Source organism: Vibrio sp. Y42_MX_L11 (genome assembly GCF_024181785.1).
GTDB classification, from domain to species: Bacteria; Pseudomonadota; Gammaproteobacteria; order Enterobacterales; family Vibrionaceae; genus Vibrio; species Vibrio diabolicus.
On sequence record NZ_JAMZAP010000008.1, the window covers coordinates 57,672 to 173,014 of the forward strand.

The following is a 115,343-nucleotide window of genomic DNA, read 5'->3' on the forward strand; positions in this document are numbered from 1 at the left end:
AGCTTCGCTTTAACACTGTAATCCGCGGATAACGCGCCATTTGCTTCGTATTCTACATGGCGCTTTTTCTGTGCTGTTTGATGATTTGGTGTGCGTCGTAAAAAGGCTATTAAGGTCGCTGCGTAGATGCAGCGGCTTTTGTCTATCTGCACCTTTTTATTAGGTTGATTGGGGATGAGGGTTAAACAAAGTGAAGAAAGAAGGGCGAGTATAATTACTCACCCTGAGGTAAGTGCTTTTCAATTTCATCGTTTTCAACTTGTAAAGCAGCTAACCAATAAGAAACAAGTGCGGTTAAGTTGGTGTCGTCAATGGCTCTAAGCAGGGCTTTTAAATCATCTAACAGTAATTTATTCATAAAATGCATTTCTTTGTAATTACCTAGCTCGGCAACGCCGTATTCGGTGGCATTTTCTGCAATGAATTGTTCACCATCTTGGTCGAAAAACAGCTTCGCCATCTTTTTGATCATCACTTTTTCTATTTTCACGAATCGATATGCCGCTCTTGCGAGTGTCATATGTGATTGCGGGTTAACGAGAGGCAAACACGTTTGGCGATGGTGTGTCATTTTTACGAGTAGCTCCCTTACTCGATTGTTATCCAATGTCATAGTGACCTCTTTATTTATGACTATTGTCGTGGGACATTTCTCGTGATGGTTATGTTAATGCGCCTGTGGGCTTGTCAGAAATGGCCAAAGCAAGTTGGCCATTTCTTTGATCAATACCGAGCTTTATTGCAAAGGCGACCACCAAGTTTTAGCTAATAAGGCTGATGCTGCTGAGTTTTTCTTTGCAGCTTTTTATATCGCTACGAACTTTCAGCAGAACCGAGTTATCCGCCTGCTCTGGGTGGGAAGTAATCAAATTCTCAATCTCTTTGAGTACCTTGCTTTCGACACCTTCAAGCTGTTCTAAATACATAGACTCTTTGTCAGAGGACACTTCCTTCATCACGTCGCTGTAGACCTCACGCGCCTTGATGGTGTAGGAAACCGGAGTGTCGTCGGCAGATTCTTCATTGTTACTTGCTAGAGAGTAGGGAGTGAGCTCAATGACTGCACGCTCACGTACTCTGAGCAGTTCTACCAACACATTATTCAAAGAAGTGTTGTCGATGTTCTCGATGGCCTTGTTGTAAATTTCATTTCCGCTTTCGATAAGCTCAATGATTGAGGCGATGTTTTCATTTTTCATATGCCACTCCTTATTTACTGGTGATAGGGGTGTTTGAGCGTATGGAATACAAACACGATGTTCATCTTCAATTGCAGGTTGTATGCCAATGAGTTTTAAGTCTTATTAATCAGTGACTTAATGTCTTGTTTTGCAATAAATTGCTAACAGTCGGTAAGGCGCTAAGAAAAAATTACAAGAATGGCGGGGAAAGCCTGGAAAGAATTACACGTACAGATACGGCTTTTTATCGAAATAAAAATAAAATCAATAAAAAACAACAACTTAAAATTCTGGCATGGATATGGCTTTGTAGGGAGTAAGTGAGGTCAAACATTGTTTCACTTGATTCACTATTCAACTCATTAATGGAGGCTAGTTATGGCTACTACAAAAGAAAGCACAGTAAAACCTCAAGAGCAGTTAGAAGAAGCATATCACTTAGCGGAACAAGCCACGACGGAAGCCGTTGGCGCGATGAAAGATCAAGCCAAAGAGAAGCTGGATGTCGGTGCACAGCAAGTTCAGCAGGCGACTAAGTCGGCAGAAAATGTAATCAAGGAGCGCCCATTGCTGAGCATAGGCTGTGCCTTCCTTGCTGGTTGGGCGGTTTCGAAGCTGATCAAATAATAGTGGTCACCAAGGATTAAGCCACACAACAGAAAGGCGAGGCTTCACATGAATAACTCAGGGCAAGTTACCAATCAGCAATCAGGCTCGGCGGCTTCAGACAGCGGCCGAGCCCCTGATGGGGCAGAAGAACAGGATATCCAACAAACCATTAATGGTTTGAGCAGCATTCTTGCGCAATTGGACCAACTGACGAAATCGCTAAAAGTATGGTCAGGTTCAACGTTGGATTTGTTCCTCTTGGAGATGAAAGTTAACGTGTCCGCAGTGCGTCAGATTTTGCTGTGTACCGTTGTTTTTACTCTATTGTCGGTATTGTTCGTATTCAGTTTGTGCCTTGCCTCTGGGGTGGTGGCTTATCAGTTAACTGCCAACGTGTATGTTGCCGTGGGTGTATTTATCACATCATTAGGCTTGGCATTATTTGCTTTAGCCTGGTGGCAGAAGCGTTTAGTTGGATTTCTTGGATTCAAAAATACGACAGAACAATTACAGGAGGGGTGGGATGCGCTCGCTACAAAAGCTCAATCGAGCCATGCGGATCAAGCGGATGGAAGGTAAAGCGTCTCTAGAGCAATGCTGTTTGTCGATGGAAATGTTCACGTTTACCACCAAGAAGTTTGTGAGAGAAAACCCTTGGACGACATTAGGCATTAGTGCTGTCGTTGCCGTTACCGCAGCAAAAGCAGGTCGATTGTCTCGACTGACTTCTTCTATTTCGTCAATGGGGCTATTGGTTAGCAGCGTGTCTGATATTACCGATTCGCTCACAAAGCCGGTCGCGGCAGCTTCTCTGGATGAGTCAGATGCGGAGCAAAATGGAGGAAATGCAGCAACACAAGTAAGCAACGCTGCGACGACAGAGGGCGAACCACTCTAATAGCGGATTTCACCGCAAAATTTTCTTACCGATTCTGAGCTTATTATGACAGCGAAATTGAACATTCCTGCCAACACTGCGATTGGTGCAACGCTTCTCGTCCTGTTACTCGTCCCAGGGCTGTATTTTGCCAAGCCAATATTGTTACCTATTGTGCTTAGCACCTTTATTTCTCTGCTGTGCTTAGCACCTTTATTTCTCTGCTGTGCAGCCCTTTCATTAATTATCTTGAAGACAAAGGTTTACCACGTGCTATTACCGTCGTGTTGACGCTGTCATTCCTCGTTGGCGCCTCAATTATTGGTCTTGCCGCCATGTCGGAGCCCGCCAAGCAATGGTGGTCTGAGCTGCCCAGTATCGTGAAAAATGTGTCGCAAGAAGTAAGCGAAGTTACTAAAGCTTCGGCTGATCACCTTAATACTCCATTGAATATCGCCAATGATATGAGTATGGATGAGGTCGGGAACAACACCGTCTTTTCTTTGGTAAAAACGCTCGCGACCACTACGCCGACGATTTTGACACAAGCGATGATCGTGCTGTTTATGGTTTACTTTATGCTCAATCATGGACGAAGCTTATTTCGAAAGTCAGTGTCTTACTTACATGGGTTCGCCAAACAGCGCCAAGCGATTGAGTTGGTCAAAGCGCTACAGAAAGACCTATCTCGATACATTGGCACCATCACTTTAGTGAATGCTGGGCTGGGGTTGAGTGTCGGGGCCGTGTTTTTTGTTCTAGGCCTTGAAGATCCATTTCTATGGGGCGCATTTGCAGGCGTGATGAATTTTGCGCCGTACCTCGGCCCTGTCATATCCATGGTGAGCTTTGGCTTTGTTGCTTATCTTCAGTTGGAGTCGGTCAGTTTTATGCTGACGGTGGTGTCTATCTATTTACTGCTCAATTTGATTGAAAGTCAGTTTGTTACACCAACACTATTGGGGAAAAGGTTTAACTTAAACCCGTTAGTGATTTTTGTTTGGCTTGTTTTTTGGGGCTGGCTTTGGGGCGGAATGGGACTATTGATCGGTGTGCCGTTGCTGGTTTGTATCAATATTTTGGTTGATCGTCTAGAGCTATGCCAATCAACCCAAAATCAAGCAAAGCAAATCACCTCCGCGGACGTGGCACCGCGAGAGTGACTTGAGGGTCAAGCTGGTTCAACGAAACAGTTTTCCAGCGCTCACTGGCTGACTAAATAAATATCCCTGACCATAAATACAGCCTTTTTCGAATAAGTAATCGGCTTGTTCCCGAGTTTCTATCCCTTCCGCGACGACTTTCAACGACAGCGTTTTTCCCATGGCAATAATGGCATTCACAATCGCGTTGCTGTCGCTATTACTTGGGACATCACTGACAAATGAGCGGTCAATTTTCAGTTTGTTGATTGGCAAACCTTTCAAGTAAGACAAAGACGAATAGCCAGTTCCAAAGTCATCCAGAGAAATCTCAATACCCAGTTCTCGTAATTGATTTAACGATGCAATGGCTTGTTGAGGGTCGATCAGTAAAAAGCTCTCTGTGATCTCCAAATCTAACCGTTGGGCAGGGTATCCGGTGTTATCGAGGATAGTACTTAATCGCTGAATGAAATTTGACTGCTGAAGCTGCAACGCAGAAACATTTACGGCGATTTTGCCAAACTCGATGCCTTGGTCCAGCCAAGCATTACCTTGCAAACAAGCTTGTTGTAACACCCACTCACCAATGCTTTGAATCAGCCCTGTTTTTTCTGCAATTGGAATAAAGTCTGCTGGTGGTACAAGGCCAAACTCTGGATGCTGCCAGCGTAATAAAGCTTCCACGCCGACAATCGAATTTTGTTCCAAGTTGTATTGCGGTTGGAATTCTAACCGGAGTTGTTGTTTTTCTATTGCTTGATGCAAAGCGGATTGAATGCGTACATGGGATACGGATTTATCGGTCAAATCCGGTGAGTAAAACGCGTAGCCGTTGCGTCCATTTTTCTTCGCTAAGTACATCGCGGTGTCTGCGTTTTTCAGTAAGGTTTCACTGTCTTGACCGTCTCTTGGGTACAAGGCAATACCAATACTGGTCGAGACACGAAGTGAGTCGTGGTTTGCCAAGTCGAATGGTTGCTGGAATACGCCTAGAATATCGCCGACGGTTTCCAATAAGGCAACATCACTATGGATGTCTGGCAAAATAATCACAAATTCATCGCCGCCAATGCGAGCCACATGCGCATTGAGGTGAAGAACATCTTGCAGACGAATCGCTAACTTAGACAGCAATTGGTCACCACAGAAGTGGCCCATGCTATCGTTGATGTGTTTGAAATGGTCGATATCTAAGAATAGGGTGGCAAACGTCTGCTGGTTTTTGTGTCCGGTTTCGATGTGTTGTTCGAGTAAGCTGAGTAAATGGGTGCGATTAGGTAGATTGGTTAATGGATCGTAAAAAGCCATGCGCTGCAGCTTTTCTTCGTGTGCCTTACGCACAGAGATATCTTCAAACACACAAATGTAGTTAATAAGGTGGTTTTTATCGTCCATTACGGCGCTAATGGTCGCTAGTTGCGGATAAATGCTGCCATCTTTCTTTCTGTTGATGAATTCGCCTTTCCATTGGCCTTTGTTTTCGAGTTGATGCCACAACTGTTGATAGAAACCTTGATCATGATGGCCTGAGCGCAGAATTCGTGGGTTTTTTCCTATCACCTCTTCAGAGCGGTAACCTGTAATTTGGGTAAAAGCCGTGTTTACATCAATGATGTTGGCATTGCGGTCTGTAATGACCATGCCTTCTTGCGAATTGTTGAAAATTTGGGACGCTAAGGAGAGCTGCGTTTCTACCATTTTTCGGCGGGTGATGTTACGTGTCATCCCCAGAATGCCGATTAAGTTTCCCGCATGATCACGGACAGGAGACTTAATGGTTTCTAGCCAAGTGGGGTTATTGTTTTCATCAATTTGACGGCATTCTTCAACAATATTTTGCGTGCCCGTGGCTACCACCAATTTATCGGCATCAATGAATTTTTCCGCACGTTCATGGCTAAACAGAGCAAAATCGTCTTTGCCAATGATTTCACTGTTGGTTTTTTGCCACGCATTTTCTACGCTTCGATTGGTCATCGAATAAAGACCATCCATGCCTTTTATCCATACGTGGTCTTCAAGGCAGTCGATAAACTCTTGTAGTGTTGGTGTTGGCTTTATTTCCGCGCTTTGATGTCGCGTTTGTTCTTGCTGCCAGTGCAAGTTGATATCAAAGCTGATCCGCCCCGCCATTGCGCTTAGCCATGCCGAAACAACCGTTGATTGATCATTAGGGTGAGTCAGTGTCAGTACGGCAAGCAATTCGCCATTAGGTAGCCAAATCGGTCCAATGCTCAAGGTTTGCTCTTCAAAGGGGGTATGGCTAACTGTAAAATCTGTCGGCGTAAAGTGATCGACAACTTGCGTTATCACATCGATGATAGCACGATGATTTTGGGTTGAGGTGGACACCTCAGTCGATAGCCACTGCTGAGTATCGCTCAGAGTATAAAGCTGTCCCTGAGCTTGAGTTACATCACAGCATTGTCGCAGAACGTGTTGCCAGTCTGCCATCAAAGGCGAAGGAATAGCGAAGCGAAACATAATTAATAACGAGTCCTAAATCGCCCAAAGGTAATTATATTAGAATCTAGCGTAAGCTATTGGGCTTTGTGAGTATCGTATCCAACGCGTAGCTAAATCCTAGCAGCGTAAAGTGCTTTCTATCATTAAAATGTTATCTATATCTCTTTTTTATCCAACTTATTGCATCGTTTTTTAGGGCTTTTGATAGGTGATTAAGAAGCGTTTACCGCTTTGGTTTTCTTGCCCCATGAGACTTGCTGAATGACTAAGCCACTGATGATCAATACCAGGCCAATCAAGGTTGAAGGGTGAATTTCTTCGCCGATGATGGTAGCTAACAACATGAGTGAGATAAATGGAGAAGCAAAGATCAGATTACTGATACGCGCGGTGTTTTGCGTTGATTTGAGTGCGCTCAGCCACAAAACGAAAGTGATCCCCATTTCAAACAGTCCGACATACGTCACCGCTGCCCAGCCTTTAGCTGAGATTGCCTGCCAGTCAGCACCTTCATAAAGACTTAAACCAATGGCGAATGGAATAGCGACCAAAAAGCCGAGCAGAACGCCAACCACAGGGTCGGCCTTATTTTTGGTATTTAAAATCCAGTAACCGGCCCACAGCAGCGTTGATAGCAGCGCAAGACCAACACCCAACGGGCTCTCAAATTCCATGCCTAAAAGATTGCCTTGTGTGGCAATCACTATCACGCCGACATAACTAAAACCGCAAGCCAGCCAGTCCTTACCACGGATCTTTTGTCCTAAGAAAACAGCGGCCATTAGCGTTAAGGTGATGGCCCAGCTGTAGTTGATCGCTTGAGCCTGAGATGCGGGCAGCAAGTCATATGCTTTGAACAGAATAACGTAATACGCCAAAGGGTTAATCAACCCAAGCAGTAGGTAATACCAAGGGTTTGAGAAAAATGTAGCACTTAACTGGCCCAATTTACCTTGCACACCACAGATTACTGTTAGCGCAATCGCAGAGACGATGCTGGCAATGCATAGCATTTGAATAGGCGTAAATTCTGCCAACGTGAGTTTAAATGCGGTTGCAACGGTAGACCAAAGTAATACTGCTGAGAGCCCAAATCCTAGGGCGCGACGCTCGTTCATGATGCCTCTGCGTGATGATGTGCCGCTCGGTTTGGATAATTTGAGCGGAAGAAAGAATATTATAGGAAGGCCTAGTGTATGCGAGGATTTTTCATCCAACAAACTGGACATTTATCCAGTGTCTAAATACCATTGTTATAGATACAAAACACAGGCTAACTCGCTATTATGCAATGGATTCTTGAGTACCAATCTCTCATTCTCTCTTCTCTTTGTGCTGCCACGCTTAGTGGTGTCGCTGCCGGTTGGTGGGTGAAACAGCGTTTTATCACCCAAACTCAGCTTCTCGAGCAACAACTTGTTTCAGAAAAACAGCTTCATCAACAGCAACTTGAACAGGTCAAGCAAAGCCTTGCCGATGCTCAGCAAGAGTTGGATGAATTAGATGATGAGCGCGATAAAGCCGCGTTTGAAGTACGCCAAACACATGGAAAGCTGATGGCAGCAATGGAAAAACTGCGTTACTTCGAGGCTGTAAAGCAAGAGCGCCAGCAATACTTTGATGAGCTTGGCCAAATGCGTGAACACAAATCACGTCTAGAAACGCAGCTGCGTGAACAGCAAGCTCGCCATGAGCAAATTAACCAAGCTAATGCCGAAAAACTGCAAATTTTAGAACAAGCAGAAGCACGCTTGAAACAACAATTTGAGCACTTGGCCAATCAACTGTTTGAAGAAAAAACCGCGAAGGTCGATTTGCAAAACCGTCAGAGTTTAGAAGGCTTGTTGTCACCGCTTAGAGAACAGTTAGAAGGGTTCAAAAAGCACGTTAATGACAGCTTTAGTCAAGAAGCTAAAGAGCGCCATACCTTAGTGCATGAGCTGAAAAACCTGCAACGTTTGAACGAGCAAATGACGCGCGAAGCGGTTAATTTGACCCAAGCGTTGAAAGGGGACAACAAACAGCAAGGTAACTGGGGCGAAGTGGTGCTCGCTAGGGTACTTGCCGAATCTGGCTTGCGTGAAGGGCACGAATATCAGACTCAGGTGAACTTACAAAATGAGGCAGGCAAGCGTTACCAACCTGATGTCATTGTTCATCTCCCACAGAACAAACAAGTGGTTGTAGATTCCAAAATGGCGTTGGTTGCCTATGAGCGCTACTTCAACGCCGAAACTGATGCTGAGCGCGATCAGGCTTTGAATGCGCACTTAGCTGCTCTACGTGCACATATCAAAGGGTTAAGCATGAAGGACTACCACAAACTCAAAGGTATTCAGAGTTTGGACTATGTACTTATGTTTATTCCGGTTGAGCCGGCGTTCCAAGTCGCGATTCAAGCCGATCCGAGCTTGATTAAAGACGCGATGGAGCAAAACATCATTTTGGTGAGCCCAACAACGTTGCTGGTGGCACTGCGCACCATTGATAATCTATGGCGCAATGAACGCCAAAATGAAAACGCTAAAATGATTGCGCAGCGTGCGACAAAACTCTACGACAAATTACGATTGTTTGTAGACGACATGGAGGGGCTCGGCGGTGCGCTGGATAAGGCGAATCAAAGCTATCAAGGTGCGATGAACAAGCTTGCCACAGGGCGCGGAAATGTGATTCGCCAAGCCGAAAGCTTTAAACACTTGGGAGTTGAAATTAAACGACCGATTTCTTCCGACCTCGCGCAGTTAGCGCAGAGTGATGCATTTTCAGAAAATGACCCGTTAGTAGAAAGACATCCGGCTGAGGATAAAGTAAACTAATCGCCCGCAGTGCAGTGGGCGATTTTATTTGTCAACAAACGCCCCGTAGAGGAAAGCGCTGCCTAAGAGGAATTAGAATGACGGACACAAGTTTGCAATCCAATACAGCGTTAGAGAATGAAACCACTCACTTTGGTTTCTCTACAGTGGCAAAAGACGAAAAAGTGACTAAGGTTGCCGAAGTATTCCACTCCGTGGCAACAAAATACGACATCATGAATGACCTGATGTCAGGTGGTATTCACCGCCTTTGGAAGCGCTTCACTATCGATTGTAGTGGCGCTCGCCCTGGCCAGCGTATTCTTGACCTAGGTGGTGGTACGGGGGATTTGACGGCGAAATTCTCGCGCATTGTTGGCGATGAAGGCCATGTCATCCTTGCCGATATCAATAACTCAATGCTTAACGTTGGTCGCGATAAACTGCGTGATAACGGTATTGTGGGTAACGTGCATTACGTTCAAGCCAACGCAGAAGAACTGCCGTTCCCAGATGATTATTTTGATGTCATCACCATCAGTTTTTGTTTGCGTAATGTGACTGACAAAGACAAAGCGCTTCGTTCAATGTTCCGCGTACTGAAGCCAGGCGGCCGCCTATTGGTGTTGGAATTTTCAAAACCAGTGCTAGAGCCGTTATCTAAAGTATACGATGCATATTCATTCCACTTGTTGCCGAGAATCGGTGAGCTAGTTGCGAATGACTCAGAGAGTTACCGCTACCTAGCGGAGTCAATCCGTATGCATCCAGACCAAGAAACGCTGGAAGGCATGATGCAAGACGCAGGTTTTGAAAACACCAAATACTACAACTTAACTGGTGGTATTGTGGCTTTGCATCGCGGTTATAAATTCTAAGGGTTAACGGCATGCCATTTGAACCACTTATCACCGCTGTGATTGAAACGTCACTGAATACACTGATCAAAGACGACCCTGCATTGGGCCGTCGTTTAGCGCGTCTAAAAGGTCAAGTTATTCAAGTTCACCTGAAAGAGATCAATAAAACACTGACATTCGTTTTTAGTCAGCAAATTGATGTGCTCGGTCATTACGAAGGGCAGCCTAACTGCTATCTATCGCTCAACTTGAGTGTGTTACCAGAGCTGCGCGATCAGGCCAACATCACTCGTCTTATTAAGCAAGATAAACTTGAACTCGAAGGCGATATTCAATTGGCGCAGAAATTCTCTCAGTTGATGGTGGATTGCAAACCAGATGTTGAAGAGTGGTTGTCTCGCGTGACTGGCGATGTCGCCGCACATACCTTTGTGCAAGGTTCAAAAAACATCGGCAACTTTCTTGCGTCTCAAGCAGAAAAACACCAGCGTCATCTTGCGCAAGTAGTGACTGAAGAATGGAAACTGGCTCCCGCTCCGTTAGAAGTGGCCTATTTCTGCGACCAAGTTGATGAGGTTCGCAGCCAGGCTTCTCGCATTGAAGCTCGTTTAACGGCTTTGCTGAATAAGCTGGATGCAGATAAGCCTGCATTGGAGAAACCATGACGCCAGCAGAACTAAAGCGCTTATACCACATCGCCAAAGTACAACTGGAATACGGCTTAGATGAGCTGCTTCCCGATCATCAACTGACCAAAGCTCCGCTTTTACTGCGCAAAAGCTTGTTTTGGATTAAGAACAAGCACCCAGAAAAACCACTCGGTGAACGTCTGCGTTTAGCACTGCAAGAGCTGGGGCCGGTTTGGATTAAGTTCGGTCAGATGATGTCGACGCGCCGTGACTTATTTCCTCCGCATATCGCTGATCCCCTAGCTTTACTTCAAGACCAAGTCGCGCCATTTGATGGTGAGCTAGCAAAAAAGCAGATGGAGCAAGCATTAGGTGGTCCGTTAGAAAAATGGTTTACCGAGTTTGATATCAAACCACTGGCGTCTGCGTCGATTGCTCAAGTACATACTGCGCGCATAAAAGACACTAACCAAGAAGTGGTATTAAAGGTTATCCGCCCAGATATTCGCCCAGTCATTGATTCAGATCTAAAACTGATGCACCGAATGGCGCGTATAGTCGCCGGAGCGATGCCTGAAGCACGTCGTTTAAAACCAGTTGAAGTCGTGCGTGAGTACGAGAAAACCCTGCTTGATGAACTCGACTTGCGACGTGAGGCGGCGAATGCCATTCAGTTGCGCCGCAACTTTGAGGGCAGCGAAGAATTGTATGTTCCTGAAGTTTTTCCCGACTTCAGTAATGAAACTGTCATGGTTTCTGAGCGAATATATGGCATTCAAGTCTCTGATATTGAAGGCTTGAAAGCAAATGGCACCAATATGAAATTGCTCGCGGAACGCGGTGTGAGTGTGTTCTTCACTCAGGTGTTCCGAGACAGCTTTTTCCATGCCGATATGCATCCGGGTAATGTGTTCGTCAAACCCGAACATCCAGAGAACCCAATGTGGATAGGGCTAGATTGCGGAATCGTTGGTACACTTAATAGCGAAGACAAGCGTTATCTGGCGGAAAACTTCCTGGCGTTTTTCAATCGTGACTACCGCCGAGTGGCGGAGTTACATGTGGATTCAGGGTGGGTGCCTGCGGATACCAATGTCGATGAGTTTGAGTTCGCGATTCGCATTGTGTGTGAGCCTATTTTTGCTAAGCCATTGTGCGAAATCTCCTTTGGTCATGTGTTGTTGAATTTGTTCAACACGGCACGTCGATTCAATATGGAGGTTCAGCCACAGCTTGTACTGTTGCAAAAAACGCTGTTGTACGTGGAAGGGCTTGGTAGGCAGCTATATCCTCAACTTGATTTGTGGGAGACCGCAAAACCATTCCTGGAGGAATGGATGATGAATCAAGTTGGGCCGCAAGCTCTAGTGAATGCGATTAAAGACCGCGCACCATTTTGGGCAGAGAAATTACCTGAACTGCCAGAGCTACTTTACGATAGCCTGAAACAAGGTAAAGCGATGAATCAACGTATGGATCAGCTTTATCAAGGGTATCGCCAGAGCAAGCGCCAGCAGGCGACAGGAAAGTTTTTGTTTGGCGTTGGCGCGACTTTAGTCGTATGCTCGGCAATATTGGTGAACGATGCTTTTGAGCAGCTTTCGTTGGCCTGCGGTATCGCAGGTGTCACATTTTGGCTGCTTAGTTGGCGAGCTTATCGTCAATAGACGTTAAACTCTTGAAATATTTTTGTTTGTTTAAAGACCCGAGGTAAAGAGAATGGGTGGTATCAGTGTTTGGCAACTTCTAATCATTGCTGTAATTGTTGTATTGCTATTCGGAACAAAGAAACTACGCGGTATCGGTGGCGATCTGGGTGGTGCCGTTAAGGGCTTCAAAAAAGCGATGAGCGAAGATGAACCTGCGAAAAATGACAAAGACGCAGACTTCGAACCAAAAAGTCTAGAAGAGCAGCAGAAAAAAGAAGCTGCTCCTGAAACGAAAAAAGACAAAGAGCAGGCGTAAAACGTGTTTGATATCGGTTTTTGGGAACTGGTATTAATATCTGTTGTTGGTCTGGTCGTTCTTGGGCCGGAGCGTTTGCCTCATGCTATTCGCAGCGTGTCTCGCTTTATCGGTGCCGCTAAGAGTATGGCAAATAGCGTCAAAGACGAATTGTCACACGAGCTGAAAGTCCAAGAGCTGCAAGAAAACTTGCGCAAAGCAGAACAAATGGGGATGGATGATTTGTCCCCTGAGTTGAAATCTTCAGTTGAAGAGTTGAAGAAGGCAGCGCAATCTGTAAATCGTCCTTACGCAAAGAACACCGATTCAGAGGCTGAGCCTGTAAAAACAGAGCCAGCAGCAGAAAAGGTAGAGAAAGCGCAAGAGAGCAAGGTTACAGCGGCAGATAAGAAAGCCGAATAGTCTCATTAGGAGGAGCTACTAGTGATTGGTAGCTCCTTTTTGATCTGGTTTTTAATAAGAGGTTTGCCATGTCTACCGTCGAGCAGACACAACCTTTAATTAGTCATTTGTTGGAGCTTCGCAACCGACTACTGCGCTCAATCCTCGCAGTGTTGGTCGTGTTTGTCGGACTAATTTATTTCTCTAACCACATTTACGAGTTTGTTTCCGCACCTTTAGTAGAACGTCTACCTGAAGGCGCGACCATGATTGCTACGGATGTAGCATCACCTTTTTTTACGCCACTTAAGCTGACGTTAATTGCTTCGGTATTTATTGCGGTGCCGTTTATCTTGTATCAAGTGTGGGCATTTGTAGCGCCAGGTTTGTACAAGCATGAACGTCGATTGATCATGCCACTGCTGTTCTCTAGTTCGCTATTGTTCTACTGTGGAGTGGCATTTGCCTACTTCGTGGTATTTCCATTGGTGTTTGGCTTCTTTACCGCCATCTCTCTTGGTGGAGTAGAGTTTGCAACTGATATCTCGAGTTATCTCGACTTTGTGCTGGCGCTATTTATGGCGTTTGGTATCGCATTTGAGGTGCCTGTTGCGATTATTTTGTTGTGTTGGACTGGGGCCACTACACCAGAAGATTTAAGACAGAAACGTCCTTATATTATAGTGACTGCGTTTGTCGTAGGTATGGTGTTAACGCCACCAGACATGATCTCGCAAACCTTACTCGCTATTCCGATGTGTTTACTGTTTGAAGTCGGTTTGTTCTTCGCGCGTTTTTATACTCGTCGAAGCGAAGAAGTAGAAGCGGAAACCGAAGAATAAGGCTAATCTAGATGTGAAAAGCGGCTCAATTGAGCCGCTTTTTTTGCGGTTGGTTTTTTCTTGGGCTAATTACTTAACTTTCATGACGTAACCACATTTTGTGCATACGTATACTTCCTTGATGCCCAGCAGCTTTTGAAAAAAACTGCGCGGTACGCGTTGTAAGTAAGCACCATGTGTACACACTTCAACTTCCATATTCATGCTGTCTTACATTTGTGCTAATTAATGGGCGTAAATCAGTATAGAAAAATAATGTGTCGAGTTGTCGACAGTTTTGCAAAGCGGACGAAGTAAAGTGACGATATGAGAAGTAAGTAGAGTTGCTAGTTAATTATTATGTTTATCAATAATTTTGTATGGATTGTTCTACTATTTCAACGGGTTGAATCGTTCATTCAATAGTTTAGGTGATAAAAAAGCGACGTTGATTTCGTCGCTTTTTCAATTCTCGTGAATTAAATATTAAACAGCTTTTTGGCATTCTCAGTCGTTATGGCATCGATGGTTGCGATGTCGACATCACGCAAGTCGGCAACACGTTGTGCAACGAGAGAAGTGTAGGCTGGTTCATTACGTTTACCACGGTGTGGCACCGGCGCTAAATATGGACAGTCGGTTTCTAAAATGACCCACTGCATATCCAAATGTGGAATGACTTTATCCATCCCGCCATTCTTAAAGGTTGATACGCCACCCAAGCCTAAGTGGAAGCCTAGCTCATTGATTGCTTGTGCTTCTTCTAAGCTGCCTCCAAAACAGTGGAATACACCACGCAGACGACCATCTTGCTCTTGTCGTAGCAAAGTGAGTGTTTCTTCAATCGAATCACGAGTGTGGATAACGACCGGTAAATCCATCTCTTTTGCCCAGTTAAGTTGAGCTACGAACGCCATTTCTTGCTCAGCACGATAGGTTTTGTCCCAATACAGGTCGATACCGATTTCGCCCACCGCAATAAACTGGTGTTTCTCAAACCAGCCGCGGATGATCTCCAACGTTTGCTCAACGTTGTTATCCACATAGCAAGGGTGCAGCCCCATCATTGAGTGGCATACGTCAGGATATGCCGCTTCGGTTTTTAGCATGGGCTCAATTGAGTCCAGATCGATGTTTGGCAACAGGATTTTATTAATGCCTTGCGTTAAGGCGCGTTGTACTACTTCATCGCGGTCGTTATCAAATTCGCTAGCATAGATGTGCGCGTGGGTATCGATCATCGTTACTCTCTGTGCTTCATGGTTGGTTTCGTATTCGAAGTATACTTGAGTGTGAGTGCTGGGTCATTTTCAGTTTTTTTCATTACCTTTTTCCAGATTGTCACTCGCAACATGCATCAAGAGTGATATGATTTTGTTCACCAGATGATTTGATCATCATAACCGTCCAGACAAGGAGAAAATGGTGTCTGTATCAATTCAAGGTCCATTCCCTGCACGCCGTATGCGTCGTTTACGTAAGCACGATTTTAGTCGTCGTTTGATGGCTGAGAACCAACTTTCTGTTAATGATCTGATTTACCCAATGTTCATTCTTATGGGTAAAGATCGTCGTGAGAGCGTGGAGTCCATGCCGGGTGTAGAGCGTTTGTCGATTGATTTAATGCTAGAAGAAGCACAATACCTTGCAAATCTAGGCGTTCCAGCAATCGCGCTTTTCCCTGTCGTAAACCAAGACGCTAAAAGCTTATGTGCTACTGAAGCCTACAACCCAGAAGGTTTGGTTCAGCGAGCAGTACGAGCACTTAAAGAACACATTCCTCAAATTGGTGTAATCACAGACGTGGCACTCGACCCATTCACGACACATGGCCAAGACGGCATCATCGATGAAGATGGCTACGTAATGAATGATGAAACCACAGAAGTATTGGTTAAGCAGGCTTTGTCTCATGCAGAAGCGGGTGCTGACGTAGTCGCGCCTTCAGACATGATGGATGGCCGAATTGGTAAGATCCGCGAAGCATTAGAAAACGCGGGCTACATTCATACTCAAATCATGGCTTACTCGGCTAAGTACGCATCGAACTACTACGGACCATTCCGTGATGCGGTTGGCTCTTCTTCAAATCTAAAAGGCGGCAACAAGAAAAACTACCAAATGGACCCAGCAAACATTGATGAAGCGATTCACGAAGTGGCGCTAGACATCAATGAAGGTGCGGACATGGTGATGGTTAAACCTGGTATGCCATACTTAGATGTAGTTCGCCGAGTAAAAACTGAACTTCAAGTACCGACATTTGCTTATCAAGTCTCTGGCGAGTACGCGATGCATAAAGCGGCGATCATGAATGGCTGGCTCAAAGAGCGTGAAATTGTGATGGAATCACTATTGTGCTTCAAACGTGCAGGTGCAGATGGCATCTTAACGTACTTTGCGAAAGACGTTGCTGAGTGGTTGGCAGAAGAGAATGCACAAACTGCTCAACACCTAAATCGTACTCCGGAAGCGACAGAAGAGTAATTATCGCTCAGTGAGAAATACCAGACCAACAAGAGTTGTTCGTCTGTATATACCCAAGTAACCTCAGGCGGATTACAACAGTAACAATCCAAGGTGCTTGGGTATTTTTATTTTGGAGAAGAGAATAATGACAATGCTGATTCGTGAAGGCACATTGGAAGAAGCACTTCAAGTTGTGGCGCGTGTTACCGAGTTTTCGAAAGGAGAAACGGTAGACTCCATGACTCAACGTTTAGAAGAGAAAAACAGTTTAATCCTCGTTGCAGAAAAAAATGGCACGATTGTCGGCTTCAAAATAGGTTACGAATTAGAGGATGGTGTTTTCTATAGCTGGTTAGGTGGTGTTGTCCCTGAAGCTCGAAATGAAGGCGTGGCACAACTGCTTTTGGAAGCTCAAGAGGATTGGGTGGCAGAACAAGGCTACAACACATTAAAAGTGAAATCTCGAAACCAGTTTCCGGCTATGCTTCGCTTGTTGTTGAGAAATGGCTATATAATTGAAAAGTTTGAAGAAAAAGTAAATCTTCGAGAATCTCGAGTGCATTTCATTAAAGCAATGTGAAAATAAATGAGATTTTTTCTCATTTAACTGTTGACTACGAAATGAGAATCATTATTATTAAACCTGTCTTAGGGAATGAGGAAAGTTCACAAGGACGTTGAGTGACTTATTAACAGAAGTTAATTAACTGAAAGTTGAGAAGTGATGAAACATTTTTCCGAGAACTTGCACGAATTCTTTTTGACACGACATTGCTCACATTGCTTCCAGTGTAATTTATAGCTTCTTGGTTAAGCTGCTCTATTTACAGAATTTGCTTTACCACTTCTGCTAGGCGACCCCATTCGGGTCGCTTTTTTCTTTTCTACGATTTCTATTTGACGTCACTATTAATATCTTTTCCACATGCGATGATCATTTTAGGATCGTTGATCTTCTCGCCGTTATGCGAATTTGTTGTTATTAATCAATGGTTTGGGTTGGTGCTTTCTTGTGTTTTTTGTTATTGGATAACCAGTGGATAATTTCTATAAACAGAGTTATCCACAGGAGGTGGTGTTTTCGTGAATAAAGTCGGAAAAATTTACGCGACCTAGATCGAGCGAACAAGATAGATTCAGATCAGCAGTCATGGCATCCTAGGCAGATCTCTCAAGTACTGAATTGGATACAGACAATTATGGCAAGTATTCCTGAAAATCCGTTGATCCTTATCGACGGCTCTTCTTACCTATATCGCGCTTTTCACGCCTACCCGGGCACCATGAGCAATGGTGAAATTCCAACTAATGCCGTTTACGGCGTCGTGAACATGTTACGCAGCATGATGCGTCAGTTTGCGTCTGAGCGCATCGCGGTGGTTTTCGATGCAAAGGGAAAAACCTTTCGTGATGATATGTATGCAGAATACAAAGCGAATCGTCCGCCAATGCCGGATGACCTGCGTTGTCAAATTGAACCATTACACAATGTTATTCGTGCAATGGGTTTGCCGCTGATCTGTGTTCCTGGCGTCGAGGCGGATGACGTCATCGGTACGTTAGCATACCAAGCATCACAAAAGGGCATGCCTGTATTGATCAGTACTGGTGATAAAGACATGGCGCAGCTAGTGGATGATAACATTACCTTGATCAACACCATGACGAACGTCGTAATGGATCGTGAAGGTGTGGTTGAAAAGTTTGGCATTCCACCTGAATTGATCATCGACTACTTAGCACTGATGGGCGATAAAGTAGATAACATTCCTGGTGTACCGGGTGTCGGTGATAAAACAGCGACCGCACTACTGCAAGGTATTGGTGGCCTGACGAAGTTGTATGAAAACCTCGATGATATTGCAGGGCTTGGTTTCCGTGGTTCTAAAACCATGGCGAAAAAGCTCATCGACAACAAAGAAAATGCCATGCTTTCGTATGAGCTCGCGACCATCAAATTGGATGTTGAGCTTGAGGAAACGCCAGAATCATTGCTGAAAGCGGAACCAAATAAAGACGAATTAGTGAAGCTGTATGGCCAACTGACGTTTAAATCTTGGTTGAATGAACTACTTGAAGGCGGTTCTGGATCTGTGGAGGCCGTAGAGCTTGCAGGATCTTCACAAGCTTCTTCTTCTCAAGCCGAGATGGAAACTTCTGCGGTAACAATCGATCGCAGCCAATATGAAACAATTCTGGATAAAGAAACCTTCAATGCTTGGCTAGATAAACTTCAAACGGCTGAGCTGTTTGCATTTGATACGGAGACCGATAACCTAGATTACATGCTAGCGAATCTAGTTGGTTTGTCATTCGCTGTCGATGAAGGTATTGCGGCTTATGTGCCAGTTGCACATGACTATTTAGATGCGCCTGAACAGCTTGATCGTGATTGGGTACTAGAACAGCTGAAGCCAATTCTTGAAGATGCAGCGAAAGCAAAAGTCGGTCAAAACTTAAAGTATGATGCGTCTGTACTCGCTCGTTACGACATTGAGCTAAAAGGTATCAAGCACGACACGATGTTGGAATCGTATATCTACAACAGTGTCGGCGGTAAACACGATATGGACAGCTTGGCGCTTCGCTTCCTACAGCACAGCTGCATTTCTTTTGAGCAAATTGCAGGTAAAGGCAAAAATCAGCTTACGTTTAACCAAATCGAACTGGAACAAGCATCGCCATACGCGGCAGAAGATGCGGATGTGACCCTTCGTCTGCACAATCGCTTGTTTGCTAATATCGAGCAGGATGAAAGCCTGAAGACAGTTTACGAAGAGATTGAAATGCCGTTGGTGCCAGTTCTTTCGCGCATTGAACGCACTGGGGTCTTTATTGATGAAATGAAGCTGAGTGCGCAGTCGGTCGAGATTACCGCTCGCCTTGATGAGCTTGAAAAGAAAGCGTACGAAATTGCTGAGCAAGAGTTTAATATGAACTCGCCAAAGCAATTACAAGCCATCCTATTTGAAAAAATGGGTTTACCGGTTGTGAAGAAAACGCCATCAGGCACACCATCGACGAATGAAGAAGTTCTGCAAGAACTCGCGCTAGACTACCCGCTACCAAAACTGATTTTGGAATACCGTGGTTTGGCGAAGCTAAAATCAACTTACACCGACAAACTGCCGAAGATGATCAACCCATCGACGGGACGTGTGCATACTTCTTACCACCAAGCAGTGACTGCAACGGGTCGTCTATCTTCTACTGATCCGAACTTACAGAACATTCCAATTCGTAACGAAGCTGGCCGTCGTATTCGTCAAGCGTTTGTCGCGCCATCAGGGCATAAAATCTTAGCGGTCGACTACTCGCAAATCGAACTACGCATCATGGCGCACCTTTCTGGCGACCAAGCGTTGTTGGATGCATTCCGTGATGGCAAAGATATCCACGCGGCAACCGCAGCAGAAATCATGGGTGTTTCTATTGAAGACGTTTCAAGTGAGCAACGTCGTCGTGCGAAAGCGGTTAATTTCGGTCTTATTTACGGCATGAGTGCGTTTGGTTTGGCGAAGCAATTAGGCATTCCTCGTGGTGAGGCTCAAGCGTACATGGATACATACTTTGAACGTTACCCAGGCGTGATGCAGTACATGGAAGACACACGCAGCACGGCAGCAGATAAAGGGTATGTTGAAACGATTTTTGGTCGACGTTTGCATTTACCAGAAATCAAATCGCGCAACGGGATGCGTCGTAAAGCTGCTGAACGTGCGGCAATCAACGCACCAATGCAAGGTACGGCTGCGGACATCATTAAGAAAGCGATGCTGTTGGTTGATCAGTGGATTCAGGAAGAAGGCAATGGTCGTGTGAAGTTATTAATGCAAGTACACGATGAATTGGTCTTTGAAGTTGAAGAGTCATCATTGTCCGAAATTGAAAGTAAAGTACAGAAATTGATGGAATCTGCAGCAGAGCTAAAAGTACCGTTGGTTGCAGAAGCAGGTCATGGTGATAACTGGGATCAAGCTCATTAGTCATTTTTAGACCAAAATAACCAATTAATTATGAGCCAGCGCACAAACGCTGGCTTTTTTTTGAGATTAAAAAAGCTAGCGCAAAGTTAACTTTGATGTTGCTTAATAAAAGTTTCATGAAAAAAAACTACAAAAATTCTTTGCAATTCTGACCAATTGTTGTACATTAATACTCGTAGGGTACAGAGGTAAGATGTTCTATCTTTCAGACCTTTTGTTTCACGTTATTGGATTAGGCTGATTCAGCCGCCCCAGTCAGTTTTTGACTGGGGCGTTTTTTATTGGGCGAAAGAAAATTATTCTTTTGTATCAGTAGCTTAAAGTAAGCCTTCAAAAACCTTCTTTTTTGACCTTTCTAAGTCACTGCAAAATCTCGATTTTTCCTTCAAATTTATTGCGTTATTCATCCTGTAAATTTACGCCAGTCACACTATTATTTTTTCTTGAAAGAAACTAAGTTACATCTTTTTGAAGATTTGCTTGGCTTAACTGTCTGAATTGTAACGCTATTGGGTGTTTTTGGAGTGAATGTTTGGTGATACACAGGAAACAAGAGCGCTTTTTAACCTATTGAAATCGAATCTCAGTTCAGCAATGCTTCGTCACATAACAATAATTACCAATTTTTCTCTCCCGTTATCCCTGCCAGGAAGGCGGGGATTTTTATTGCCTGTTATTTAGTTCAGATAAACAAAAGCCCCACCAAATGGCAGGGCCGTGTCGAAGAAATTTAACAAATATTGTTAATTATTCTTCATCGCTCGCTGGTATCTCTTGTTCGTCTTCTTCTATCAGGTGTGCTAGTGCTGGTGCAAACCAGGTATCCAGTTTTGCACGTAGCTGATCGACACCTAATCCTTTCAGTGAAGAGAACACATCAACAGAAACGTCACCACCGAAAGTTTCTACTTGCTTACGAACTTTCAGTAGAGTTTGTTTGCGTGCACCACTTTTTAGTTTATCTGCTTTGGTTAGCAAAACTTGCACAGGAATGTGGCTATCGATGGCCCAGAAAATCATTTGTTGGTCGAGATCTTTCATTGGATGACGAATGTCCATTAGAACCACTAAGCCTTTTAGGCACTCGCGTTTCTGTAGGTATTCACCCAAAGATTTCTGCCATTTGTTTTTCATCTCTACCGGTACTTGAGCAAAACCGTATCCAGGTAGATCGACAATGTGACAACCTTCTTCTACTTTGAAAAGGTTGATTAATTGCGTACGACCAGGTGTCTTTGATGTCTTGGCTAAGCTTTTTTGATTAGTTAGACGGTTAAGTGCACTCGATTTACCAGCGTTTGAGCGTCCTGCAAACGCAATTTCGACACCTTCGTCTTCCGGCAGGTGACGAATATCGGGTGCGCTGGTGATGAAATGCGTATTTTGGTAATGAATTTTTACGCTCACTGTTAACTCCATCTCGACTTTGTGTAGTCGATTGATTACTTTTTTGTGAAAATGTGTAAAATAACCGTGCTCGGCATAAGGTCGCCTATTGTACCATGAGTGTACGCGGTATGTTCACATTCCGTGGTACTGGAAGCTTGATAATTATAATGGAATGTCATGAAGAAATTAGCGCTAATTTTGAGTCTTTTAGCCAGTTGCTCAGTATGGGCCCAAGGTAATATTGAGGCTGGTAAAGCAAAATCACAAACCTGTGTCGCCTGTCACGGAGCAGATGGCAACAGTGCAATAACAACGTACCCGAAACTCGCAGGCCAACACGCTAAGTATCTTGAGAAGCAGTTAAAAGAACTTAAGCTAGGCATGACAAGTGGTGGTAAACAAGGTCGTTACGATCCTGTAATGAGTGGTATGGCAATGCCACTGAGCGATGAAGATATCGCAGACCTATCTGCTTACTACGCTTCGCTACCAGTTTCAGAAAACTCAACACCTGAAGATGTAGTAGCAAAAGGCAAAACGCTTTATACCGCTGGTGATGCCGAGCGTGGCCTAACCGCATGTATTGCATGTCATGGTCCTCGTGGCAATGGTACTGAGCTTTCAGGTTTCCCGAAAATTTCTGGTCAGCATGCTGACTACATCAAAGCTCAGCTAGAAAAATTCCGTGATGGCGACCGTGGTAATGATATGAATGCCATGATGCGCGACATCGCGAAGAAAATGACAGACGAAGATATCGAAGTGCTGTCTAAATACGTTGGCGGTCTGCACTAATATACCTAAATCGCTCAAGATCCTGCATCTTGAGCTGGTTGGGTAGATGTCCCTACATCGTTCGAGCAACTTGTACAAAAATGCCCTAGTGAATCCACTAGGGCATTTTTGTTCGTGACAGATATCACAGTCGAGTTTGGATGCGAAAGCGATAGTTGGCTCGGCAGTTTGTGAGACATTTGCCATACTTGATGTTGGCTTTTTCTTGTTAGTGTTTTTAAGTTTTTGATTAAATGATAATTTTGATTTTTTAGAAAAATAGGCGGATTTTTTTTCAACCCATTACTTGTGAGCATAACGGGATGGCGTAAAGTAGAAGTCGTTCACAGGGGGTGAATGTAAGGATTTAAGACTACGGTTTAGGTCTCCAAGGATGTAGCTCGGATGCTTGGTGATTTAGAAAGGGATTTAGATAGGTAGGGAGCCTATCAGATAAGGATGGTCATCTCGTCTGACGGTTAAGACAGTGAAACGGATCAGGCACAGGAAGTTGCTCAGTAGACAGGAAGTAAACGGATAGCCAAAACTCATCAGGAAGATGAAAAACAACTCTTTTTGGCAGGGAAAGCTCTAAAAACAAAGGGATCATTGGTGCACCAAATGTGTGCAACACAGTTTCGCCAATTGATGGCACTTAGAAAGCGACAGTCTGACTGTCGCTTTTTTTATATCCGTTGACTTGCTCAGCCGTAACTTGAATTGAGATTACTGCACTTATTTAGCTTTATAGGTTGTAAACAAAGTTTTTTAACAAAAATTGCTGAAAAAATACTCAACAACACTCCAATCCGAGTTCACTTTCTGGTATGTTTCGCATCCCTGTTTGAGGAAGTCAGCATGCATACCTGTCCTTTATGCCAAAATCAGCGCACTCACCATTATTTTGAAGATAAGCGTCGTGAATATCTTCAATGTGAGCAGTGCAGCTTGGTATTCGTAAATCCAGACCAACGTTTGGATGCGGAAAGCGAAAAAGCTCACTATGATTTGCATGAGAACAACCCCGATGATTTGGGTTACCGACGCTTTTTGTCGCGTATTGCTGACCCGATCACAGAGCGAATTTCTCCACAATCAAATGGTATCGACTTTGGTTGTGGTCCTGGCCCAACGCTCTCCTTGATGCTGGAAGAGGCGGGGCACAACATGGCGTTGTACGATCTCTACTACCACCCTGATACGTCGGTTTTAGAAAAAACGTACGACTTCATGACAGCAACAGAGGTGATAGAGCACCTCTACCACCCAGATTTGGTGTGGAAGCAATGGTTGAATTTAGTTAAGCCAGGGGGCTGGATAGGCCTGATGACGAAAATGGTCATCGACGTGGAGGCTTTCAAATCATGGCATTATAAGAACGATCTCACTCACGTAGTGTTCTTTAGTCGTGACACGTTCCAGTTCCTAGCAGAGCGGGATAAGCTCGAACTCGAATTTATTGGTAATGATGTAATTTTACTGAGGAAACCCCAGTAATGAGCCGTAGTAAAAAATCTAGAAAACCGGGTGCCGCTGGTGCACCTGAGTTTGTTGTAACTCGTAACCGTACAGAATCTGATGTGGAAGGCCGCTTACGCAAGCGTGCTAAAAAGCGTAAAGGTCTGAAAACGGGTAACCGTAACTCAGAAGTTAACGAGCAGAAAAAGCAAGCTGCTGCACAAAATCGCGACCCGCGCTTAGGCAGCAAAAAGAAAATACCTCTGATTGTTGAACCTGCGAAGAAAATGACGAAGCAAGAGCGTCGTTTGTCGGCAGAGCAAGAACTAGAGATGCTAGAAAATGACGCGCAATTGAACGTGTTGCTAGACCGTATTGAAGCGGGTGAAAACCTGGGCACAGGTCTACAGAAATTCGTCGATGAGAAACTCGATCGCATTGAGAAGCTAATGGACCAACTAGGTTTGTTGGAACCTGAAGAAGAGGAAGACTTCACTGCACCTGCTGAGAAAAGCACGCGCAACGATGATGACTTGCTGGCAGATTTCGACGACATTAATTTCGACGACTATAAAGGATAATTAAGCTATGAATGTAACCTTATTAGCTATTGCTGGTGTTGTGATTATCATCGCACTCGCTTCTTATGCAGGTTACCTTCTGCTTCAATTGAAAAAGCAAAAGGAATTGCAGCTGAAGCATCAAAAATTGGCGATAGACAAACGTAACGCCAACATTTTTGAGAATGTGCATACCTTGTGTCAGGCGGGCATTCAAGGGCAGTGCGATTTATCTGAAATCAGTATCCGTGTGTATAACATCATGGATTATGTACAAGGTGAAGACCGCGTTGATTTCGATAAAACGTACCCTGCGATTTCTGAGCTTTACCACATAGTGAAAGATATGGCGCGTGGCGAAGAACGCCAACAACTTGCCAAGAAAGAGCGTATGCAACAGAACTTGACGCGTCATAAAGCGGAAAGCCGCCTCACTGATGCGATTATTGAGGAGCTCAAAGTGTTGCAGAAAAACGTCCAGCCACTGAATAATCAAATCAATATTCAGATGATTTAAGCGCGACCCCCAATAGTCTCCTTATGGCTAATGGGGGTATCGTGATCACGCTAGCACTTCTTTAGTTTTATACTTAAAAAGCCAGTCGGCGTTGCCACGCTTGTCATCGTCGTATGGCAAAATAGCGGCTCTGAATATCGGGTGACGGCTTTCGTTGCCCTAGCATTTAACGGAAAGTACCACCATGTCGAATCAACACACTGAATCGAAACAGCAAATAGTCTGGGATCAAGCGGTATTGGATAAGTACAACTATTCCGGGCCTCGTTATACGTCGTACCCAACGGCGCTGGAGTTTCATGAAGCGTTCACCATTTCTGATTATGATATGGCATGCACTCAATACCCAGAACGCCCATTATCGCTGTACGTACACATTCCGTTCTGTCACAAGCTTTGTTACTACTGTGGATGTAATAAAGTCATTACGCGCCACTCGCACAAAGCGGATGAATACCTCGACGTGCTTGAACACGAAATTCGTCAACGTGCTGCATTACTTGTTGGTCGCACCGTGACGCAATTGCATTTTGGTGGTGGTACACCGACGTTTCTCTCTGAAAAGCAAATCACGCGTGTAATGAGCCTGCTACGCCAAGAGTTTACTTTTAGTAGCGATGCTGAAATCAGTATCGAGGTTGACCCGCGTGAAATCGAGCTGATCATGCTGGATCATCTGCGTAGTGAAGGCTTCAATCGCTTGAGCATCGGTGTTCAGGACTTCAACAAAGAAGTGCAAAAACTGGTGAATCGTGAGCAAGATGAAGAGTTCATCGTTGCGATGGTTGCGCGCGCAAAAGAGTTAGGCTTTCGTTCGACGAACCTAGATTTGATTTACGGTTTACCGAAGCAGACCAAAGAATCTTTTGCCAAGACTCTAGAACAAGTGCTAGAGATGCAGCCGGGCCGTCTATCCGTGTTTAACTACGCGCACATGCCACAGCTATTTGCAGCGCAGCGTAAGATTAAAGACGAAGACCTGCCAAAGGCAGAAGAGAAGATGGCGATTCTGCAAGACACCATCGCGACACTGACCGGTGCTGGCTACCAATTTATCGGTATGGACCACTTTGCTTTGCCGGACGATGAACTTGCTGTTGCCCAGCGCGAAGGTATTTTGCATCGCAATTTCCAAGGCTACACCACACAAGGTGAATGTGACTTGGTTGGCTTTGGTGTTTCTGCAATCTCGATGATCGGCGATGCGTACGCGCAAAACCAGAAAGAGCTGAAGAAATACTACGCTCAAGTCAACGAACTTCGTCACGCTCTATGGAAAGGGGTCTCTCTGGACTCCGATGATTTGCTCCGTCGCGAAGTGATTAAGCAGCTGATTTGTAACTTCAAGTTAGACAAGAAAGCCATTGAGTCTGAGTTTAAAGTGAGGTTTGAACAGTACTTTAAAGAAGATTTGCAGCTACTTCAGACCTTTATTAACGATGAGCTGGTGGAAGTGGATGATAATGAAATTCGTGTGACGCTGCGAGGTCGTTTGTTGATCCGTAATATTTGTATGAGCTTCGATAAATACCTACGAGCAAAGGCACGTCAGCAACAGTTCTCTCGTGTTATTTAATCAGAGATACAGATTCAAGATATAAAAAATGCCAGCAGATGCTGGCATTTTTTTATGTTTTCGCTGGATTTAAGCGCGATCTTTTACTTTTTCTCTCAGTTCCGATTTTTCTGCTTCTGAAAGGAACGCAATCTCAAGGCCATTGATTTGCGCTTGGCGAATCTGGTCTTGGCTCAGGCCAGCGGCTGGTGCCGCTACTTCGTATTCGTATGGCAGTTCGATGCCTTCAACCGCTGGATCGTCAGTGTTCAAACACGCAAGAACGCCATGCTCTAGGAACTGCTTGAGAGGGTGGTTTTCTAGCGTTTCTACCGTACTTGTTTGGTAGTTTGACGTCAGGCAAGATTCAATACCAATGCGGTTTTCTGTTAGGTAATCCATCAGTTTTGGATCGTGAATCGCTTTTACGCCGTGACCGATACGAGTTGCGCCCAGCTCATTGATTGCTTGCCACATGCTCTCTGCACCTGCTGCTTCACCAGCATGGACCGTTACCCCAAGGCCAGCATCGCGTACTTGCTTGAAGTGAGACACAAAGCGATCACCCGGTTGGCCTAGCTCGTCACCCGCAAGGTCAACGGCAACGATGTGATCTTTCTGGCTCAGAATGCCGTCCAGTTCTTGTTGACATGCGTCAGTACCAAATGTACGACTCATGATACCGATCAGGTTGGCTTTCACGCCAAAATCGCGCATACCCGCTTGCACACCGTCCACGACGGCTTCAACAACCCCCGCTACTGGCAGTTTGTGTTTCATCGCCATGTAGTAAGGAGAGAAACGCAGCTCAGCGTAATCGATTTGTGCATTTAGCGCGTCTTCTACGTTTTCGTACGCGACACGACGACACGCATCTAGGTCGCCCAGTACCGCAACACCCCAGTCGAGCTTAGAAAGGAAAGCAACAAGAGAGGGTTCCGCTTCGACAATTTGAACGTGAGGAGTGAGAGACTCAATATCGTACGCTGGTAGGGCAATGCCAAACTTTTGGCCTAGCTCAAGAATCGTTTTAGTACGAATGTTACCGTCGAGGTGACGGTGCAAATCAGTAAGAGGAAGGTTCTTCGTTATCATTTTGTCGATCCGGATAGTTATGAACTGGAACAGGGCCCAAACATCATCTGTGACAATACATGGGTAAGATTTGCAGTTAAGTATAAATAACAGTTGGGTAGATTGTCAGTAGAGGATGACTAGGAAATCAACGATTCTCGCTCTTTTCTACTTCATGTTCACCAAATGTGTTGGCCATTCTTCTAGTGGCATAGGGCGGCTGTAGTAGAAGCCTTGCACCTGATTACAGCCTAAAGAGCGCAGTAATTGTGCTTGATTGCTATCCTCGACACCTTCCGCGACGACATTAGTTTTGAGACCTGCTGTGATATTGATGACGGCAGCGACGACTGAACTGTTTAAGTTTTCTTGTGTGAGTTGATTAATGAAGGTGCGATCAATCTTCAAGCAGGTAAACGGCAGAGAGTGGAGGTAACCCAGTGATGAGTAGCCGGTGCCAAAGTCATCTATCGCGATACCAATACCCATTTCACGCAGTTTAGTCATATTTTCTAGTGTGGTCGGTGCGCTATCAATGATACGTGATTCTGTGATCTCTAGTGTGAGGTTACTTGCTGGTAATTTCGTGATATCCAATACGCTTGTCACCGTATCAACAAAACTTGGGCAAGATAGTTGATTAACGGAGATATTCACATGCAGTTGGAAGTCCGACGGCCACTGTTTGCTTTCGATCGCTTGGTAAGTGTCGCGACAAGCTTGTAACAGAATCTGTTGGCCGATGGCTTTGATCATGCCGCTTTCTTCCGCGATTGGGATAAAATCTAATGGTGACACCATACCTGAGTCGCTATGCCAACGCGCAAGTGCTTCGGCGCCACACACTGTGCCACTGTCGAGATCCACAATCGGTTGGTAATGAGGAATAAACTCTCGGTTTTCAATGCCAGTTTGGATCTTGGTCAGCATTTGTGTACGAAACTTTGAAGCGCTCGCTAGTTCTGGGCTGTAGTGACAAACACCAGTCAGTGAGTCTTGTTTGGCGTAACTTAATGCGATGCTGGCGTTGCGTAACCATAAAGGCATGGTTTCGTTTGGCTGGGTTTGTACAATACCAAGTGAAATCTTCATCACTACATTCTCGCCTTCCACCATAAATGGGGTGGAAAAGAGTTGCTGTAATCGACGCTCGGTTTGTTTAATTTTGGTTTCCGTGTCGACATTTGAGAGAAACACCGCGAATTCGTCACCACCAATCCGAGCCAATAATGCGTTGTCACGAAACTGCTGTTTTAACCTTTTAGCGATGCTGACCAACAACTGGTCGCCGTTGTGATGACCCACACTGTCGTTGATATCTCTAAATTTGTTGATGCCAAGTAAAAATAAACTGCCGTGACAAAGATGAGACTGATTTTCACAGATTTCGACCAAACCCTGACGACTATATAAGCGTGTCAGAGAGTCATAAACCAACTGTTCACGCAATGCTTTGAATGACGCTCTTAGATTGTTCGCCATTTCATTAAAAGCATGGACCAGTACGGTTGTCTCATACACATAACCAGGCTTTGGCATGCCGCTATCCCAATCCCCATTTGCCAGGTGCTGAGCGGCGGCGGCCGTCGCGTTAATTGGTCTGGTAACTCGGTTGAAAATGATCCAACTGATGGCGATACCAAATAGGCTTACAATAATGCCAACGAGCCAGCTCTCTTGCTGGCTTTTTGGTAACAGGCCGAGAAGCTCAGACTCCGAAATGGAGGTGCCGATAAACCATGTTAAGCCGTCTTGGTCTCGATACGGGGTTAGCCGACTGAAAATACGTTGGCCATCATGTTCAAATGAAAAAGTATAAGGTTGCTTGGTGTTGTTGAGATCGAAAGACCGGACTCGGCTCGCACTGATTTTGATGATCGGGTCTGCGTTTTCAGCGGCAAGCAAACGCTGCCCTTTATCCGAAAATTTTGTGCCCCATGAGATGACGCTTCCCGGGCCTGAGTGAGCGATTAAACGATGATCTGGGTCCATGATGTAGACCGACGCTTTAGTGTTGTATTTTAACTCGCGCAGGAATTCGTTGAATGTATTGATACGAATGTCTGTCACCAAAACACCAGCAAATTGGTCGTGTTTGTACACCGGCGTCATGGCTGATAGCGTAATATCCTGGCGTTCATCAGCGTTGGTATAAATTTCAGACCAAGTGGCGTTTTGGCTCTCTGCAACGGGCTTATACCATGGGCGAGTGCGAGGATCGTATTGGGAGATAACCGTTCGAATGTTGTTACTCACATGGTTGGTTCCATAAATAACCAGATCACCATCGGTGTGGCGATCTTGCACCATTAAGGTGTAATCGTCGGAAAGTTCGCGGCGAAAGCCTGCAAAGTCGCCGTTTTCTGAACCAAATGCGATTACATCCAACTGCGGTATCGATTGGTAAAGATTTTTGAATGCACTTAGCAGGTAGTTTTGAATGTCTGAGGTATCGTGAGGGCGATAAAGGTTGTGATAGCTGACGTTGTGCGCGAGAGCCATAACCGCAGTAAAAGGCTTACGTAGATAGCTATTGAGGTGGTCGTGGACACTTTCGGTTAACACGGAAAGTTGCTTGTCACTGATATCCGTGACCACTTCTTCGTAACTTTGTTTTTGGACGTAGACAATGACACCGATCGCCAGTAAGAAGATCATGACAAATGGAATCAGAACAGCAGTACGCAGTGTAATTTGAGTCGTAGCAGTAGACATCGCCTAATCACATAGATGGTGGTGCGCCACAATTGTACTGATGTTTTTATTAATATCGAGTGACAAACGACGCTCGTTGTTAACACACCACGTAAGTGATTGTCAGTACAATTCTTTTAATTTTCTGGTGAGTGTATTTCGCCCCCAGCCTAATACTTTAGCGGCATCTTGCTTATGACCTTTAGTGTGCTCTAAGGCTGCTTCTAATAAAATGCGTTCAAATTCTGGTAAAGCGTAAGAAAGTAGTTCTTTATCTCCTGCTGCGAGTGAATGCCGTGCCCAATCCGCCAATTGTTCTTGCCAACTACCATGTGCAGAGTCTGAAATGGATTTTTTCTCTTCGAGTAGTTCGCTTGGCAAGTCATTTGGTAACACTTCGCTACCACTGGCCATAACGGTTAACCAACGGCAAATATTCTCTAATTGACGAACGTTGCCAGGCCAATCAAGGCGGTTAAGAATCTCCACGGTCGATGGGTGGAGAGTTTTTGTTTCCACACCAAGCTCATCAGCCGCACGGATAAGAAAATGCTGTGTAAGCTTTTCAATGTCTTGCTTACGCTCACGCAGTGCCGGGATCTGCACGCGAATCACGTTTAAGCGATGAAAGAGGTCCTCACGGAAGTCACCTTCTTGCACCAGCTTTTCTAAGTTCTGGTGTGTTGCCGCGACAATTCGTACATCGACACTGATCGGAGAGTGACCGCCCACTCGATAAAACTGCCCGTCAGCTAGAACGCGTAGCAAACGAGTTTGAATGTCCAATGGCATGTCGCCGATTTCGTCTAAAAATAGAGTGCCGCCATTGGCTTGTTCGAATCGTCCTTGACGAACATTGTTTGCCCCCGTAAACGCGCCTTTTTCGTGGCCAAACAGTTCTGATTCAATCAAGTCTTTGGGAATTGCCGCCATATTGAGCGCAATGAAAGGTTTGTTAGCACGTGGACTGTGACGGTGCAGTGCATGAGCAACGAGTTCTTTACCCGTGCCCGATTCACCGTTAATCAAGACTGAAATAGAGGAGCGAGAAAGACGACCAATGGCGCGAAACACCTCTTGCATCGCTGGTGCTTCACCGATAATTTCAGGCGTTTCTGCTGGAATGTCTTCTGGAGAGAGCTGCTCGCGTTTGTTTTCGTGGCTGTGTGCAATGGCTCGTTCAACCAGAGTTAAAGTTTCATCAATATCAAAAGGTTTTGGTAAATATTCAAAAGCACCTTTTTGGTACGCATTCACTGCCGCATCTAAATCTGAATGCGCGGTCATGATAATCACGGGAAGGTCTGGGTAATCGCGCTGTACTTGCTTTAGTAGCTCCAACCCATCAATACCTGGCATGCGAATGTCTGATACTAGAACATCCGGCACTTCGCGTTCGAGCGCCATTAACACGCTTTCTCCATCGGCATAGGTTTCACATTTGATGTTGGCAGAGGAGAGTGTTTTCTCCATTACCCAGCGAATTGAACTGTCGTCATCAACGACCCAAACATATCCTTTACTCATGTAGTAATCCTTGCAGCAAACCGAAAAACTGACGCGACTTGAAGTCCATTAGCGCACTCAGATCGGCAGATAAATAGTAAATGTTGTGTGACCAGGCCAGCTTTCTACGTCTATTTTTCCATTGTGCTGGTCGATCAAATTTTGCGAAATAGATAGCCCTAATCCAGTTCCTCCCTCGCGGCCACTGACCATGGGATAGAACAGCGTGTCTTGTAGTTCCGGTGGAATACCTGGGCCGTTGTCTGTGATTTCGACACGAGCAGCGAGTTTACAGCGTTTGCCGTGAATATTGGCTTGATGCACCGTTCTGGTGCGAATGGTTATTTTCCCGTGCTCTTGATGGCTAAGAATTTGTGCGGCGTTGCTGACGATATTAAGCATTGCCTGCTCGATTTGGTCTGTATCCATCAAAATCTCTGGCAAGCTTGGGTCATAATCTCGTTCAATGATGATTGAGCGTTGTGACTCTAATTCAACCAGTTGGCGAACCTTTTCAAGAATTTGGTGCAGATTCTCTTGTGTCTTCTTACCTGGCTTTTGCGGTCCTAGTAATCGATCCACGAGCGCCCTTAAACGGTCTGCTTGCTCAATGATGATGTGTGTATATTCGGTGAGAGAGGGCTCTGGCAGCATTTTTTCTAGCAATTGCGCCGCACCGCGTAAGCCGCCAAGCGGATTTTTAATCTCATGTGCAAGCCCTCGGACTAACAGCTTCGCTGCTTGTTGTTGGGCGTGTTGGTTCAGTTCTTGAGAGAGTCGGCGCTGCTGATCAATTTTGCGCATCTCGACCAGAAGCATCAACTGCTTTTGCCAAGTGATAGGGCTAACCGTCACCTCTAGCATTAAAGGGCGGCCATCAACAACGAAAGTGACGTCACTGTCGGTGATGCTTTGGCCACTTTGCAACGGTTGAGTGAGCAGCGCGAGATCCAGCGACGCATGCTGAATCAATTGAGAAAGTGATTGTTCAATAATTCGTTTGGCGCTTTGAGAAAACAGCAATTCGGCAGCCGGATTGGCATAACGGATGGCCAATCCATCATCAAGAATCAGCGTTGCTGTCACCATATTGTTGAGAATGGCACTAGGAAGACTGGTATCCACATTACGTCCTTGTTTTGCTTTAAGATTGTGCGATGCACAATAATGGTGCAATTGAACGTTAAGTATGGCGAATAAATCTTAGAAGAAAAAGTGAAAAGCATCGCTGTGATGTGATTTTTTTCACCAGATATTCTATTTTGCCCCTTTTACGGTCGGCTTAACACTTGCTCTATGTAAATGCACCGTTATAGGGCTAGTAGATGCAATAAGCTTGCCGCTTCTTTTCGCGTGCACAGCAAGTGTGTGAGTGCCTCGGTCAATATTGTTTAACTGCCACACTATATGGTTTTGTGGTGCACCATAAGGTTTTCCATCGAGTAACAATTGCAATTGCTCACCGATACCAAGCTTGCGATTGGTTTCTAATTGAATATTGATGATGCCTCGATTGCTGCGGATGGTCTCGTTGTGCTTGGGAGTCAGCATCGAGAGTTGTAATGGGAGAGGCTGATCGGTTGTTTTCTCTGGCTTGTTTTGTGATGCAGTAGATGGCGTAGTCTGAGGTGCGAGCGATTCAGTACTTTCTACCTCAGGAGCTGGTGCGCTGGCTTCAAGGTTTGGCAGTGCGATCGCTTTTGCTCCTTTGTTTGGCGTATCACTAAAGTGAACCACGCCATTTTCATCTACCCACGTATACGCGACCTGCGCGAAGGCGATAGAGGCGATTAACAATCCGCTGAGTGCACACAGTGATGGAATAAGCTGAACTTTCATTGCTCACCTTCTCTTGTTCGATGATTTCACGTTTCAATGGCTTAGCTCTTTGACCTGTAAGGAAAAATTCTAAGCGTATTTTTATTATCCCCTCATGTTAAACGTCGAAGCTTGAGTGGCGAATACAAAAAAGGCCCGCCTGCGAGGCGAGCCTAATATTTTATTGCTGTGTTTACATTTTACACAGTGTCGACCTTACACAGAGTAGTAAAGTTCGAACTCAACAGGGTGAGTTGTCATGTTCACACGCTCTACGTCCTGAGACTTAAGGTCGATGTATGAATCGATGAAGTCGTCAGAGAATACGCCGCCCGCTGTTAAGAACTCACGATCAGCATCTAGCTCTGCTAGCGCGTCTTTTAGTGAGTATGCAACAGTTGGGATTTCTGCTGCTTCTTCAGCTGGAAGATCGTAAAGGTCTTTATCCATCGCTTCGCCTGGGTGGATCTTATTCTTGATACCGTCAAGACCAGCCATAAGCATTGCTGCGAAACATAGGTATGGGTTCGCCGCTGGGTCACCGAAACGAACTTCGATACGACGTGCTTTCGGGCTTGGTACCACTGGGATACGGATTGAAGCAGAGCGGTTACGCGCTGAGTAAGCTAGCATTACTGGTGCTTCGAAGCCTGGTACAAGGCGTTTGTACGAGTTTGTTGATGGGTTAGCGAATGCGTTGATTGCACGAGCGTGTTTGATGATACCACCGATGTAGTAAAGCGCCATTTCAGATAGACCGCCGTACTTGTCACCAGCAAATAGGTTTACGCCATCTTTTGCTAGAGACTGGTGAACGTGCATACCGCTGCCGTTGTCGCCAACAAGTGGTTTAGGCATAAACGTCGCTGTTTTACCAAACGCGTGAGCAACGTTGTGTACAACGTACTTGTAGATTTGGATTTCGTCAGCTTTGGTTGTTAGCGTGTTGAAACGAGTTGCGATTTCGTTTTGACCCGCCGTTGCCACTTCGTGGTGGTGCGCTTCAACAACAAGACCCATTTCTTCCATTACTAGACACATAGCAGAACGGATGTCTTGAGATGAATCTACTGGAGCTACTGGGAAGTAACCACCTTTAACGCCTGGACGGTGACCTTTGTTACCTTCTTCGTAGTCAGAACCTGTGTTCCATGCCGCTTCTACGTCGTCGATTTTGAAGAAAGAGCCTGACATGTCTGTCGAGAACTTCACGTCATCAAATAGGAAGAATTCTGGCTCAGGACCGATAAGTACAGTATCTGCAACACCTGTAGAACGCATGAAGTCTTCAGCGCGTTTTGCGATAGAGCGTGGGTCACGGTCGTAGCCTTGCATTGTTGCAGGCTCTAAGATGTCACAACGGATATTTAGTGTTGCGTCTTCCGTGAATGGGTCAAGCACAGCAGAAGATGCGTCAGGCATCATTACCATGTCTGATTCGTTGATACCTTTCCAGCCAGCAACTGATGAACCATCGAACATTTTACCTTCTTCGAAGAAGTCTGCGTCGATTTGGTGAGCAGGGATCGAAATGTGCTGCTCTTTACCTTTTGTATCAGTGAAGCGTAGGTCAACAAACTTAACTTCGTTTTCTTGGATCAGCGATAGAACGTTTTCTACTGACATCTTGGATAACCTCCAGTGTTAATAAGCGGTAAAAGCTCGATTTATGAATTATTCATGAAACCTGGCATTGATTAATCAATTTGACTTTTCATTAATCGATGCTGTTTTAACTAAAGCCAAAACCGTGCCAAAAAAAATATTCCATTAATTTCAAGCAATTGTGTTTTTGAATGCTAGTTTGGTGCACTTGCTTGCACCAAAATGATCTTTGCTTGCACTATTATGGTGCCAAAAATCATTATTGCACCATAATGTGACAGGTACATTGCGTATTCAGCCCAGTTTTTGAGCAAGAGTCAATTTGAATTATGCATCGATTAGAATAAAGTTGCGTTTAATCAATTCGTTCTGAGGAAGAAAATGGGCATTAAGCGTAAAAATCGCAGAAATGCTCGGGAGTAGATCACATATTTCTAGGCTTTTTGCTAAAATCTGGTACATTATGGCCGTTTTTTTAATCAGCAAATGTCGCCAGAGAGCACCCGTTCTCAGCGTGGGGGCATTTCATCTATCTAAGTGAATCAATATCCATGGCTACTCCACAGATTGATAAATTAAGAAATATCGCGATCATCGCGCACGTTGACCACGGTAAAACCACGTTGGTTGACAAGCTGCTACAACAATCAGGCACGCTTGAGTCTCGCGGTGAAGCTGAAGAGCGAGTCATGGACTCGAACGACATCGAGAAAGAGCGCGGTATTACCATTCTTGCTAAAAACACAGCAATCGACTGGAACGATTACCGTATCAACATCGTAGATACTCCGGGACACGCGGACTTCGGTGGTGAAGTTGAGCGTATCATGTCGATGGTAGACTCTGTACTACTTATCGTTGACGCTGTTGATGGTCCAATGCCTCAAACGCGTTTCGTAACACAAAAAGCGTTTGCTCACGGTCTAAAACCAATCGTTGTAATCAACAAGATTGACCGCCCTGGTGCACGTCCTGATTGGGTTATGGACCAAGTGTTCGATCTATTCGACAACCTAGGTGCAACTGATGACCAGCTAGACTTTAAAGTAGTTTACGCATCAGCACTTAACGGTTGGGCTTCTCTAGAAGAAGGCGAAACTGGCGAGAACATGGAACCATTATTCCAAACTATCGTTGATGTTGTTGACGCGCCAAATGTTGACCTTGATGGTCCACTACAGATGCAAGTTTCTCAGCTAGACTACAGCTCTTACGTTGGTGTTATCGGCGTGGCTCGCGTAACTCGTGGTAGCGTTAAACCAAACCAGCAGGTAACCATTATTGGTGCTGACGGTAAAACTCGCAACGGTAAAGTGGGTACAGTAATGGGCTACCTTGGCCTAGAGCGTCACGAAGTGGAACAAGCTAACGCGGGTGATATCATCGCAATCACTGGTCTTGGCGAGCTGAAAATTTCTGACACTATCTGTGCACAAAACGCAGTAGAAGCATTACCACCATTGTCTGTTGATGAACCAACAGTAACGATGACGTTCCAAGTAAACACGTCTCCATTCGCGGGTAAAGAAGGTAAGTTCGTAACGTCACGTAACATCCTTGAGCGTCTTGAGAAGGAACTGGTACACAACGTTGCACTACGCGTTGAGCAAACAGACGATCCAGATAAATTCCGCGTGTCAGGTCGTGGTGAACTTCACCTTTCTATCCTGATCGAAAACATGCGTCGTGAAGGCTTCGAGCTAGCAGTATCTCGTCCAGAAGTAATCATCAAAGAAGAAGATGGTCAGTTGATGGAACCGTTCGAAACGGTAACTATCGACGTAATGGAAGAGCACCAAGGCGGCATCATGGAGAACATCGGCCTACGTAAAGGTGAGCTGAAAGACATGTCTCCAGACGGTAAAGGTCGTGTGCGTATGGACTTCGTTATGCCATCACGTGGTCTGATCGGTTTCCAAACGGAATTCATGACACTGACTTCAGGTTCAGGTCTTCTTTACCATACGTTTGATCACTACGGCCCTCACAAAGGCGGTAACATCGGTCAACGTGTAAACGGTGTACTAATCGCGAACGCGATGGGTAAAGCGCTAACTAACGCACTGTTCAACCTTCAAGAGCGTGGTCGTCTATTTATCGGTCACGGTGTTGAAGTTTACGAAGGTATGGTTATCGGTATTCACAGCCGTGACAACGACCTAACGGTAAACGCACTGAAAGGTAAGCAGCTAACCAACGTTCGTGCATCTGGTACAGATGACGCACAGGTTCTTACTCCGCCTATCAAGATGACTCTTGAGCAAGCACTAGAATTCATCGATGACGACGAGCTAGTAGAAGTAACGCCTGAAAGCATCCGTATCCGTAAGAAGTTCCTAACGGAAAGCGACCGTAAGCGTGCTTCTCGTGGCGCGAAATAATTTTCGTTAAGCGATTCAATTAAGAAGAAGCCTCGAGTTATGCTCGGGGCTTTTTGTTTTCTGGAGTTGAATATGAACCCGATTATTATCACCGGTGGGCCTGGTGCGGGAAAAACAACACTGCTGAATGCGCTAGACGCGTGTGGTTATGCCACGTTTCCTGAAGGGTCTCGCGACTTGATTGAGCAGCAAAGCCAGTTAGAAAATGGTATTTTGCCGTGGACGAATTTACCTGAATTTGCCAAGTTATGCCTTGGGTTGATGGACAAACAAAAGAGTGATGCGCGTTGTCATGATGTTGCGTTTGTTGATCGCGCCATCCCCGACATCATTGCATACCTACAAGTGGGCGGCTGTAAGGTTGACCAAGCTTTCTTAACCGAAAGCGCTGGGTACCATAGTCAGGTGTTTACTTGTCGACCTGAAGCATCCATTTACGTACAAGATGAAGTGCGTCCGCACAGCTTTGAAGAAGCATTGGAGATTCATCAGTCGTTAGTGAGTGTCTATACTGAGTTGGGTTATGAAGTGGTAGAAGTGCCATGGGGAACTGTACCAGAGAGGGTAGGCTTTGTTCGAAGAGTCATCGGTTTACTCGGTGAGGTCGCCGACTAAAACCTCCTCACTAGGAGGAGGTCTAAATCATTTACTTTTGATTGAGCTTTTGTAGGAATTTATCGGACTCTGCAATCGCTTCGTTCATTTGTTTGATCGCAAACTGAATGTCTTTCTCTAAGCTAGAGAACTCACCTTGCAAAGAACCAATCGCACTGGCGTTAAGGTTGTGTTTTAAGTACAACGTGTTGTCACGTAGCGTATCCAGTACCGGTGTCATCTTTTTCTCTGCACGCTTCATAGCGCTAAGCATGGTTTTGTACGAGGCTTTGGTTTCACGTAGTTTTTGCTCGCTTGAACGACGCAGTTTCGCACTCGAGTACAGCTCTAGCTCATCTTGCCACTCATCAAACAGTGCGCCGGATACGTCTTCAATCGCAGCAATACGGTCACGTACGTCTTGAGCCGCTTTTTCGCTATCTTCGTATTTGTCATTGATGTTGTTGTAGACATTTTCTAGCTCACCACCATCAAAGTTGGTGATCGCAGACAAGGCTTCAAGTGCACTGGTGAATTCTTCTTGTGCATCTTGTTGAGATTCTTTGGCATCTTCGACGCGGTCGACCATAATATCTCGTTTATGATACCCAACCTGCTCCATTGCTGAGTAATAAGCAGATTGACACCCTGTTAAAGTGAAAATTGATAGTACAATTGCTAATAAATAAGGCATTCTTATGTCCTCGGCGCTAATTATGGGATGAACTATGAACCAGTTATCAGAGAGTTACAAGGCGAGATTAATCAATCTACTGCCAAGTTGCGTCGCGTTTTTTAAGTATCTTCTTAAGCGATTAACGCATGACCGTGTGAATGTGAACGCGGGCTATCTTGCCTACATTACCTTGTTATCCATCGTGCCAATGCTGACGGTATTGTTATCAATATTGTCGAAATTTCCCGTTTTTGCGAACGTTGGTGAGGTGCTGCAAGGCTACATTATTGAGAATTTTGTGCCAGCTTCTGGAGAAGCTGTACATACGGCATTACAGGAATTTGTGGCGAATACGGGCAAAATGAGCGCGGTTGGCGGTGGGTTTTTATTCATCGCAGCGGTCATGCTGATTTCCAACATTGATAAGAACTTAAACTACATTTGGCGAGTTAAAGACAAGCGCCGTTTAGTCTTTTCATTCTCTATGTATTGGATGGTACTCACGTTAGGGCCGATCATGGTCGGTGCGAGTATTGCGGCGACGTCGTACGTGACTTCGCTGCAAATTTTAGAGAACGAGACATTATCTGGTGCGTTTAATTTATTTCTGCGTTGGCTACCGTTGTTGCTGTCCTTTTTTGCTTTTCTTGGCTTGTATATTCTAGTGCCGAATAAAAAAGTACACCTCGCTCATGGTGCCATGGGGGCAGCAGTCGCCGCGATACTGTTCGAGTTGAGTAAAAAAGGCTTTGCGCTTTACATCACTCAGTTTCCGTCTTATCAGCTCATCTACGGCGCGTTAGCGGCGATTCCTATCTTATTTGTTTGGGTGTATTTATGCTGGATGATCGTGTTATTGGGGGCGGAAGTTACGGCTGCGCTTGGTGAGCGAGAGCACTGGAGTGAAGATTTAGACATGATACACTCGACCGCTGAATCTCAGTTAACAGATGAAGGAAGCGAGAGTAGTGATAGCGCTAATTCAACGAGTCAGTGAAGCAGCCGTCCGCGTGGATGGTGAAGTCGTAGGAGAAATTGATCGTGGTCTGCTGGTCTTATTGGGCGTAGAGAAGGACGACGATGAAGCTAAAGCAAAGCGTTTAATGGAGCGTGTTACAACCTACCGTGTGTTCGAAGATGACGAAGGCAAGATGAACCTGAACGTTAAACAGGTGGAAGGTAAAGTGCTGGTGGTTTCTCAATTTACGCTGCCTGCGGATACAAAAAAAGGCACGCGAGCTGGCTTTTCTCGTGGTGCGCATCCTGTGGATGCAGAGCGCTTGTATGATTACTTTTCTGACTTGTGTGAAGAAGTTTTACCCACACAGCGTGGCCGCTTCGCTGCCGATATGAAAGTGTCCTTGGTGAATGACGGTCCAGTAACGTTTTGGTTGCAGGTCTAATCTGGTAACACAGGTGCCATAGTCTAAGCTTTAACTCCAAGCTCATGGAATTGGCTTGGAGTAATTTTTCCGACACTGATTAGTGTTGTGCTTTCAAAGGATTGATATGTTCAAACTCATTACTCCCAAAACCGATAATCAGATAAACAAGTATTATCAGTTTCGCTGGCAACTGCTTCGTGAGCCATGGCGTATGCCGATCGGCTCAGAGCGCGATGAATACGACGAAATGAGCCATCACCGCATGATTGTTGATGGACGAGGTCGTCCTATGGCGATTGGCCGTTTATACATTACGCCGGACAATGATGGCCAGATCCGCTATATGGCGGTTAAAAATAATCGCCGTAGCAAAGGGATGGGTTCGCTGGTTTTGGTTGCACTAGAGTCGTTAGCACGCCAGGAAGGAGCGAAACGCTTGGTGTGTAATGCCCGTGAAGATGCCATCGCCTTTTATGAAAAAAATGGCTTTGAGCGTCGAGGTGAGCTGACCGATGAGCGTGGCCCTGTGCGCCATCAGCAAATGGTGAAGCAACTGGATCCGATGGCCAATGTGTTACGTCGCCCTGAATGGTGTACTGAGCTTCAACAGCGCTGGGAGCAACAAATCCCAATTAGCGACAAAATGGGGATCAAGATTAACCAGTACACGGGTTACCAGTTTGAATGCTGTGCGCAGCTTAATCCTAACCTTAATCCGCATAACACCATGTTCGCTGGATCAGCTTTTACCTTAGCAACCCTGACAGGGTGGGGGATGACGTGGCTGCTGCTTAAAGAGCGTGGGCTGCACGGTGATATTGTGTTGGCCGACAGCTCGATTCGCTATCGTCAACCAGTCGAACAAAACCCCGTGGCGAGTACTTCGTTGGATGGGATCAGTGGTGACCTAGACCGATTGGAGTCGGGACGCAAAGCACGCATCGTTATTCACGTAGTGATTTATAGTGGTGACACGCCAGCTGTTGATTTTGTCGGTACCTATATGCTGATACCGAACTACTCGCAGTTACTCAGTTGCTGATGGGGTAAGCGCCGACTGATCTGCTGGGCGCTTATCTGTTTCACCTTCTTGCTCTGTCGGTGAGAGGGTTTGTTCTGCTGCGGAATTCGTGTCGGGTACTTCATCTTCTTCGATAACTTCTTCGTAAAGCTCTTCCTCTTGAGTCTCCAAATTGATGTTATCAATTACGATTGGCTGCTCGATGGAAGGTTCATTTTTCTGTGGAGTCTCAATATCAGTAGGCTCGGCCAGTTTTGATGCGTTCACGCACTCATTACGGTGGGTTTCGCCACTTAGTAGATCGCCTTCAATGTTTCCGCACGACTCTTCCAATTGATAAGTAATGCCACTTAGCGGGTTGTTGGCCATATCAAATGTTCCCCAAACCTTACCACTTATGGCTTTTCCTGAGATGGTGACCGGCGTTATGGCAACTTCCCCTCGTTGCGCGCTTAAACGCAGTGGACTTAAGGTAATGGCTTTGAGCGAATGATCCGCTTGGGACTTCAAGCGGGTATCTCGGAGATTGGCTTCCACTTCACCCGATAAGCTGTAGGCCAGCATGTTGCGATCACCTGATAACCCTTGTAGATCGAGGCTGAGATCGGAAAAACCATCAATAGCCAGTGTGTCGGGTAAAAAATAATCGTGGAAGAGCGATAAGGGAATACCATCAGCATTGACGTTGAGCGCCCAAGGTTGGCTCGGGGTACTCAAATCTATTTGTCCGATGCCTTCTACGTAGCCTTGCTCGAGTGGCGCAAAAAGGCGAGTCAATTGCCAAAAGCCATCTTTGCTTTGCATGGCAAGTGCTGCGTGAGACGTGAGTATTTGGTCATAGCTGGCGTTGACAACGCTGACTTCCAATTCGCCTTGCCAAAGGCCCCAACGTTGAGCAGACTGTTTAATATCAAGCTGTTGCCCTTCGATATTTAAACCGGAAAGTTGCCAATAAGGTTCGTGAGATAGCTGGATAATTTGGCTGCGCTCAATGTCGAGTCGTTCGATTGCAACATGCTCTAACTCGCTGGTGGCGGCGTGCCACCAATTTAGGTTGTCTTCTGGCTGTGTTGCCCACTTGAGGCCTTGAATAGAGGCTTCTTTGAGCTTCCATTGTGTTGGCGTGAACAATCCAGAAACTTGCACTCGACCTTGCTGCCAATCTAAGCTGAGCTCGTTGAGCTGGATTACTCCTGGCTCGATAGCGGCACTCAAACGTGGCTCTATTGCGGTTTGCTGCAGGAATCGAACGCTATCCGCCTGCAATGACACTTGAGCTTTTGTCTTCCAGAGAGACAGTGGCAGTGTGGCGTTTTCCACAGAAAGATCCAAGTTCTGCCAGTGCCAGTCGCCCCATTCAATATCGGCGTTAAGCAAATCTAAGCTATTAATATGATTAATGTTAAATGGTAGATCGTGCCAAGGTTTTGCAAGCAGTGATTGGCGCTGCGTATTACTCAGTTTCAGCTTGTTGATGGTCACATTTACTAAAGACCAACCTTGAGGATACTGCTCCCCTTGCCCAGATATTTGACTGTTACGCCAGTTAAAAGAGGTGCCATAAAGCGTACTGTCTTGCGGTTTGTAGTCTATATCGACTAAAACTTGATTAAAGGCTTCGCCATTCCAATAGAGTTGGTCGGCCGCAAGTTGAACTTCGCCATATGGTATTAATTGATCACTCCATTGTGGTGATTGAATTTGAAGATCAATGCCATTGGCAGAGAAATGCTCGTCGGCGTAATCAATATTTTTGAGCGCGATTTGATGGAATAATACGTTCTCTAAAGCTGGGAGCTTTGGTGCGCCATACTGCAAGCTCATACCATCAATCAATAAACTATCAACGATCCATTTACCATCGCGATAAACATCGGGATTCATCCATAAATCGACTTGCTCGATGTAAGACGCATCGTCTCCGCTGGTGTTCACGCGTTGTAAAGTTAGGTGATAGGGAAAGTCATAACGCACGCTTCCGGCCCGGAAGGGAAGAGAAAAGGTGTTTGACAGCAAGCGCCAGGTTGCGTCCGCGTAAGATGTTGTTAGCAGCGCAATCGTAGCGGCTGGAATGGCAACTAAGATAACCAGTAACAGAAGTAGAACTCGACGCGCTGTTTTCATCTTTGCTAGAACCTACGTGTGTTATTAAATAAAACTAGATAGGCTTTAGCTTGTATCAATATTCTGTGGTATTCAATAAAAAGCCCCTCAAAAGAGGGGCTTGAAGCAATTTTTGTAACTTGGCCTACGTAAAGGTGATAAGTTAATGCCAACTTTTCACTGAGTTTACGCGACGTCGCTGTTACTCGATTTAATCAATCTGAGGACCAGCCGCAACCAGAGATTTACCTTCAGCGTTGTCTGTGTACTTATCAAAGTTATTGATAAAGCGCGCTGCTAAATCTTTCGCTTTGCTTTCCCACTGAAGTGGGTCAACGTACGTGTCGCGAGGGTCTAGAATGCTTGGATCCACACCTGGTAGTGACGTTGGTACTTCAAGATTGAAGATAGGAATGTGCTTAGTTGGTGCATCTTCAATCGAACCATCAAGAATGGCATCAATAATTCCGCGTGTATCTTGAATAGAGATACGTTTGCCAGTGCCGTTCCAACCAGTATTCACTAGGTAAGCCTCAGCGCCCGCTGCTTCCATGCGTTTAACCAGTACTTCTGCGTATTTAGTTGGGTGAAGCGTTAGGAACGCCGCGCCGAAACAAGCAGAGAAAGTTGGTGTTGGCTCAGTAATACCGCGCTCTGTTCCCGCTAGTTTGGCGGTAAAGCCAGACAGGAAGTGGTACTTAGTTTGCTCAGGTGTCAATTTAGATACTGGAGGCAGTACGCCAAATGCATCGGCTGATAGGAAGATCACTTTATTTGCGTGACCGCCTTTTGATACTGGCTTAACGATATTATCGATATGGTAGATAGGGTAAGAAACACGTGTGTTTTCTGTTTTCGAACCATCATCAAAGTCGATAGAGCCATCGCCACGTACTGTTACGTTTTCTAGCAGTGCATCACGACGAATTGCGTTGTAGATGTCCGGCTCCGCTTCTTTCGAAAGTTTGATGGTTTTTGCGTAACAACCACCTTCGAAGTTGAAGACACCGTCATCATCCCAGCCGTGCTCATCATCACCAATTAGCGCACGTTTAGGATCAGTCGACAGGGTCGTTTTACCCGTACCAGATAGACCGAAGAATACCGCTACATCGCCATCTTTGCCCATGTTAGCGCTACAGTGCATTGATGCGATGTCTTTTAGTGGAAGGAAGTAGTTCATCATGGCGAACATACCTTTCTTCATTTCACCGCCGTACCAAGTACCACCGATAAGTTGCATGCGCTCAGTTAGGTTAAATACGGTGAAGTTTTCTGAGTTCAGGCCTTGCTCTTCCCATTTTGGATTAGTGCATTTTGCGCCATTCATTACTACGAAGTCTGGTTCAAATGTCGCTAACTCTTCTTCTGTCGGGCGAATAAACATGTTTTTAACGAAGTGCGCTTGCCATGCGACTTCTGTGATAACACGAATGCTCAAACGTGTATCTGGGTTTGCACCACAGTAACCGTCAACAACAAACAAGCGTTTATTAGAAAGCTGGTTTGTGACCAGTTCTTTTAGCTCGTCCCACACTTCAGGAGTGATTGGCTTGTTATCATTTTTCACTTGATCAGACGTCCACCACATATGTTCTTCTGTCGTAGCGTCTTTGACGATGTATTTATCTTTTGGTGAGCGACCAGTAAAGATGCCAGTGTCAACGGCAACCGCACCTAGTTCAGTAACCACGCCGCGCTCATAACCGGTTAGGTCTTCACGCGTTTCTTCCTCAAACAACATTTCGTAGCTTGGGTTGCGAATAACCTCTTTTACGTTATGCAGTCCGTGCTTGGTTAGATCAAGTGTTGCAGCCTTAGTATGTTCCATAACGGTCATAGGTGCTCCTTATAAGGATTTTGTAGGGATTTTGTAAGAATGTTTTAATTTTAATCTGCTCACCATGCTAGCAACGGGGCGGGGAGAAAACAGGGAGATAGCTCAAAATTTGCCCATGATTTCAATAAGGTTTTAGGTAACCCGTCACATATTGGTGGGAATAGTCTATCGTGCACGCAATCCTTTGCGCTAGGGCAAAATCATTATTAATTGTTTAAAATTAAGCAGTTGTTTTATTACGCTTGAGGCTAGTTATTACGAGGGGTTGATCACAAAAAGGCCAGCATTAAGCTGGCCTTTTGTAGGGTAAATTACGTGCTTGATAAGCTATGTAAATTAATGCAGGGTTTTCTTGTCCGTAGAAGCTTGTGCATACAGTTCAGTGACTTCAGATTCGTCGAACGTATAAGTTGTGCCACAGTAATCACAATGTAAAGAAACTGATCCAACTTCTGCCAAAATGTCATAAATTTCAGCTTTCTCAACGGTGATGATTGCTGCACCGCTACGCTCACGAGAACAGCCACAATGGAACTCGACAGGTTGCGGCTCGTACAGACGTACTTTGTCTTGGTTATATAGTCGATACAATAACTCGTTCGCTTCTAAACCAAACAATTCTTCATCTTTTACTGTATCAGTGAGCTGCTCTAGATGTTCGAAATCATCTGGAGAGCCAGTGCCGTCAGGGATCACTTGAATCAACATACCTGCTGCGTGTGCTTTGCCCTCATGCTCACCAGTGCGGATCCATAGGCGCGTTTTTAACTGCTCTGAGTTTGCAAAGTAGCCTTCTAGCACTTCTGCTAAAGTGTCACCTTCTAGTCCAACGACGCCTTGGTAACGCTCGCCGTTTTTCGGTTCGATGGTGATCACAAGGTAGCCCTTACCCATTAGATCGTGAATATTTGCGTCATCGGCAACATCGCCTTCCCAGCGAGCTACGCCACGAACACGTTGGTTATGGTCACCGTTGATAACGGCAAGAGACACAGGACCGTCGCCTTGTAGCTGGATGGTGATCGAACCTTCGAACTTAAGAGTGGCAGTTAAAAGAGTAGTTGAAACGAGTAGCTCACCCAGCAGTTTCTCTATTGCTGCCGGATATTCCTTGCTGGAGATAACACGTTGGTACGCTTCATCCAATTGTACCAACTCGCCACGTACTGAAAGATCTTCGAATAGGTAGCGGTTTAAAACATTATTTGCCATGGAGTGCTTTCCTCGTTGGTAATTCCGGCTTTTATTGGTGTTTGAACTTAATGATGTCTCGGCGCTGCTTTTTATCTGGGCGGCGTTCCGGACTTGGGTTGTGGGCATTAAGCTTACGTTGAGTCGCGTGTTCCTCACGTTTCGCGATACTCTCATTGGTTTCGCGATATAAGGTTTGTGCGATGGGAGCGCCTCGGCGTTGATCTGAGATTTGTTCGATTATCACGATTTTTTCTTCGTTGCCTTGACGAAGTCTGACTTCAGCGCCCACTTCAACGATTTTACTCGGCTTGCTTCGTTGGCCATTATAGTGGACTTTACCGCCATCGACCATGTTACGCGCGATGGAGCGGGTTTTGTAAAATCTTGCGGCCCATAGCCATTTATCTAGCCTAACGGCTTCATTTAGGGAACTCATAGAACACTACGCTATCTAATCACTGCCCGAATACAGCAATGAGTGATGGATTATTCACCTACAGATGGAGTCAAGGCGTATTTTTTTCAAGGGAGTTGGCAAAAACTGCATAAGAAAAAGGTATGAAAGACAACTTGTGATATAGTTCACTGCTCTTTGTTGAGTAATAATTTTATTGCAAATTTAGCAATTTAAAGTCGATAGCTATCGTTATAGCTTAAATGACGGACGTTAGAATAAAGGAATCCATTCAGTGAAACGTTTAGAGCTAAGTGCAGGATTATCAAGCAGACCGCTACTGGCTCAGATCAAGTCCAATCATTATACCATTCAAGCCAAACTTAGCTTGTTGCTTACCTGTCTGTTTATTGCGATAACCGGATGGATACTTGGCAAAATTGTGTGGTTAGCCATACCTCAATCGTCGGAAGTGCCGCAATGGCGTCCATCGGCGAGTAGCGTTGCTGCGAGCAATAAAGGCGACGCGATAGATTTTAATGCCCTTCAGAATGCCAACCTATTCGGTAAATACACTGAGCAAAAAGCGGCGGTTGTAGAACAGCCTATTGTTAAAGACGCCCCTAAGACGCGCCTTAACCTTACGCTGGTCGGTGCGGTTGCAAGTAGTGATGCCAACACCAGCCTTGCTGTTATTGCTAACCGAGGTAAGCAAGCTACGTACGGTTTGGGTGAAGAAATCGAAGGGACACGTGCGACACTAAAAGCGGTATTGGTGGATCGCGTCATCATTGATAACCAAGGTCGAGACGAGACCTTAATGATGGAAGGTATAGAATATAAGAAGCTATCTGAATCGCCGCAGGTAGCTAGGGCGCAAGCTCAGCGAGCAGAAGCAGCGACGTCTGACGTTGGAGAGAAATTAGAGCAAATCCGCGAGGAAATTGCGAAAGATCCACAAAGCGTTTTTAAATACATCACCATTTCACCCGTCAAAAAAGACGGAGACATTGTTGGTTATCGAGTATCACCTGGTCGTGATGCCGCATTATTTAATGATGTAGGACTACAACCTGGCGATATTGCGGTTCAACTGAACGGGATCGATTTAAGTGACCCGTCTTCTTCAGTACAACTGATGCAAGTGATGAGCGATCCGCAAGAATTAAATTTAACTGTTGAGCGAGACGGCCAACAGTACGATATCTATATCCAATTGTAAGACTTAGGCAACCGGCGTAAGTTCAGGGAGACATACGTGAAACATTGGTTCAGCAAAAGTGCTTGGCTACTAGCAGGAAGTTTACTCTGCGTACCAGGTGCAATGGCAAACGAATTTAGTGCGAGCTTTAAAGGCACTGATATTCAAGAATTCATCAACATAGTGGGTCGTAACCTCGAAAAGACCATCATTGTTGATCCTTCAGTACGCGGTAAAATCGATGTCCGCAGCTATGACGTTCTTAACGAAGAGCAATACTACAGCTTTTTCCTTAATGTCCTTGAAGTATACGGTTACGCAGTCGTAGAGATGGACAATGGGGTACTTAAGGTTATCAAAGCAAAAGACTCAAAAACCTCAGCAATCCCTGTGTTAGGTGATGGCAGCGCGCAAGGAGATAGTGTTATAACTCGAGTTGTCGCGGTGCGTAATGTGTCGGTTCGAGAGTTGTCTCCTCTACTTCGTCAGCTGATTGATAACGCCGGTGCCGGTAACGTGGTTCATTATGATCCAGCGAATATTATCTTGATCACAGGTCGTGCGGCAGTAGTGAATCGCTTAGCAGAGATCATCAAGCGTGTTGACCAAGCCGGTGATAAAGAAATTGAATTGGTAGAGCTGCGTAATGCATCTGCTGCTGAAATGGTACGCATTGTTGAAGCACTGAATAAAAGTGCGAATCAGAAAAGCACGCCAGAGTTCCTTGAACCTAAAATTGTGGCCGATGAACGTACTAACGCGATTTTAATTTCTGGTGATCCAAAAGTAAGAGCCCGCTTGAAACGTTTGATTCGTCAACTTGATGTTGAAATGGCGACAAAAGGTAACAACCGAGTTGTGTACCTGAAAAATGCGAAAGCTGAAGATTTGGTGGATGTATTGAAAGGTGTTTCCGATAACCTGCAAGCTGAAAAACAAGCCGGTCAGAAAACATCAGGTGCATCGCGTGGTGAGGTCGTCATTGCTGCTCACGCTGCAACTAACTCGTTAGTTTTAACAGCGCCACCAGATATTATGATGGCATTACAAGACGTCATTTCTCAACTCGATATTCGTCGTGCTCAGGTTCTTATTGAAGCGTTAATTGTCGAAATGTCTGAAGGTGATGGTATTAACCTAGGTGTTCAGTGGGGTTCATTAGAAACGGGTGCTGTAATTCAGTACGGTAACTCAGGAGCCCCGATTGGTCAGGTGATGGTTGGGCTAGAAGAAGCAAAAGATCAAACCCGAACTGAATACTATACCAACTCTAATGGCGAACGAACGCCATATGATGTTACTGAATCAGGTGACTACTCTACGCTAGCGTCAGCACTTAGCGGAGTAAATGGTGCGGCAATGAGTATTGTCATGGGTGACTGGACAGCGCTAATTAGTGCTGTTGCTTCTGACTCCAACTCAAACATTCTATCTTCTCCAAGTATCACTGTAATGGATAATGGTGAAGCATCATTTATTGTGGGTGAAGAGGTTCCGGTTATTACGGGCTCTACGGCTGGCTCAAACAACGACAACCCATTCCAAACGGTTGACCGTAAAGAAGTCGGTATCAAACTCAAAGTAGTGCCACAAATTAACGAAGGTGACTCTGTACAGTTAAACATTGAACAAGAAGTTTCCAACGTATTAGGCGCAAACGGTGCGGTTGACGTTCGCTTTGCTAAACGACAGTTAAACACCTCTGTCATGATCCAAGATGGTCAGATGTTGGTTCTTGGTGGTTTGGTCGATGAACGCGCACTTGAAAGTGAGTCTAAAGTGCCGCTATTGGGTGACATTCCGGTACTTGGCCATCTGTTCAAGTCAACTAGCACGCAAACAGAAAAACGTAACTTGATGGTGTTCATCAAGCCGACGATTATTCGCGATGGTGTGACGGCCGACGGTATTACGCAGCGTAAATACAACTTTATTCGCGCAGAACAGCTTTACAAAGCGGATCAAGGTTTGAAGTTGATGGCTGACGAGAAGATCCCGGTTATGCCAGCCTTTGGCCAGGAGCGTCAGCACCCAACAGAGATCCAAGCGTTTATTGATCAAATGGAAAACAACTAATGGTTGATATGTTAGACACAGCGCCAAGTATGCGTCGTCTGCCATTCAGTTTTGCCAACCGCTTTAAACTGGTGCTGGAGACAGAGCATCCTGAGCGTCCACCTATTCTTTACTATGTCGAGCCGCTTAACCCTGCGGCTCTGGTTGAAGTCCGTCGTGTATTAAAGAAAAGCTTCGTACCGCAACCTATCGATAAAGAAGCCTTTGATAAAAAGCTGACTGAAGCATATCAACGCGACTCGTCTGAAGCGCGTCAGTTGATGGAAGATATTGGTGCTGATAGCGATGATTTCTTCTCTTTGGCTGAAGAACTGCCGCATGATGAAGACTTATTAGAGTCGGAAGACGATGCGCCAATCATCAAATTGATCAACGCCATGTTGGGTGAAGCGATCAAAGAAGGTGCGTCGGATATTCATATTGAGACGTTCGAGAAAACCCTTTCGATTCGTTTCCGTGTCGATGGCGTATTACGTGAAGTTCTGACCCCAAGTCGTAAGCTAGCGCCTTTGCTGGTTTCTCGTGTGAAGGTTATGGCTAAACTAGATATCGCAGAAAAGCGTGTGCCTCAAGATGGCCGTATTTCGTTGCGTATCGGTGGTCGTGCGGTGGACGTGCGTGTATCTACGATGCCGTCCTCACATGGTGAGCGCGTGGTAATGCGTTTGTTGGATAAAAACGCGACTCGTCTTGATTTACATAGTTTGGGCATGACACCTTCAGTGCATGACAACTTCCGTCACTTGATTGGCCGCCCTCACGGTATCATCTTGGTGACGGGCCCGACAGGTTCTGGTAAATCAACCACCTTGTACGCTGGCTTGCAAGAGATCAATAGCAACGAACGCAACATTTTAACGGTTGAAGACCCGATCGAATTTGATATTGATGGCATCGGTCAAACTCAGGTGAACCCAAAGGTCGACATGACTTTTGCGCGTGGCTTGCGTGCCATTCTGCGTCAGGACCCGGATGTGGTGATGGTCGGTGAGATCCGTGACTTAGAAACCGCACAAATTGCAGTGCAAGCGTCCTTAACGGGTCACTTGGTAATGTCTACTCTCCACACCAACACCGCAGTGGGTGCGATTACGCGTCTACGTGATATGGGTATTGAGCCATTCCTTATTTCTTCATCGTTATTGGGTGTGTTAGCACAGCGCTTAGTTCGAACGCTTTGTCCAAGCTGTAAAGAGCCGTATGAAGCCGATGCGGAACAGAAAAAACTGTTTGGTATGGAAGCGCATGAACCGTTAGAACTGCACCGAGCAAAAGGCTGTGAAGCGTGTAACCAAAAAGGCTACCGAGGTCGAACAGGTATCCACGAGCTCATTATGGTTGATGAGCAAGTGCAAGAGTTGATTCATCGAGAGTCTGGTGAACAAGAAATTGAGAGAGCCGTTCGCGCCCATACGCCAAGTATTCGCAGTGATGGTTTAAGCAAAGTACGTCGTGGTATTACGTCACTTGAAGAAGTGATGCGAGTGACGAAGGAAACCTAATGGCGGCATTTGAGTACAAAGCGCTAGATGCAAAAGGCAAGCATAAAAAAGGCACGATAGAAGGGGACAACGCCCGACAAGTGCGCCAGCGACTCAAAGAGCAAGGGATGATCCCGATTGAAGTGGTCGAGACGAAAGCTAAATCGGCTAAGTCTTCAGGTTCAGTCAGCTTTAAGCGCGGCATCTCGACATCTGAGCTGGCACTCATCACACGGCAATTGTCTACGCTAGTCCAATCAGGAATGCCTTTGGAAGAGTGTTTGCGTGCGGTCTCTGAGCAGGCTGAAAAGCCGAGGATTCGTTCTATGTTGGCTGCGGTTCGCTCGAAAGTAACTGAGGGTTATCCGCTTGCCGACAGTTTTGCCGATTACCCACACGTGTTTGATGAACTGTACCGCTCCATGGTTGCGGCGGGTGAAAAATCAGGTCACCTCGATACCGTATTAGAGCGTTTGGCAGACTATGTCGAAAACCGCCAAAAGATGCGATCTAAATTGCTTCAAGCCATGATTTATCCTGTAGTTTTGGTGGTATTCGCGGTTGTCATCGTTTCGTTCTTATTGGCGACAGTGGTTCCTAAAATCATTGAACCCATCATTCAGATGGGCCAAGAGTTACCTCAATCGACGCAATTTTTACTGGCAGCCAGTGAGTTTGTGCAAGATTGGGGGCTGATTATTTTCGTTGTGCTGGTGGTGCTTTTCTATGGCCTCAAACTGGCGTTGCAAAAGCCAGACTTTCGCTTAGCTTGGGACAGAAAAATCTTGAGCTTACCGCTAATAGGTAAGATCTCTCGAGGTTTGAATACCGCACGATTCGCACGAACGCTTTCGATCTGTACTTCCAGTGCGATTCCAATTCTAGAGGGTATGCGCGTTGCGGTAGATGTTATGTCTAATCGTTATGTGAAGCAGCAAGTGTTGCTTGCAGCGGATAACGTTCGAGAGGGCGCTAGTTTGCGTAAGGCGTTGGACCAAACCCGCTTGTTTCCACCAATGATGCTACACATGATCGCCAGTGGTGAGCAAAGTGGTGAATTAGAGAGCATGTTGACGCGGGCAGCCGATAACCAAGATCAAAACTTTGAATCAACAGTCAATATTGCTCTGGGTGTGTTTACTCCTGCGCTGATTGCATTAATGGCTGGATTAGTGTTGTTCATTGTGATGGCGACCTTGATGCCAATGTTAGAAATGAATAACTTGATGAGCGGATAATTTCGAATTAAGACGTGTCTACTAACGGCATGGCTTTAATCTAACTTTCGGAGAAAAAAATGAAGTTTAAGCGTAGTAAACAACAGGGTTTTACACTTTTAGAAGTGATGGTTGTTGTGGTTATCCTAGGTATTTTGGCAAGTTTTGTTGTTCCAAACCTATTGGGTAACAAAGAGAAGGCTGACCAACAAAAAGCGATTACGGACATTGTCGCGTTGGAAAATGCCTTAGATATGTACAAGTTGGATAACAGCGTTTACCCAACAACGGACCAAGGTCTAGAAGCATTGGTTAGTAAGCCATCTAACCCAGAGCCACGCAACTACCGTGATGGTGGTTACATCAAACGTCTTCCTAATGACCCTTGGGGCAACCAGTACCAATACTTAAGCCCAGGTGATAACGGTACAATCGATATCTTCACTCTAGGCGCAGATGGCCAAGAGGGTGGAGAAGGCCCAGCTGCAGATATTGGCAACTGGAACATGCAAGACTTCCAATAATTGAGCCTAAGCCAGCACTAATGAAACAAATGCGAAAACATAACGGTTTTACATTGATAGAAATTCTATTGGTGCTGGTTTTGCTATCTCTTACGGCTGTGGCCGTGATCTCGACGTTACCGACTAGCCAAAAAGATCTTTCCAAACAGTATGCTCAAAGCTTTTTTCAGCGTTTACAGCTGCTCAATGAAGAAGCGGTGCTGAGCGGTAAAGATTTTGGCGTTCGAGTGGATGATGCCAAATCGACCTACGCTCTACTGAGTTTAACCTCAGAAGGTTGGCAGCCTCTGAAATTAAAGCAGATTCCGAGCAAAACCAAGCTAGAAGAAGATATTACGCTACAACTCGAACTCGGCGGTGGTGCTTGGGATAATGATGAGCGCTTATTCAAACCAGGTTCTCTTTTTGATGAAGACATGTTCGCAGAAGAAGAGGACGAAAAGAAAATTGAGCCACCGCAAGTGTTTATCTTTTCCAGCGCCGAAGTCACGCCATTTACCCTATCTTTTTTTCCGCAAAATGGTGATGCCTTTAATGACGGTTGGCGAGTCATTGGCAAAGAAAGTGGACAAATTTTGTTATTAGCTCCGGGCGAAGAAGTGAAAGAGGATGAGAATGCGCAATTTTAAGCAAGCTCGCCCCAATTTGAGTCATCGCCGGACGAGAGGCATGACCTTACTGGAAGTATTGGTCGCACTGGCCATTTTCGCCACCGCTGCCATCAGTGTCATTCGCTCTGTGAGCCAGCATATTAATACAATCAGTTATCTAGAAGAAAAAATGTTTGCAGCCATGGTTGTGGATAATCAGATGGCAAATGTGATGTTGAATACCGGAGAACTCAAAGCGAAAAACGGCACAGAAGAGCTGGCAGGACGCACTTGGTTCTGGAAAGTCACGCCAGTCGCCACGACGCAGCCATTGCTGAAAGCATTTGATGTAAGCGTCTCGGTAGAGAAAAGCGCGAGCCCTGTAGTAACGGTACGAAGCTATGTGGCGCAATAATCATCCCCGCGCAAACACGCGCCAAAGGGTAAAAGGTTTTACACTTATTGAAGTGTTGGTATCGATTGCCATCTTTGCCAGTTTAAGTGTCGCAGCGTACCAAGTGGTATCGCAAGTACAGCGTAGCAATGCGCTATCACAAGAACGAACCCAACGCTTAAACGAAATTCAGCGTGCCATGGTGATGATGGATAACGATTTTCGTCAAATGGCGATGCGTCAAACACGTACTAATGGTGAAGAGCCTGCTAGCCGGCTAATTTTTTGGTCCGATTACCTGTTGGACTCCGATACTAAAGGGCTGATGTTTGCCCGTTTAGGTTGGCACAACCCTCAGCAGCAGTTCCCTCGTGGAGAAGTAACCAAGGTTGGCTATCGCTTAAAAGAAGAAACACTGCAGCGAGTATGGTGGCGCTACCCTGATACGCCGGTTGGGCAACAAGGCACTGTTACTCCATTGCTAACGCAGGTCGAGTCATTTGATATGCGTTTCTATGATGGTAAGCAATGGAAAAAAGAGTGGGCTGAAGAAAAAGCGCTGCCGAAAGCGGTTTCTGTTGTTCTCACTCTCAAAGACTATGGAGAAATTGTCCGCACTTATCTCACTCCTGATGGCACATTGAGTCAGAAAGAGGAAAGTTCAGGAGACAGCAATAATGGTTAACCGTCAGCGCGGTGTTGCTTTGATTATAGTGTTGATGTTGCTGGCGATTATGGCGACGGTTGCTGCCAGTATGTCAGAACGTTTGTTCTTGCAGTTTCAGCGAGGTGCTAATCAAATCAATTACCAGCAAGCGTATTGGTACAGCCTTGGCGTCGAGGCGCTAGCAAAAGTGGGTATCGAGCAAAGTTATAAAGACACCGACACGATTAATATGAGTCAACCGTGGGCGATAAAAGAGCAAGTCTATCCGTTAGATTATGGTCAAGCGGCGGGACGAATTAGAGACAAGCAAGCGTGCTTTAATCTAAATGTATTGAGTCGTGTGCAACCAACGGGTCAGCAAATTACAAGACCATATTTAGTGAATGTATTGCAGCGCCTATTAGAAGAGTTGGATGTCGAGCCATATCAAGCAGAAATCATTGCAGACTCTACTTGGGAATACATTGATGCTGATGACTCTGTCCGTTCGACTACTGGGGTTGAAGACAGCACATATGAAGCGATGAAACCTTCCTATTTGGCATCAAATGGTTGGATGGCAGATGCTTCCGAGTTACGGGCTGTCTATCAGGTGAGTGGTGAAATTTTCCAAAAATTGGAGCCGTTGGTCTGTGCATTGCCAAGTGATGACTGGCGTTTAAACGTGAATACGATTGATGTTGAGCAAGCTCCGATTTTGGTGGCAATGTTCTCACCAAACTTAAGCAGTAGTGATGCGATTCAGCTAATTGAAAAACGCCCATTTGATGGGTGGGATAGCATTGATGAATTTTTAGCAGAGTCAGAAATGGCTGGCTTAAGTGAAGATGTAAAGAAAAACGCCAAAGGCTATTTGGGTGTAGATAGCGCCTTTTTTGAATTGGATGCACAAGTGTTGGTGGATGAATCACGTGTACGTATCCGAAGCCTTTTGCAAAGTACAAATAGAGAAACGGTGACCGTAGTTCGCCGTCGTTTTGGAGGGATCAGTGAGCGAGTTTCTGACCGTTCGGCTGAGTAGCGAACAACAAAGTACCATTCCTTGGGTGGTGTGGTCGACAGATCAACAGGAAGTGATTGCTAGCGGTGAAATCGCCGGGTGGGAACACTTAGATGAATTGGTCTCATATGCTGGTCAGCGCCAAGTTGTGGCGCTGTTGGCGAGTAATGATGTGGTCCTGACGCAAGTGGATATACCACCTGGTGCAACACGCCAATTCGAGGCGATGTTACCGTACTTAGTGGAAGACGAAGTTGCTCAGGACGTTGATGGCCTGCACTTTAGCGTGTTGGGTAAACAAGCGGATAAAGCGCAGATTTGCGCAGTTGAACGTGCTTGGATTCAGACTGTACTGCAACGTTTCTCAAGCCAAGGTATCGCCATTAAACGCATTTTACCCGATGTGCTTGCGTTACCGGTTCGTGGAGATCACAGCAGTGCTGCAATGATTGGCGAGCAATGGCTAATTCGTCACTCTGCGACAGAGGGCGCGGTTGTCGACGCTTCTTGGTTAGACCTTTACCTCTCTTCTTATCTACAAAATCATGAAGGTTGGAAGCTCGATTGCTTTAGCTCGGTCCCGGAATCTGCGTTACCTGAAATATGGGATCCGCAACCAGAAGAAATGACGATGGCTTTACTGGCGAAGGGGGTGACAGAAAGCAAAGTCAATTTGCTGACTGGGAGCTTCAAGCCGAAATCTTCTTGGGGTAAATACTGGAAGCTCTGGCAAAAAGCCACCATTGCTGCGGGGGTGCTTATCGTCGTTATGGTTGCGCAGCAGTTGCTCGTGGTCCATAAGTACGAAGCACAAGCTCAAGCGTATCGTGAGGAGAGTGAGCGTATTTTCCGCCAGGTGTTCCCAAATAAACGACGCATTCCTACCGTTAGTTACCTCAAACGACAAATGGATGATGAAGAGCGCCGCTTATCTGGTGGAAGTGGTCAGCAGGCAATGTTGTCATGGTTGGCGGCATTACCCGCGACGCTTGGTCAGGTCAGTGACTTGGAGATCACTAGCTTTAAATACGACGGACAACGTGGCGAAGTACGTATTCAGGCTCGTAGTTCAGACTTCCAACCTTTTGAGCAGGCTCGTGTGAAATTGGCAGAGAAGTTTAATGTTGAGCAAGGTCAGTTGAACCGTAGCGATAACGTTGTGGTTGGCAGCTTTGTTTTGAAGCGTTTGTGAGGTGATGATGAAAAATTTAATTTCTCAAGCTCAGGTTTGGTGGAGCAGCATCTCGCAGCGTGAGCAGCGTTTGGTCATGGGATGTGGCGCTATTGCCGTTATCGGTATTATTTATTGGGGTTTATTACAGCCAATGAGTCAACGTGCGGAGCTAGCTCAGTCACGTATTCAAAGTGAAAAGCAGTTGCTAGCTTGGGTACAAGATAAAGCGGATGGCATCACTGCACTGCGAAAAAGCAGCGGTGTGAGCTACTCTAGTCAACCGTTGAATCAGTTGGTTTCTTCTTCAGCTCGTCGTTATAAAGTTGAGTTGATTCGAGTACAACCTCGTAATGAGAGCGTTCAAGTGTGGATCAAACCACTCGCGTTTAATCAACTAGTGGATTGGTTACGTTACTTGAAAGAGCAACAGGGTATTGAAGTCGAATTTTTAGATATCGACCGAACAGAGCAAGCGGGCATGATCGATGTAAACCGCCTTCAGTTTAAGCGAGGTTAAGGTGAAGCGAGCAGTACTTTACGTTGTTATCTTTATCGTCTTTTTTTCAGTCAGTCTTTTAATGGGATTACCAGTCTCTTGGGTGTTACAACAAGCACCAACAGTGAGAGGCCTGGACATTCAAGGAGCCAACGGTTCGGTATGGCAAGGTCAAGCTTCTAGTATTCGTTGGCAGCGCCAGAACCTTGGAGAAGTTAATTGGGATTTCCAATGGTCGAGTCTACTGACAGGTAAAGCTGAGTTTGCTGTGCGCTTTGGTCGTGGTAGTGAAATGGACGTTCGTGGGCGCGGTTTTGTCGGCTATAGCTTAAGTGATGGCCCTTATGCCAAAAACTTAGTTGCCTCGATTCCGGCGGTAAAAGTTGTTGAGCAAGCGCGCCTCCCTGTGCCTGTTGGTGTTGATGGGCAGCTTGAGCTGAATATTCGTCATGCGACTTATGCTGTGCCTTGGTGTAAGAACGGTGAAGGCACTTTAGTATGGAATGCCAGTGGTATTCAAAGCCCCGTTGGCAGCTTAGATCTCGGTCCTGTGATTGCCGATATAAACTGTCAGGATAGTGTATTGACGGCAACTGGTGAGCAGAGCAGCAAACAAGTATCTGCGGCGTTTTCCGCTGAACTGATGCCTAATCAACGGTACTCAACCAAAGCGTGGTTCAAACCTGGTGCAGAGTTCCCATCCAGCATGGGGGAGCAACTGAAATGGTTGGGTAAGCCGAATGCTCAAGGTCAATATGAGTTTAATTACCAAGGGCGCTTCTAACCTATCGTGACAAAATCCAATATCTTAGAAGAGCTGCTAGTGCGCAGCTCTTTTTGCTTTTGGATCATCGTAAGCTAAAACCTCTATTCGCTGTACATTCGATCTTGATTGGGAATGAGTGAAAGTTTAAAGCCTTGATTTTTAATTGATTTTTAATTAATTTTTTCTTTCGTTCAGCTTTGCAAGCAGTTGGAACATAGTAGGCCAAATGCTCCAAGTGCTGTACAGAAGGTCAAAAAGAAAAGGCCACGAAGATATTCGTGGCCTTTCTATTGCTAGAACTTTGTGCTCTAAATTTTACCGATAAGGCGCTTAATCTTTGCGTTGTAAAATCTCATTCCAAGGTAAATCCGCATCACCAAGAACAATAAAGTTCGGGTTTTCTAGTGTTTCCCGCTCGTTATATGACAGCGGTTCTAATTGCGTGCTGAGAATACGTCCGCCAGCTTCTTCAACAATGCATTGTGTCGCAGCGGTGTCCCACTCACCTGTTGGACCTAGTCGGAGATAGCAATCTACCGCCCCTTCCGCGACGAGGCATGCTTTCAATGCTGCAGAACCGAGCGGTATTAAGTCGTAATTCCAGGCGCTGCTCATACGGTTAGTAATACGATTGATGTCTTGGCGACGACTAATAGCAATTGCGATGCTTTGCTCTGGCTGTTCGTGTTTGTGTGTATGGATTTTGACGCTGTCCGACATGTCGGGAATTTTCCAGGCGCCTTTGCCATTATAAGCGTAGTAAGTCACGCCAGATACAGGGCCGTAAACGACGCCCATGGTTGGTCGATTGTTGTCGACCAACGCAATAATAGTGGCAAAGTCACCACTGCGAGCGATGAATTCTTGAGTACCATCAAGAGGGTCGACTAACCAATAACGTTCCCACTGAGCGCGTTGCTCTAAGCTTATGTCTGCGTCTTCTTCTGACAACACGGGAATGTCAGGCGTCAGATCACTCAAGCGTTCAGTGATGAACTTGTGAGCTGCAATATCTGCACTTGTTACGGGAGTTTCGTCACTTTTGGTGTAGGCCTCGTATTGCTTCTTTTCATATATTTCGAGGATCATTTGCCCAGCACTGCGGGCAATCTCGATGACTTGAGGAAGTAGGTGAGATAGATCTTTTGTCATTGGCATAAGTGATAGTCCTTACTCACAGTGTTATTCGGTTCTAATGACCGTTATTGGTTATGCTTGTGAGTGGTGTTTGGTAAGTGTTTCAGTGCCAACATTAGCGCTGTGATGCTTCGTGCTTCACAGAAATCCATGTGAGTTAATAACTCTTCGGCTTGCGCAAGTGGCCAACGCACAATTTCCAGTGGTTCAGGCTCATCGCCTTCTTGCTTCTCTGGATAAAGCGCCTGTCCTAAAAATAGAGTCATTTTGCTCGAAAAGTAAGATGGCGCGAGGATAACTTGTTTCAACGGGGTTAACTGATTACAGCCAAAGCCGATTTCTTCTTTTAACTCACGATCCGCAGCTTGATGTGGTGTTTCTCCTGGGTCAATCAGCCCTTTTGGGAAACCTAACTCGTAACGTTCAGTTCCAGCGGCGTATTCACGCACCAGTAATAAATCGCCTTGTTCTGTTACAGGAACCACCATTACAGCATCTCGTCCACTTGGCTTCATACGCTCATAAGTACGATGCTCACCATTGGAAAAACGAAGGTCGAGCGCTTCCACAGCAAACAGTTTGGATTTTGCAACCGTCTGGCATGAGAGTATCTCTGGTGGGGTTCGTTTCGGCATGACGCTGGCTCCTTGGTGTCGTTGGCGTTTACGAGATGCGTAAGATTCTTAATATATGAGAACTCCGCCTGAGTTTCTAGCGGATTTTACGAGTCGAGCTAAGCATCTCAGCATCACCTCAGTATCGATACAAAAATGGGAGACCGAAGCCTCCCATTTTCTGACAGTGTTTACTCTTAGTAGTAAGAGTGATCACCACGGTCATGTTCTGTAGCATCACGAACTGCGGTTAGTTCACCAATGAACTGGTTTAGCAGCTCTTTCTCGATGCCTTCTTTTAGTGTTACGTCAACCATAGAACAGCCATTACAACCGCCACCAAATGCAACAATTGCAACACCGTCTTCAGTGATCTCAACCAAGTTTACGTGACCACCGTGGCCAGCAAGCTGTGGGTTGACTTGGGTTTGGATAACGTACTCAACGCGCTCAACCAGTGGTGCGTCGTCCGCAACTTTACGCATTTTAGCGTTAGGTGCTTTTAGCGTTAGCTGAGAGCCCATTTTATCGGTAACAAAATCGATTTCAGCGTCTTCAAGGAATGGCAGGCTCAGCTCATCCACGTAAGCTGAAAAACCGCTGTAAGAGAGTTCAGTGTCGGTCGATTCTACTGCTTCTGGTGGGCAGTAAGACACGCCACACTCAGCGTTTTGTGTACCTGGGTTCACAACGAAAATACGAATGTTAGTGCCTTCAGGTTGTTGACCTAAAAGGTTAGCGAAATGCGTTTGCGCAGTTTCTGTAATAGTAATATTTGACACGACGAATACCCGAGTAAATTTGTAGGTTACTGCTGCTATTCTACTCTTGTTGACGTATGGGTCTAGTCTTTTTGATGCTAAGGCATGGCGAAGCGATCTAGAGAGAACGAGGAGCAGGTGTTCTGCAGATGCAGTAAATATCGATGCTTTCTACGCCAACTTCAAGTAGTAAATGACATAATTGTCGGACGGTACTGCCTGTGGTGACTACATCATCGACGATGGCAACATGGGAAGAGTGAGGGCGCTTATTGAGAATAAACGCGCCTTTTAAGTTTTGTTCACGGCTTGTTTTGGTATTACCACGCTGTGATTGGGCGAGCCTTACTCGACGAAAGACCTTCGCATCAAAATTAGTCTGCAATTGCTTGGCGAGGTGTCGGGCTAAAACATCACTTTGATTAAAACCCCGGCGCAGGTAACGCTGCCAGTGCAATGGCACACTGGTAATGATTGGAGCTGGCGTGGTGATGCGCTGTGCCAGTTGCTCGGTTAATGCTTTTACATGCCAAGACTCTCCGTGATCTTTAAAGCGTTGTACTTCCCGTGAAAGGGGAAAGTCGTAATCGCCTAACGTGTATAGCCTTTGCCATGGCGGTGGCTTTGAAAGACATTCACCACAAATACTATCCGTACTCATTTCTTCTTTCTGTAATGATAAACCGCAGCGTTGACATCGTTTTACCGGAGTTAGGTATTTTAAACAGTGCTCGCACCAGCGCAGAGTATTTGTGTGGCTTGGTGTTTGAATAGGGAACCGACACAGGCCGCATTGACTGCTCAATACGCGGTGCATGATGTTTTGCCAGTGATGAGATAACATAGCGTTTATTCATGGTGATATTTTACTCAGCCTAACGCTTGGCTGAAGCCGTAGGGAATAAAATAAGTGGGAGAGATTGAGAGCATGAGCACGAAATTACACTGGCAGTCATTTGGTCAAGGACCAGATTTGGTGTTACTTCATGGTTGGGGCATGAATGGTGCGGTATGGCAGCAGACAGTCGAGTCTCTTCAACCTTATTTCCGAGTTCATGTGGTTGACCTTCCGGGGTACGGACATAGCGCCGAATCTCATGCTGAAGATTTAGACCATATTGCTAACTTGGTGGTGCAAGGTGCGCCAGAGAAAGCGATTTGGCTTGGTTGGTCCCTCGGAGGTTTAGTGGCGACGCATGTGGCATTAAATATGCCCGAGCGCGTGGCTAAGTTGATTACGGTTGCCAGCTCACCTAAATTTGCCGCAGAAAAACCGTGGCGCGGCATTCAACCGAATGTACTGAGTGCGTTTACCTCTCAGTTGCTAGAAGATTTCTCACTGACCATTGAGCGCTTTATGGCGTTGCAAGCGATGGGCAGCCCATCAGCGCGTAAAGACGTTAAACAGCTCAAGCAAGCGGTACTATCGCGCCCTCAGCCAAACCCTGAATCGCTGTTGGTTGGGCTAAACATCCTTGCTGATGTGGATCTGCGCGATGCGTTGACGTCTCTTTCTGTTCCAATGTTGCGTCTTTATGGCCGTTTAGATGGGTTGGTGCCAATTAAAGTAGCTAACGATTTAAGTGAACAGTTGCCTCATACCCAGCAGTTTGTTTTTAATCAGTCCTCTCATGCGCCTTTTATCACCGAACATGACGAATTTTGTGTTCAAATCCGAGAGTTTGCTCACGATTGAGCAAGTACGAGCGGAAATACCTCAAGTTGTTTAAAAAGTGGTCGATATAAAGACTGGTGAGGTTTTATTAGCCAATAAAGCTAAGCCATATTGACGAGTTGGGCGACTCTGAGGAGGGTTCGCAATGATTGTGTCACCGACCAACGTAAGTGTGCCACTGATCGCCCCATCCGTGAATGTGCAGACGGAACAAGCAGCTCGCGACAATAAAGTCCGAGAGCCTGTAACGCCAACGGTCGCATTGGCCAAAACCAATGCAGAGCGAAAAGTAAAAGGTGACGACAAGCGCCGACGTCAGTCTTCTTGGGATCCTTCAGAGCATCCTGATTATGATATGGAAACGGAAGTCGACACGCGTTATCAAGAAGAGCCGGAAGATACACTAGAACGGCTTTTTAGTTTGCTTGCGCTCAAATCGTATAGTGAAGACCAGGGGAAAGGCTACGCGATCCGCTTTCGCTTACCAAAGCGCATTTTGGATGCTGCGATCAATGAAGGATTAATGGAAAAGCGCAGGAAGGTGATCAAGTTTCATTATGGTCATGCAGTCGCTCCCCATACCCCGTCAGAAGTGATAGCAGTATTATGACGACTCAATATCCTACTCAAACAAAAACGCTCCAAGCAGGTTGACTGATTGGAGCGTTTTCTTTTTAGTTATGAAAGCTCGTTAGCGGTGAAGCCTAGGTAAGATTACTTTTTCGCTTTAGCAAACGCTGCAGCAAATGCACCGCCCATCGCGCTGTTCGATGACGAATCATCACGGCGAGGCTGACGACGCTGCGGTTGGTCATTACGACGCGGCGCTGCTGATGAGCGTTGGCTACGGTTGTCTTGACCCGGTTCGTCGTTCATACGCATCGATAGACCAATACGTTTACGCTGCACGTCAACTTCCATCACTTTCACTTTGACGATGTCGCCCGCTTTCACCACTTCACGTGGGTCAGACACATAACGATCTGTCAGTGCAGAGATGTGTACGAGACCATCTTGGTGAACGCCGATATCAACGAAGGCACCGAAGTTGGCTACGTTCGATACCACACCTTCTAGAATCATGCCCGGTTCCAAGTCAGATACCGAGTTTACACCTTCTGCAAACGTCGCCGTTTTGAATTCTGGACGTGGGTCACGACCCGGCTTGTCTAACTCTTTGATGATGTCTGTAATGGTTGGAACGCCGAAGTTATCGTCGGTGTAATCGACCGCATGCAGACCTTTAAGGAAGCTTGAATCACCAATCAGTGCTTTGATATCTTTGTTGTTCTTCTCAGAAATCGCTTTGACCACTGGGTACGCTTCTGGGTGAACCGCAGACGCATCAAGTGGGTTCTTACCATCCATAATACGCAGGAAGCCCGCACACTGCTCGAACGCCTTAGGACCTAAACGAGGTACTTTCTTCAAGGTTGTACGTGCTTCGAAGCGGCCGTTCTCATCGCGGAAGTCGACAATGTTCTGCGCGATGGTGCTTGATAAGCCTGCTACGCGCGTCAGTAGCGCCGCAGAAGCAGTGTTCACATCAACACCAACCGCGTTTACACAGTCTTCCACAATCGCATCTAGGCGTTTTGCCAACATAGATTGGCTTACATCGTGCTGGTATTGACCCACACCAATAGATTTCGGATCAATTTTCACGAGTTCAGCCAATGGATCTTGCAAACGACGTGCAATCGACACTGCACCACGCAGTGATACGTCCATATTCGGGAACTCTTTTGCTGCAAGCTCAGACGCTGAGTAAACCGAAGCCCCCGCTTCACTTACTATGATCTTCTGAACTTTCAGGTTGCCACGTTTGATGACGTCTGCGACAAAGCTGTCGGTTTCACGTGAAGCCGTACCGTTACCAATCGCAATCAAATCCACGTTGTACTTACGCACCAACTGCTCAACGATTTGTGCTGACTTGTCGTATTGTTTTTGTGGTGGGTGAGGGTAGATGGTTTCGGTTGCAAGCACTTTACCTGTTGAGTCGACAACCGCGATTTTTGAACCTGTACGCAGACCCGGATCGAGACCAAGTGTTGCACGAGGGCCAGCCGGTGCTGCCATCAACAAGTCTTTTAGGTTAGTGGCGAATACTTCAATCGCTTCGATTTCAGCGCGCTCTTTCATTGCGCCCATTAGCTCGGTTTCCATGTGCATCGATACTTTGATGCGCCATGCCCAGCTGATCACTTGCTTACGCCAGGTATCCGCAGGTGCGCTGCTTAGCGTTACGCCATAATGGTCGGCGATAATCGTTTCGCAGTAAGACTGACGAGCGCCTTCTTCCTGTTCTGGATCAGCGTTCATCGCCAATGTCAGGAAGCCTTCGTTACGGCCACGCAACATCGCCAGTGCTCGGTGCGATGGCACTTTGCTTAGGGGCTCGTTGTGGTTGAAGTAATCTTTAAACTTCTCGCCTTCTTGCTCTTTGCCTTCAACGACTCGTGAGACCAGTTCCGCATTGCGATTTAAGTGGTTGCGAATTTTTTCCAGTAAGTTTGCGTCTTCTGCGATGCGCTCCATGATGATCGCGCGAGCGCCATCCAATGCAGCTTTGGTGTCTGCGATGCCTTTGTCTGCATCAAGGTATTTGCTTGCTTCGCTTTCTGGCTCGGTTTGTGGGTGATTCCAAAGCTGATCTGCGAGCGGCTCAAGACCAGCCTCAATCGCGATCTGACCTTTCGTACGACGCTTGGGTTTGTAAGGTAGGTATAAGTCTTCAAGACGAGTTTTGCTGTCTGCCTGCGCGATCTCTTGTTCTAGCTCTGGCGTCAGTTTGCCTTGCTCTTGGATTGATTTGAGGATGGTTTGACGGCGATCATCCATTTCACGAAGGTAAGACAGACGGCTGTCCAAAGTACGAAGCTGGGTATCATCAAGGCCCCCCGTCACCTCTTTGCGGTAACGTGCAATAAAAGGGACAGTGTTGCCATCATCAATTAGGGTGACAGCGGCGTTGACTTGCTCTGGGCGAACATTCAGTTCTTGAGCAATCATGCGACAGATAGCTTGGCTCATCCGTGTTTTCTCTTTTAATTCGGTTTTGGTTGTATAGAACATTGGGGTCGTTCGAAGAATTTGCAATGTTTTAAATTAACGAGGCAAAAATTTACCGGGCGCTGGTGGACATCAGTCAGATTTATGTCAAAACTGTAATTAAATTGAGAACTTATATCCGCAGTTATCGACTAACCTAATTCCACGGTTGTTGATATCACTAAATGTACCTCGGCTTATACGGATAATCATGATGAAAAAAATGTCTTTGGCGTTAGCGCTTACGAGTGCCTTACTTGTCGCCCCGCTTAGTTGGGCGCAGTCTATCTCAGGAACCACACAAGCTCCCGTTTATCAGCTCGATAACAAATTGGTACTAGGGCGTGTGGAGAGCGTCTACTACAGTGACATTCCGGAACTAAAAGCGGTGCCATTTATTGGCAAGATTGATACTGGTGCAGATACGACATCGATGCATGCGGAGAATATCCATGTCAGTAGCTCACACCCAGATTACCAAGATTTGAAAGATAACGAGTTACTTTGGGCGATTGTCGATGACTTAGGTGGTACGAAGGCAAAGTGGGACGCCGACAGCTTTAAGCCATATCAAGTAAAGGTTAGCTTTACGGTTCCTCACCCTTATACAGGGAAGGAAATACAGATTACCGATGATCTGGAAAGAGTGAGCGCGATTCGCAGTCGAACAAGCAAAAAGCCCATCCTACGCCCGACAATAAAAATGCCGATGACAATCGCTGGTCACACCGTTGATACGGAAGTGAACCTGACCAAGCGTACGCAATTCTCTTCTCCTATCTTGATTGGTAAAACCTATCTCGATGATAACGCATGGGTCTTCGCTGGTTACGATTACCTTCAAGAACAGCCACGCGCAAAAATGATTGGCAAAAAAGAGACGGTTGAAGTCGAAGGTGTGCCATATAAGATCAGCATCTCAACTTCTAGCCGTTATACCAACGTCCATGCACTGGACATCAAGGTAGACAAAAAGCATAACGAAGTCTCTTTTATGTTAGAGGGCGAGAATGGCAAGCGTCATCCAATGACATTACCCTTGGTACGAATGCTGAAAACGACCAAAAGCGAGCGCCCTTTAGTCTATTTACCCGTCAAAGTCGGCGAAAATGAAACTCAACGTTGGTTGGTGTATCTGCGTGATCGCAGTAAGTTCAGTTCGCAAATTCGCTTAGGTCGGGACGTCGCGAGTCAGCACTTTGTTATTGATACGGACAGAGAAAATCTACTGGGTGGCGTAGAAAAAACGTTCAAAAGCGCACTCAAATCAAAACCTCTTGTCGTTTCACCAGAAGAACAGGTCACCATTGATGGTTATACCGTCCCTGCTTACCCCACTTTTACTGTGAAAACGCCATTACTGCGTGTAAATGGGTTTGAAGTAACAGAAAAAGGTAAGGATGAATCCGTCACGTTTTATTTAATGAACGATGAGGGGAAAGAAGAAAAAATCACCAAACCAGTGTTGAAAAAGCTCAAGGTTGGCAGCGCGGTTCGCCCTGTTGTCGAAGGAGACTTTCTTCTCGGTAGAAAAGACACATCAATGAAGTTTGCGCTCGATGTGCTTGATGAGGGTGACACTCAACCTTTTTTCGTCTTTGGTCATGACATAGCCAAGGGTGGTGTGTTGCTGAACACTCGCGCAGACCATCTACTAGATGCAAGGCCACTTTTCAAAGCTGGCCATATCGAAGTAGCTGAAGTTGAGGGGATGTCTTTCCCTGTGAAGTTAGACACGGGTGCAGATGTAAGCTCAATCAATGCTAAGAACATCAAGCAGTTTAAGAAAGACGGCAAAGACATGGTGAGCTTTACCTATGAGAACGATCTTGGCATGAAACAGGCGTTTACCAAGCCTGTTGTTGATGTCATGCGTATTAAAGCGAAGAAAGGCGAGAAAGCGAACGTACGCCCTGTGGTTGAAATGCATGTTAAGCTTGGTGAATTAGAGAAGAAGATCCGAGTCAACTTACAGGACCGAGGTCGCTTCCATTACAGCATGATTTTAGGTAAAAACTTCCTAAAACATGGCGCGGTTGTTTCGAGTGATACGAATTACATCGTGACGCAAAAACCGGATTACGAAAAGTAACACTCTGGCCGCCTTATCACCTTGATACCCAAAGCCTGAACAACATTGGATCTTTGGGTATATCATCTCCTTAATGCTGCCAAAGAGCAGCATTTTTTAGTTGAGATAGGAGTTAATTTGAAAACTAAGCTGATTACACGAGAAGGTTACAACAAACTCAAACAAGAGCATGATTACCTTTGGAATGAAAAGCGCCCGGAAATCACCAAGATCGTCACTTGGGCTGCGAGCCTGGGCGATCGCTCAGAAAATGCGGATTACACCTTCAATAAACGTTTACTCCGTCAGATCGACCGTCGTGTCCGCTTCCTTCGTAAATTCCTGCCAGAAGTCACGATCGTTGACTATTCTCCGCAACAAGAAGGCAAAGTCTTTTTTGGTGCATGGGTGGAAATAGAAAATGAGGCAGGAGAAGTGAAAAAGTTTCGTATAGTCGGGCCTGAAGAGATTTATGGCGATGCGAAAGACTACATCTCTATCGATTCACCTATGGCGCGAGCGATGTTGAAAAAACAAGTGGATGAAGAGTTCACGGTACGCACCCCAGAAGGTGAAAAAGAGTGGTTCATCAACTCAATTGAATACACTCAACCGGCCTCGGAAGACTGAGGCTTTATCACTGATTCAAGTCTCATGAAGTTCACTAGAAGTGACTTGGGTCTCAACGTCAGAATATTTGGTATAAAGGCATGGTGCCTTTCTCGGAGAAGTAAAATGAACAAAGCAGTCATGTGTAGTGCTGCACTAACAATAGGATTCTCACTTTCAGTTTTTGCTCAAGATGAAGTGAAAGGCTGTGACGCTAAAGAGTTAGCGGTAGAGCAGCAGCTTGAGTATGCAAAAGCGCAAGGTAATGAGCATCGCATTAAAGGCTTGGAGCAAGCACTTTCCGCTATCCAGAATGAATGCTCGGAAGGTGAGCTGCGCCAAGAGCTGCAAGCAGAAGTGGAAGAAAAGACTAAAGAAGTTGAGGAGCGAGAGGAAGAATTAGTCGAAGCTCAGCATTCAGGTAAAGCAGACAAAATTGAGAAAAAACGTCACAAGCTGGCTGAGGCACAGCAAGAGCTGCTTGAGGCCAAACGTGAACTGGAATGGAATTATGGTCAATAGTAGGTGCTGAAAATACCTGCTAGAGAGAGAATAAAGCGCTTAAGATAAAAAGAGTAACAATTTGCTTGAGCACGTTAGGAAAAACAGTGATACATTTTCGACAATAGACGCTTCTGAAAGGATGTTTCAATGCAAGAAAATCATAAAATTTTAGTGGTTGATGACGATGCTCGTTTACGTGCTCTATTGGAGCGTTACCTTTCTGAGCAAGGTTTTCAGGTACGAAGTGTCGCCAATGGCGAACAGATGGATCGCCTACTAACGCGCGAAAACTTTCACTTAATGGTGCTGGACCTAATGTTGCCAGGTGAAGACGGTTTGTCAATTTGTCGTCGTCTACGCCACGCGAACAATATGTTGCCAATCTTAATGCTCACCGCGAAAGGTGATGAAGTGGACCGCATCGTAGGTCTTGAGGTAGGGGCGGATGATTATTTGCCAAAACCGTTTAACCCACGCGAATTGTTGGCTCGCATCAAGGCAGTATTACGCCGCCAAACTGTAGAGTTGCCGGGTGCACCAAGCACGGAAGAAAAAGTGGTGGAGTTCGGGGAGTTCCGACTCAATCTAGGCACTCGCGAGATGTTCCGCGGTGACGAGGCAATGCCACTCACCTCTGGAGAGTTTGCTGTCCTAAAGGCGCTCGTGATGAATGCGCGTGAGCCAATGTCACGAGATAAATTGATGAACATGGCGCGTGGCCGTGAATATTCTGCAATGGAACGCTCTATTGACGTACAAATCTCACGTTTACGTCGCATGTTAGAAGACGATCCGAGCAAGCCGCGCTACATTCAAACCGTATGGGGCCTAGGTTATGTTTTCGTCCCAGACGGCAAAGAGGTGTAACCTCTTCACGCCATAGCCAGCACTTGGCTATAGCAACTTCAGCCTTCATTACCTTCCCTTTGAAGGCTGAAATTTCGCGATTAGGACCACTAGGAACGTTCCATGCGCATCCGAAGTTCACTGACACAATCTATTCTGCTGTTCATCTCTTTGCTTCTCGCGAGCCAAGTTTTCTCTTACTACGCCGTTTTTAACTACGCGTTGATGCCGAGTTTGCAGCAGTTCAATAAAATTCTCGCCCATGAGCTCAATTTGGTGCTTGATGATGAAGGACCTTTAAAGTCTGATGCACCGTTAAGGCGTCAATTATTAGAAAGATTAGGGGTGACGGTTCACAGCCTTGACAGCGATAAGGCGATTGAATTTCATCACGCAATGTCGATTGATTTGATGTCTGAAGAAATGAGCCAAGAGCTGGGTTCGCCTACAGAAGTACGCTTATTGCTTGGCGATGAAAGTTACATTTTGTGGATGCACATCGAAAAGTTGCCGAACTCCATCATTCGTATTCCGTTATCTGAGCTGCAAGAAGAAGATTTTGCACCGCTGTTTCGTAACAGTTTGATTATGGCGCTGCTGATCATTGCTGGTGGTTGGTTGTTTATTCGTTTACAAAACCGCCCACTTTTGGCTTTAGAGAGAGCCGCGAAAGACGTCGGTCGAGGCGAAATCCCGCCACCGTTGGCAGAAAAAGGCGCATCGGAAATTCGCTCTGTAACTCGAGCCTTTAATCAAATGTCGAAAGGTATTCAAGAGCTAGAAGAAGACCGAGCCTTATTAATGGCGGGGATTAGCCATGACTTACGAACGCCTCTGACGCGTATTCGCCTAGCGACAGAAATGATGTCTCCTGAGGACAGCTATCTTGCGGAGGGGATCATTAGCGATACGGAAGAATGTAATGAGATCATCAGTCAGTTTATGGATTATCTCAAACCGGTGAACCAAGAATCGTTTGAAGCGGTTGATATCAGTACGATTGCCAGTGACGTCGCCAGTTCTGAAGGTGGTTATGAGGTTGAAATTGAAACAGATCTTAATCTTAACTTGCCGCCAGCCAAAGGAAGTGCGATTGCGATTAAGCGGGCGATCAGTAACTTAGTTGTGAATGCGCTACGTTATGGCAATGGCTGGGTCAAAATCAGCACTGGTGTGACAGCAGATAAGCAGCTAGTGTGGATTTCAGTAGAGGACAACGGACCGGGTATCGAGCATTCTCAAATCGCGAGGTTATTTGAACCCTTTACGCGTGGTGACACCGCTCGCGGTAGTGAAGGCACTGGGCTAGGGTTGGCGATTGTGAAGCGTATAATCAGCCAACATTCAGGCTCTGTGGTGATGCGTAATCGCAGTGAAGGCGGTTTAATCGCTCAAATCAGCTTTCCTACCAAGTAAGTCGATGGCCCGCACCCTTTAAAACAAAAAGCCCAACCTAATTAGGTTGGGCTTTTCTTATTCTCAATAATCTTAAGACTCTTTCACTTCCTGAGGAAGTTCATCTTCGTCTTCCAGTTTCTCTGGCAGAAGTAGATTTAAAATGATCGCTGTGATGCCACCTGCTGCAACACCAGTTGAGAAAATACTCTTAATAAATTCTGGCATAAATTGCAGGATCTCTGGTTTTTGTGCGATACCAAGTCCCATTGAGAAGGATAAGGCCATGATCAGAATTGCGCGGCGATCGAGCTCAACACGAGAGATAATACGCACACCAGCGGCAGCAATCGTACCAAACATGACAATCGTTGCGCCGCCAAGTACTGGCTCAGGAATCAGCTGAACAAAGCTAGCGACACCTGGGAACAAGCCAAGAATCACTAACATGCCAGAAATAAAGTAACCCACGTAGCGGCTCGCGACTCCTGTTAGCATGATGATGCCGTTATTCTGGCTAAACGTTGAGTTCGGGAAGCTGTTGAAAACGGCTGCGATTGCGGAGTTTAAGCCGTCTGCTAACACACCGCCCTTAATGCGTTCCATGTACACTGGGCCTTTTACTGGCTCACCAGACACTTCAGATGTTGCGGTAATATCACCGATGGCCTCTAGTGCGGTAATAAAGAAAATCAGTACCAGCGGAATGAACAGAGACCAGTCAAACGATAAGCCATATTGCATTGGTACGGGCAGTGCTACGATCTCAGTTGCGCCTAGCTGAGAAGTATCTACCATCCCCATAAAATACGCCATGATGTAACCCACTAGCATCGCAATCACGATTGAAGCCACACGGATGTATGGGTTTTTCGAGCGGTTTAAAATCACAATTAATCCAAGTACCGTCCCAGCCAGAGCAAGTTTGTCTAAGCTGCCGAAGGTTCCTTCATTTAATGCTGCGTAGCCACCGCCCATTGATACTAAGCCGACTTGAATCAGTGTGAGACCGATAAGAGTGACGACGATGCCTGAAACGAGCGGAGTGATGATTCGGCGGGCATGCTCCAATACGCGAGATAGGAAAATTTCTGCAAATGATGCGACTAAAATCGTACCAAAAATGGCAGCCATCATGGTGCTGATGTCTGCTCCACCGGCTTTCAGCGATAGGCCTGCTCCAATAATAGGACCTAAAAAGTTAAAGCTGGTGCCTTGAACAGAGAGCAAACCAGAGCCAATTGGGCCAACGGTGCGAATTTGAATAAACGAAGACACGCCTGACGCAAATAAAGACATGCTGATGATGGTGTTCGTTTGGTCTGCAGGTACACCCAAAGACTGACAGATGATCAGTGACGGAGTGATAACCGCGACGAACATCGCCAATAAGTGCTGAAGTGCGGCAAAAATGGTTTGAGGCAAAGGTGGTCGATCGTTGAGTTGATAGACCAGTTCCGAAGATCGGTTTGAAGTTGTCATTGTTTGTCTCGCTAGTCGCAATATTTCCCTAGTTCTCGCTGAATGGGAGAGCAGGGTGGAGTTGACGTCGTTACCTGTGATTGCTGTTAATCAGAGTCAACTCAGGTTGGTGGAGTGTGATCTAACACACTTAAAAATTTGTGCGCGATTATAGAGAGATTTACTCAAAAAGCAAACGTTTGCTTTGTTTTTGGCGTATTAAAAAACGAGCCATTTGGCTCGCTTTCAATCATTACGCTTTGGAGTAAATATCCCGCTCACCCAACCAGCGATCGATAATTGCTGTTGCGTTAGTCGGGTAATTGTCATGAATATGACGCGCAATACGCTGAACTTCGGGAATCAGGCGTTGATCTCGAACTAAGTCTGCGATTTTGAAATCAGCAAGACCTGTCTGCTTTGTACCCAATAGTTCTCCAGGGCCACGAATTTCTAGGTCTTTCTGCGCAATGACGAAGCCATCGTTACTTTCACGTAGTACTCCGAGACGTTTTTGCGCGGTTTTTGACAGCGGAGAGTGGTACAGCAGCACACAATGGCTAGCAACGGAACCTCGGCCCACGCGACCTCTTAACTGGTGTAATTGTGCCAAACCAAGACGTTCAGGGTTTTCTATGATCATCAAGCTAGAGTTTGGCACATCCACACCAACTTCAATCACTGTCGTTGCGACCAGCAAATGCAGTTTATTGTCTTTGAAATCTTGCATCACCGCTTGTTTCTCTGCCGGCTTCATTCGTCCGTGTACTAGACCAATTTTTACGTCCGGTAGCTTACGTTGAAGCTCTTCTGCGGTATCTGCCGCGGCTTGCGCTTCTAATACTTCCGACTCATCAATCAGGGTACACACCCAATATGCCTGCTTGCCTTCGTTTAAGCAGGCATTTCGGACACGTTCGACGATATCATTGCGTTTGGTGTCTGGAATCGCGACAGTCTGGATTGGTGTTCGACCTGGCGGTAACTCGTCAATCACCGACGTTTCTAAGTCAGCATAAGCAGTCATGGCTAACGTTCGCGGAATCGGCGTTGCTGTCATGATGAGCTGATGTGGATAAGCGCCTTGTTTTGCACCTTTTTCACGCAATTCTAATCGCTGATGGACACCGAAGCGGTGCTGTTCATCAATGATGACCAAAGCAAGGTGATGAAATTCAACGTGCTCTTGGAATAGCGCGTGAGTACCCACTACCATTTGCGCTTCACCACTGGCAATACGAGCCAGCTCGGCTTCCTTTGCCTTACCTTTGAGTTTGCCCGCTAACCAACCGACTTGAATGCCCATTCTCTCAAACCAGTTTGCGAAGTTGATAGCGTGTTGCTCGGCCAATAGTTCGGTTGGCGCCATGAGTGCCACCTGATGGCCATGCTCAATGGCTCTAACAGCGGCCAAGGCGGCAACCAATGTTTTCCCCGAACCAACATCGCCTTGCACTAATCGCATCATTGGGTGCGGTTTTTCTAGATCGGCTTCAATCTCTTGTACGACTCGGGTTTGAGCGTTTGTAGGAGAGAAAGGCAGTTGGGCTAAAAGCTGCGTTTTTAGTTTATTACAAGGACCGAGAGGTAGCGCTGAATCCTTCTGACCTTTGCTACGCACCGCCAGCATCGATAAGTTTTGTGCGAGCAATTCTTCCATGATCAAGCGGATTTGGGCAGGATGTTTGCCTTCGTCAAACTCATCTAAATTAATGGTTGGTGGTGGGCGATGAATGGTGTGCAGTGCTTGCGACATCGTGATTTGATGGTCATACAACCCCGCTGGAAGTAATTCCTGCACTGCGGTTTTATCAAGCAGGGCTAAAGCTTGTTCGGTAAGGTTGCGCAATGTGATTTGACGCAATCCATCGGTGGTGGGATAAACAGGGGTTAAGCTCTGTTCTACATCGGGCTTTTGCTCGCTGACGTAAAACTTGTAGTCAGGATGAACAATTTCCAAACCCATGCCACCGCGCTTAATTTCACCGTAAGCATGTACTAACTTACCTTGCGTGAAATTGTTCTTCATGGCTGCGGTAAAGTTGAAAAAGCGCAGCGTGATAGTGCCATTACCGTCGCTGATTTTTACCGTTAGCATTTTGCGCTTACCGAAGATGGTGTCGACTGCCATGACCTTACCTTGCACGGCCGCCCAAAGGCCAGCATGCAGTTTGGCAATAGGGTAAATACGAGTACGATCTTCGTAGCGTAACGGAAGGTGAAACAGCAAATCTTGAACGCTATGTAAGCCAACTTTGGCGAGTTTTTCTGCGACTTTCGCGCCAACTCCAGAAAGGGAGGTTAATGGGACGCCAGATAACATTTGGGCGGACATAGAGGGCTCAAGAAAATGGTTAACATAGCAGTATGTTAACCATGGAGCTGTGTTTTTGTACAGGAAAAAATAGTCATGCTTTAGTTAGTGTCATGATTTGACTGATAACCTATCATTCCGAGGAGCTTTAGCGACATCAGGATTCTATTTTCAACAAGTATGTCGCTGAAGTTAACACTATCAGCATCTGTATATTTGAGAATTAGATCCTGAACCACGCTCCTTCGCCGCCGTTCAGGATGACGAAAGTCTGTTACTTGCTTTGCATCTCTTGCCACCACGCGTCATCGGCGATGATTTGACCTTCTTCATCGAGTGGTGGGTAAACGAGCCCTTTTCGTTTCGCGACCTTTGCCAGCACTGGGTGACCACGTTCAAAGAGAATACGGTTGATTGTCTCTTTAGGCAGAGCGCTTTCTTCTCGGTCGTACATGCCTGCGGCTTCACGTTGACGTTGCGCTTCATACAAAATTACGGCACTGGCAACCGATACGTTTAGTGACTGCACCATGCCCACCATTGGGATAATAATGTCTTGATCGGCAAGCTGTTTGGCTTGCTCCGAAGCGCCAACTTTTTCACTGCCTAAAATGATTGCCGTTGGTCTGGTGTAGTCGATCTCGCGAAAATCGACGGCGGTGTCCGAAAGATTGGTCACCAAAACCTGCATACCTTGCGCTTTGAGTTCGGTAATCGCAGTTTCAATCGAATCGTGAGTATCCACTTCAACCCAGTTACGCGCGCCAGCTGAGGTATGGCTCAGCGTACGCATTTTGTCTGGCCAAATTGCGTGAACTTTGTGTAAGCCTGTCGCGTCAGCGGTGCGGATCACAGCAGAGACGTTGTTTGGCTTATGTACTTCTTCGAGACAAAGTGTCAGATCAGTTTGGCGAGTTTTTAGGACTTGGTGAATACGGTTGTAACGTTCTAGGTTCATATTTATTGAGGTATAAAAAATCGCCACCTAACAGAGTAGGTGGCGATAGAGGTTAGTTCTTTCTGCGTCTGACTCGGGTTGCTTGAGGCATTGCCTTAATCTTACGCATGATACCAGCAAGGTGGACACGATCTTTCGTCGTCAACAGCACAGTCACAGTGTATAGACGACCATCACGTTCTTCCGTTGAAAGGCCATGAATGTTTGATCCTGTTTTCGAGATCACGTTGGTAAGTTCTGCAAGAGCACCTTGGTTGTTAAGCATGTCGACTTTAAGTTCAGCAATGAACTCTTTATCGTAGTCTTCAGACCAAGCGACAGCCATATAACGGTCTGGCTCTTTCTGATAACCACGAACATTCGGACATGTTTCTCGGTGAACAACCAAACCACGACCAGGCGATACGTGAGCAATAATGTGATCATCTGGGATAGGATGACAACAATTTGCAAACGTCAGCAATAAGCCTTCTGCGCCACGAATCGGAAGCTTCTTCTTCGAGTCCGTTGGGATTGAGCTTGTTGTCGTGAGCTCTTCGGTGTCACCAAGGAGCCGACGTGCGATCACAATGCTCATCAACTCACCCAATCCAATAGCAGCCAATAAATCATCAATGCTTTCTAGGCGAAGATCATTCAAGACTTCTTGGATATTTTCTGGATAAATTGAATCAATCGAGTGACGGCCAAGTGCGTGATTAAGTAGACGACGACCTAAAGTAATCGACTCTTCACGACGCATCGTTTTCAGTACTTGTCGAATCTTAGTGCGGGCACGAGAAGTCACGACATAGTTCAGCCATGCCGCATTCGGACGCGCACCAGGGGCACTGATAATTTCCACCGTCTGACCGTTTTTCAATGCCTTACTCAATGGGTAAGGGTTACGATCAACACGAGCACCAACACAAGAGTTGCCTACATCGGTATGTACGGCATAGGCAAAGTCGACAGCCGTTGCGCCTAAAGGCAATTCAACGATACGACCTTTTGGTGTGAAGACGTAAATCTCATCTGGGAAAAGATCGGATTTTACGTTTTCAATGAATTCGAATGAGTTACCCGCGCTTTGTTGTAGCTCTAACAGGCTTTGCATCCAACGCTGAGCTTTCACTTGCGCAGTGGTGCCAGACTTGTCGCCTTTGTCTTTGTAAGACCAGTGTGCCGCGACACCTTTGTCCGCCATTTGATCCATATCTTCAGTACGGATCTGAACTTCAACAGGTACGCCGTGTGGGCCAACCATGGAAGTGTGTAGCGATTGATAGCCGTTCGCCTTTGGTACCGCGATGTAATCTTTCATGCGACCAGGACGTGGCTTATACAAGCTGTGTACTTGGCCTAAAACGCGATAACAAGTATCAGCGGTATCAACAACGACTCGGAACGCATAGATATCCATGATGGTATGAAAGCGCTGTTCTTTGGTTTTCATCTTGTTATAGATAGAGAACAGGTTTTTCTCACGACCAACGACGCGAGCATTCAAGCCAAAATCTTGCAGACGGCCTTCTATTTCGCTGTGAATGCGTTGGATCATCTCTTTACGATTACCACGTGCGGCTTTAACCACTTCTTTCAGTACGCGGTAGCGGTTGGGATATAGCGCCTCAAAGCCCAACTCTTCGAGTTCGGTTTTGATATTGTGAATACCAAGACGATGAGCGAGGGGCGCGTAAATTTCTAACGTTTCACGAGCAATACGACGCTTTTTATCTGGTCGAAGCGCGCCAAGCGTACGCATGTTATGCGTGCGGTCAGCCAGTTTGATCAGAATGACGCGGATATCTTGCACCATGGCCAGAACCATCTTACGAAAGTTCTCAGCCTGAGCCTCTTTCCTATCGCGGAATTTGAGTTTGTCCAGTTTAGATACACCATCAACCAATTCTGCGACAGTGTTGCCGAATTTCTCTTCGAGATCTTCTTTAGTTACATCACAGTCTTCAATGACGTCATGCAGCAAAGCAGCTTGGAGGGTTTCGATATCAAGGCGCATTTCGGCCAAGATACGAGCCACAGCGACAGGGTGGATGATGTATGGTTCACCGCTAGAGCGGGTTTGCCCTTCATGGGCATCTCTCGCTACCACATAAGATTGACGCAGAGCCTCAATCTGAGGCTCTGTTAGGTATTCTTGGGCAACGTCTTTGAGGCTATCGAATAGATACAAATTATAGGCCCGGGAGGTTGTTGAATTCTAAAGTCAGAATTAACGGTTGTGAGCGATGCTGCTTACTGCCGCTAGCTCTGCCGCTTCTTGCTCTTGCTGTTCTTGACGTTCACGAGCGTCTAGAACTTCTTTAGTAATTAAACCTTCTTCGATTTCGCGTAGAGCGATAACCGTTGGCTTATCGTTCTCTTCTGGCACTAGTGCATCTTTACCGCCAGTTTGCATTTGACGAGCGCGGCGAGCCGCAATCAGTACTAGGTCGAAACGGTTGCCAACTTTTTCAACAGCGTCTTGAACAGTTACGCGTGCCATGAGGACTCCAAATAGTTAACTAAAATTTTAGAATGACGAGAAAGTATACAACCTAACTACTTTATTTACTAGCAATTAGACAAGCCACCGTTTGTGGACTTTCTCAGGTAGTTTATTGTGTTTTTCGCACTGGGCAAAAAACGGGAAATTCTTTATGTTTTACAGCGTGACTTTTTTGAAGTTACTCTGCTAACAACGCGTCAAGCATACCTTTATATTTAGCAGCTTGCTTTTCTTCCTTCAATCTTTCAGCACGCAAGATAGCTTTAAAATCCATCAAAGCGGTATCAAAATCGTCGTTTACGATCACGTAGTCGTACTCGTTGTAATGAGAGATTTCCGACTTGGCTTCAGCCATACGCTTTGCGATCACTTCATCGCTATCTTGACCACGAGTGTTCAAGCGACGCTCTAACTCACCGTTTGATGGTGGCAGGATGAAGATGCTTTTGGCTTCTGGCATTTGTTCACGGATTTGGCGTGCGCCTTGCCAGTCGATATCTAGAAAAACGTCGATACCTTTATTTAGTGTTTCTTCAATCCATACACGAGATGTGCCGTAATAATTACCAAACACTTCTGCGTATTCTAGGAAGTCACCTTTAGCGATCAGGGCTTCAAACTCATCTTTCGCTACAAAATGGTAGTGGACACCATTTTCTTCACCAGGTCGCATGTTGCGCGTGGTGTGAGACACAGACACTTTCATTGCGTAGGTTGGGTTGCGTTCCAACATCGCTGAGATCAAGCTAGATTTACCTGCGCCGCTAGGTGCAGATACGATATAGAGAGTACCTTTGCCCATTGTACTGTTCCACTTTTGATTGGATTGATTGAGTGCCGAAGGAAAGTTCGACATTCTTATAACGATAGCACTGGCATTGAGAAATCAACCACCAAAGGGGTGGATATTGGTGATAATCCCGCCAGAAAAATGGAGGCGAAGAGTATCATGATCTCTATTTTGTTACCAGTTGATCTTTCTGTCTGTGATCGTCCCAGATGAAATAGTTACTTACGCCAGAGTGTTCCTAAACAGCGAAGAAGGAGCGTGGTACAGGACTTACCATCCGCGCACTCTGTTATTAAAACCATTTCTACAACCGTTTAGTGTGCTGATTTTAGGTTTAGAGTCCCGATTTGGCTTGCGTGAGTGACTCTGGTTAAAAATAGGGGTTAATAAAGATAAAACGGAAAAAAGGGGAAGCTTTCACTTCCCCAGGCGTGCGACTGACTCACACTTAATCTTCGAATTATCCTTGAGACTCTAGGAAATTTATCCAAGGGCTAACGGTTGACCTGAATTTTGGCGATTGAGCAGCGCCTTTCATCGCCTGCAAGGCCTTTTGTGGTTGCTTAAGCTCGAAATAGGCCATCCCGCGAATGTATTCAAGTTCTGCCTTTTGCTCTTTAGAGGCACTGGATGCCGCGCTTTCTACAAAACGAGTTGCTTCAGAATACTGCTTGTCTTGTATCATTAAGCGAGCAATCTGAATTTGCGTTTTAGCAGAAGGAGCGAGGTTATATGACTTTTTATAAGCGAGAATTGATTTATCTAGCTCTTTAGCTTGCTGCCAGAAACTGGCTAGGCGGTCATAGTTTTCCTTCGTCTTTTCAATGTTTCCAGCTGCCATTTCCTTGTCAAGAGTTTTGGCTGCTTTATATGGAATACCTTGATAAGCCAAGAAGTTTACAAAGCGTAAATATTCCTTCTCTCCTTCTAGTTTCCCCATTTTGTAAACCATTTCTAGGGTGGCTAGAGAGTTGCGTTCTTGACCTAGCTCCATGTAGACACCAGAAAGTTGCATCCAGTAACGCTTTTTCTGAGGGTACTTTGAAGTCAGAGTTTTGAGTACACTGGCAACGCTTTTCAGCTGGCCTAACTCGTAGTGAGATGCAACGAGAATTAAGTACCAAGACTCACTTGGGCTCTTGCTCATCGCGATGGCTTTTTTGGTTGGCGGGATTGCATTTTTGTAATCTTCCAACTGAACATAAGCGCTCGCTAACGTGATATAAGCATGAGCTTGAGGCTTCTCTTTGGTTGTTTCTGCAACCTTGAACCATTCCTTCATCGTTTTTACAGACAACGTATACTTTTCTTCAGCTAGGTAAAGCTGAGCCAAGCTGTAGCGAACTTGTTGAGCAACAGGAACGGGAAGTGCGTCGAGCTGTAATGCTTCGGCAAAGTATTTTGCTGCTTGCACATAATTGTCTTGTAGCGAATACAAAAAGCCAGTCTGCTGAAGTAAAACTGCTCGGTCGTATTTTTTCGAACTTGTGCTTTCTAAAGCGCTTGCTAGTTTTTCTTTCGCTGCTGAATATTTTTCAGTTGCGATCAACTCTTGCACTTTGTTAACGGTTCGAAATGTCCGATCTGATAACTGAGGAGCTTCTTTTGCCATCGTAGGAGCGGCCATTGCCACTCCTACGAAGAGAATTAAAGAAGCCACTTTGCTTTTCCATAAACTTTTCATCGTGACTCCTTAATTGGTTGAGAACTCTATTTCTTGCGATAGGCGCGAGCTAACAGGTTTCCCGTCAACCAATTTTGGTTTAAATGTCCATTTAGAGACTGTTTTTCTTGCCGCTCGACCGAGGCCTAAGCGTCGTGGTTGCTCTTTAAGAACTTTGATGTCCTCTACGGCACCACGTGCGTTGACAGTAAACTCTAATAAGACGACCCCTTTTTCTATTCCTGCTTTCGCAGCTTTCCTAGGCATTTGAGGTTGGAATGTCGCTAGAGGTGTTGGACCTCCGCTACCCGCGAGTTGCGCACCTCCACCCTGGCTATAATGTCCAAGCACCGAACCACCTGTAACATTTACGGGTAGGTCAAGCTTTGGCATATCCATTGGGGTCTGCTCCATCACCGGTTTTACTGTCGCTGTCACTTTCATTTCTGGCGGCGGCGGCGGACGCTTAGGCGGTGGTGGCTTTGGAAGTTCGCGTTTTTTCTCCTGTATTTTTTCGTCTGGTTTAATGCGAATAAACTCGACCATACGCAGGTCATCATTCGACACTAACTCGTGGCGCTCTTTGTTTACTAGCTTGTCCATCCCCCAGAACAACCCGAGGGAGACAATGAGCGCCAGTGCAATTGAGGCCAGATACCGCATAAGCTTAATCCTTATTGGTTGCGGCAATGGAGATGCTTTCTACACCTGCCATTTTGATCTGGTCCATAACCTTCACGACTACGCCAGCATTTGCTTCTGTGTCGGCTTGGATAACAACTGCGCCATCAGGGCTTTCTGCACGAAGACGTTCAATATTCGCGCGAACCGCGTCCACTTCGATGCGGCGTTTATCAACCCAAACATCACCCGCCGCACCAACTGCGACCATGATGTTACCTTTTTTCACGGTTTGCGCAGAGCTTGCCGTCGGGCGGTTTACTTCTAGACCAGCTTCTTTTACGAACGATGTTGTTACGATAAAGAAGATCAACATGATGAATACGATGTCGAGCATCGGTGTCATATCGATAGCGGTTTCATCACTGCTATCACTGCTATAGCGTCTTTTCATGACCTATACCTCTAATTCCATTTACTCAGGCAATATGCTTTAGCTTATCTTCCAGCTTTTGCGTTGTGACTTTGGCTAAATGATCAAGACGTGAACTAAAGAACAGTCCTGATAGAGAAGCCACCATCCCGGCTAACGTTGGGATTGTTGCCTTTGAGATCCCCGAGGCCATTGCTCGAGGGCTTCCTGTTCCTGTTACCGCTAAGATGTCGAATACTTGGATCATGCCAACAACGGTGCCGAGCAAACCCAGTAAGGGACAAAGCGCAATCAACACTTTCACGATTGGCAGGCCCTTTTTATTCTCAATGTCCTGACGAGAAACAATTTCTTGTCGGATCATCTTAGCGTTCCAGCTCTGGTGCTCTGATCGCCCCTGCCATGAGCCAACGGCTTTTTTCATGGCTTTTGGAGCGACGGCAGCAAAATAGAACCAACGTTCTAACAATACTGCCCAAAGCATAAAGCTGAGGATGAAGATGGCGACGAGTACATCGCCACCCATTCCCAAGAAGCGCCTAATTGATTCAAGTTCTCCAACTAACCACCACATAACGCCTCCTTAGCTTTCGGCTTTATGTAGTTTTTCCTGATAGCGAGCGATGAAGCCTGCACTCTGTTCTTCAAGAGTTTGAACCAAACGACGACCTTTACTGTGTACGATGGTGTACAGGAACAGTAGAGGAATTGCGACAACCAGACCAAGCATCGTAGTAACAAGTGCTTCAGAGATACCGCCAGCCATTAGCTTAGGATCACCTGTACCAAATAGTGTGATTGCTTGGAACGTACCGATCATACCCATAACCGTACCCAGTAGACCTAGAAGTGGTGCTACAGAAGCGAACAGTTTGATTGAGCTGATAAAGCGTTCAATGCTCGGTGCGTTACGTAGGATGATTTCGTCCAGTTTCGCTTCCAGATCTTCAAGGTTGTCACCTTTGTGCTCTTGGTAAGCTTGGATAACTTCACCCAGAGGGTTACCAGGAATCACGGTTTCTGATTTCGCTTGCTTACGCATTTTACCGCCAATCACTTGAAGGCGTAGGAAGCAAACTAGAGCAATGATAGCGCCAACTGCACCCATACCAAGGATGACGTAACCTACAATGCCACCTTGATCAATACGTTCTTGAACGGTAGGGCTTTGTACAAGTAGAGACAGAATTACACCACGGGATGGGTCAATAAACAGTGGCTCATAGCTGTTTGACGCTGACTCAAAGCCTGCAACATGACGCGTAATATTGGTGCGAGGCTGTCGAGAGAGTTCTTCGAACTTACCTGTTTGAGGTACATAAGTAACGTACTTACCATCGGCAATCGCGTTAAATTCACCGACAAGAGTAACATCGCGAACCGCTTCTTTACCTTCGCCATAAACAACCGTGGCTTGGGTTGTTGCTGTCTCGCCTGAGGCAACCACTTGTTGAAGAATGGTATGCCAGAATGCTTCTAGCTCTTGTGTTGATGGCAGTTCTTTGCTTTCAGCCAGTTTCGTTAGTAGCGCGTCACGCTCTGGGAACTGAACTGCGTTTTGAGAGGCTGCAAATAAGCCTTTAAACTCGCCCGCATATTGGCGGACCACACCAAACATTTCGCCCAAAGTACCAGAGCGAACACGTAAGGTTTCTGTTAGTTCAGTCAGCTGCTTATCGTTTTCATCAAATGTCGCTTTAAGTTGATCGCCCAGTGCTTGCTGTGAAGCTAGCTCTTCACGAGCCTGTTGCAATAATGCCGCTTGCTTATCTCGGTTGTTCTTGAACTCAGCTTCACGGGCTTTATTCTCTTTTGACTCAACGATGCTTTCTGATTTTACGTTTTTGAGTAGTTCAGATAGGTTTTTAGGCGTTTCTGCTTGTACGCCTGAAGCCATAAATAAGCTCGCTAGTAGACCAGCGGCTAGAGTTTTGAATCCTTTCATCTCTTATTCCTCCCCAGCATATACAGGCAATTTGATTAGCGCTGGTGGCGCTTGCTTCTTCGCGATACGAAGGCCTTGCTGTACCGCTATGCGGTAGCTTTCCGGTAATGTTTCCCATTGACGTGTTTGTTGGTTCCACATACCTGTCTCACCACCGTCTGGAGATTGGAATAAAAGCGCCGTGCGACCAATACGTAGGAAATCGTAAGTCACGGTTTCCCCATTTCTATCTAGGCTAGCTTTGTAAGATTCAATTGAGCGAGAGAAGCCTTCTTCAATTTGGTAGGCTTCCATCACTTTACGGAATTTCTCAGAAGTCGTTACGTCGGCGCGATCCATGAGACGACGCAGTTCTTGGACACGTTTATTACGTTCTTTTTTCTGGAAAGGCAGATCGAGAGTCACAAACTCATCGAGTGCATCGATCATTTTAAGTGTTAGTGGCACTACTTCTGTTGCCGTTTGATCGATCTGAGCAATTTGGTTATTTAATGAGTCCAATTCACCTTGCTGTGATTGAACCATACGATTAATTTGCTCGTTGTAGACTTTCATGCTGTCGATTTGACGTAGTAAGCCTTTGTATTCTGCCAACATGCCTTCAGTACTTTCGGCATAATTGTCGATTTTTTGTTGCGAAGCTTCTGAAGATTGATTTGCTTTTGCTTGTGTGGAAACGACAGCACCAGAGTTGGCCGCTATAGAGCTACTACTGATAGTAAGCAATGCTGCAGCTATGGCACTGAGACCAAATTCCTTGAATTTCATGGTTGCATCCTTGTCAGTGTTTTAGTCAGTCGAAAAGGGCGCGGAAAACCCGCGCCAAATATTTTTTAGAAGTCGTATGATGCCTCGACGTATAGCTGACGTCCGATTGGATCGTCATACCCAGTTGCATAGAATGGAGAGGTATCGCTTAGAGGATCTGCAGGCGGTACTTTGTCAAACATGTTGATAGCACCAAGAGTTACACGACCACTCTCGTTGAATTGGTAAGAAGCCGTTAGGTTCCACGTTGTCATACTAGCGATTTCTGCTTTGTAACCCGCTTTTTTAGCAGAATCACAGTCATCAAAGTAGTAACGGTTTGCGTAGCTTGAACACATACGGTCGCGGTATTTACCAAATAGGTTGATAGCGACATCTTCATATGCCCAGCCAAGATTTAACGTTGCGGTGTATTCAGGCATGAAATCTCTTTCATCCGTTACAGGCTCGCTGTCGTTTTCTTGATATTCAGCAATCAAGATCTTCGTTACAGCAACACGCGTGTTAAATGAACCGAACTCATTAGTGTCGTATGCGTATTTGATCGCTAGGTCAATACCAGAACGCTCTTCATACGACTGGTTCACTGGACCATAGGATACCGACTTGATGGTGCCATCTGGGTTACGAACGACTTCAGTACCTGGGTATTTACCTGGATCGTTAATTACGTCTTGGTAAGTTGGTGCTGTTACGACGTCTTCCATCTTGATGTGGTACCAGTCAACAGTTACACCAAGATCATCCACAGGCTCCCACGCTAGGCCCAAGTTAATGTTTGTACTTGTTTCTTCTTTCAGCTCAGAGTTAGGGCCATTAAGCGTATCGAAGTACTGAGTATCACACTCTGGGTACTTGTCTTTATCTTGTGGGCCGCTACCACCAGCGTTGGCACAAAGCACAGGGTCAAAACCAGAACCAAAGCCTCGAGTTTGATCACCAAATAGTCGCTTCAAGTCTGGAGCTCGGAAGCCTAGACCGTAGCTACCACGTAGCAATAGGGTGTCAGTAGGACGGTATGCTAGGGCTACTTTAGGAGTGAATGCGCCGCCAGTTGCCGAGTCGTCGAAGTAGTGGTCGTAACGACCAGCGACAGTCATTTCTAAATCTTCAATGATAGGAATAAGAGCTTCAACACCAAGACCAATCTGATCGCGGTCACCGCCGCCTGATGTTCCACCTAGACCAGAGAAACCACCAGCTGCTGTTGTCGCATCAATCGTCTCATTGTAGTCAGTACGGTTCCATTCACCATAAACAGCAAAGCCAGACATACCTGCAGGAAGTTCAACCAAATCACCAGCCAGTGAGCCGTTAACAGAGTAAAGCTTTGAGTAAGCTTCTTTGCTTGAAGTGCCGCTGTATTTGTCTACAACGTCTTGAGAGATAGGCCCTAGAAGATCGACATCACCATTTTGTACAGCTTGGTCGAGAGTTAGGAAGATTGCTGGGTTGCTTGTTTCAACGCTTTGCTCAGAGTAACCAGCGGATAGGTCCCAATCATACGTATCAGCAAGCAGGCCGTTCAAGCCTAAGGTTAAGCCAAAAGAATCGGCTTCAGTGTTACTTTCGCGTGGTCCAAATTCGACCATACGGCGAGTGTATTCGCCTTCGCCGCGGAAGTGAGTGGCATCAACTTCAACGCTGTAAGGGTTAGGTTCGAATTCAGATTCTGTAGACTTGTAGCCAAAACGGGCTTCTGCCATGGCAGTGACATTGTCGTTAATGTCCATTTCACCACGTAAAAGTAGGTCTACTTGTTTGTTTTCTGGTTTTAATGTTCGGTATGCAGAGCGGTTAACACCACACTTTCCATCCGCTCGTTCAATCGCGGCATCACCAACGACTTCTTTACAGGAAGAACCAGCATCAGCTGGTGTTAGAAGTGTTCCGTTGGCGCCTTCAAAGTTTGCACCGTAGCTAGAGTAGCCACTTAGCTGAGAACGGCTAGAACCGTCATCGCCAGCCCAATCATCTCGGTCAGATTGCTTTAGCATTTCGTTGCCCGCAAATTGGCCAACGAAGAGAATACGTTTGTCGTCAAAGTTTTTGCCAGCTACAACGTCTAAACGACCATTTTGGTAACCACCATCCGTCGCGTCACCCGCGCGTACTTTTACAGAAACGCCATCAAAGTCTTTCTTTAAAATGAAGTTTACGACACCACCGATTGCGTCGGAGCCGTAGATAGCAGAACCTGAGTCGGTCATTACTTCAACACGCTCAATAGCGGCGACAGGGATTTGGCCGATATCTTGGAAGTTAGATGTACCATCTTGTGCTAGCGGGTATTGAGGAAGACGACGGCCATCAATAAGAATCAATGTGCGTGACGCGCCAAGGCCACGTAAGTTGACTGACTGCGCTGCTGGTGTAAACGAGAAAGAGTCTGTTTGAGCCATTACACCACCTGTGTTTTGGGTCAAACTGTTCAATACGTCTTGCGCGCTGTTAAAGCCTTTAGACTCAATGTCTTTACTATTAATAACAGTAACTGGTGAAGGACCTTCCATATCCGTCGTGGAGATACGCGAACCAGTAACTTTCATCTTTTGAAGTTTTTCAACTTGCTGCTCTTCTGCCAGTGCTGTTGCTGGGGCTGCAACTGCTGCTGTCCCCAAAGCAAGGCTTATCGCAACAGATAAAGCGGTTGTGTTTTTATACATCCTTGTTGCTCCGATTATTATTATTTCCTATGTCTGGCCGCATAGCGGCCAAATGTGACGTTAATATTTCGTTAACGTTCGGCCAATGTATAACCGAGATGAAAAAAGGAAGTCAAACCAGTGGTAAACGGGGATGCTTAAATGTAAAAAAGATGTAAATAACCAGGCTTTATTTAAAAGGCGGAATAAAAAACCGAATAAGGTTTATGAATCGAGATTAAATTTCAATAAAACACCGTATTTTGTGTTTCTTATAAACTTTAATGACTTATCTTGCCTATGGTTTTTTAGTGGGTAATTGAATCTGGAAAAAGATATTTTTCCAGTGAATTGTTCTGAGATGAGTTTTATATCGAATCCATACTTTGTTAGCTCGAACTTATTAGGTGGTATCAAAATATGATACCCATTGCTGTTAAAGGGCTCACTCGTATTTTTAGGTCAAATATAACCTTGGATTATGTGTCTATTTATGTGTGTAGGGTGCATTTTTATGTAGGGTTTTGGCTCTAAACAGCCTAGATTGATATTCTGTATGAATTATTTTTGTGGTTTTTTATAATTTTTTACAAAAACATTTCTGTTTTTCGACATCGAAGGAAGTTTGTCATGTTTTGGTTTCAAACACTTGAAGCTGATGTGGATTCAAGATAAATATGACGCTGAAATTATTGCAGTAGTAGAAAAGTCTAGCTCTTGAGGCGCAGGGAGTGTGCTTCAACAGTTTTAGTTACTACGAGATAAATATGCACCATTTTGGGCGGAAAATATCCTCTTTCACTCCGTTTGAACTGGACAGTAGACAAGGAGCAAGTTGTATATGCTGTCGTACTTTTTACGCCGTTTGGCGTTGGTTATCCCAACGTTTCTCGGGATAACTATTCTCATCTTTGCTATCACTCGTTTCGTGCCTGGCGGACCTGTTGAACGCATGTTGTCACAAATGCAGTCTCAGGGAGATGGCGCCGCATCAATGACGTCTGCGGGTGGTAATACGGCCCTTTCTGACGATCAAATCGCGGAGCTGAATGCGTTTTATGGCCTGGATAAACCTGTAACGGAAGCGTACGTCGAGTGGTTAAGTCGTTTGGTAATGCTAGATCTTGGCGAGTCGACGCGTTACTACGAGCCTGTCTCGGACATGATCGCAGAGCGTTTGCCAGTGTCGTTGTTTTATGGCGGCATGACCTTCTTTATTAGTTATTTTATCTCGATTCCTCTTGGTTACTATAAGGCACTCAAGCACGGTTCTGTGTTTGATTCCGCTTCTTCAGTACTCATTTTCGTAGGCTACGCGCTACCAGGTTATGTGGTGGGTGTATTGCTGATCACGTTATTTAGTTATCACTTGGAATGGTTTCCGATGGGAGGCTTTGTCGGCGATGACTTCGACGATTACGAAACCTTCTTTGAACGCGCTAAAGACATTATGTGGCATGCGGTGTTGCCTTTGATCTGTTACCTCATTGGTGATTTTGCCACGCTGACGATGACAATGAAAAATAACCTGATGGAAAACCTTTCCTCAGATTACATCCGCACCGCAATTGCGAAAGGATTACCTTTCAAAAAAGCAGTTCGTAAGCACGCGTTGCGTAACAGCTTAATTCCAATCGCGAGTCACTTTGGTAACTCTTTGTTGTTCTTCATGACCGGTGCCTTCCTGATTGAAGTTATCTTCAATATTGATGGCATTGGCTTATTAGGTTACGAATCAATCATGGAGCGTGATTACCCTGTTGTTATGGGTATTGTCGCCATTAATGCGTTGTTACTGCTCATTGGTAACATCATTTCAGATATTTGTGTTGCTTTAGTCGACCCACGTGTGAAGTTTGGAGCGTAACATGATTAAAGTTAGTCCATTAACTCAAAAGAAAATTCGTCACTTTAAAGAGATCAAACGAGGCTATTGGTCGTTTGTTGCTCTTTCTATCATGTTGATCCTTTCTTTATTCGCCGAACTTTTGATCAACAGTAAAGCGCTAGTCGTCAAGTACGATGGTAGCTACTATTTTCCTGTTGTCAGTGACGTACGTTTAGGTAGCGAATTCGGCCAAGAGTCATCCAGTGAAGCCGATTATCGTGTACTGCAAAAAGCGTTTGAGGCTGAAGGGGGCGACAACTTTGTTATTTTGCCGCTTGTGCCGTGGAACCCATATGAACAAGATTTTAGTGGTGATTTCCCGCCAACAGCACCTAGTGCCGAAAATAAGCATTATTTAGGTACAGATGTGATAGGTCGCGATATTTTGGCGCGACTCGTCTACGGATTCAGAACGGCGATGGGATTTGCGTTGCTTACCATGGCCATTTCCTACGCGATCGGTACTGCAGTCGGTTGTGCTATGGGTTTTTGGGGCGGTAAATTTGACTTGTTTGTACAGCGACTTATCGAAATCTGGTCAATGGTCCCGTTTTTGTACGTCATTATGATTCTTGTCTCAATCGTTCAGCCGACGTTTGCTCTCTTTGTCGCTATTAACGTGCTTTTCACTTGGATGGGTATGACATGGTACATGCGGACCATGACCTATAAAGAAGCGGCACGAGAATATGTAATGGCGGCTCGTGCTTTAGGGGCATCGACTGGACGTATCTTGTTTAATCACATCTTGCCAAATACGATGGTGATGATTGTAACCCTAGCGCCTTTCACTATTGCAGCTAACATCACAGCACTGACTGCTCTCGATTACCTAGGCTTAGGCTTGATGCCACCAACGCCAAGTTGGGGTGAACTACTGCAACAAGGTAAGTCAAACTTAGATTCGCCATGGATTGTTGCGTCAGTAGTGACTTCTATTGTTCTGGTTCTGGTAATGGTGACCTTTATTGGTGAAGCCATTCGAGCGGCTTTCGACCCGAAAAAATTCACACGCTATGTTTAAGCGAGCATTGTGAGCAAAACATAAAAAAGGGAAGTTTTATGAAGAAATTATTTTTAGCGTCCACGCTGAGCGCCCTGAGTTTTGGTGCAATGTCAGCAACGCTTCCGACCGACTTAAACTGGCAAACAAACTGGGATGAGCCTCAATATGGTTCGCCAGAAGCGAAACGTGGAGGGACTTATCGCACCTTTATGTCAAGTTTCCCGCAGACGTTACGTAGTGTTGGTCCAGACGCTAATGCAGGGCTACGTTCTTTTATCTTAGATGAAACACCAGGCTTGGTGGTCCGCCACCCAGATACTTTAGAGTTCATCCCTGAGCTTGCTAACGAGTGGGCGTTAGCAGGTGACAACAAAACGGTCTATTTCAAACTCAACCCTGAAGCCAAATGGTCGGACGGCAAACCTGTGACTGCCGACGATTTCGTGTTCATGCTGAAGTTTTATCGTTCCAAAGACATCTTGGAGCCTTGGTACAACGATTACTACAACAAAACGATTGCGGATGTTATCAAGTACGACACTCATACGTTTGCTGTTAAGGCGGCGAAAGAGTTTAATCCGGAAGAATTGCTGTTACGAATGGGGGCTCTGCGCCCACGTCCCGCACATTTTTATGCTAACCCTTCAAAAGATGAAAATGGTGACGGTATACATGACAACTTTGTCCGCTACTACAATTTTAAAAGTGAACCAACGACCAGTGCATACTACCTAGATGACATTAAAAAAGGTAAAAGTGTGACCTTCAAACATGTCGGTGAAGACTGGTGGGGTTACAGCAATAAGTATTATCAACATCGCTATAATGTCGACAAAATCCGCATCACAGTGATTCGCGACAGTGATATCGCGATGAAGCACTTTGAGAAAGGGAAGCTGGACGCATTTGGTCTTGTTTTACCAAGCTTGTGGCATGATAAATCGAATACGGAACCTTACCAAAAGGGATACATTCACAAGTTCTGGGGTTACAACCAATTTCCAGTTGGGGCTGGTGGTGTATGGATGAACACCGCGATGCCTTTGCTGGATGATTTAAACATTCGCAAGGGCATTACTTACGCGATTGACTTTGATGGCATGATAGAGAATGTCATGCGTGGCGACTACTCCCGTAAACCGAACCCGACCGGTTATGGTCATGGTAAATACACCCTACCAGATGCTAAGGCACCGAAGTTTGATCCCGCAAAAGCGGCCGAGGCATTCGAAGCCGCAGGCTTTAACAAAATTGGTTCTGATGGTATTCGTGTCAATGATAAAGGTGAGCGCTTAAGCTTCGAGCTGACCTACGGAACACCTGTTCATACTCCTCGTATTGCCTTTTTGCGTGAGCAAGCCAAGCTAGCAGGGCTGGATATTGAGCTCAAGTTAGTTGATGGCTCATCCATGTTCAAATACGTACGTGAGAAAAAGCACGATTTGGCTTTCTTAGATATGGGTACGTCTGAGATCCCAACGTATTGGGAGTATTTCCATTCAGTCAATGCGAACAAGCCGCAAACTAACTCTTTCACAAACTACAGCACGCCTGAACTGGATGAAAAGATCATCGAGTATCGTTTTGGCATGGATATGGATAAAAAGATCCAGCTAGGTCATGAGATTCAGCGTGACATCATTGATGCTCACGTTATCGTCCCAGGCTACATGGTTCCTTATGTCCGCTATGGTCACTGGCGCTGGTTAAAGTTTCCAGATAAGCCAATGAATCGCATGACAGAGGCGCTGTTCAGTGGTGCAATCATAGGCGATGGCACTTACTGGATTGATAGTGATATCAAAAAAGAAACGAAACAAGCGATGAAGTCAGACAAAGCTTTTGAACCTGTCGTTGTCGTAGATGACACTTATAAGCTGTAAGGATTGGTTATGGAAAACGATGTAATCCTAAGTGTTAAAGATCTCGAAGTTGAATTTACCACCGATGATGGGCCAGTGAAGGTTCTGCATGGTGTGAACTTTGATGTGCGAGCTGGACGTACACTCGGCCTGGTGGGAGAGTCAGGTAGTGGTAAGAGCGTAACCTCAATGTCGATCATGGGGCTATTACCTAAGCCATATGGCAACATCATTAAAGGTGAAGTGAATTATCGCGGCACCAACCTAGTTGATTTGCCTGCGGAAGAGATGTACGCCATGCGTGGCGATCGCATTTCGATCATCTTCCAAGACCCGATGACTGCGCTCAACCCAGTGCACACCATTGGTCGTCAAATATGTGAAGTGCTTGAGCTCCATCGACCTGAGCTCGACAAAAAGGAGCGGGAGGCGTACGCGATTGAGATGCTGGCAAAAGTAAAAATTCCAATGCCAGAGAAGCGATTGAATGAGTATCCCCATAACCTATCTGGTGGTATGCGCCAGCGTGTCATGATCGCGATGGCATTGGCCTGTAAGCCGGATATTCTGATTTGTGATGAACCGACTACAGCGTTGGATGTTACGGTTCAGGCGTCTATCCTTGAACTGATGAACGAGCTTCAGGAAGAAACGGGCATGGCGATGATCTTCATCACTCACGATCTCGGGGTTGTGGCAGAAGTGTGTGATGATGTTGCCGTGATGTATGGCGGACGTATTGTCGAAAAAGCAGAAATTTTTGAGTTGTTTGATAACCCGCAGCACCCATACACAGAGCGTTTGATGGGGTTGATGCCGAGCTTAGATAATGAGCCGAAGCAGATGATCGATATCAAGCCTATTGATGCCAGTATGTTTGCCAGTTAACTGGGCAAAGTGAACCAGTCATAAAAGAGGATGTTATGGCAAAAGAAGTATTAAGAATTGAAAATCTTAAGCAGCACTTTGTTTCTGGTAAAGGGCTGTTCAAGAAAGGCTACACCATCAAAGCGGTAGACGGGGTTTCACTGTCTGTTTCTGAAGGTGAAACACTGGGGCTAGTTGGTGAGTCAGGTTGTGGTAAAAGCACCCTTGGTCGCACGATCTTAAAGTTATATGAGCCAACAGAAGGTAAGATTTTCTTTGAAGGTAAAGACATCACTAAATTGTCTGTTAAAGAGATGCGCTCGCTGCGTAAAGACATGCAAATCGTCTTTCAAGACCCAATGGAGTCACTCAATCAGCGTCATACCATCGGTATGATTCTGGAAGAACCGTTTGTTATTCATAAAATTGGCACGCCAACAGAGCGTAAACAGTGGGTAAAAGAGCTTTTAATCAAAGTGGGATTACCAGAAACGGCAGTAAACCGTTATCCACATGAATTTTCAGGCGGACAACGGCAGCGTATCGGTATTGCTCGCGCGATTGCATTGAAGCCTAAACTACTGATTTGTGATGAATCGGTATCTGCGTTAGATGTGTCGGTACAGGCGCAAATCTTGAACCTATTGCTACAACTGCAACAAGAAATGAATTTGGCGATCATATTTATCTCTCACGATCTCTCGGTGGTGAAACATGTCTCTGACAAAGTTGCCGTGATGTATTTTGGTAAAGTGGTAGAAGCAGGCAGCGCTAAAGAAATTTATGCAAACCCGCAAAACGAATACACCAAAAAACTCCTATCTGCGATTCCGATCACTCACCCTAAATATCGGAAGAAAAAGCGCGTAGCTGAAAAAAAGCAGCAAGTGGCGTAAGTGATGCCACAGGTCCTATAACACAAAAGCGCTCCGCCAAATAAGCGGAGCGTTTTTATAAGCAAATGCCAGGACTTGGAGTCGATTCGCACTGATGTTTATTCTGATTGATTGAAGATCGTTGCATGCTAAACTCAAGGCCTATTTTCTTTGTTTGGATAATGGACCATGCCGTCGAATTTACCGAAATCCTTTAGTCGACCTTTCCTGAAAATCTTCCATATTTTGGAGGCGGTGTTATTAGTCTCTATTACCTTGGCGACGTTGTACGCCATGATGCAAGAGTTTGTGCACGTATTTATAGAGAAGCGTGTCTTACTCACAGATATTCTTTTGATGTTTATCTATCTGGAAGTGCTCGCCATGGTGCAGCAGTTCGTGATGAACGGTAAAATTCCGGTACGCTATCCTATCTACATCGCGATGATGGCGATCGCCCGCTATATCACTCTCGGAATGAAAGAGCTGGATGCAGTTTTGGTTGTGTGGTTATCTCTGGCTGCGTTTATTTTGGCTGCGGCTACTTTGCTGATCAGAATTGGACATCATTATTGGCCCTACGTTGATAACAGTACCTTGGAAAAAGACGAATAAAAGAAAGCCCCGTATTAGCGGGGCTTTTTTGTTTCAATACTCGATGACTTTTAGATCATTCAATGTTTTGGATCTGCTCACGCATCTGTTCAATTAGAACTTTCAGTTCAACGCCCGATGCGGTGATGTCGGTGCTGATGGATTTCGACGCTAGCGTGTTCGATTCACGGTTGAACTCTTGCATCATGAAGTCCAGACGACGACCGACTGCGCCACCTTTTTTCAGAATGTTTGTGGTTTCTTTTACGTGAGAATCAAGACGGTCTAGCTCTTCTGCTACGTCTGATTTCTGTGCCAGAAGGATTAGCTCTTGCTCAACGCGAGATGGGTCTAGCTCTACTTTCGCATCTTCAAATTTAGAGAACAGACGCTCATGTTGCCACTCTAGTATTTCTGGCATGCGTGCGCGCACTTTCACAACTTCTGATGTGATCGCTTCTAGGCGTTGCTCAATCAGCGCCTTCATGTTCTCGCCTTCACGAGCGCGCGCTTCAATAAATTCATCCATTGCGCCATCAAATGCTTCTAGTAGCACTTTATTTACCGCATCCATGTCTTGCTCTGGCGTTTCCATTACCCCCGGCCATTGCATGACTTGAAATGGATTGATTCGGCTCAGTTCACCAGTCATGTGCATGACTTGTTCAGCGGCTTTAATTACCTGGCTAGCAAGCGCTTCATTGATGCTAAGCTCACCTTTTGCGGCAGGGTTTGCTTCAAAACGCAGATTACATTCTACTTTGCCTCGCGCTAAGCGCTTACGAAAGCGCTCACGTAAAACGGGCTCTAACCCGCGAAATTGTTCTGGCATGCGGAAGTATGTTTCTAAATAACGCTGGTTCACGCTGCGGATTTCCCATACCGCAGAGCCCCAATCGCCTTTTACTTCTTTGCGTGCATACGCTGTCATACTGTAAATCATCGAATTTTCCTGTCTTCATTTTTTGAAAATTACTTCAAGAGTGTATCATGCTGCGTCGATAGGTGCGCGGGATGTATGGATTGTTTATGTTGTGCCAGCGGCGTAACCTATGAATCCGGAATCGATTCCGTTATAATCTTCGCCCAACCAAATCGTCTTCTCCTCATATTTAAGGTAGATGCCCATGCGTCCAAACGATCGCAAGGCGGATCAAGTTCGCCCTATCAAAATTACTCGTAACTACACAGCTTACGCTGAAGGGTCAGTGCTAGTTGAGTTCGGTAACACCAAAGTGTTGTGTAATGCGACCGTCGAAGAATCTGTGCCACGTTGGCTAAAAGGTCAAGGTAAAGGCTGGGTTACAGCTGAATACGGCATGCTACCTCGAGCAACACATTCTCGTACTCGTCGTGAGGCGGCAAGTGGCAAACAAGGCGGCCGTACGATGGAAATTCAGCGTCTTATCGCGCGAAGCCTACGTGCTGTTGTCGATCTAAAAGCCATGGGTGAGTTCATGATCACCGTTGACTGTGACGTTATCCAAGCAGACGGCGGCACTCGCACTGCATCTATCAGCGGCGCAAGTGTTGCAATGGCCGATGCGTTCCAACACCTAGTAGATAGCGGCAAGCTAAAAGCAAACCCAATGAAAGGCCACGTAGCGGCAGTTTCTGTCGGCTTACTAGGCGACGAAGTATTGTGTGATCTTGAATACGTTGAAGATTCAGCGGCAGACACAGACATGAACGTAGTAATGACCGAAGAAGGCAAGATGATTGAAATTCAGGGCACCGCAGAAGGTGAACCGTTCAGTCACGAACAGCTGATGGCATTGCTCGAGTCGGCGAAAGTCGGCATTACAGAAATTGTCGCAGCTCAGAAGGCGGCGTTAGCCAATTGATTTAGATAGCTCCCATTATGGGGGCTATTTTTTTATCTCGACAATAGAGAAATGAATGATTGTCGAGAAGAGACACAAGAAACCAAGGACATAGAGAGAAAATAATGAAAGCATACCAGCGTGAATTTATTGAGTTTGCACTTGAGAAAGAAGTTCTTAAGTTTGGTGAGTTTACTTTGAAATCTGGCCGTAAAAGCCCGTACTTCTTTAACGCTGGTCTTTTCAATACTGGTCGTGACCTAGCGCGTCTTGGTCGTTTTTACGCAGCCGCGCTCGCTGATTCAGGCATTGAGTTTGATGTGCTGTTTGGCCCTGCGTACAAAGGGATTCCAATCGCGACGACAACAGCAGTCGCGCTGGCGGATCATCATGACGTCGACACGCCTTACTGCTTCAACCGTAAAGAAGCGAAAGATCACGGCGAAGGCGGTAACCTTGTAGGCTCTGCGCTTGAAGGCCGTATCATGCTAGTAGATGACGTAATCACAGCAGGTACTGCGATTCGTGAATCGATGGAAATCATTCAAGCAAATGGCGCAGACCTTGCTGGTGTGTTGGTTGCGATTGACCGCCAAGAAAAAGGCAAAGGTGAGTTGTCTGCGATTCAAGAAGTGGAGCGTGACTTTGGTTGTGCAATCATCTCAATCATTAGCCTGACTGACCTTGTGACTTTCCTTGAAGAGAAAGGCACAGACAAAGAGCATCTAGAAGCAGTCAAAGCGTACCGCGCAGAATACGGCATTTAATTGGTTACTTTTTCTGAAAAAGTAAAAAGGGCAGATGGATATTCATCTGCCCTTTTTTGTTTTTGGATTCATCGCCTTGACCACTTACTTATAGCGAATGCCTTTCTCGACATGCTCATCTTGCATGGTTTTATAGCGTTTATGGAGCCACATCCATTGCTCTGGAGCGCGTAGAATGACTTTTTCCACATACTTGTTCATATAAGCGGCAGCGGCGACTTCGTCTTTTTGTGGATAATCGGCTTCAATGCAGTTATCGGCGATGATGTCGTATTTTCCTTCGTCATTGCGAAATCCTGAGCCTGGGATGATCGCACATTTTGAGGTATACGCCAGAATGCTCGTGCCTGTTGTCGTACACGCATCGTCTACGGCAAAGAAGGGCACAAATACTGATTTTTTGCGACCGTAATCGTGATCCGGTAAATAGAACAGACGCTCACCGCTGCGTAAAACACGAATCATCTTTTTTACATCTTTACGATCAATCAGTTTATTGCCGTTATGTGTCCGTCCCCAATACTGGATAAAGTTATAAGCAGGATTATTATGCGGACGAAACGCGCCGTACCCGGCCACGCCTAACACGGCGAAAGCACGCGCAGTGATCTCTAGATTAAGAGCATGGACACAACAAAGTAGGACGCCTTTACCTTCTTTGGCTTTTTCACGCAGTGCGCCGAGATCTTTCTCGACGATCAGGTTTTTAAAGCGCCAAGTCGGCCAGAACCAAGTGATTCCGGTTTCTATCAGTGCCATACCGGTATTTTTGAAGTTCTCTTCAACAATATGTTGAATCTCTTCAGGTGTTTTGTCTGGAAAGGCCAATTCTAAGTTACGCTGAGCAACGTGGACACGCTTTTTACCGTAGCGCATGCCAAGTTTGCCGAGTGAACGACCTAATGAAAGCAGCAGCCGATAAGGAAGAATATTGACGAGGATGGCCAACAGACCAAAACCAAGCCATACGCCCCAGTTACGAGGGTGAAGAAGTGAAAGAGAAAACTCGGGCTGCGTGTATTTGTCTTTACTCATAGTCTTTTACTTTATTTGTGCACTCAAAAGCGCCCAGTACTCGTCAAAGTTTGCAGTCGGCTGGTATTTAAAGTCGCTACGCACAAAGCGGTTTAGGCTCCCCTCAACTTGTCCCAGAATTTGCGCGGCTAGGATGCGCTCTTCGACAGGGAAAGACTTCCCTTCACGAATCTTACGTTCACGCAGGATTTGGCGCAATTGTGTTTCTATACGCTCAAAGAGTTGATTGATGCGTTCACGTAGACGTTCATTTTCAAACATTAGAGCATGACCCGACAAAATGCGTGTCAGACCTGGGTTACGTTCAGAGAACGCCAAAATAAGGTGCATCACCATACGAATACGCTCTAGTGTATCTTTTTCGTCGTCTAGAATACGGTTGATACGTGTCATCAAGGCTTCTTCAATGAACTCAATCAACCCTTCGAACATGCGCGCTTTACTTGGGAAATGACGATACAGCGCGGCTTCTGAAACGCCGACTTGCTTGGCCAGTTTTGCCGTAGTAATGCGTGAAGCGCCATCTGTTGATTCAAGCATTTCTGCCAATGCTTGTAAGATTTCTTCACGACGGTTGGATTTTTTACTGCCGGCCATTAGTTACTTCCTTTCAAAATACAAAGTTGAGCGGAGGGGATTATAAGACGCTATTTCGCCTCAAACTAGACCACTAAGGGTGGAATGGGAGATTTAACACCCTTAGTTGTCATTTTTGTACCAAATTTATGCCAGCTTTTGTAAAAAATTGGCAGGGTTTTCAAACGTTAGTTACATCAATTGATGCATTTTTTCGAGAATTTTAAAGCTCAATGCTTCTTTTGATTCCAAAGCGAGCGCAAGTTCACCTTCAGGCCAGTAAAGGGTAATTGCGTTGTCGTTGCTGTTAAACCCTTGCCCTGCAACCGAAACGTCGTTTGCACAGATCATATCGAGGTTTTTCTTTGTTAACTTGCCTCGAGCATAGGTCTCTACATCATTGGTTTCAGCCGCAAAACCGACGGTAAACGGACGCTTCTCCGTCATTGCTGCCACAGATGCAACAATATCAGGATTTTTAACCATATTAATGACCATTTCGTCGTTGTCTTCTGTCTTTTTCAACTTTTGAGACGCGATCGTTTGTGGGCGGTAGTCGGCAACGGCAGCGCAGCTAATAAAGGCATCATGCTGGTTTGCATGTGTCATAACGGCTTCGTGCATCTCTTGTGCACTGGAAACATTTATGCGCTCAACACCTACGGGCGTATTTAAACTGACAGGACCGCTCACGAGGGTGACTTTTGCTCCCATCTGCGCTGCGGCGCTCGCCAATGCATAGCCCATTTTCCCGGAGCTATGGTTCGTAATGTAACGCACTGGATCAATCGCTTCGCGAGTTGGTCCGGCGGTAATGAGTATCGACCTACCTTCTAGCAATTTTGGTTGAAAGAACTGTTCACATAGCTGTACTAGCTGCATTGGTTCCAGCATTCGACCTGGTCCTACATCACCACAGGCTTGCTCTCCTGCCGCAGGGCCCCAGATGTGCATACCACGACGCGCTAACGTAGCGATGTTCTCTTGGGTTGCGATATTGCGATACATCTGTTGATTCATCGCCGGAGAAACAGCAACAGGGGAATCCGTCGCGAGCACGAGCGTAGTAAGTAAATCGTTCCCCATGCCTGCGGACATGCGCGCGATTAAGTCCGCGGTCGCGGGCGCTAATAGCACTAAATCTGCCCATTTGGCCAATTCAATATGGCCCATAGAGGCTTCCGCTGCTGGGTCTAGTAAACTGTCCGAGACAGGACGGCCCGAAACGGCTTGCATGGTTAAAGGGGTAATGAACTCTTTTGCGGCTTTCGTCATTACAACTTGAACTTGCGCTCCTCTCTCTATGAGGCGACGGGTTAGCTCCGCACATTTATACGCGGCAATACCGCCACTGATGCCGAGTAGAATTTTCTTTCCTGCTAGTGTTTGCATGTGAGATCTCCAATTTGATGACCGGATTTTAACACAATTCAAAGTCTGACCGCCCGAGCATATATAACGAGAAGATAATTCACATCAAACTCCAGAGTATTAATCTGACCGAGGAAGGGAAAATTCTCGCCTACCTCACAGACAAGTTGCGCGGAGTTTGCAAGTCTGAAAAGAAAAAGAGGTAGTGGAAACCATGGTGTTGAAAAGTCGAAACAAATTGCTGCTGATAACCCTAATTCCGCTGTTGTTGATCACCACGTTGATCTCAGTGGTGTATTACATCAACAGCAGTAAAAGTTTGGAAGCGGAGCTGGCAAGAGACAGGCAAGAGCTCATCGAAACGAAAAAGAAAGAGTTACAAGCCTATATGATGATGGGCGTGACGGCGATAAAACCGTTATACGACACGGATGTAAATGGAAGTAATAAAGAGGCAGCAAAAGAAATTCTGAAAGCCATGCGCTTTGAAAGCGATGGCTACTTTTTTGCCTACGACTCTCAAGGTGTGAATACGTTGCACGCCATCAAACCTGCATTAGAGGGTAAAAACCTTTACGACTTAAAAGATGAAAATGGGGTCGCAGTTATTGCGGGCTTGATTGACGCTTCTCAAAAAGGGGATGGGTTCCTCTATTTCTCGTGGCATAAACCGACCATTGACGCACAAGCGCCTAAGTTGGGCTATGCAGAATATCTATCGAAATGGGACTGGGTTTTAGGTACTGGCGTTTATATTGATGACATCGACCAGCAAGTTGCGATGCACAGAGAGTTAAAGACTCAAGAGCTAAAAGAGCATACGTTATCTGCCGTGTTGATTTCCGCTATTGGATTGATCATTACCAGTGTTCTCACCAGTATCGTGGTGTCTAAAGGTATTCAGCCATTACAACATGTCGCGGCTTCATTAAAAGATGTTGCCGCAGGCGGCGGTGACTTAACGGCTCGTTTAAAAGTCGAAAGTCAGGATGAAGTCGGTGAAGTGGCGGCCGCGTTTAATGATTTTATGGATAAGCTGCACCCACTGATGCAGGACATTCATCGCTCTGCGACGACAGTACAGACCGTTTCCCAAAGCCTGAACACTCAGACTAGCCAAGCGAGCGGTCAAATGCAGGATCACTGTTTAGAGACGGACAAAGTCGTGACGGCAGTGACGCAAATGAGCATGACTGCCAAAGAAGTAGCCAGCAATACTAATGCGACCGCGCAGGCAATTGACGATGCCAACAGTCAAGTCACCGCTGCTCAGCATGAGGTCGAGCAAGCAATAGAAGGCATTACCGAACTCGTGACGGAGATAGACAGCACGTCAGATGCAATTTCTGAGTTGAGTTTACAGACTGAAAAAATAACCAAAGTGCTGGATGTGATTGGCGAGATAGCCGAGCAAACGAATTTGTTGGCCCTAAATGCGGCGATTGAAGCGGCTAGAGCCGGTGAGCAAGGTCGAGGGTTTGCCGTCGTTGCGGATGAAGTGCGCTCGTTAGCCAGTCGTACACAAAATAGTACTCATGAAATTGGTGACATGCTTAAGCAGCTACAAAATGGTGTATCAAGAGCGGTCAGTACGATGTCGGTGAGCCAAAAAAGAGGTGTCAAAACGGCGGAAGAATCGGCGCTCATTCAGCAATCTCTTTCTGGTGTTCATCATTCTATCGGAACAATTCGAGATATGGGTATTCAAACCGCGTCTGCCGCAGAAGAACAAAGCGCGGTTGCAGAAGACATCAACCAAAACTTAGTGGCTATTCAACAGATCGTGAACAACATTAATGAGACGTTGCAGCATGCCGAGTCAATCAGCACGCAGCTATCACAGTCTGGAACAGAAATTCACGGCTTGGTTGGCAACTTTAAACTCTGATGAACTGTTAAGTTGCATGGAAAACACTGATAGTACGAAGAAAGCGAAAGTCATACTCGACTTTCGCTTTTTGTTTTGTGGAATAGGGACACTTTCCATATAAAGAGACATCAGATGATACTGAAAGCTTTGCCAAATGAGTCCATGCCCAGAGAGAAGCTACTGCAACGAGGGCCGCAAGCTTTGACCGATGCTGAGCTACTGGCCATCTTCTTGCGCACAGGCACCCGCGGAATGAACGTGATTGAGCTTGCAGACTTCCTTATTCAAGACTTTGGTTCGCTCAGACAACTATTTTCAGCATCAGAGCAAGAGTTTTGTCATCACAAAGGATTGGGGCAAGCCAAGTATGTTCAGTTGCAAGCGGTACTAGAAATGACACAACGTTACTTGGCGGAGACGCTAAAGCGTGGTGATGCCTTAACCAGCCCCGACCAAACTAAGTTATATCTGTCTTCTATTTTAAGGGATCGGCAAAGAGAGGCTTTTTATATTCTTTTTCTCGATAACCAGCACCGAGTGATAAAAGATGAAATTTTATTTGAAGGAACGTTGGATGCAGCGTCGGTGTATCCGAGAGAAGTCGTCAAGCGTGCTCTGCATCATAACGCGGCGGCTTTGATTCTAGCGCACAATCATCCTTCAGGCGTCGCTGAGCCGAGCCAAGCTGACAGAAGGATTACAAGGCGTCTCACCGACGCATTAGCATTGGTGGATATTCGTATTTTGGACCATTTCGTCATCGGAGATGGGGAAAGTGTCTCTTTTGCTGAAAGAGGCTGGATATAACTGTGCGTTTTTTAGGTTGTTAGTTGCTAAAAATCTGCTATCATCCACGCCACTAAATTTTTAACTGAATTCAGCTTGGACTGCTAAAAAAATCTGCTGTCTAAAAAAAGATCACGAAAACCTGTAAAAAGGATCTGTTCGGGTCTTGAGCAATGCATATCAAGTTAGTATAATGCGCGACCTTTGATAGCCTTGTATGGATTTTCCATAGCGGTTCTTAACCTCTAACTTCTTTTCGAGAGATAGAGAGGTTCGGCCACCAAGGTTGATATCGAGCTGAAACGATTTTGGAGAAGACATTCATGTCACGAGTATGCCAAGTAACTGGTAAGCGTCCAGTAACGGGTAACAACCGTTCACACGCACGAAATGCTACTAAGCGTCGTTTTCTGCCGAACCTACAAACTCATCGTTTCTGGGTAGAGAGCGAAAAACGTTTTGTTAAACTACGTCTATCTGCTAAAGGTATGCGCATCATCGACAAGAAAGGTATTGATACTGTTCTTGCAGACATGCGTGCACGTGGCGAAAACGTTTAAGAGGAAATAAGCAATGGCAAAGAAAGGCGTTCGTGAGAAAATCCGTCTAGTATCTTCTGCAGGTACAGGCCACTTCTACACAACTGATAAGAACAAGCGTAACATGCCAGGCAAATTTGAGATCAAAAAGTTTGATCCAGTAGTTCGCCAGCACGTTATGTACAAAGAAGCAAAAATCAAATAATTGGTTTCAGTCTCTTTGATGAATTGAAAAACCCAACTTTCGAGTTGGGTTTTTTATTACGTGAATAAAAGTGCTGAAGAAAAGGTTCAGTACGTCATCGGGTTATAAGGCACTACTGAAGTTATTCTACTGGTCCGACTCTATACTCGAATTTTTGATTGATCGCCTCTGCCGCTTAGTCACCACTCCCTACACACTTGCACACCGTTGTTCTAGTCAAGCTCAATACTCTTTGGTAATTTACTCATAACGATAAGAGAGTAGAGATGGTTATGCGTGTGAGTCCGGCTCGTCGCCGCCGATGGAATAATATTCTTATTCTGGGCATTATTGCATTTATAGTGATCTTAAATGCGCCAATGTGGATCAAAACTTACCTATTAACAGATCAAGCAGACCCTTACCCAAATGTACTTCGCTCCGACTATACGGTGGAGTCTTTGTACTATAGTGGCTGGGAGTTCGAGCTGCATGATGGACGGTGGCAATCCAACATCAAAGTTGATGCACCGATCAGTGAACTTGTATCACGCTGGCAATCATTGGAAGGGACCGAGCTTACCTCAGAACAGTACGATCATTTAAAACCTAACCTGGCGGTACCTGAAACGGTAGAAGTTTGGTATCAGGATCTCGAAGAGCCGCAGCGGGTGACTTTCTTTCGTTTACCTGATTTTTGGCTATTTAAAACCTGGCAAGACAAATGGGTCGCTATCTCCGTCGATGAAAACTACCTTATGCCAGAGTAGAGCCTTTTTGCGCCTATACCCCTAATAAGCTTCCCTATTTATCGTTTTTCTTTTCGATTATGCTAGCAGCGAGAACTATTAGCCGGTGAATTGGAGAATCAAATGCCTGAATTACCTGAAGTTGAAGTAAGCCGAATGGGCATCAGCCCACATATGATTGGCCAAACGATCAAGGCATTTGTATTTAGAACCCCGAAACTGCGTTGGGATATCCCGCAAGAGCTTAAAAAGCTAGAAGGGCAGGTGATTCGTAACATCAGTCGCCGCGCTAAGTATCTGTTGATAGAAACGGACGAAGGAACTGCGATTGTTCACTTAGGTATGTCGGGTTCACTGCGTGTGTTAGATGCTGATTTTCCTCCAGCAAAACACGATCATGTGGATCTCAAACTGAGTAATGGCAAAGTGCTGCGCTACAACGATCCACGTCGTTTTGGCGCATGGCTGTGGAGCGCACCCAATGAGCCACATGCAGTTTTAGGTAATATGGGACCAGAGCCTTTAACTGAAGAGTTCAACGCGGACTACGTAGCAGAGAAAGCCAAAGGTAAGCGCGTAGCGATTAAGCAGTTCATCATGGACAACAAAATCGTCGTCGGAGTCGGAAATATCTACGCCAACGAATCATTGTTTAAATCACGCATTCATCCCACTCGCCCTGCAGGAAAACTAACTAAGAAGGAATGGCGATTGTTGGTGGAGAACATCAAAGCCACGCTAGAGATCGCCATCCAACAAGGCGGAACCACACTGAAAGACTTCGCCCAAGCAGATGGCAAACCGGGTTATTTCGCACAAGAGTTATTAGTTTACGGAAAAGCCGGAGAGCCATGCCCAGAATGTGGCGAAGCTCTCCAAGAGCAGAAAATAGGCCAACGTAATACCTTCTTCTGCGGGGAATGTCAGAAGTAAACTGCTTTAGTTATTAAACTTCTTTGGGCCGTATTCTCGGCCCATTTTGATGAGGTGGTAACCATTCATCACTAAATTTAGCGTCATACTTTTTGCTTTATTAAGCAGTTTCATTGTAGCAACGAGATAATCTTTATCGCCTTGGCGTTTTCTATTACCAATAACCGATGGCTTATTGCCTCCACGTAAGCCTGCCTGCCTTACTCCAAACATTGCTTGCCTGTGCAACCAGGTATTACGCAGGAAGACGTCTACAGGGAATTGGAACGTTTTACTTGCATCAATAAATGCTCGTGCCGCCGAAGGGCTGATAGCATAAGAGGTTGTACACTGTGGTACTTTTAGATACTTAACCAGTCTTTGAGAACCATATTGTTTCACATCGTAGAACATGCCGCGATTACTAGTGTTTTCTGGACGAATATACCCACAGCTTTCGATATTTTCGGCAACGGCCTTCAATGTGTTTAGGAATAATTCGTCTTCAATGCTGAGATCATCTTCAAAAATGATGATAGGTTCGTTGAGCTCAACGCATTTTTGCCAGAGTAGGTAATGGCTCGCATAACATCCCGCCTCACCGATGATGCATGGGCGTCCCATGTTGAATTCAAACTGGCGGCTATCTAAGTGACCCAATAAAGGATGAGTGTCTTTACGTGCATCGACGCCGTAGAAAACCTCACAATCTAAACCGATTCTCTTTAGGGTGTTTAATGTTGTCTCTTGCCTGTCTTCACAGCCTTTTAAAGTGATACAAAATGCTTTCATAGTGACTCAGAATTGGTGTTCTATCTAAAGTAAGGTAATTTTTTTATTTGTTTTACTGGCTCAGAAAGAAACTGGTTCAGAGCTTCTCCATTGAGTACTTTTTCGTACTTCTCTATGTAAGCCTTGGCCATTGAAATATGATCAAACGTGTCTCGAGCGTATTCGTGACACAGTTTTGGATTGTAGCTTCCATGTTTAATTGCGTCCGCTAGTTCATCTTCAATATTTGATAATGAGCCAAACTCTGGCGCGTTAATTAACTCTGGCAGTGAACCATATGGTGTGGCAAACACGGGTGTCCCCATAAACAGGCTTTCTGTAATGGCTAAGCCAAATGGTTCTTCCCAAGTAACAGGAAAGATCAAGCCTTTAGAGCGCTCGAGTACTGTACACTTCTCTGTGTTGTTAACCATGCCGTGAAATTTAACATGGCGATCTAAAGTGAGGCGAAATCCCATTTTAAAATTCAATCGATGTCCACCTAAAACATCCAAAGCGACATTGGCTTTTTTCGTAATATCTATTGCGCCTTGCACGTTTTTTAAACGCCAAGCGGCTTTGCCAAGGAAGTGATAGCGGTTATCTCTTTTATTCAGTTCTAAATTGGGCTGATGATAATCACTCCAATCTAGGCCATTGTATACAAAGGCTTCACAACCATGGTTCAGAGCGTGTTTTTGAGAAACGAAAATTGAATTAGGATCGTTTTTTTGGGCCACGGTGTTGTTACCGTGACGAGTGATGACATAAGGCTTTTTAGTGCAACTGCCACCGACATGGAAGTGAACGACATCAACTTCGTCGGGAATTTGTTCATCAATAGATAGGTTTGGTTGCTGGGTAATACATGTCGCCCAATCGCATGTCATAGGTTCAGGGTTAAGAATGTAAACGCTATGACCCAGTTGATGAAGCGCTTTCATTAAGCTCCAAACAACGCGTTCTGTACCACCATAAGTTACAGGGGGTAGCGTGCCTTTACACACAATTAATACGTTCATAGAAATTCTTTTCTTTTGTTCGAGTAATTATTTCTTGGCTTTTTGAGCAAGTGCGAGTTCAACGGGAGCAGGGACAAATCGGCTAATTTCACCACCATGTAAAGCCACCTCTCTTACAATCGTAGAGGATAAGAATGCGTACTCGTCATCTGGGGTAAGGAAAACACTTTCTAGTCCCGGCAATAGCTTTCGATACATACTGGTTAAGCCGAACTCATATTCGAAATCGACGGTAGTTCTTAAGCCTCGAATGAGAATGTTTGCGTTTTGCGCTTTTGCAAAATCGACTAGTAGACCAGTAAAGCCTTCTACATTGACATTTGAAAGGTGGCTAATAGAGCGTTCTACTAGCTGTACACGCTCTTCCAGCGTGAACATCGTTTTTTTAGAAGGACTAGCGGCAACACCAATAGTGATAGAGTCGAACATTTTGGCTGCGCGCTCTATGAGGTTAAGGTGGCCGTTTGTAATAGGGTCGAAAGTTCCCGGATAAATGACGTGTGTGGCACTATGACCTTGTTGTTTCATATGCAGCTCGTTGTGTTTGTCAAAAGTGTCAAAAAACGCTTAAAAGTAGTAGTATGATACATCATCGACTCGAGAATAGATAACATCTACAAACATAGGTGTGATAAGGGCATAACGTTTTAATGAAACTTTTTTACTATATAAAAAACCTGCTGTTGACCATTGCTCCACAAGCGTATTTTGCTTACAACAAAAACAAACTAGAAAAGAAGTTTCAAGGTCAAATGGAGTTAGTCCAAGAGCGAGTGGATTACTATTGTAAAATAAATACTCCGAGCGAGCTGGATTCCAGTAAATCGACCAGTTTGAGTTGTTTCTCACATAAAGGTCAAAGTGCATATACGTATGATCTTAAAGAGTTCCTCCGTTATTTCCCTGATACTAATCCGTTTTGTTATTACTTTGGGGATGAAGTCGCCGTAGAAGATTGCCCAACGCTTTATAAGGCTAGGCCGATTGAGGGTAACAACGACAATTCAGTTCTGTTCAAACTCAACAAGCGTAGACACTTCCAGTTTGTAAACGACGCATTAGGCTTTCACGATAAGAAAGATATGGCGGTTTTCCGTGGTTTTGTGAAACGGGTCCATCGTATTCGATTTATGGAAGCAATGTTTGAGAACCCTATGATGGATGCTGGTCAATCCAACCCTTCTCAAGAGCACCCTGAATGGCAAAAAGAATTTATGTCCATTCAAGAACAATTGAAGTACAAGTTTATCATTTGTCTTGAAGGTAACGATGTTGCAACCAATTTAAAGTGGGCAATGTCTTCGAATTCTGTCGTAGTGACGCCTAAGATGCGTTTTGAAACGTGGTTTATGGAAGGTACGCTACAACCAGGAGTTCATTATGTTGAAGTGAAAGATGATTGGTCTGACTTTGACGAGAAAATTAATTATTACCTTGAAAACCCAGATAAAGCTGAAACCATGATTGAAAATGCGCATCGACATGTGGCCCAATTTCAGGATGAACAATTGGAAAGCTTAATTTGTATCAAGACGCTCGAGAAGTACTTCAAGCTATGTCAGTAATGCTCTTAAACCAAAAGCCTAAATTATCATGAGTTTATTCACTTCACCTCCGTCTCATTTGTGTGTATTGCGTTTGTCGGCCATTGGCGACGTTTGCCATGCGATCGCAGTGGTTCAAGCTATTCAAAAGCATTGGCCGCAAACCAAGATAACTTGGGTTACCGGCAAAATAGAGGCGCAACTGATTGGTGATTTGCCCGACATTAATGTGATTGTTTTTGATAAGTCACAAGGCCTTAAAGGGATGAAGGCTGTGTGGAAGCAGCTAAAGGGCACTAAATTTGATGTTTTGCTGCACATGCAGGCAGCCTTGAGATCGAGTGTTTTGTCTTTGGGCATTCAAGCAAAATACAAAGTGGGTTTTAGCAAGAATAGAACAAGAGAAGGGCAGTGGTGGTTCACTAATCGTCACTTACCTAATACAACGGCAATGCATGTCTTAGATAACATGGCTGAATTTGCTAAGTATATTGGTGTTCCATTCAGCCAGCCAACGTGGAATATCCCATTACCCAGTGAATCAGTCGATTACGCTAAAGGTATTACCCGAGGTCGAAAGTGTGTCGTGATTTCTGCTGCGGCAAGCAAGGACTCTCGTAACTGGTTAGTGGAGCGATACGCAGCTATCGCCGATTACGCATCGTCTTTGGGACTTCATGTAATCCTATGTGGCTCACCAGCGGAAAGAGAAAAGCAATTAGCACATAAAATTGAGTCACTGTGCGAGCAGCCCGTCACTAATATCGTCGGTGAAACAAGTTTAAAGCAACTGACCGCTGTATTGCGTGAAGCCACTGTTGTTATTAGCCCTGACTCCGGTCCCGCTCACTTGGCGACGACTCAAATGACACCTGTGATTGGTTTATATGCGCATAGTGATCCTAGACGTACTGGACCTTATAACGATTTGGAAAATGTCGCGAGTGTCTACCAACAACATGTTGAAGAACAAAAAGGTCAGTCCGTAGACTCACTTGCATGGGGCACGCGTGCTAAAGGGGATAACTTAATGGCCGCAATTACCGTAGAGCAGGTGCAAGAAAAGCTCGATAAAGTGTTAGAGAATCTCTCTTAGCCAACAATAATAAGCTAAGAGAGTAATACGATTTTACAAGTGCGTCAGCTAAATCCAAATTAGGTGTTTGCTGACTGCTGCTTCATTTTGTATACCGCCAACAGCTGTTGGTAGTTTTTCTCCAGTACAGTGTCGACATCCATTGTTAAGGCTAATGCTCTGCATTGTTCACTCACATTGGTCGTACGTTTTTTATCAGCCCAGAACGCCATCGCTTTTGCTAGTTCATCTGGGTTCACCTCAGATCCAATGACGCTCGACACTTCTGGATTGAGAACCTCTTTCGCACCACAGTTTTCAGTGGTAATAGATGGTGTGCCACATGCGAGAGATTCGATTACCGTAAAGCCAAAAGGTTCATAGAGAGTTGGCAGGACATAGCAATCAGCCAGCGTAAAGTAGAGCTCTGGTCGTTTGTCTTCCCCCATAAACTTACATTTGTCTTGTATCCCAAGGTTTTCCGCAAATCTAATGTACTCGCCCTCGTGAGTCTCTCGACCAACAATCACCAATTGAGCATCAATGTTCAGTTTGGTAAATGCAGTGAGAGTTTGTTTTAGCCCTTTCCTCTCGTAGCCAGTACCTAAAAATAAGAAAATCGGCTTGTTAGGATCAAGCTCCATTTGTTGCTTAAGCTCTAAAGCCTCTTTTTCGACTCGTTGTGCATCAAATCGTTTCGTATCGACAAAGTTATGGATTACTGTGATTTTTTCTTTAGGTACGTGATGAGCTTCTTGGATTTCCTGAGCACTCTTACGTGAATTACTAATGACATGGTAGTAGGCGCCAGGGGTCATTGCTTTTTGCTCAATCAGATGTGTCACTTTATCTTTGATTCGCATTGGTTTATTTAATGATCGCGCCATATGAAGGCTTGTGCCTGCTCCAATTCTCAACACATCGTGTGTCCACGCGTGAGCTAGGCCGTACACCAAGTCATAATCAGACTCTTTAACGTGTTTCTCTACCGCTTTCGCAAATTTCCAAAGACGGTGGCTTTTGCCAATACTAAAACCACTTAGTTTCACAAACTTAACGTTAGGGTGTGGAGGAGTATCAGCATGAGAGCGGCAGATGATAGTGACATCTTCTCCTTTCTCTGCCATGTATCTCGCCATTTGATTGAGGTACAGCTCTACTCCGCCTGAGTATGCGTGTCTTAAATGGACCAGTGCAATCTTCATAAGTAATCCAGCAATTTGTTGGGTATTGGGTGTTATGTTACTTGAAGCCTTCATTTTCTGAAAGAAGCCAATCAAAGAGGTGCCGTGTCATTGAAGAACGGTAAAAAAGCCTTACTAGATTGTTCCTCAAATAGAACAATGTAAAATGACGCTATGATGTGATCACGAGACATTCAAGTGGATAAGGACAAGCAGAAAACAGAAGCCGTTTCAGGAAAGCCTGGAAACACGGGCATTCAACGGATTTTAAAAGCCAGTATCTATTCACTTCAAGGCTTAAAGGCCGCCTTAAAGCATGAAGCCGCGGTTCGACAAGAATTGGCACTGCTCATTGTCTCTGTATTGCTGCTTTGCTGGTTAGATGTTTCTCAGATAGAACGTATAGTGATGCTCGGCACTGTCGTTTTGGTGTTGATTGTTGAACTGATTAACTCTGCAATTGAGGCGGTTGTAGATAGGATTGGTGTGGAAAGACATGAGTTAAGTGGTCGAGCAAAAGACATAGGTTCTGCCGCTGTCTTTGTCGCGTTGTTGTTTGCAGCCTTTACATGGTCTTATATTCTCTTTTTCTGAGGGGCATGATGAAGCACTATCAAGAAAGTAACACGCATGTATGGTACGACGAATGCTTGGTCACTGAGCCCATAGAGAGTTTATTTGAGATTAACTACTGGCGCAGTTGCAATGCCATCGTTGGCAACGCTAGTGGGAGAGGCACTACGTGGTTTATCAAGCTTCAGAGTACGATTGCTGCATTACGACATTATCACCGCGGTGGTTTGTTCGGAAAGATTGTCCGGGACCAATATTTGTTCCTAGGCTTGGAGCGAACTCGCAGTTACGCTGAGTTCGCTCTGCTCCAAAAACTACGTAGCGCTGGCGTTAATGTTCCTCGCCCTATTGCCGCTAAAGTAGAACAAATAGGTTTGTTATATCGAGCAGACTTATTGAGTGAAAAAATATCAGAGGCAAGCGATCTCGTTGATAAGCTACAGGTGGAAAACTTATCTAATGAAGACTACCAAAAAATCGGCCTAGAAATCCGTAAAATGCACGATGTTGGTGTTAATCATACCGACTTGAATATTCACAATATCCTGCTAGATAGTGAAGGTAAGGTCTGGATTATCGATTTTGACAAGTGTAAGCAGCAATCTGGGGAACAATGGAAAGAACGAAACTTGAATCGTCTTCTTCGCTCATTTAGAAAAGAGCTTGGTAAACGGAAAATTCATTGGTCTGAAGATGACTTTGAATCCTTGATGTTAGGTTACAATCAGTCTTAAGTGAAACAAAAGGGCTAAGGTAAGTTTGTCGTAGTCACTCAGTTTAATGAGGATGTTAACTTCGACCGAAAATATTCTGCTGTGCTCGCGTGCAATTGTACCGATGCCAAATAGCCCGTAAATGTGGATATAAATTTAAAATGAAAATCTTAGTGACAGGTGGTGCAGGGTTTATTGGCTCTGCTGTTGTTCGCCATATTATTAATCATACGCAAGACTCGGTGATTAACTTAGACAAACTGACCTACGCAGGTAATCTTGAATCTTTAAGCGAGGTGTCCAGCCACGCGCGCTATGCTTTTGAACAAGTGGATATCTGCGATCGTGTCGCGCTAGAGCGTGTGTTTTCAGAGCACCAGCCTGATGCAGTTATGCACTTAGCGGCAGAGTCTCACGTCGATCGCTCTATTGATGGCCCTGCTGCTTTTATTGAAACTAACATTGTTGGTACTTATACCCTATTAGAAGTGGCTCGTGGATATTGGAGTCAGCTTGATGACGCTAACAAAGCGGCCTTTCGTTTCCACCATATCTCAACAGATGAGGTATATGGTGACTTAGAGGGAACAGATGATTTGTTTACAGAGGAAACCTCGTACGCACCATCTTCACCGTATTCAGCATCGAAAGCGTCGAGTGATCACCTTGTTCGAGCTTGGTTAAGAACGTATGGCTTTCCGACCATTGTGACTAACTGTTCCAATAACTATGGTCCATACCACTTTCCTGAAAAACTGATTCCTTTAATTATCTTAAATGCATTAAAAGGTTCACCACTGCCAGTATATGGCGATGGTATGCAGGTCCGTGATTGGTTATTTGTAGAAGACCACGCCAAAGCGCTCTACAAAGTCGTGACAGAAGGCGTTATTGGGGAGACATACAATATTGGTGGTCACAATGAAAAAGCAAACATTGATGTTGTGAAGTCAATTTGCGAGATCCTAGAAGAGCTTGTACCAAATAAGCCTGAAGGCATTTCGCATTACCAAGATTTAATTACTTATGTAAAAGATCGACCAGGGCATGATGTTCGATACGCTATCGATGCTTCTAAAATTGAACGTGAATTAGGCTGGACACCAGAAGAAACCTTTGAGACTGGTCTGCGTAAAACTGTTGAGTGGTATTTAGCGCATAAAGAATGGTGGCAACGTGTTTTAGACGGCTCCTACAGCTTAGAGCGTCTTGGTCAATAATTTAGAATAAGGTAAGAAAATGAAAGGTATTATCCTTGCTGGTGGTTCTGGAACGCGTCTATATCCAATTACTCGTGGTGTTTCAAAGCAACTCCTCCCAGTCTATGACAAGCCAATGGTTTATTACCCATTATCGGTTTTGATGTTAGCGGGTATCAGAGAAATATTAATTATCACGACTCCAGAGGATCAAGAGGGCTTTGTGCGTTTACTTGGTGATGGATCTGATTTTGGTATTTCATTGACCTATGCAGTTCAAGAAAAACCGGAGGGATTAGCACAAGCATTTATTATTGGCGAAGAGTTTATCGGAAATGATTCGGTTTGCTTGGTGTTAGGCGACAATATCTTCTATGGTCAATCTTTCTCTCAGACATTACGAAGTGCCGCTAACCAAACATCTGGAGCGACTGTCTTTGGTTATCAAGTAAAAGATCCGGAACGTTTTGGGGTTGTTGAGTTTGATGCAAATATGAAAGCGCTTTCTATTGAAGAGAAGCCTCAAGAGCCTAAGTCAAACTTCGCGGTTACAGGATTGTATTTTTACGATAATCGTGTTGTCGAGTGGGCAAAAACAATCGAGCCTTCTGAACGTGGTGAGCTAGAAATTACGGCGATAAATCAGATGTACCTAGAAAATGGATCTCTTAATGTTGAGTTATTGGGCCGAGGATTTGCTTGGTTGGATTCTGGTACCCACGAGAGTTTGCATCAAGCTTCTTCGTTTGTTCAAACGATTGAAGAAGTTCAGGGGCTAAAAATTGCCTGCTTAGAAGAAATTGCTTGGCGCAACCGTTGGTTATCTGGTGAAGACCTTGTACGTATTGCAACACCGATGTCTAAAAATGAATATGGTCAGTATCTATTACGTTTAGCATCGGAGTCTAACGAAGATGATTAGAGTCCTTGTTATTGGCAGTCGTGGGCAGGTCGGGACGTGTTTGGTGTCTCAACTAACGCAAAGAGTGGATGTTGAGCTGTTTACGTTTGATCGGCAAGAACTTGATATCACAAACTCAAATAGCGTTATTTCTTGTGTTGAGTCCGTGCAGCCAAATGTGATAATTAATGCGGCAGCTTATACTGCTGTAGATAAAGCTGAGCAAGATTTGCAGCAGTGTTATGCCGTTAATGCCGATGCTGTTGAAAGCCTTGCTAAAGCTGCGTCCAAAGTAGGTGCGCTTATGCTGCATATTTCAACGGATTATGTGTTTGATGGTAAAAGTGACAAACCATATACGGAGCTCGATGCTGAAAACCCTCAGAGTGTTTATGGCAAAAGTAAGCTTGAAGGTGAGAAAAATGTCGTCGCTTTTTGTTCTCGATATGCTGTTCTTCGGACGTCTTGGGTATTTGGTGAAGTTGGTAATAACTTTGTAAAGACTATGCTTAGATTATCCAGTACACGAGATGAAATCAGTGTCGTGGACGATCAAGTCGGAGCACCAACCTATGCAGGGGATATAGCGAGTGTGTTAATTACTATGATGGAGAAGATGTTGAGGTCCGATGATGATCTCTCCGGTATCTATCACTACTCAGGCACTCCTTATGTAAGCTGGTTTCAATTTGCAGAAGAAATTTTCTCTAATATCGTATCTCAAATTGGTTCTGATAAAAAAGTGGTAGTAAATCCGATTCCTACTCATGAATACCCAACACCAGCGAAACGGCCACCAGACACAAGGTTGGATTGTAGAAAGATAGAGAAAGTTTTCTCCATTACCCCTAGTTTGTGGCAAAACGCGTTAAAAAATATGAAGGCATTCCAAGAATGAAGGTAATTTCGACTGCAATTCCTGATGTGAAACTTATCGAGCCTCAGGTGTTCGGTGACGAGCGTGGTTTTTTTATGGAAACGTGGAACCAGAAGCAATTTGAAGAGCGAGTTACGGGGCAACCTACTCCTTTTGTTCAAGATAACCACTCAAAGTCAAAGCAAGGTATCCTTCGAGGACTGCATTTTCAAACTGCAAACACACAAGGAAAACTGGTACGCGTGATATCTGGAGAAGTCTTTGATGTTGCTGTCGATATCCGCAAAGGCTCTCCGACTTATGGTCAATGGGTTGGTGAATATCTGTCTGCGGAAAATAAACGTCAACTCTGGGTACCGGCTGGTTTTGCGCATGGTTTTTATGTCACTAGTCCAGAAGCAGAATTTGTATATAAATGTACCGACTACTACAACCCTGAGGCAGAGGTTTCTATTGCTTGGAATGATCCTGAGTTAGGCATTGATTGGCCGCTGCGAGATGGCCTTATTCCCTCGCTTTCTGCAAAAGACAGCGATGGTCAGCAGTTTGGTAAGATTCAACCGTTGGACGTTGTGTTATGAATAAAGATGTTGTGCCAGTAACAAAGCCTTACTTACCTTCCCGAGACAAGTATAAAGGCTACATAGATAGAATTTATGAGGCTGGGTGGTTGACGAACAGAGGGCCACTCGTATCAGAGCTTGAAGCGCGCTTAGC

The 115,343-nt window shown here is 45.5% G+C and carries 109 protein-coding genes and 1 pseudogene (2 of these 110 cut by a window edge); 67 read left to right on the top strand and 43 right to left on the bottom strand.

Translation table 11 applies throughout. The features are described from left to right. Positions 1 to 13, top strand: partial view of a diacylglycerol kinase family protein gene (locus NL643_RS10240; protein WP_213911579.1) — the final stretch only. 1,652 nt of this gene lie to the left of the window's left edge; only the last 13 of its 1,665 coding nucleotides appear in the window; its start codon lies off the left edge, out of view; it ends in the stop codon at positions 11 to 13. 201 nt (positions 14 to 214) lie between these two features. Here the strand turns inward: NL643_RS10240 and NL643_RS10245 are convergent, their stop codons facing one another. Continuing rightward, positions 215 to 613 carry a hypothetical protein gene (locus tag NL643_RS10245; RefSeq protein WP_005379193.1) on the bottom strand — a complete coding sequence of 133 codons (399 nt, stop codon included), beginning with the start codon at positions 611 to 613 and terminating at the stop codon, positions 215 to 217. A gap of 148 nt (positions 614 to 761) precedes the next feature. Continuing rightward, positions 762 to 1,199: a DUF2383 domain-containing protein gene (locus tag NL643_RS10250; protein WP_005379194.1), complete on the bottom strand. Its 438-nt coding sequence runs from the start codon at positions 1,197 to 1,199 to the stop codon at positions 762 to 764. A 360-nt stretch (positions 1,200 to 1,559) separates the two neighbouring features. Here NL643_RS10250 and NL643_RS10255 point away from each other — a divergent pair, with 360 nt between their 5' ends. From NL643_RS10255 to NL643_RS10270, 4 genes and pseudogenes are all read left to right on the top strand, one after another. Next, complete coding sequence (locus tag NL643_RS10255) at positions 1,560 to 1,808, top strand: hypothetical protein (protein ID WP_005379196.1); 249 nt, start codon at positions 1,560 to 1,562, stop codon at positions 1,806 to 1,808. A 48-nt stretch (positions 1,809 to 1,856) separates the two neighbouring features. Then, positions 1,857 to 2,369: a hypothetical protein gene (locus tag NL643_RS10260; RefSeq protein ID WP_033905884.1), complete on the top strand. Its 513-nt coding sequence runs from the start codon at positions 1,857 to 1,859 to the stop codon at positions 2,367 to 2,369. Continuing rightward, entirely contained in the window at positions 2,359 to 2,688 is a 330-nt protein-coding gene (locus NL643_RS10265; protein ID WP_253644374.1) for a hypothetical protein, read from the top strand. The genes NL643_RS10260 and NL643_RS10265 overlap by 11 nt, the downstream gene beginning before the upstream one ends. 45 nt (positions 2,689 to 2,733) lie before the next feature. Beyond that, a pseudogene (locus NL643_RS10270) lies at positions 2,734 to 3,830 on the top strand (AI-2E family transporter). Between the two features lie 18 nt (positions 3,831 to 3,848). On the opposite strand, the gene NL643_RS10275 reads toward NL643_RS10270, so the two are convergent. Then, positions 3,849 to 6,296: an EAL domain-containing protein gene (locus tag NL643_RS10275; RefSeq protein ID WP_085570072.1), complete on the bottom strand. Its 2,448-nt coding sequence runs from the start codon at positions 6,294 to 6,296 to the stop codon at positions 3,849 to 3,851. 194 nt (positions 6,297 to 6,490) lie between these two features. Further along, entirely contained in the window at positions 6,491 to 7,396 is a 906-nt protein-coding gene (locus NL643_RS10280) for a DMT family transporter (RefSeq protein ID WP_064368891.1), read from the bottom strand. Positions 7,397 to 7,564: 168 nt separating this feature from the next. Here NL643_RS10280 and rmuC point away from each other — a divergent pair, with 168 nt between their 5' ends. The 7 genes from rmuC to tatC all read left to right on the top strand — a co-directional run bounded on the left by rmuC (position 7,565) and on the right by tatC (position 13,753). Next, positions 7,565 to 9,097 (top strand): DNA recombination protein RmuC, encoded by a 1,533-nt coding sequence (gene rmuC, locus NL643_RS10285; RefSeq protein WP_005379209.1) that lies wholly within the window; start codon positions 7,565 to 7,567, stop codon positions 9,095 to 9,097. A 77-nt stretch (positions 9,098 to 9,174) separates the two neighbouring features. After that, on the top strand, positions 9,175 to 9,954 hold the full coding sequence (gene ubiE / locus NL643_RS10290; RefSeq protein WP_005379210.1) for a bifunctional demethylmenaquinone methyltransferase/2-methoxy-6-polyprenyl-1,4-benzoquinol methylase UbiE: 780 nt from the start codon (positions 9,175 to 9,177) through the stop codon (positions 9,952 to 9,954). An 11-nt stretch (positions 9,955 to 9,965) separates the two neighbouring features. Next, complete coding sequence (locus NL643_RS10295) at positions 9,966 to 10,601, top strand: SCP2 domain-containing protein (protein ID WP_005379213.1); 636 nt, start codon at positions 9,966 to 9,968, stop codon at positions 10,599 to 10,601. Next, the gene (gene ubiB / locus NL643_RS10300; protein ID WP_005379226.1) at positions 10,598 to 12,232 is read left to right on the top strand and encodes a ubiquinone biosynthesis regulatory protein kinase UbiB; all 1,635 of its coding nucleotides are present in this window, start codon (positions 10,598 to 10,600) and stop codon (positions 12,230 to 12,232) included. Before NL643_RS10295 ends, ubiB begins: the two co-directional genes overlap by 4 nt. 52 nt (positions 12,233 to 12,284) lie before the next feature. Next, complete coding sequence (gene tatA / locus NL643_RS10305; RefSeq protein WP_005382958.1) at positions 12,285 to 12,530, top strand: Sec-independent protein translocase subunit TatA; 246 nt, start codon at positions 12,285 to 12,287, stop codon at positions 12,528 to 12,530. A 3-nt stretch (positions 12,531 to 12,533) separates the two neighbouring features. Next, a complete protein-coding gene (tatB, locus tag NL643_RS10310) occupies positions 12,534 to 12,932 on the top strand; it encodes a Sec-independent protein translocase protein TatB (RefSeq protein ID WP_033905892.1) in 399 nt (132 codons plus the stop codon). Between the two features lie 68 nt (positions 12,933 to 13,000). Next, the gene (gene tatC, locus NL643_RS10315) at positions 13,001 to 13,753 is read left to right on the top strand and encodes a twin-arginine translocase subunit TatC (protein WP_033905893.1); all 753 of its coding nucleotides are present in this window, start codon (positions 13,001 to 13,003) and stop codon (positions 13,751 to 13,753) included. Positions 13,754 to 14,211: 458 nt separating this feature from the next. On the opposite strand, the gene NL643_RS10320 is transcribed toward tatC, so the two are convergent. Further along, on the bottom strand, positions 14,212 to 14,973 hold the full coding sequence (locus NL643_RS10320; RefSeq protein WP_033905897.1) for a TatD family hydrolase: 762 nt from the start codon (positions 14,971 to 14,973) through the stop codon (positions 14,212 to 14,214). A 184-nt stretch (positions 14,974 to 15,157) separates the two neighbouring features. Between NL643_RS10320 and hemB the strand changes: the two genes are divergently transcribed. From hemB to polA, 3 genes are all read left to right on the top strand, one after another. Beyond that, positions 15,158 to 16,219, top strand: a complete 1,062-nt coding sequence (gene hemB / locus NL643_RS10325; protein ID WP_031777176.1) for a porphobilinogen synthase — start codon at positions 15,158 to 15,160, stop codon at positions 16,217 to 16,219. 127 nt (positions 16,220 to 16,346) lie between these two features. Then, complete coding sequence (locus NL643_RS10330; RefSeq protein ID WP_005379245.1) at positions 16,347 to 16,781, top strand: GNAT family N-acetyltransferase; 435 nt, start codon at positions 16,347 to 16,349, stop codon at positions 16,779 to 16,781. Between the two features lie 619 nt (positions 16,782 to 17,400). Next, a complete protein-coding gene (gene polA / locus NL643_RS10335) occupies positions 17,401 to 20,187 on the top strand; it encodes a DNA polymerase I (protein WP_005379246.1) in 2,787 nt (928 codons plus the stop codon). Between the two features lie 747 nt (positions 20,188 to 20,934). Here the strand turns inward: polA and yihA are convergent. Continuing rightward, complete coding sequence (gene yihA / locus NL643_RS10340) at positions 20,935 to 21,594, bottom strand: ribosome biogenesis GTP-binding protein YihA/YsxC (RefSeq protein WP_017635019.1); 660 nt, start codon at positions 21,592 to 21,594, stop codon at positions 20,935 to 20,937. Positions 21,595 to 21,753: 159 nt separating this feature from the next. Here yihA and NL643_RS10345 point away from each other — a divergent pair, with 159 nt between their 5' ends. The 5 genes from NL643_RS10345 (at position 21,754) to hemN (ending at position 26,461) form a co-directional block, all read left to right on the top strand. Next, the gene (locus tag NL643_RS10345; RefSeq protein WP_005379248.1) at positions 21,754 to 22,371 is read left to right on the top strand and encodes a cytochrome c; all 618 of its coding nucleotides are present in this window, start codon (positions 21,754 to 21,756) and stop codon (positions 22,369 to 22,371) included. Between the two features lie 837 nt (positions 22,372 to 23,208). Next, complete coding sequence (locus tag NL643_RS10350) at positions 23,209 to 23,847, top strand: class I SAM-dependent methyltransferase (RefSeq protein WP_005379250.1); 639 nt, start codon at positions 23,209 to 23,211, stop codon at positions 23,845 to 23,847. Then, a complete protein-coding gene (gene yihI / locus NL643_RS10355) occupies positions 23,847 to 24,389 on the top strand; it encodes a Der GTPase-activating protein YihI (RefSeq protein WP_005379252.1) in 543 nt (180 codons plus the stop codon). Before NL643_RS10350 ends, yihI begins: the two co-directional genes overlap by 1 nt. A 7-nt stretch (positions 24,390 to 24,396) precedes the next feature. Beyond that, positions 24,397 to 24,885, top strand: a complete 489-nt coding sequence (locus tag NL643_RS10360; protein WP_005379254.1) for a DUF2489 domain-containing protein — start codon at positions 24,397 to 24,399, stop codon at positions 24,883 to 24,885. A gap of 184 nt (positions 24,886 to 25,069) precedes the next feature. Then, positions 25,070 to 26,461, top strand: coding sequence for an oxygen-independent coproporphyrinogen III oxidase (gene hemN, locus NL643_RS10365; RefSeq protein WP_033905898.1), 1,392 nt, complete (start codon positions 25,070 to 25,072; stop codon positions 26,459 to 26,461). A 69-nt stretch (positions 26,462 to 26,530) separates the two neighbouring features. Here hemN and add read toward each other — a convergent pair whose 3' ends face one another. From add to glnA, 6 genes are all read right to left on the bottom strand, one after another. After that, the gene (add, locus tag NL643_RS10370; protein ID WP_033905900.1) at positions 26,531 to 27,535 is read right to left on the bottom strand and encodes an adenosine deaminase; all 1,005 of its coding nucleotides are present in this window, start codon (positions 27,533 to 27,535) and stop codon (positions 26,531 to 26,533) included. Positions 27,536 to 27,682: 147 nt separating this feature from the next. Continuing rightward, complete coding sequence (locus tag NL643_RS10375) at positions 27,683 to 30,229, bottom strand: EAL domain-containing protein (protein WP_064376870.1); 2,547 nt, start codon at positions 30,227 to 30,229, stop codon at positions 27,683 to 27,685. A 102-nt stretch (positions 30,230 to 30,331) separates the two neighbouring features. After that, positions 30,332 to 31,735: a nitrogen regulation protein NR(I) gene (gene glnG / locus NL643_RS10380; RefSeq protein ID WP_017821941.1), complete on the bottom strand. Its 1,404-nt coding sequence runs from the start codon at positions 31,733 to 31,735 to the stop codon at positions 30,332 to 30,334. Positions 31,736 to 31,792: 57 nt separating this feature from the next. Then, complete coding sequence (gene glnL, locus NL643_RS10385; RefSeq protein WP_017821940.1) at positions 31,793 to 32,839, bottom strand: nitrogen regulation protein NR(II); 1,047 nt, start codon at positions 32,837 to 32,839, stop codon at positions 31,793 to 31,795. A gap of 132 nt (positions 32,840 to 32,971) precedes the next feature. Further along, complete coding sequence (locus NL643_RS10390) at positions 32,972 to 33,553, bottom strand: DUF4124 domain-containing protein (protein WP_042522597.1); 582 nt, start codon at positions 33,551 to 33,553, stop codon at positions 32,972 to 32,974. A 195-nt stretch (positions 33,554 to 33,748) separates the two neighbouring features. After that, positions 33,749 to 35,158, bottom strand: a complete 1,410-nt coding sequence (gene glnA / locus NL643_RS10395; protein WP_005379275.1) for a glutamate--ammonia ligase — start codon at positions 35,156 to 35,158, stop codon at positions 33,749 to 33,751. 530 nt (positions 35,159 to 35,688) lie between these two features. On the opposite strand from glnA, the gene typA reads away from it, so the two are divergent. Both typA and NL643_RS10405 read left to right on the top strand, forming a co-directional pair. After that, positions 35,689 to 37,518, top strand: a complete 1,830-nt coding sequence (gene typA, locus NL643_RS10400; RefSeq protein ID WP_005379276.1) for a translational GTPase TypA — start codon at positions 35,689 to 35,691, stop codon at positions 37,516 to 37,518. 72 nt (positions 37,519 to 37,590) lie between these two features. Continuing rightward, positions 37,591 to 38,133, top strand: a complete 543-nt coding sequence (locus NL643_RS10405) for an AAA family ATPase (protein WP_031779018.1) — start codon at positions 37,591 to 37,593, stop codon at positions 38,131 to 38,133. Positions 38,134 to 38,164: 31 nt separating this feature from the next. Here NL643_RS10405 and NL643_RS10410 read toward each other — a convergent pair whose 3' ends face one another. Further along, a complete protein-coding gene (locus NL643_RS10410) occupies positions 38,165 to 38,806 on the bottom strand; it encodes a DUF2959 domain-containing protein (RefSeq protein ID WP_005382972.1) in 642 nt (213 codons plus the stop codon). A gap of 34 nt (positions 38,807 to 38,840) precedes the next feature. Here NL643_RS10410 and NL643_RS10415 point away from each other — a divergent pair, with 34 nt between their 5' ends. From NL643_RS10415 to NL643_RS10425, 3 genes are all read left to right on the top strand, one after another. Further along, a complete protein-coding gene (locus tag NL643_RS10415; protein ID WP_005379281.1) occupies positions 38,841 to 39,785 on the top strand; it encodes a virulence factor BrkB family protein in 945 nt (314 codons plus the stop codon). Continuing rightward, the gene (gene dtd / locus NL643_RS10420) at positions 39,757 to 40,191 is read left to right on the top strand and encodes a D-aminoacyl-tRNA deacylase (protein WP_005379282.1); all 435 of its coding nucleotides are present in this window, start codon (positions 39,757 to 39,759) and stop codon (positions 40,189 to 40,191) included. The genes NL643_RS10415 and dtd overlap by 29 nt, the downstream gene beginning before the upstream one ends. Before the next feature lie 106 nt (positions 40,192 to 40,297). Then, complete coding sequence (locus NL643_RS10425) at positions 40,298 to 41,215, top strand: bifunctional GNAT family N-acetyltransferase/hotdog fold thioesterase (RefSeq protein WP_005379283.1); 918 nt, start codon at positions 40,298 to 40,300, stop codon at positions 41,213 to 41,215. Here the strand turns inward: NL643_RS10425 and NL643_RS10430 are convergent. The 4 genes from NL643_RS10430 to hslR form a co-directional block, all read right to left on the bottom strand. Next, on the bottom strand, positions 41,201 to 43,318 hold the full coding sequence (locus NL643_RS10430) for an AsmA family protein (protein ID WP_171345953.1): 2,118 nt from the start codon (positions 43,316 to 43,318) through the stop codon (positions 41,201 to 41,203). The two genes, NL643_RS10425 and NL643_RS10430, sit on opposite strands and share 15 nt — an antisense overlap. Before the next feature lie 190 nt (positions 43,319 to 43,508). Then, the gene (gene pckA / locus NL643_RS10435) at positions 43,509 to 45,137 is read right to left on the bottom strand and encodes a phosphoenolpyruvate carboxykinase (ATP) (RefSeq protein WP_017820689.1); all 1,629 of its coding nucleotides are present in this window, start codon (positions 45,135 to 45,137) and stop codon (positions 43,509 to 43,511) included. A gap of 336 nt (positions 45,138 to 45,473) precedes the next feature. After that, positions 45,474 to 46,349 carry an Hsp33 family molecular chaperone HslO gene (hslO, locus tag NL643_RS10440; RefSeq protein WP_005379290.1) on the bottom strand — a complete coding sequence of 292 codons (876 nt, stop codon included), beginning with the start codon at positions 46,347 to 46,349 and terminating at the stop codon, positions 45,474 to 45,476. Positions 46,350 to 46,380: 31 nt separating this feature from the next. Beyond that, complete coding sequence (gene hslR / locus NL643_RS10445) at positions 46,381 to 46,767, bottom strand: ribosome-associated heat shock protein Hsp15 (protein ID WP_005379292.1); 387 nt, start codon at positions 46,765 to 46,767, stop codon at positions 46,381 to 46,383. 253 nt (positions 46,768 to 47,020) lie between these two features. Here hslR and gspC point away from each other — a divergent pair, with 253 nt between their 5' ends. From gspC to NL643_RS10505, 12 genes are read left to right on the top strand one after another with little or no spacing between them, the layout of a single operon-like run. After that, positions 47,021 to 47,947, top strand: a complete 927-nt coding sequence (gspC, locus tag NL643_RS10450; protein WP_005379294.1) for a type II secretion system protein GspC — start codon at positions 47,021 to 47,023, stop codon at positions 47,945 to 47,947. A gap of 36 nt (positions 47,948 to 47,983) precedes the next feature. Next, positions 47,984 to 50,002, top strand: coding sequence for a type II secretion system secretin GspD (gene gspD / locus NL643_RS10455; protein ID WP_005379295.1), 2,019 nt, complete (start codon positions 47,984 to 47,986; stop codon positions 50,000 to 50,002). Beyond that, complete coding sequence (gspE, locus tag NL643_RS10460; RefSeq protein WP_005379296.1) at positions 50,002 to 51,504, top strand: type II secretion system ATPase GspE; 1,503 nt, start codon at positions 50,002 to 50,004, stop codon at positions 51,502 to 51,504. Before gspD ends, gspE begins: the two co-directional genes overlap by 1 nt. Next, positions 51,504 to 52,721, top strand: coding sequence for a type II secretion system inner membrane protein GspF (gspF, locus tag NL643_RS10465; RefSeq protein ID WP_033905910.1), 1,218 nt, complete (start codon positions 51,504 to 51,506; stop codon positions 52,719 to 52,721). Before gspE ends, gspF begins: the two co-directional genes overlap by 1 nt. Positions 52,722 to 52,780: 59 nt before the next feature. Continuing rightward, complete coding sequence (gspG, locus tag NL643_RS10470) at positions 52,781 to 53,224, top strand: type II secretion system major pseudopilin GspG (RefSeq protein ID WP_005379298.1); 444 nt, start codon at positions 52,781 to 52,783, stop codon at positions 53,222 to 53,224. A 29-nt stretch (positions 53,225 to 53,253) separates the two neighbouring features. Further along, a complete protein-coding gene (locus NL643_RS10475) occupies positions 53,254 to 53,853 on the top strand; it encodes a GspH/FimT family pseudopilin (protein ID WP_017635010.1) in 600 nt (199 codons plus the stop codon). Beyond that, positions 53,840 to 54,229 (top strand): type II secretion system minor pseudopilin GspI, encoded by a 390-nt coding sequence (gene gspI / locus NL643_RS10480; protein ID WP_017635009.1) that lies wholly within the window; start codon positions 53,840 to 53,842, stop codon positions 54,227 to 54,229. Before NL643_RS10475 ends, gspI begins: the two co-directional genes overlap by 14 nt. After that, positions 54,216 to 54,893 (top strand): type II secretion system minor pseudopilin GspJ, encoded by a 678-nt coding sequence (gene gspJ / locus NL643_RS10485; protein WP_005382998.1) that lies wholly within the window; start codon positions 54,216 to 54,218, stop codon positions 54,891 to 54,893. Before gspI ends, gspJ begins: the two co-directional genes overlap by 14 nt. Beyond that, positions 54,886 to 55,896 carry a type II secretion system minor pseudopilin GspK gene (gspK, locus tag NL643_RS10490; RefSeq protein ID WP_005379302.1) on the top strand — a complete coding sequence of 337 codons (1,011 nt, stop codon included), beginning with the start codon at positions 54,886 to 54,888 and terminating at the stop codon, positions 55,894 to 55,896. Before gspJ ends, gspK begins: the two co-directional genes overlap by 8 nt. Next, a complete protein-coding gene (gene gspL, locus NL643_RS10495; RefSeq protein WP_033905912.1) occupies positions 55,865 to 57,067 on the top strand; it encodes a type II secretion system protein GspL in 1,203 nt (400 codons plus the stop codon). The genes gspK and gspL overlap by 32 nt, the downstream gene beginning before the upstream one ends. A gap of 7 nt (positions 57,068 to 57,074) precedes the next feature. Then, a complete protein-coding gene (locus NL643_RS10500) occupies positions 57,075 to 57,566 on the top strand; it encodes a type II secretion system protein M (RefSeq protein ID WP_005383002.1) in 492 nt (163 codons plus the stop codon). 1 nt (position 57,567) lies between these two features. Beyond that, positions 57,568 to 58,329, top strand: a complete 762-nt coding sequence (locus NL643_RS10505) for a type II secretion system protein N (RefSeq protein WP_033905913.1) — start codon at positions 57,568 to 57,570, stop codon at positions 58,327 to 58,329. Positions 58,330 to 58,641: 312 nt separating this feature from the next. Here NL643_RS10505 and cysQ read toward each other — a convergent pair whose 3' ends face one another. The 4 genes from cysQ to NL643_RS10525 form a co-directional block, all read right to left on the bottom strand. Then, on the bottom strand, positions 58,642 to 59,469 hold the full coding sequence (gene cysQ / locus NL643_RS10510; RefSeq protein ID WP_005379308.1) for a 3'(2'),5'-bisphosphate nucleotidase CysQ: 828 nt from the start codon (positions 59,467 to 59,469) through the stop codon (positions 58,642 to 58,644). Between the two features lie 44 nt (positions 59,470 to 59,513). Then, positions 59,514 to 60,083, bottom strand: coding sequence for an ADP compounds hydrolase NudE (gene nudE, locus NL643_RS10515; protein ID WP_005379309.1), 570 nt, complete (start codon positions 60,081 to 60,083; stop codon positions 59,514 to 59,516). 176 nt (positions 60,084 to 60,259) lie between these two features. Beyond that, the gene (gene nfuA / locus NL643_RS10520) at positions 60,260 to 60,844 is read right to left on the bottom strand and encodes a Fe-S biogenesis protein NfuA (RefSeq protein WP_005379313.1); all 585 of its coding nucleotides are present in this window, start codon (positions 60,842 to 60,844) and stop codon (positions 60,260 to 60,262) included. A 97-nt stretch (positions 60,845 to 60,941) separates the two neighbouring features. Continuing rightward, complete coding sequence (locus NL643_RS10525; RefSeq protein WP_033905914.1) at positions 60,942 to 61,667, bottom strand: amidophosphoribosyltransferase; 726 nt, start codon at positions 61,665 to 61,667, stop codon at positions 60,942 to 60,944. An 84-nt stretch (positions 61,668 to 61,751) separates the two neighbouring features. On the opposite strand from NL643_RS10525, the gene bioH reads away from it, so the two are divergent. Together bioH and NL643_RS10535 are read left to right on the top strand one after the other, a co-directional pair. Continuing rightward, a complete protein-coding gene (bioH, locus tag NL643_RS10530; RefSeq protein ID WP_005384724.1) occupies positions 61,752 to 62,519 on the top strand; it encodes a pimeloyl-ACP methyl ester esterase BioH in 768 nt (255 codons plus the stop codon). A 124-nt stretch (positions 62,520 to 62,643) separates the two neighbouring features. Continuing rightward, positions 62,644 to 63,108 carry a hypothetical protein gene (locus tag NL643_RS10535; RefSeq protein ID WP_005379316.1) on the top strand — a complete coding sequence of 155 codons (465 nt, stop codon included), beginning with the start codon at positions 62,644 to 62,646 and terminating at the stop codon, positions 63,106 to 63,108. A gap of 104 nt (positions 63,109 to 63,212) precedes the next feature. Here the strand turns inward: NL643_RS10535 and NL643_RS10540 are convergent, their stop codons facing one another. Beyond that, positions 63,213 to 65,534 carry a Tex family protein gene (locus NL643_RS10540; RefSeq protein WP_005379317.1) on the bottom strand — a complete coding sequence of 774 codons (2,322 nt, stop codon included), beginning with the start codon at positions 65,532 to 65,534 and terminating at the stop codon, positions 63,213 to 63,215. Between the two features lie 229 nt (positions 65,535 to 65,763). Here NL643_RS10540 and NL643_RS10545 point away from each other — a divergent pair, with 229 nt between their 5' ends. The 5 genes from NL643_RS10545 to envZ all read left to right on the top strand — a co-directional run bounded on the left by NL643_RS10545 (position 65,764) and on the right by envZ (position 70,998). Further along, a complete protein-coding gene (locus NL643_RS10545) occupies positions 65,764 to 67,644 on the top strand; it encodes a RimK/LysX family protein (RefSeq protein WP_086013892.1) in 1,881 nt (626 codons plus the stop codon). 117 nt (positions 67,645 to 67,761) lie between these two features. Further along, the gene (greB, locus tag NL643_RS10550) at positions 67,762 to 68,253 is read left to right on the top strand and encodes a transcription elongation factor GreB (protein WP_005379321.1); all 492 of its coding nucleotides are present in this window, start codon (positions 67,762 to 67,764) and stop codon (positions 68,251 to 68,253) included. Positions 68,254 to 68,358: 105 nt separating this feature from the next. Further along, positions 68,359 to 68,754 (top strand): DUF1090 domain-containing protein, encoded by a 396-nt coding sequence (locus NL643_RS10555; protein ID WP_017635004.1) that lies wholly within the window; start codon positions 68,359 to 68,361, stop codon positions 68,752 to 68,754. Positions 68,755 to 68,883: 129 nt separating this feature from the next. Further along, complete coding sequence (ompR, locus tag NL643_RS10560) at positions 68,884 to 69,603, top strand: two-component system response regulator OmpR (RefSeq protein WP_005379333.1); 720 nt, start codon at positions 68,884 to 68,886, stop codon at positions 69,601 to 69,603. A gap of 102 nt (positions 69,604 to 69,705) precedes the next feature. After that, a complete protein-coding gene (gene envZ, locus NL643_RS10565; protein ID WP_017820700.1) occupies positions 69,706 to 70,998 on the top strand; it encodes a two-component system sensor histidine kinase EnvZ in 1,293 nt (430 codons plus the stop codon). Positions 70,999 to 71,070: 72 nt separating this feature from the next. Here the strand turns inward: envZ and NL643_RS10570 are convergent, their stop codons facing one another. The 13 genes from NL643_RS10570 to NL643_RS10630 all read right to left on the bottom strand — a co-directional run bounded on the left by NL643_RS10570 (position 71,071) and on the right by NL643_RS10630 (position 87,084). After that, positions 71,071 to 72,459: a uracil-xanthine permease family protein gene (locus tag NL643_RS10570; protein ID WP_033905917.1), complete on the bottom strand. Its 1,389-nt coding sequence runs from the start codon at positions 72,457 to 72,459 to the stop codon at positions 71,071 to 71,073. Positions 72,460 to 72,691: 232 nt separating this feature from the next. After that, positions 72,692 to 74,773 (bottom strand): ATP-dependent DNA helicase RecG, encoded by a 2,082-nt coding sequence (recG, locus tag NL643_RS10575; protein ID WP_033905919.1) that lies wholly within the window; start codon positions 74,771 to 74,773, stop codon positions 72,692 to 72,694. Between the two features lie 253 nt (positions 74,774 to 75,026). Beyond that, on the bottom strand, positions 75,027 to 75,710 hold the full coding sequence (gene trmH / locus NL643_RS10580) for a tRNA (guanosine(18)-2'-O)-methyltransferase TrmH (protein ID WP_017635001.1): 684 nt from the start codon (positions 75,708 to 75,710) through the stop codon (positions 75,027 to 75,029). A gap of 52 nt (positions 75,711 to 75,762) precedes the next feature. Continuing rightward, positions 75,763 to 77,883, bottom strand: coding sequence for a bifunctional GTP diphosphokinase/guanosine-3',5'-bis pyrophosphate 3'-pyrophosphohydrolase (gene spoT / locus NL643_RS10585; RefSeq protein WP_005379340.1), 2,121 nt, complete (start codon positions 77,881 to 77,883; stop codon positions 75,763 to 75,765). Between the two features lie 39 nt (positions 77,884 to 77,922). Further along, positions 77,923 to 78,195, bottom strand: coding sequence for a DNA-directed RNA polymerase subunit omega (rpoZ, locus tag NL643_RS10590; RefSeq protein ID WP_005379346.1), 273 nt, complete (start codon positions 78,193 to 78,195; stop codon positions 77,923 to 77,925). A gap of 181 nt (positions 78,196 to 78,376) precedes the next feature. Further along, positions 78,377 to 79,000: a guanylate kinase gene (gene gmk / locus NL643_RS10595; RefSeq protein ID WP_005379347.1), complete on the bottom strand. Its 624-nt coding sequence runs from the start codon at positions 78,998 to 79,000 to the stop codon at positions 78,377 to 78,379. 448 nt (positions 79,001 to 79,448) lie between these two features. Continuing rightward, positions 79,449 to 80,672, bottom strand: a complete 1,224-nt coding sequence (locus NL643_RS10600) for a lipopolysaccharide assembly protein LapB (protein ID WP_064376868.1) — start codon at positions 80,670 to 80,672, stop codon at positions 79,449 to 79,451. A 9-nt stretch (positions 80,673 to 80,681) separates the two neighbouring features. Then, complete coding sequence (locus NL643_RS10605; protein WP_005379353.1) at positions 80,682 to 81,314, bottom strand: energy transducer TonB; 633 nt, start codon at positions 81,312 to 81,314, stop codon at positions 80,682 to 80,684. 4 nt (positions 81,315 to 81,318) lie between these two features. Then, positions 81,319 to 81,726 carry a biopolymer transporter ExbD gene (locus tag NL643_RS10610; protein ID WP_005379359.1) on the bottom strand — a complete coding sequence of 136 codons (408 nt, stop codon included), beginning with the start codon at positions 81,724 to 81,726 and terminating at the stop codon, positions 81,319 to 81,321. Between the two features lie 25 nt (positions 81,727 to 81,751). Further along, positions 81,752 to 82,279 (bottom strand): MotA/TolQ/ExbB proton channel family protein, encoded by a 528-nt coding sequence (locus NL643_RS10615; protein WP_005379363.1) that lies wholly within the window; start codon positions 82,277 to 82,279, stop codon positions 81,752 to 81,754. Positions 82,280 to 82,288: 9 nt separating this feature from the next. Further along, on the bottom strand, positions 82,289 to 83,650 hold the full coding sequence (locus tag NL643_RS10620) for a MotA/TolQ/ExbB proton channel family protein (RefSeq protein WP_017634999.1): 1,362 nt from the start codon (positions 83,648 to 83,650) through the stop codon (positions 82,289 to 82,291). Between the two features lie 3 nt (positions 83,651 to 83,653). Next, the gene (locus NL643_RS10625; RefSeq protein WP_005379365.1) at positions 83,654 to 84,418 is read right to left on the bottom strand and encodes a DUF3450 domain-containing protein; all 765 of its coding nucleotides are present in this window, start codon (positions 84,416 to 84,418) and stop codon (positions 83,654 to 83,656) included. 65 nt (positions 84,419 to 84,483) lie between these two features. Beyond that, positions 84,484 to 87,084 (bottom strand): TonB-dependent siderophore receptor, encoded by a 2,601-nt coding sequence (locus NL643_RS10630; RefSeq protein WP_017634998.1) that lies wholly within the window; start codon positions 87,082 to 87,084, stop codon positions 84,484 to 84,486. A gap of 820 nt (positions 87,085 to 87,904) precedes the next feature. Here NL643_RS10630 and NL643_RS10635 point away from each other — a divergent pair. The 6 genes from NL643_RS10635 to NL643_RS10660 all read left to right on the top strand — a co-directional run bounded on the left by NL643_RS10635 (position 87,905) and on the right by NL643_RS10660 (position 94,176). Then, complete coding sequence (locus tag NL643_RS10635; protein WP_005384771.1) at positions 87,905 to 88,930, top strand: ABC transporter permease subunit; 1,026 nt, start codon at positions 87,905 to 87,907, stop codon at positions 88,928 to 88,930. 1 nt (position 88,931) lies between these two features. Next, positions 88,932 to 89,975 carry an ABC transporter permease gene (locus NL643_RS10640; protein ID WP_005379369.1) on the top strand — a complete coding sequence of 348 codons (1,044 nt, stop codon included), beginning with the start codon at positions 88,932 to 88,934 and terminating at the stop codon, positions 89,973 to 89,975. A gap of 38 nt (positions 89,976 to 90,013) precedes the next feature. Further along, positions 90,014 to 91,840 carry an extracellular solute-binding protein gene (locus NL643_RS10645; RefSeq protein WP_158157112.1) on the top strand — a complete coding sequence of 609 codons (1,827 nt, stop codon included), beginning with the start codon at positions 90,014 to 90,016 and terminating at the stop codon, positions 91,838 to 91,840. Between the two features lie 9 nt (positions 91,841 to 91,849). Next, positions 91,850 to 92,707 carry an ABC transporter ATP-binding protein gene (locus tag NL643_RS10650; protein ID WP_080960121.1) on the top strand — a complete coding sequence of 286 codons (858 nt, stop codon included), beginning with the start codon at positions 91,850 to 91,852 and terminating at the stop codon, positions 92,705 to 92,707. Positions 92,708 to 92,742: 35 nt separating this feature from the next. After that, on the top strand, positions 92,743 to 93,582 hold the full coding sequence (locus NL643_RS10655) for an ABC transporter ATP-binding protein (protein ID WP_005379372.1): 840 nt from the start codon (positions 92,743 to 92,745) through the stop codon (positions 93,580 to 93,582). Positions 93,583 to 93,750: 168 nt separating this feature from the next. Next, the gene (locus tag NL643_RS10660) at positions 93,751 to 94,176 is read left to right on the top strand and encodes a phosphate-starvation-inducible protein PsiE (RefSeq protein WP_104979941.1); all 426 of its coding nucleotides are present in this window, start codon (positions 93,751 to 93,753) and stop codon (positions 94,174 to 94,176) included. Positions 94,177 to 94,231: 55 nt separating this feature from the next. Here the strand turns inward: NL643_RS10660 and NL643_RS10665 are convergent, their stop codons facing one another. Next, complete coding sequence (locus NL643_RS10665) at positions 94,232 to 95,098, bottom strand: YicC/YloC family endoribonuclease (protein WP_253644376.1); 867 nt, start codon at positions 95,096 to 95,098, stop codon at positions 94,232 to 94,234. A gap of 184 nt (positions 95,099 to 95,282) precedes the next feature. Here NL643_RS10665 and rph point away from each other — a divergent pair, with 184 nt between their 5' ends. Together rph and pyrE are read left to right on the top strand one after the other, a co-directional pair. Continuing rightward, positions 95,283 to 95,999, top strand: a complete 717-nt coding sequence (gene rph, locus NL643_RS10670; RefSeq protein WP_031780917.1) for a ribonuclease PH — start codon at positions 95,283 to 95,285, stop codon at positions 95,997 to 95,999. 104 nt (positions 96,000 to 96,103) lie between these two features. After that, positions 96,104 to 96,745 carry an orotate phosphoribosyltransferase gene (gene pyrE / locus NL643_RS10675; RefSeq protein WP_005384778.1) on the top strand — a complete coding sequence of 214 codons (642 nt, stop codon included), beginning with the start codon at positions 96,104 to 96,106 and terminating at the stop codon, positions 96,743 to 96,745. Between the two features lie 84 nt (positions 96,746 to 96,829). Here the strand turns inward: pyrE and NL643_RS10680 are convergent, their stop codons facing one another. From NL643_RS10680 to coaBC, 3 genes are all read right to left on the bottom strand, one after another. Beyond that, positions 96,830 to 97,780, bottom strand: coding sequence for a Kdo(2)-lipid IV(A) acyltransferase (locus tag NL643_RS10680; RefSeq protein ID WP_025768317.1), 951 nt, complete (start codon positions 97,778 to 97,780; stop codon positions 96,830 to 96,832). Between the two features lie 6 nt (positions 97,781 to 97,786). Next, a complete protein-coding gene (gene slmA / locus NL643_RS10685; protein WP_005379386.1) occupies positions 97,787 to 98,377 on the bottom strand; it encodes a nucleoid occlusion factor SlmA in 591 nt (196 codons plus the stop codon). A gap of 171 nt (positions 98,378 to 98,548) precedes the next feature. Continuing rightward, the gene (coaBC, locus tag NL643_RS10690) at positions 98,549 to 99,748 is read right to left on the bottom strand and encodes a bifunctional phosphopantothenoylcysteine decarboxylase/phosphopantothenate--cysteine ligase CoaBC (protein WP_025768318.1); all 1,200 of its coding nucleotides are present in this window, start codon (positions 99,746 to 99,748) and stop codon (positions 98,549 to 98,551) included. 193 nt (positions 99,749 to 99,941) lie between these two features. On the opposite strand from coaBC, the gene NL643_RS10695 reads away from it, so the two are divergent. The 6 genes from NL643_RS10695 (at position 99,942) to mutM (ending at position 104,788) form a co-directional block, all read left to right on the top strand. After that, positions 99,942 to 101,615, top strand: coding sequence for a methyl-accepting chemotaxis protein (locus NL643_RS10695; protein ID WP_253644394.1), 1,674 nt, complete (start codon positions 99,942 to 99,944; stop codon positions 101,613 to 101,615). A 114-nt stretch (positions 101,616 to 101,729) separates the two neighbouring features. Continuing rightward, the gene (gene radC, locus NL643_RS10700) at positions 101,730 to 102,404 is read left to right on the top strand and encodes a DNA repair protein RadC (RefSeq protein WP_213972354.1); all 675 of its coding nucleotides are present in this window, start codon (positions 101,730 to 101,732) and stop codon (positions 102,402 to 102,404) included. A gap of 302 nt (positions 102,405 to 102,706) precedes the next feature. After that, entirely contained in the window at positions 102,707 to 102,943 is a 237-nt protein-coding gene (rpmB, locus tag NL643_RS10705) for a 50S ribosomal protein L28 (protein WP_005384783.1), read from the top strand. Positions 102,944 to 102,956: 13 nt separating this feature from the next. Next, a complete protein-coding gene (rpmG, locus tag NL643_RS10710) occupies positions 102,957 to 103,127 on the top strand; it encodes a 50S ribosomal protein L33 (protein WP_004410866.1) in 171 nt (56 codons plus the stop codon). 272 nt (positions 103,128 to 103,399) lie between these two features. After that, a complete protein-coding gene (locus NL643_RS10715) occupies positions 103,400 to 103,876 on the top strand; it encodes a hypothetical protein (RefSeq protein ID WP_025998646.1) in 477 nt (158 codons plus the stop codon). 102 nt (positions 103,877 to 103,978) lie between these two features. Then, positions 103,979 to 104,788 (top strand): bifunctional DNA-formamidopyrimidine glycosylase/DNA-(apurinic or apyrimidinic site) lyase, encoded by an 810-nt coding sequence (gene mutM, locus NL643_RS10720; protein ID WP_104975754.1) that lies wholly within the window; start codon positions 103,979 to 103,981, stop codon positions 104,786 to 104,788. A gap of 6 nt (positions 104,789 to 104,794) precedes the next feature. Here mutM and NL643_RS10725 read toward each other — a convergent pair whose 3' ends face one another. From NL643_RS10725 to coaD, 3 genes are read right to left on the bottom strand one after another with little or no spacing between them, the layout of a single operon-like run. Next, positions 104,795 to 105,559 carry a glycosyltransferase family 25 protein gene (locus tag NL643_RS10725; protein WP_213967901.1) on the bottom strand — a complete coding sequence of 255 codons (765 nt, stop codon included), beginning with the start codon at positions 105,557 to 105,559 and terminating at the stop codon, positions 104,795 to 104,797. Positions 105,560 to 105,579: 20 nt separating this feature from the next. Next, positions 105,580 to 106,560, bottom strand: coding sequence for a glycosyltransferase (locus NL643_RS10730; protein ID WP_213964885.1), 981 nt, complete (start codon positions 106,558 to 106,560; stop codon positions 105,580 to 105,582). A gap of 27 nt (positions 106,561 to 106,587) precedes the next feature. Beyond that, positions 106,588 to 107,088 (bottom strand): pantetheine-phosphate adenylyltransferase, encoded by a 501-nt coding sequence (gene coaD, locus NL643_RS10735; protein WP_045368180.1) that lies wholly within the window; start codon positions 107,086 to 107,088, stop codon positions 106,588 to 106,590. 122 nt (positions 107,089 to 107,210) lie between these two features. Here coaD and NL643_RS10740 point away from each other — a divergent pair, with 122 nt between their 5' ends. Both NL643_RS10740 and NL643_RS10745 read left to right on the top strand, forming a co-directional pair. Next, entirely contained in the window at positions 107,211 to 108,125 is a 915-nt protein-coding gene (locus tag NL643_RS10740; RefSeq protein ID WP_213964884.1) for a glycosyl transferase family 90, read from the top strand. 28 nt (positions 108,126 to 108,153) lie between these two features. After that, positions 108,154 to 109,200: a glycosyltransferase family 9 protein gene (locus NL643_RS10745; protein ID WP_050910391.1), complete on the top strand. Its 1,047-nt coding sequence runs from the start codon at positions 108,154 to 108,156 to the stop codon at positions 109,198 to 109,200. 59 nt (positions 109,201 to 109,259) lie between these two features. Here NL643_RS10745 and NL643_RS10750 read toward each other — a convergent pair whose 3' ends face one another. Continuing rightward, the gene (locus NL643_RS10750; protein WP_253644377.1) at positions 109,260 to 110,384 is read right to left on the bottom strand and encodes a glycosyltransferase family 4 protein; all 1,125 of its coding nucleotides are present in this window, start codon (positions 110,382 to 110,384) and stop codon (positions 109,260 to 109,262) included. 177 nt (positions 110,385 to 110,561) lie between these two features. Between NL643_RS10750 and NL643_RS10755 the strand changes: the two genes are divergently transcribed. The 7 genes from NL643_RS10755 to NL643_RS10785 all read left to right on the top strand — a co-directional run. After that, entirely contained in the window at positions 110,562 to 110,957 is a 396-nt protein-coding gene (locus NL643_RS10755) for a diacylglycerol kinase (RefSeq protein WP_038893825.1), read from the top strand. 5 nt (positions 110,958 to 110,962) lie between these two features. Then, positions 110,963 to 111,670, top strand: coding sequence for a 3-deoxy-D-manno-octulosonic acid kinase (locus NL643_RS10760; protein WP_253644378.1), 708 nt, complete (start codon positions 110,963 to 110,965; stop codon positions 111,668 to 111,670). A gap of 140 nt (positions 111,671 to 111,810) precedes the next feature. Next, complete coding sequence (rfbB, locus tag NL643_RS10765; protein ID WP_104975762.1) at positions 111,811 to 112,869, top strand: dTDP-glucose 4,6-dehydratase; 1,059 nt, start codon at positions 111,811 to 111,813, stop codon at positions 112,867 to 112,869. 19 nt (positions 112,870 to 112,888) lie between these two features. Continuing rightward, positions 112,889 to 113,770, top strand: a complete 882-nt coding sequence (rfbA, locus tag NL643_RS10770; protein ID WP_104975763.1) for a glucose-1-phosphate thymidylyltransferase RfbA — start codon at positions 112,889 to 112,891, stop codon at positions 113,768 to 113,770. Further along, positions 113,763 to 114,647 (top strand): dTDP-4-dehydrorhamnose reductase, encoded by an 885-nt coding sequence (rfbD, locus tag NL643_RS10775; protein WP_104975764.1) that lies wholly within the window; start codon positions 113,763 to 113,765, stop codon positions 114,645 to 114,647. The genes rfbA and rfbD overlap by 8 nt, the downstream gene beginning before the upstream one ends. Continuing rightward, positions 114,644 to 115,207, top strand: a complete 564-nt coding sequence (gene rfbC, locus NL643_RS10780) for a dTDP-4-dehydrorhamnose 3,5-epimerase (RefSeq protein WP_104975765.1) — start codon at positions 114,644 to 114,646, stop codon at positions 115,205 to 115,207. The genes rfbD and rfbC overlap by 4 nt, the downstream gene beginning before the upstream one ends. Beyond that, positions 115,204 to 115,343 carry the 5' portion of a DegT/DnrJ/EryC1/StrS aminotransferase family protein gene (locus tag NL643_RS10785; RefSeq protein WP_045402576.1) on the top strand. It continues 952 nt past the right edge of the window, so the window shows 140 of its 1,092 coding nt (coding positions 1-140); its start codon is at positions 115,204 to 115,206; the stop codon falls past the right edge of the window. Before rfbC ends, NL643_RS10785 begins: the two co-directional genes overlap by 4 nt.

Coding starts and splice junctions, on each gene's coding strand:
- NL643_RS10245 (WP_005379193.1), bottom strand. CDS start 613: ATGACATTGGATAACAATCGAGTAAGGGAGCTACTCGTAAAAATGACA.
- NL643_RS10250 (WP_005379194.1), bottom strand. CDS start 1,199: ATGAAAAATGAAAACATCGCCTCAATCATTGAGCTTATCGAAAGCGGA.
- NL643_RS10255 (WP_005379196.1), top strand. CDS start 1,560: ATGGCTACTACAAAAGAAAGCACAGTAAAACCTCAAGAGCAGTTAGAA.
- NL643_RS10260 (WP_033905884.1), top strand. CDS start 1,857: ATGAATAACTCAGGGCAAGTTACCAATCAGCAATCAGGCTCGGCGGCT.
- NL643_RS10265 (WP_253644374.1), top strand. CDS start 2,359: ATGGAAGGTAAAGCGTCTCTAGAGCAATGCTGTTTGTCGATGGAAATG.
- NL643_RS10275 (WP_085570072.1), bottom strand. CDS start 6,296: ATGTTTCGCTTCGCTATTCCTTCGCCTTTGATGGCAGACTGGCAACAC.
- NL643_RS10280 (WP_064368891.1), bottom strand. CDS start 7,396: ATGAACGAGCGTCGCGCCCTAGGATTTGGGCTCTCAGCAGTATTACTT.
- rmuC (WP_005379209.1), top strand. CDS start 7,565: ATGCAATGGATTCTTGAGTACCAATCTCTCATTCTCTCTTCTCTTTGT.
- ubiE (WP_005379210.1), top strand. CDS start 9,175: ATGACGGACACAAGTTTGCAATCCAATACAGCGTTAGAGAATGAAACC.
- NL643_RS10295 (WP_005379213.1), top strand. CDS start 9,966: ATGCCATTTGAACCACTTATCACCGCTGTGATTGAAACGTCACTGAAT.
- ubiB (WP_005379226.1), top strand. CDS start 10,598: ATGACGCCAGCAGAACTAAAGCGCTTATACCACATCGCCAAAGTACAA.
- tatA (WP_005382958.1), top strand. CDS start 12,285: ATGGGTGGTATCAGTGTTTGGCAACTTCTAATCATTGCTGTAATTGTT.
- tatC (WP_033905893.1), top strand. CDS start 13,001: ATGTCTACCGTCGAGCAGACACAACCTTTAATTAGTCATTTGTTGGAG.
- NL643_RS10320 (WP_033905897.1), bottom strand. CDS start 14,973: ATGATCGATACCCACGCGCACATCTATGCTAGCGAATTTGATAACGAC.
- NL643_RS10330 (WP_005379245.1), top strand. CDS start 16,347: ATGACAATGCTGATTCGTGAAGGCACATTGGAAGAAGCACTTCAAGTT.
- polA (WP_005379246.1), top strand. CDS start 17,401: ATGGCAAGTATTCCTGAAAATCCGTTGATCCTTATCGACGGCTCTTCT.
- NL643_RS10345 (WP_005379248.1), top strand. CDS start 21,754: ATGAAGAAATTAGCGCTAATTTTGAGTCTTTTAGCCAGTTGCTCAGTA.
- NL643_RS10350 (WP_005379250.1), top strand. CDS start 23,209: ATGCATACCTGTCCTTTATGCCAAAATCAGCGCACTCACCATTATTTT.
- yihI (WP_005379252.1), top strand. CDS start 23,847: ATGAGCCGTAGTAAAAAATCTAGAAAACCGGGTGCCGCTGGTGCACCT.
- NL643_RS10360 (WP_005379254.1), top strand. CDS start 24,397: ATGAATGTAACCTTATTAGCTATTGCTGGTGTTGTGATTATCATCGCA.
- hemN (WP_033905898.1), top strand. CDS start 25,070: ATGTCGAATCAACACACTGAATCGAAACAGCAAATAGTCTGGGATCAA.
- add (WP_033905900.1), bottom strand. CDS start 27,535: ATGATAACGAAGAACCTTCCTCTTACTGATTTGCACCGTCACCTCGAC.
- NL643_RS10375 (WP_064376870.1), bottom strand. CDS start 30,229: ATGTCTACTGCTACGACTCAAATTACACTGCGTACTGCTGTTCTGATT.
- glnG (WP_017821941.1), bottom strand. CDS start 31,735: ATGAGTAAAGGATATGTTTGGGTCGTTGATGACGACAGTTCAATTCGC.
- NL643_RS10390 (WP_042522597.1), bottom strand. CDS start 33,553: ATGAAAGTTCAGCTTATTCCATCACTGTGTGCACTCAGCGGATTGTTA.
- glnA (WP_005379275.1), bottom strand. CDS start 35,158: ATGTCAGTAGAAAACGTTCTATCGCTGATCCAAGAAAACGAAGTTAAG.
- typA (WP_005379276.1), top strand. CDS start 35,689: ATGGCTACTCCACAGATTGATAAATTAAGAAATATCGCGATCATCGCG.
- NL643_RS10405 (WP_031779018.1), top strand. CDS start 37,591: ATGAACCCGATTATTATCACCGGTGGGCCTGGTGCGGGAAAAACAACA.
- NL643_RS10410 (WP_005382972.1), bottom strand. CDS start 38,806: ATGCCTTATTTATTAGCAATTGTACTATCAATTTTCACTTTAACAGGG.
- NL643_RS10415 (WP_005379281.1), top strand. CDS start 38,841: ATGAACCAGTTATCAGAGAGTTACAAGGCGAGATTAATCAATCTACTG.
- NL643_RS10425 (WP_005379283.1), top strand. CDS start 40,298: ATGTTCAAACTCATTACTCCCAAAACCGATAATCAGATAAACAAGTAT.
- NL643_RS10430 (WP_171345953.1), bottom strand. CDS start 43,318: ATGAAAACAGCGCGTCGAGTTCTACTTCTGTTACTGGTTATCTTAGTT.
- pckA (WP_017820689.1), bottom strand. CDS start 45,137: ATGACCGTTATGGAACATACTAAGGCTGCAACACTTGATCTAACCAAG.
- hslO (WP_005379290.1), bottom strand. CDS start 46,349: ATGGCAAATAATGTTTTAAACCGCTACCTATTCGAAGATCTTTCAGTA.
- hslR (WP_005379292.1), bottom strand. CDS start 46,767: ATGAGTTCCCTAAATGAAGCCGTTAGGCTAGATAAATGGCTATGGGCC.
- gspE (WP_005379296.1), top strand. CDS start 50,002: ATGGTTGATATGTTAGACACAGCGCCAAGTATGCGTCGTCTGCCATTC.
- gspF (WP_033905910.1), top strand. CDS start 51,504: ATGGCGGCATTTGAGTACAAAGCGCTAGATGCAAAAGGCAAGCATAAA.
- gspG (WP_005379298.1), top strand. CDS start 52,781: ATGAAGTTTAAGCGTAGTAAACAACAGGGTTTTACACTTTTAGAAGTG.
- NL643_RS10475 (WP_017635010.1), top strand. CDS start 53,254: ATGCGAAAACATAACGGTTTTACATTGATAGAAATTCTATTGGTGCTG.
- gspI (WP_017635009.1), top strand. CDS start 53,840: ATGCGCAATTTTAAGCAAGCTCGCCCCAATTTGAGTCATCGCCGGACG.
- gspJ (WP_005382998.1), top strand. CDS start 54,216: ATGTGGCGCAATAATCATCCCCGCGCAAACACGCGCCAAAGGGTAAAA.
- gspK (WP_005379302.1), top strand. CDS start 54,886: ATGGTTAACCGTCAGCGCGGTGTTGCTTTGATTATAGTGTTGATGTTG.
- NL643_RS10500 (WP_005383002.1), top strand. CDS start 57,075: ATGAAAAATTTAATTTCTCAAGCTCAGGTTTGGTGGAGCAGCATCTCG.
- cysQ (WP_005379308.1), bottom strand. CDS start 59,469: ATGCCAATGACAAAAGATCTATCTCACCTACTTCCTCAAGTCATCGAG.
- nudE (WP_005379309.1), bottom strand. CDS start 60,083: ATGCCGAAACGAACCCCACCAGAGATACTCTCATGCCAGACGGTTGCA.
- NL643_RS10525 (WP_033905914.1), bottom strand. CDS start 61,667: ATGTTATCTCATCACTGGCAAAACATCATGCACCGCGTATTGAGCAGT.
- bioH (WP_005384724.1), top strand. CDS start 61,752: ATGAGCACGAAATTACACTGGCAGTCATTTGGTCAAGGACCAGATTTG.
- NL643_RS10535 (WP_005379316.1), top strand. CDS start 62,644: ATGATTGTGTCACCGACCAACGTAAGTGTGCCACTGATCGCCCCATCC.
- NL643_RS10540 (WP_005379317.1), bottom strand. CDS start 65,534: ATGAGCCAAGCTATCTGTCGCATGATTGCTCAAGAACTGAATGTTCGC.
- NL643_RS10545 (WP_086013892.1), top strand. CDS start 65,764: ATGATGAAAAAAATGTCTTTGGCGTTAGCGCTTACGAGTGCCTTACTT.
- NL643_RS10555 (WP_017635004.1), top strand. CDS start 68,359: ATGAACAAAGCAGTCATGTGTAGTGCTGCACTAACAATAGGATTCTCA.
- ompR (WP_005379333.1), top strand. CDS start 68,884: ATGCAAGAAAATCATAAAATTTTAGTGGTTGATGACGATGCTCGTTTA.
- envZ (WP_017820700.1), top strand. CDS start 69,706: ATGCGCATCCGAAGTTCACTGACACAATCTATTCTGCTGTTCATCTCT.
- NL643_RS10570 (WP_033905917.1), bottom strand. CDS start 72,459: ATGACAACTTCAAACCGATCTTCGGAACTGGTCTATCAACTCAACGAT.
- recG (WP_033905919.1), bottom strand. CDS start 74,773: ATGTCCGCCCAAATGTTATCTGGCGTCCCATTAACCTCCCTTTCTGGA.
- trmH (WP_017635001.1), bottom strand. CDS start 75,710: ATGAACCTAGAACGTTACAACCGTATTCACCAAGTCCTAAAAACTCGC.
- rpoZ (WP_005379346.1), bottom strand. CDS start 78,195: ATGGCACGCGTAACTGTTCAAGACGCTGTTGAAAAAGTTGGCAACCGT.
- gmk (WP_005379347.1), bottom strand. CDS start 79,000: ATGGGCAAAGGTACTCTCTATATCGTATCTGCACCTAGCGGCGCAGGT.
- NL643_RS10600 (WP_064376868.1), bottom strand. CDS start 80,672: ATGAAAAGTTTATGGAAAAGCAAAGTGGCTTCTTTAATTCTCTTCGTA.
- NL643_RS10605 (WP_005379353.1), bottom strand. CDS start 81,314: ATGCGGTATCTGGCCTCAATTGCACTGGCGCTCATTGTCTCCCTCGGG.
- NL643_RS10610 (WP_005379359.1), bottom strand. CDS start 81,726: ATGAAAAGACGCTATAGCAGTGATAGCAGTGATGAAACCGCTATCGAT.
- NL643_RS10615 (WP_005379363.1), bottom strand. CDS start 82,279: ATGTGGTGGTTAGTTGGAGAACTTGAATCAATTAGGCGCTTCTTGGGA.
- NL643_RS10620 (WP_017634999.1), bottom strand. CDS start 83,650: ATGAAAGGATTCAAAACTCTAGCCGCTGGTCTACTAGCGAGCTTATTT.
- NL643_RS10625 (WP_005379365.1), bottom strand. CDS start 84,418: ATGAAATTCAAGGAATTTGGTCTCAGTGCCATAGCTGCAGCATTGCTT.
- NL643_RS10630 (WP_017634998.1), bottom strand. CDS start 87,084: ATGTATAAAAACACAACCGCTTTATCTGTTGCGATAAGCCTTGCTTTG.
- NL643_RS10635 (WP_005384771.1), top strand. CDS start 87,905: ATGCTGTCGTACTTTTTACGCCGTTTGGCGTTGGTTATCCCAACGTTT.
- NL643_RS10640 (WP_005379369.1), top strand. CDS start 88,932: ATGATTAAAGTTAGTCCATTAACTCAAAAGAAAATTCGTCACTTTAAA.
- NL643_RS10645 (WP_158157112.1), top strand. CDS start 90,014: ATGAAGAAATTATTTTTAGCGTCCACGCTGAGCGCCCTGAGTTTTGGT.
- NL643_RS10650 (WP_080960121.1), top strand. CDS start 91,850: ATGGAAAACGATGTAATCCTAAGTGTTAAAGATCTCGAAGTTGAATTT.
- NL643_RS10655 (WP_005379372.1), top strand. CDS start 92,743: ATGGCAAAAGAAGTATTAAGAATTGAAAATCTTAAGCAGCACTTTGTT.
- NL643_RS10660 (WP_104979941.1), top strand. CDS start 93,751: ATGCCGTCGAATTTACCGAAATCCTTTAGTCGACCTTTCCTGAAAATC.
- NL643_RS10665 (WP_253644376.1), bottom strand. CDS start 95,098: ATGATTTACAGTATGACAGCGTATGCACGCAAAGAAGTAAAAGGCGAT.
- rph (WP_031780917.1), top strand. CDS start 95,283: ATGCGTCCAAACGATCGCAAGGCGGATCAAGTTCGCCCTATCAAAATT.
- pyrE (WP_005384778.1), top strand. CDS start 96,104: ATGAAAGCATACCAGCGTGAATTTATTGAGTTTGCACTTGAGAAAGAA.
- NL643_RS10680 (WP_025768317.1), bottom strand. CDS start 97,780: ATGAGTAAAGACAAATACACGCAGCCCGAGTTTTCTCTTTCACTTCTT.
- slmA (WP_005379386.1), bottom strand. CDS start 98,377: ATGGCCGGCAGTAAAAAATCCAACCGTCGTGAAGAAATCTTACAAGCA.
- coaBC (WP_025768318.1), bottom strand. CDS start 99,748: ATGCAAACACTAGCAGGAAAGAAAATTCTACTCGGCATCAGTGGCGGT.
- NL643_RS10695 (WP_253644394.1), top strand. CDS start 99,942: ATGGTGTTGAAAAGTCGAAACAAATTGCTGCTGATAACCCTAATTCCG.
- radC (WP_213972354.1), top strand. CDS start 101,730: ATGATACTGAAAGCTTTGCCAAATGAGTCCATGCCCAGAGAGAAGCTA.
- rpmB (WP_005384783.1), top strand. CDS start 102,707: ATGTCACGAGTATGCCAAGTAACTGGTAAGCGTCCAGTAACGGGTAAC.
- rpmG (WP_004410866.1), top strand. CDS start 102,957: ATGGCAAAGAAAGGCGTTCGTGAGAAAATCCGTCTAGTATCTTCTGCA.
- NL643_RS10715 (WP_025998646.1), top strand. CDS start 103,400: ATGCGTGTGAGTCCGGCTCGTCGCCGCCGATGGAATAATATTCTTATT.
- mutM (WP_104975754.1), top strand. CDS start 103,979: ATGCCTGAATTACCTGAAGTTGAAGTAAGCCGAATGGGCATCAGCCCA.
- NL643_RS10725 (WP_213967901.1), bottom strand. CDS start 105,559: ATGAAAGCATTTTGTATCACTTTAAAAGGCTGTGAAGACAGGCAAGAG.
- NL643_RS10730 (WP_213964885.1), bottom strand. CDS start 106,560: ATGAACGTATTAATTGTGTGTAAAGGCACGCTACCCCCTGTAACTTAT.
- coaD (WP_045368180.1), bottom strand. CDS start 107,088: ATGAAACAACAAGGTCATAGTGCCACACACGTCATTTATCCGGGAACT.
- NL643_RS10740 (WP_213964884.1), top strand. CDS start 107,211: ATGAAACTTTTTTACTATATAAAAAACCTGCTGTTGACCATTGCTCCA.
- NL643_RS10745 (WP_050910391.1), top strand. CDS start 108,154: ATGAGTTTATTCACTTCACCTCCGTCTCATTTGTGTGTATTGCGTTTG.
- NL643_RS10750 (WP_253644377.1), bottom strand. CDS start 110,384: ATGAAGATTGCACTGGTCCATTTAAGACACGCATACTCAGGCGGAGTA.
- NL643_RS10760 (WP_253644378.1), top strand. CDS start 110,963: ATGATGAAGCACTATCAAGAAAGTAACACGCATGTATGGTACGACGAA.
- rfbB (WP_104975762.1), top strand. CDS start 111,811: ATGAAAATCTTAGTGACAGGTGGTGCAGGGTTTATTGGCTCTGCTGTT.
- rfbA (WP_104975763.1), top strand. CDS start 112,889: ATGAAAGGTATTATCCTTGCTGGTGGTTCTGGAACGCGTCTATATCCA.
- rfbD (WP_104975764.1), top strand. CDS start 113,763: ATGATTAGAGTCCTTGTTATTGGCAGTCGTGGGCAGGTCGGGACGTGT.
- rfbC (WP_104975765.1), top strand. CDS start 114,644: ATGAAGGTAATTTCGACTGCAATTCCTGATGTGAAACTTATCGAGCCT.